Source organism: Pseudomonas sp. GW823-FHT01D03 (assembly GCF_058798255.1).
On the sequence record NZ_JBXAKK010000001.1, the window covers coordinates 229,245 to 340,460 of the forward strand.

The window sequence follows — 111,216 nt, forward strand, 5'->3', positions numbered from 1 at the left end:
CCTTTGCCTACACCTCGCCTTCGCTCTACGGGAAGCTTGATGCCGGCGATGTCACATTGGTGGATGCGGCCATCGGTTATCAGATCGACACGCACTGGAGCGTCGACCTGAACGCCAAGAACCTGTTCGACAAGGAATATGTGTCGGGATGCAACGACGCTGGACGTTGCTACTGGGGCGAAGATCGCACCTTACTCGGTACCGTTTCTTACAACTGGTGAAACGAAAAGGGCTGTGGATAAATTGTCCACAGCCCTTTTGGTCATTTACCGATGCAGAAGCTGGAGAAGATCCGGCCAAGCAGGTCATCGGAGCTGAATGCCCCAGTGATTTCACCCAAGGACTGCTGCGCCTGACGCAAATCTTCGGCGAGCAACTCTCCTGCGCCGGCCAGCGTCAACTGCGCACGTCCGTGTTCCAGCGCCGCACTGGCATGTCGCAACGCCTCGAGATGCCGCCGACGGGCACTGAAGCTGCTTTCCGAGGTTTGCTCATAGCCCATGCAGGCCTTGAGATGTTCGCGCAGCAATTCCAGACCTTCGCCGGCGGCTTTGGCGCTGAGGCTGATGGTTACGTGGCCATCGTCGCTGACTTCCAGGGCAATCGCCTCACCTGTCAGGTCAGCCTTGTTGCGGATCAAGGTAACTTTGGCCGGATCTGGCCGGGTTTCGAGGAATTCCGGCCATAGGGCGAACGGGTCTGCAGCTTCCGGAGCGGTGGCATCGACTACCAGCAGCACCCGATCCGCTTCAGTGATCGCTTTCAACGCACGCTCGACGCCGATCTTCTCCACCTGATCATCGGTGTCGCGCAGACCTGCAGTGTCCACCACGTGCAATGGCATGCCGTCGATGTGGATATGTTCGCGCAAGATATCCCGGGTCGTGCCGGCAATTTCAGTCACGATCGCCGCTTCGCGGCCGGCCAGGGCATTCAACAGGCTGGACTTGCCAGCATTCGGACGACCGGCGATCACCACCGTCATGCCATCACGTAACAAGGCACCCTGCCCGGCTTCACGCAGTACGGTGGATAACTCTTCACGTACCTTGTCGAGCATGCTCAGCACGCGACCGTCGGCCAGGAAGTCGATTTCCTCTTCCGGGAAATCGATGGCGGCTTCGACGTAGATGCGCAGGCCAATCAGTTGTTCGGTGAGGTTATGCACACGCTGGGAAAACGCCCCCTGCAGGGAGCGCAGTGCATTGCGCGCAGCCTGTGCCGAACTGGCTTCGATCAGGTCGGCGATCGCCTCGGCCTGAGCCAGGTCGAGTTTGTCGTTGAGGAACGCGCGCTCGCTGAATTCACCCGGGCGGGCCAGACGGCAACCCAGTTCCAGGCAACGTTTGAGCAGCATGTCGAGAACGATCGGACCACCGTGTCCCTGCAGTTCCAGCACGTCTTCGCCGGTGAATGAGTTTGGTCCCGGGAAATAAAGGGCCAGGCCTTCGTCCAGCACCTGCTGATCATCACTGAAAAACGCACCGTAATGCGCGTAACGCGGTTTCAGTTCGCGGCCGCTGATAGCTTTGGCCGCAACACTGGCCAACGGCCCGGAAATACGGACGATGCCGACACCACCACGACCTTGAGCGGTGGCGACGGCGGCGATGGTTTCACGAGGTGCGCTCATAAACCGGAATCCAGACAAAAGTGGCAGATAGCAAAACGCCCCACTAGGGGGCGTTTTGAGTGGTGTTATCCACAGTGCAAGTTACGCCTCGGCTTTTTTCGTCGCCGCTTCGATCTTACGCGTGATGTACCACTGTTGTGCAATCGACAGGCAGTTGTTCACAACCCAGTACAGCACCAGACCTGCCGGGAACCACAGGAAGAAGAAGGTGAAGATGATTGGCATCATTTTCATGACCTTCGCCTGCATCGGATCCGGCGGAGTCGGGTTCAACTGCTGCTGGATGAACATGGTTGCGCCCATGATGATCGGCAGAATGAAGAACGGATCCTTGATCGACAGGTCAGTAATCCACAGCATGAACGGCGCCTGGCGCATTTCCACGCTTTCCAGCAGAACCCAGTACAGCGAAAGGAAAACCGGCATCTGCACGAGGATCGGCAAGCAGCCGCCCAGCGGGTTGATCTTCTCTTTCTTGTACAGCTCCATCATGGCTTGCGACATTTTCTGCCGGTCATCGCCATGTTGCTCTTTCAGTGCAGCCAGTTTCGGCGCAACGGCACGCATGCGCGCCATCGATTTGTAGCTGGCAGCCGACAGCGGGAAGAAAATACCCTTGATCAGCATGGTCAGGAAGATGATCGACCAGCCCCAGTTACCGACAATGGCGTGGATATGTTGCAGCAGCCAGAAGATTGGCTGGGCAATGAACCACAGAATGCCGTAGTCGACAGTCAGTTCCAGACCTGGGGACAACTCTTTCAGCACCGCCTGGCTTTTCGGACCGGCGTACAGCACAGCGCTGGTTTCAACTTTGGCACCCGGTGCAGCGGTCAGCGTAGGACCGGTGTAACCGATGATGTAGTTGCCTTTGCTGTCTTTACGGGTCTGGACGATATTGTTTTCGCCCTTGGCCGGAATCCACGCGGTCACGAAGTAGTGTTGCAGCCAGGCTACCCAGCCACCGGTGACGGTTTCTTTCAACTGCGCCTTGTCCATGTCCTTCATGGACACTTTCTTGTACGGCTCCGAACTTGTCCACAGGGCGGCGCCCAAGTAAGTGGCGGTACCCGTAGCGGTTGTGGACGAAGGATCTGCGCTGCTATCACGCTTCAACTGGGCGAACATCGCGCCGTTCCAGGGCTGAGCGCTCTGGTTATCCACAATGTAGGAAACGGCAACGTCATACAGGCCGCGTTTCAGGGTGAAACGCTTGATGTAATTGACGCCGTCCTTGCTGAACTTCAGGTCCACGACCAGTTGATCCTGACCGTCAGCCAGTTGATAAGTCTTCTTCTCCGAGGAGTAGACCGGGCGACCAGCCGGATTTGCGTCCGGGCCGTTGGTGCCGATCAGACCGCTTTGCGCCAGATAAACACGCTCGCCGCCGTTATCGAACAGCTGGAACGGAACGTCCGGACGATCCTGACGACGTGGATACAGAGGCAAGGTCAGTTGAGCAACGTCGCCACCTTGTGGATCGATCGCGAGATCGAGCACGTCGGTTTTGACCTGGATCAGATCCTTGCTGGCAGCGACTGGAGTTTCCACAGGTGCGCTGGTATCGCTCGCGGCACGCGGAATATCGTCACTGGCGGAAGCGTTATTGCCAGGAACGGTGTCCGGCAAACCGGATGCAGTCGTACTGGAAGCAACATTCTGAGTCGGCAGGGCAGCCTGGCCATAGTCCTGGTTCCATTTAAGAACCATAACGTAGGACACGATTGCCAGGGCGACGATCAGGATCGTGCGTTTGATATCCATGATTACTCGGCCATCGAAGAAGAACGGGAGGTAGGGATAGGTGGAACCGGGTCATAACCACCGGGATTCCACGGATGACAGCGACCTAAACGACGAAAGGTCAGCCAGCCACCGCGCAGAAGGCCATGATTTTCGATGGCTTCATACGCGTAGCAAGAACAACTGGGGTAGAAACGACAGTGACTGGCCATCAAAGGACTAATGGCGTAGCGATAAAACTGGATCGGAACGAGTGCCAGTTTACGCATCTGGACTGTCTACCCCTACAGTTTCGGTTTTGACTGCTGGAACTGGCTTGTTACGGGCCAGGCGCTTCCAGAGTTTGCCGAAATGCTGAATCAATTCGGGGTTTTCTACGTCGCCCAAACCTTTGCGCGCAACGATAACGATGTCCCAGCCGACCAGAGAATCCTGGTGCAGACGGAACGATTCGCGCATCAGACGTTTGAGGCGATTGCGCTCAACGGAGAGCTTTACGCTCTTTTTCCCGATAACCAGCCCGAGACGGGGGTGATCAAGGTCGTTGTTGCGCGCAAGGAGCAGGAGATTTTTCCCCGGAACCTTGCCGGTAGGGGAGTCAAAGACTGCCTTGAAATGCCGGGGGGTAAGCAGACGCTTTTCCCGACTGAAGTCCTGACTCACCTCCAGTGCCGGATTATCAAACTGCCAGACGCGCACGACCTTTGGCGCGGCGACGCGACAGGACGGCACGACCGTTCTTGGTAGCCATGCGAGCACGGAAACCGTGGGTACGAGCGCGTTTGATAGTGCTTGGTTGGAAAGTACGTTTCATGTCGTGTTACCTGGTTCGTCCACAACGGGCCGGAATGGCCCCCGTTTTAAGAGACCGGGGATTCTAGAGAAAGCAAGCCTTCAGGTCAATTTCCAACCAGCGTTTCCTTATAAATAGATCTCTGGAGCTCACGGAACCGGAATCCTGTTTGCCAGACATAAAAATAAAGAAGGGAATTATTTAAAGCTTTTCTGTAAAGCTTGTAAAAGCTAGGGCAGCCATCTTCTGTGGATAACCATCTTCAGCCCTTGTACAGCTTGATGTACAGAGAATGACAACTACAGTGGAAAACCGTGTTCAGCCTGTGCTGCGCTGTCGGATAACCTGTGTGTGGAATGGCCAGTTATCCACAGGCTGGTTATCCACCGAGTTCCACCCCCAGTTGTCCAGTGCCCTCAGAGGTGGTTATCCACAGAGCTTATGCACACACCGTTGGTCGCCTTTTTACCGGTTAACGCATTGATTAATCATGGTCACCACACAACCTGCATGTGGATAAGTGGACGGCTCGCCGCTACAATGGCCGCTTGTTTTTGCCTCACCGGCTTTCAACTTAGGGGATATCCGTGTCAGTGGAACTTTGGCAGCAGTGCGTGGAGCTTTTGCGCGAGGAGCTGCCTGCCCAACAATTCAACACCTGGATCCGTCCACTACAGGTCGAAGCCGAAGGCGACGAGTTGCGCGTCTACGCACCGAACCGTTTTGTGCTGGACTGGGTCAACGAAAAGTACCTCGGTCGCGTCCTTGAACTGCTGGATGAGCACGGCAACGGCATGGCGCCAGCGCTTTCCTTATTAATAGGCAGCAAACGCAGCTCGGCACCGCGTGCCGCGCCGAACGCGCCGTTGGCTGCTGCGCAGGTGTCCCAGGCTCAGGCCAATACCGTGCCGGCCAGTGCACCAGCACCTGCTCCAAGTGCAGCCCCGGCCAAGCGCTCGACGCAGAAAACCGAGGAAGTCAGTGAAGAGCCGTCCCGCGACAGCTTCGACCCGATGGCCGGTGCGGCCTCGCAACAGGCCCCGGTTCGCGCCGAACAGCGCACGGTGCAGGTCGAAGGCGCGCTCAAGCACACCAGTTACCTGAACCGCACCTTCACCTTCGAGAATTTCGTCGAAGGCAAGTCCAACCAGCTCGCCCGCGCAGCGGCCTGGCAGGTGGCGGACAATCCCAAGCATGGTTACAACCCGCTGTTCCTTTATGGCGGCGTCGGCCTGGGTAAAACGCACTTGATGCACGCTGTGGGTAACCATCTATTAAAGAAGAACCCGAATGCCAAGGTCGTGTACCTGCATTCCGAGCGCTTCGTGGCCGACATGGTCAAGGCGCTGCAACTGAACGCGATCAACGAGTTCAAGCGTTTCTACCGTTCGGTGGACGCTCTGCTGATCGACGACATTCAGTTCTTCGCCCGCAAAGAGCGTTCCCAGGAAGAGTTTTTCCACACCTTCAACGCCCTGCTTGAAGGTGGCCAGCAGGTCATTCTGACCAGTGACCGCTACCCGAAAGAAATCGAAGGCCTTGAAGAGCGCCTCAAATCCCGCTTTGGCTGGGGCCTGACGGTTGCCGTCGAGCCGCCGGAGCTGGAAACCCGCGTGGCGATCTTGATGAAGAAGGCCGACCAGGCCAAAGTCGAGTTGCCTCACGATGCGGCGTTCTTCATCGCCCAACGAATTCGTTCCAACGTCCGTGAGCTGGAAGGCGCGCTGAAACGCGTGATCGCCCACTCACACTTCATGGGCCGTGACATCACCATCGAGTTGATTCGCGAATCCCTGAAAGACTTGTTGGCATTGCAGGACAAACTGGTCTCTGTGGATAACATTCAGCGCACCGTCGCCGAGTACTACAAGATCAAGATCTCCGACCTGCTGTCCAAGCGCCGTTCGCGCTCGGTGGCACGTCCGCGTCAGGTGGCCATGGCGCTGTCTAAGGAACTGACCAACCACAGCCTGCCGGAAATCGGCGATGTGTTTGGTGGTCGCGACCACACGACGGTGCTGCACGCCTGCCGCAAGATCAACGAACTTAAGGAATCCGACGCGGACATCCGCGAGGACTACAAGAACCTGCTGCGTACACTGACTACTTGATGAACACCAGCGCAGCTTATTAAGGCAAGGGACTAGACCATGCATTTCACCATTCAACGCGAAGCCCTGTTGAAACCCCTGCAACTGGTCGCAGGCGTCGTCGAGCGCCGACAGACCTTGCCGGTACTGTCCAACGTGCTGTTGGTCGTCGATGGCCAGCAACTGTCGCTGACCGGTACTGACCTGGAAGTCGAGCTGGTCGGTCGCGTGCAACTCGAAGAGCCGGCCGAAACCGGTTCCATTACTGTGCCTGCGCGCAAGCTGATGGATATCTGCAAGAGCCTGCCCAACGACGCGCTGATCGACATCAAGGTCGACGAGCAGAAGCTGGTCGTGAAGGCCGGCCGCAGCCGTTTCACCCTGTCGACCCTGCCGGCCAACGATTTCCCGACGGTTGAAGAAGGCCCGGGTTCGCTGACCTGCAGCCTGGAGCAGAGCAAACTGCGTCGCCTGATCGAACGCACCAGCTTTGCCATGGCCCAGCAGGACGTGCGCTACTACCTCAACGGTATGCTGCTGGAAGTCTCGGCCGGTGTGATCCGTGCTGTGGCCACCGACGGCCACCGTCTGGCCATGTGCTCGATGCAGGCCGATATCGGTCAGCCGGATCGCCATCAGGTGATCGTGCCGCGCAAAGGCATTCTGGAACTGGCGCGTCTGCTCACCGAGCCGGATGGCAACGTCAGCATCGTTCTGGGCCAGCACCACATCCGTGCCACCACCGGCGAATTTACCTTCACCTCGAAGCTGGTCGACGGCAAGTTCCCGGACTACGAGCGCGTTCTGCCGAAGGGTGGCGACAAGCTGGTACTGGGCGATCGTCAGGCTCTGCGTGAAGCGTTCAGCCGTACCGCGATTCTGTCCAACGAGAAGTACCGCGGCATCCGTCTGCAACTGGCCAACGGTCAGTTGAAGATCCAGGCCAACAACCCGGAGCAGGAAGAAGCGGAAGAAGAAGTGGGCGTTGAATACAACGGCGGTTCGCTGGAAATCGGCTTCAACGTGAGCTACCTGCTCGACGTGCTGGGCGTGATGACCACCGAACAGGTTCGCCTGATCCTGTCCGACTCCAACAGCAGTGCGCTGGTGCAAGAGTCCGACAATGACGACTCGGCTTATGTTGTCATGCCGATGCGTCTGTAATCAGCTGATCCTGGATGTCCTTAAGTCGTGTTTCGGTCACCGCGGTGCGTAATCTGCACCCGGTGACCTTCTCCCCCTCCCCCCGCATCAACATTCTTTACGGCGCCAACGGCAGCGGCAAAACCAGTGTTCTGGAAGCCATTCATCTGCTGGGGCTTGCCCGTTCGTTTCGTAGCACTCGGCTGTTACCGGTCATCCAGTACGAGCAACTCGCCTGCACCGTGTTCGGTCAGGTCGAATTGGCCGAGGGTGGCCACAGTGCGTTGGGGATATCTCGCGACCGTCAGGGCGAGTTCCAGATCCGTATCGACGGGCAGAACGCCCGCAGCGCCGCGCAACTGGCGGAGATCCTGCCGCTGCAGTTGATCAACCCCGACAGCTTCCGCTTGCTCGAAGGCGCGCCGAAGATTCGCCGGCAGTTTCTCGACTGGGGTGTGTTCCACGTCGAACCGCGTTTCATGGCGACCTGGCAGCGTTTGCAGAAGGCCTTGCGCCAGAGAAACTCCTGGCTGCGGCATGGTACACTTGACGCCGTTTCGCAAGCGGTTTGGGACAGGGAACTGTGCCAGGCCAGCGCTGAAATCGATGAATACCGCCGCGCTTACATCAAAGCCTTGAAACCAGTCTTTGAACAAACCTTGAGCGAACTGGTTGAACTTGAGGGTTTGACGCTCAGCTATTACCGGGGCTGGGACAAGGACCGGGAATTGAGTGCCGTACTGGCTGGTTCCGTGCAAAGGGATCAGCAGATGGGTCATACCCAGGCCGGACCACAACGTGCTGATTTGCGTCTTAGATTGGGCGCGCACAATGCCGCGGACATCTTGTCCCGGGGTCAGCAGAAGCTGGTGGTCTGTGCCTTGCGAATTGCCCAGGGGCATCTGGTGAGCCAGGCCCGACGCGGTCAGTGTATTTATCTGGTGGATGACTTGCCGTCCGAGCTGGACGAAAGCCACCGCCGCGCGCTGTGCCGCTTGCTGGAAGACTTACGCTGCCAGGTTTTCATCACCTGTGTAGATCACGAATTATTGAGGGAAGGCTGGCAGACGGAAACGCCAGTCGCTCTGTTCCACGTGGAACAGGGCCGTATCACCCAGACCCACGACCATCGGGAGTGAAGGCATTGAGCGAAGAAAATACGTACGACTCAACGAGCATTAAAGTGCTGAAAGGCCTGGATGCCGTACGCAAACGTCCCGGTATGTACATTGGTGACACCGACGATGGCAGCGGTCTGCACCACATGGTGTTCGAGGTGGTCGACAACTCGATCGACGAAGCCCTCGCCGGCCACTGCGACGACATCAGCATCATCATCCACCCGGATGAGTCCATCACCGTCAAAGACAACGGCCGTGGCATCCCGGTAGACGTGCACAAGGAGGAAGGCGTTTCCGCCGCCGAGGTCATCATGACCGTCCTCCACGCTGGCGGTAAGTTCGACGATAACTCCTACAAGGTATCCGGCGGTCTGCACGGTGTAGGTGTGTCGGTAGTGAACGCACTGTCCGAAGAGCTGGTACTGACCGTACGCCGCAGCGGCAAGATCTGGGAACAGACCTACGTCCACGGCGTGCCTCAGGCACCGATGGCGATCGTTGGCGACAGCGAAACCACCGGTACCCAGATCCACTTCAAGGCCTCCAGCGAAACCTTCAAGAACATTCACTTCAGCTGGGACATCCTGGCCAAGCGCATTCGTGAACTGTCCTTCCTCAACTCCGGTGTCGGCATCGTTCTCAAGGACGAGCGCAGCGGCAAGGAAGAGCTGTTCAAGTACGAAGGCGGCCTGCGTGCATTCGTTGAATACCTGAACACCAACAAGACTGCGGTCAACCAGGTGTTCCACTTCAACATCCAGCGTGAAGACGGCATAGGCGTGGAAATCGCCCTGCAGTGGAACGACAGCTTCAACGAGAACCTGTTGTGCTTCACCAACAACATTCCACAGCGCGACGGCGGTACTCACCTGGTGGGTTTCCGTTCCGCACTGACGCGTAACCTGAACAACTACATCGAGCAGGAAGGTCTGGCGAAGAAGCACAAAGTCGCGACCACCGGTGACGATGCCCGTGAAGGCCTGACCGCGATCATCTCGGTAAAAGTGCCGGATCCGAAGTTCAGCTCGCAGACCAAAGACAAGCTGGTATCTTCCGAAGTGAAGACCGCGGTCGAGCAGGAGATGGGCAAGTACTTCTCCGACTTCCTGCTGGAAAACCCGAACGAAGCCAAGCTGGTCGTCGGCAAGATGATCGACGCGGCCCGTGCCCGTGAAGCGGCGCGCAAGGCCCGTGAGATGACCCGCCGTAAAGGCGCGCTGGACATCGCCGGTCTGCCGGGCAAGCTCGCTGACTGCCAGGAAAAAGACCCGGCGCTGTCCGAACTGTATCTCGTGGAAGGTGACTCCGCGGGCGGCTCTGCCAAGCAGGGACGTAACCGCAAGACCCAGGCAATCCTGCCGCTGAAGGGCAAGATCCTCAACGTCGAGAAAGCACGCTTCGACAAGATGATCTCGTCCCAGGAAGTGGGCACGCTGATCACTGCACTCGGCTGTGGTATCGGTCGCGAAGAGTACAACATCGACAAGCTGCGCTATCACAACATCATCATCATGACCGATGCTGACGTCGACGGTTCGCACATCCGTACCCTGCTGCTGACCTTCTTCTTCCGTCAGTTGCCGGAGCTGATCGAGCGCGGCTACATCTACATCGCTCAGCCGCCGCTGTACAAGGTCAAGAAAGGCAAGCAAGAGCAATACATCAAAGACGACGACGCCATGGAAGAGTACATGACGCAGTCGGCCCTGGAAGATGCGAGCCTGCACCTGAACGAAGAGGCCCCGGGCATTTCCGGTGAAGCGCTCGAGCGTCTGGTGAACGACTTCCGCATGGTGATGAAGACCCTCAAGCGTCTGTCGCGCCTGTACCCGCAGGAGCTGACCGAGCACTTCATCTACCTGCCGGCCGTGAGCCTGGAAATGCTCGGCGACCACGCCAAGATGCAGGACTGGCTGGCCCAGTACGAAGTGCGTCTGCGCACCGTCGAGAAGTCAGGCCTGGTGTACAAGGCCAGCCTGCGTGAAGACCGTGAACGTGGCGTTTGGCTGCCAGAGGTCGAGCTGATCTCCCACGGCCTGTCGAACTACGTCACCTTCAACCGCGACTTCTTCGGCAGCAACGACTACAAGACCGTCGTCACCCTCGGCGCTCAACTGAGCACCCTGCTCGATGAAGGCGCGTACATCCAGCGTGGCGAGCGCAAGAAAGCCGTTACCGAGTTCAAGGAAGCCCTCGACTGGCTGATGGCCGAAAGCACCAAGCGCCACACCATCCAGCGCTACAAAGGTCTGGGCGAAATGAACCCGGATCAGCTGTGGGAAACCACCATGGACCCAAGCGTGCGCCGCATGTTGAAAGTCACCATCGAAGACGCCATTGGCGCGGATCAGATCTTCAACACCCTGATGGGTGATGCGGTCGAACCTCGCCGTGACTTCATCGAGAGCAATGCGCTGGCGGTTTCGAACCTGGATTTCTGATCCATCTCCCCATCGCTAATGCACGAATAAAAAACCAGCGCTATGCGCTGGTTTTTTTTCCGGTTCTTTTTTTGGATTAAATCCTGCAAATTTTAAGACTATCCCTTCGTTGAGGAGAGACTCTTCCTACATATATCTCGATCGGTTCTATTTATCTTACAGCCGCTTCGCTAACTGCCCTACGGCATAAGTGGAGCGTTGTCAGTGTCTAGAATCGAACAGGGAACTTAGTTATGCCTACACCTGCATATTTAACGATTAATGGTAATCGACAAGGTTTGATCAGTGCCGGGGCTTTTACAGCAGACTCAGTGGGTAATACCTACCAGGAAGGGCACGAAGATCAGATTTTGGTACAGGCTTTCAGCCATCAAATTATCATTCCACGTGACCCTCAATCCGGCCAACCCACCGGTCAGCGGGTGCATAAGCCTCTCATGGTTACCAAGGTTTTCGACAAGGCATCCCCGTTGATATACAGCGCTTTGACCAGTGGCGAAGTCTTGGACAATTGTCATATTGCCTGGTATCGAACTTCCGCTGCAGGTACACAAGAACATTTTTTCAGTATTGAATTGGTAGACGCCGTTATTGTGGAAGTGAACTCCAGAATGCCGAATTGCCAAGATATGAATATGGCGCATTTCACGCAGTTGGAAGACGTACATTTCACGTATCGTAAAATCATCTGGACGCATGAAATTTGCGGCACGACGGGGTCAGATGACTGGCGTGCACCTTTGGTCAACTGACACTCGCTGGCTTCCAGGTATCGACCAGCTTGACTGGTCGATTCACGTTACGACTGCATCGTGGTATCACCAGCTGTTGCAGGCACACTCTCCAACCGATACCCATACCCATAAATCGTCAGCAACTGCCAGCCGCGATCCGCCGTCAGCCCCAGCTTGTTGCGCAGGCGATAGATGTGCGTATCCAGCGGCCGTGACGACGCCACTTCTTCGTGGGGCCAGAAGCGTTCGTACAGGTACTCCCGCGACAACGGCCGACCCAGGTTACTGAACAGGCAGCGCGCCAGGCGATATTCACGCTCGGTCATGACCACGGCCTTACCCTCGCGGGTGACGGTCAGTTCAGCATCGTCGAAGGTCAGGTCATTGAAGCTCAGGACTTCGGCAGCGCTACTGCGTTGCTGGCTGTGCCGACGCAGCACGGCGGCGACTCGGGCTTTCAGCTCGTTGGGGCGGAACGGTTTGCTGACGTAATCGTCGGCCCCGGCGTTCAGCGCCTGGACGATATCGCTCTCGCCGTCGCGGCTGGTCAGCATGATTGCGGCGGGGGGCGACTCCATGTGCTCACGGGTCCAGCGCAGCAGCGCCAGGCCGGTCAGGTCGGGCAATTGCCAGTCGAGGATCAGCAGGTCGAAAGTGTCCCGGCGCAATTGGCGCAACAGGTCCTCGCCCCGTTCAAAGCTGTGCAGTGACCACGGCTGGTCGCCTACGGCCGCCATCTGCTGCAGGGTTTGCTCGACCCGACGCAGTTCGGCGGGTTCATCGTCCAGTATCGCAACGCGCATACGCGTGGGCTCCTTGTTGCTTGGGCAGTGGCTAGCCACCATAACGGCTTGGCCTGTACGGTGAAAGTAAGCCGTCCGCCGTTGTCGACGTCCGCTATGATTCTTCGGATCTACATCCTCAGACCTGTGGCCCATGAAACCATTCACTGCCCCTTTCCCCGTTTGCCATGAATAACCCGCGCCGGCGTGAAAGCCGCGAGCCGAGTCAGGTCCAGCGTCTGTTTCGGCGGCTGGTGCGCGAGTGGTTGTGGATAAGTCTAGTGCTGTTGCCGCTGACTGCCTTGTTGTCGTATCGCGCGCAGATCAACCTGCACGACGTGGTACCGATGTGGAGCACGCTGCTTTCGGTAGGGCTGGTAGCCTGCGTACTCGGATTGCTGCTGTGGCGCCCGCGCTGGGCGATCTGGGTGACATTGGGCGGTGTGGCTTGTGTGCTGCTGACCAGCGCCGGGCTGGCGGAAACCCGGCACTGGTGGTCACCGACTCCGGCGGCGCTCGGCATGTTGTTCGGCTACCTGATCTGGAACTGGCGGCGCTTGAGTGTGGTGTTGACGTACTTTGGCTGGGAGCTGGCGCGGCTGGACCGCGAGCCAAAAGTGTTCCCCGAACGGCGCCGTGCAAAATTTACCAGCGCAGACCAGTTACAGGGGCAGATCATGGCGCTGGAACAAGCCATGAGCCGCACGCGCGATACCCGGCGCTTCATTGCCGACGGTCTGGAATACCTGCCGGTGGCAACACTGATCAGCGATCCCAAAGGGCAGATCCTGTTGGGTAACCGCAAGGCCCGGGTATTGTTCGATCACCCGCTGGTGGGCGACGACGTTCTTGAGCAATTGGCCCGCCTCGGTTATCCGGAATTATCCACAGCACCACGTCCGGCCTTATCAGTCCTGCCCTTGCTGGAGTTTCGCGATCACAAGGAACGCAGCCTGCGTCTGGAGCGTGCGGCACTGTTGCCGGTGGATGGCGATACGCCGATCGGCTGGCTACTGAGCCTCACCGACCTGAGCGCCGAACGCGCTGCCGAAGAACAGCGCGGGGTCTTGCTGCGGTTTCTTTCCCACGATCTGCGCGCCCCGCACTCGGCGATCCTTGCCCTGCTGGATGTGCACCGTCATCAGGCCGGAGCGGATTCTCCGCTGTTCGAGCAGATCGAGCGTCAGGTACGCCGTGCGCTGGATTTGACCGATGGTTTCGTGTTGCTGGCGCGAGCGGAATCCGAGGCTTATCAGTTCCAGCCCAGTCTGTTCGCGATGCTGGTACTGGACGTGCTGGATCAGGCCTTGCCCATCGCCCAACAGAAATGCATCCAGTTGCTGCATGACATGGATGAGCCATCCCAGGAGCGCCTGATCAACGCCGACCAGGGCCTGCTGACCCGAGCTTTGTTCAACCTGCTGGAAAACGCGATCAAGTACAGTCCTGCGGGCACCACGATTCAGTTGCGCGCCAGTTGTCATGGCGAGTGGCTGTGCTGTGAATTGACCGATCAGGGCAAAGGCATCGCCGCCGAGGAACTGCCGGATCTGTTCACTCAATATCGCCGGTTTTCATCGGCGCAGGGCATCGATGGTGTCGGCCTGGGGTTGTCGATGGTCAAGGCCGTGGTCGATCATCATGGCGGCAGTATCGAATGTCACAGCGTCGTTGATCAGGGCACGACGTTCAGACTCCAGTTGCCGTTGATTGCCGAGTGAACAGGCACAAAAAAACCGGCTATATCAGCCGGTTTTTTTACTTCCGAAAAAAACTTATGCACCTTTTACAGTGTTTTATGAGCTTGAGAAATATATAGGTAAATCAATCGGTTACCTTCTATATTCAGGATTTTTCAACAAAACCGTACACAGGTTATCCACAAAAATCAGACAGCCACCTGATCACTCGCCGCAGGTGCCTGCGGTGCCGGTGGCAGAGAACCCATTTCGCGCTGAGTCCGTTCGTTCCAGGCCTGTACCCGGTCATTCAGCTCGGCGATGGCGCGCGGGCCAGTGCCTTCGGCATACATCGGCTCGCCGATGATTACGGTGATCACGCCCGGCTGCTTGCCCCAGCCGATTTTCGGCCAGAATTTGCCGGCATTGTGTGCAATCGGCAGCACCGGAAGTGCCGCATTCACCGCCAACGCGCTGCCACTGCGCGAAAACTTGCCGACGGTGCCATAAGGAACGCGGGTGCCTTCAGGGAAGATCAACACCCAGACGTTATCCTTGAGCAGTTCATCGCCCTTGGCCGCGACTTGTTTGAGCGCCGCTTTCGGGTTGTCGCGGTCGATCGCGATCGGCCGCAGCATGGCCATGGCCCAACCGAAGAACGGCACGTAGAGCAATTCACGCTTGAGCACCTGGCTCAAGGGCGAGAAATAAGCAGAGAGAAAGAACGTCTCCCAAGTGCTCTGGTGGTTCGACTGAATCACGCAGGGCCGGTCTGGCACGTTTTCCGCGCCTTTGATCTCGTAACGAATGCCGAGAAACACCTTGGTCAACCACAAGGCGCAACGGCACCAGTACACGTTGATGAAACGATAACGCGCCTTGAACGGCAGAAAGGGCGCGATAAAAAAGCTCAGGCTGCACCACAGCAAGGCAGTGGTGCCCAGCAGCAGGTAAAAGAGAAAAATTCTGATGGCCTGCAGTATCGACATGGCGACGTTTACCGTTACGGGCGATGCCCGACTGTTCAAGCGCACTCCCGATCAATCCCTGGTCAGGAACTTCAGAAGCACTCTAGTTGTGGATAAGTTCTGCGGCAATCGCCGCCAGATCGTCAAAAATCAGGGTGCCGACCGGAAGGGTCTTGCCCAGAGTTTTTTCGCCTTTCCCGGTCTTTACCAAAACGGGCTGTGAATCGACGGCTTTGGCGGCCTCCAGGTCACCAAGGCTGTCGCCGACGAACCAGACATTCGTCAGCGCCACGTTGTAGTGCGCCGCGATAGTTTTCAACATGCCCGGTTTCGGCTTGCGGCAATCGCAACCCTCGTCCGGCCCGTGCGGGCAGTACACGATCAGCCCGACTTCACCGCCCTGCTCCGCCACGAGCGTGCGCAAGCGCGCGTGCATGGCGTCGAGGGTGGCGAGGTCGTAATAGCCGCGAGCAATGCCCGACTGGTTGGTAGCGACCGCCACCGTCCAGCCGGCCTTGCTCAACTGCGCAATCGCCTCGATCGAGCCGGGCAGTGGAATCCACTCCTCCACCGACTTGATGTAAGCGTCGGAGTCGTAATTGATCACTCCATCCCGATCGAGAATCAGCAGTTTCAACAGCAATCCCTCAACCCAGCAGCGAAATGTCGGCAACGCCCAGGAACAGGCCACGCAGACGCGCCAGCAGCGCATAGCGGTTGGCCCGCACGTTGGCGTCTTCGGCATTGACCATCACGGCGTCGAAGAACGCATCCACCGGCTCACGCAATGCAGCCAGACGCGCCAGCGATTCGTTGTACTGACGCGCTGCGGCCATTGGCTGCACCGCCTGATCCGCCTGCTGGATCGCCGAGTACAGCGAGAACTCGTTGGCGTTGTCGAAGTACTTCGCCTCGACCACGGTCGGCACCGAGCCTTCTACCTTGCTCAACAGGTTCGATACACGCTTGTTCACCGCCGCCAGCGCTGCCGCTTCCGGCAGTTTGCGGAAGGCCTGAACCGCTTGCACACGCTGGTCGAAGTCCAGCGCCGAACCCGGCTTCAGGGCACGAACCGACAGGTAGGTGGCGACATCGACGCCTTCGTCTTCGTAACGCGCACGCAGTCGGTCGAAGATGAATTCCAGCACCGCGTCGTTCAGACCGGCAGCCTTGACCTTGGTCCCGAACGCCGCCACGGCGAAAGCCACGGCATCGTTCAGATCGAGGTCGAGTTTTTTCTCGATCAGGATACGCAGCACGCCGAGGGCCGCACGGCGCAGGGCATACGGGTCTTTGCTGCCGGTTGGCAGCATGCCGATACCGAAGATACCGACCAGGGTGTCGAGCTTGTCGGCGATCGCGACAGCGGCACCGGTCAGGGTCGCCGGCAGTTCAGCACCGGCACCGCGTGGCATGTACTGCTCGTTCAGCGCCAGCGCGACGTCTTCCGGCTCGCCGTCATTAAGCGCGTAGTAGTAACCGGCGACACCTTGCATCTCCGGGAACTCGCCGACCATTTCGGTGGCCAGGTCGCACTTCGACAGCAGGCCGGCACGGGCCGCCCAGGAAGCGTTGCCGCCAATGCGTGCCGCGATGTATGCGGCAAGTTTCGATACGCGCTCGGCCTTGTCGTAGACGCTGCCGAGTTTTTCCTGGAACACCACGTTCTTCAGGCGATCATTGAAGGCTTCGAGCTTTTGCTTCTTGTCTTGCTTGAAGAAGAACTCGGCGTCGGTCAGACGTGGACGAACCACTTTCTCGTTACCGGCGATGATCTGCTGCGGGTCCTTGCTTTCGATGTTGGCGACGGTGATGAACCGTGGCAGCAACTTGCCGTCGGCATCCAGCAGGCAGAAGTACTTCTGGTTGTCCTGCATGGTGGTGATCAGTGCTTCCTGCGGCACGTCGAGGAAGCGTTCCTCGAACGAGCACACCAGCGGCACCGGCCACTCGACCAGCGCGGTCACTTCATCAAGCAGCGCCGGCGGCACGATCGCAGTGCCTTCCTGACGGGTCGCCAGTTCTTCGGTGCGCTTGCTGATGATCTCGCGACGCTCGTTGGCATCGGCCAGAACATAAGCGGCACGCAGGTCGGCCAGGTAGCTCGACGGCGAACCGATGCGCACGCTTTGCGGGTGGTGGAAGCGGTGACCACGGGAGTCGCGGCCAGCCTTCTGCGCAAGGATGGTGCAGTCGATGACCTGATCACCGAGCAGCATCACCAGCCACTGGGTCGGACGCACGAACTCTTCCTTGCGCGCACCCCAACGCATGCGTTTCGGGATCGGCAGGTCGTTCAGCGAATCTTCGACGATGGTCGGCAGCAGGCTCGCGGTCGGCTTGCCGGCGATGTTCTGGCTGTAACGCAGTTTCGGGCCGCTCTGGTCGATTTCGCTCAGCTCGACGCCGCACTTCTTGGCAAAGCCCAGGGCTGCCTGAGTCGGGTTGCCTTCAGCGTCAAACGCCGCCTGACGGGGCGGGCCGTCGAGGTTGATGCTGCGATCCGGTTGCTGGGTGGCCAGCGCGGTGATCAGCACGGCCAGACGCCGCGGTGCGGCGTAGACGGTTTTGCTTTCGTAGCTCAGGCCGGCAGCTTGCAGGCCCTTGTCGATACCGGCGAGGAACGCTTCAGCCAGGGTGTTCAGGGCTTTGGGAGGCAGTTCTTCGGTGCCCAGTTCAACCAGAAAATCTTGAGCACTCATTGTGCAGCCTCCAGCTTGGCCAGTACTTCGTCACGCAGGTCCGGGGTCGCCATCGGGAAGCCCAGCTTGGCGCGAGCCAGCAGGTAGGCTTGCGCAACGGAACGCGCCAGAGTGCGTACGCGCAGGATGTATTGCTGACGCGCGGTCACCGAGATCGCCCGGCGCGCATCCAGCAGGTTGAAGGTGTGCGAGGCCTTCAGGACCATTTCGTAGCTCGGCAACGGCAGCGGCTGGTCGAGTTCGATCAGGCGCTTGGCTTCGCTTTCATAGAAGTCGAACAGTTCGAACAGTTTGTCGACGTTGGCGTGTTCGAAGTTGTAGGTGGACTGCTCCACTTCGTTCTGGTGGAACACGTCGCCGTAGGTCACCTTGCCGAACGGACCGTCAGCCCAGACCAGGTCGTAGACCGAATCCACGCCCTGCAGGTACATGGCCAGACGCTCCAGACCGTAAGTGATCTCGCCGGTCACCGGGTAGCACTCGATGCCGCCGGCCTGCTGGAAGTAGGTGAACTGAGTCACTTCCATGCCGTTGAGCCAGACTTCCCAGCCCAGACCCCAGGCGCCGAGGGTCGGCGATTCCCAGTTGTCTTCGACGAAGCGGATGTCGTGGACCAGCGGGTCCAGGCCGACATGCTTGAGCGAGCCCAGGTACAGTTCCTGGAAGTTGTCCGGGTTCGGCTTCAGGACGACCTGGAACTGATAGTAGTGCTGCAGACGATTCGGGTTTTCCCCGTAGCGGCCGTCAGTCGGACGGCGGCTTGGCTGCACGTACGCGGCGTTCCAGGTTTCCGGGCCGATGGCGCGCAGGAAGGTCGCGGTGTGGAAAGTGCCGGCGCCTACTTCCATATCGTAGGGCTGAAGTACCACACAACCTTGCTCGGCCCAGTATTGCTGGAGCGCGAGGATCAAGTCTTGGAAGGTACGCACGGCTGGCGTAGGCTGGCTCACGAAATTCACCTGTTTCTTGGGCTGCGATTTAAAGAGCGGGAGTATACCCGATTCGTTGCTGCGCACGCCCCCTGGAGCCTTATGCCACGCTGCTTTTGGTGTACCGAAGATCCGCTGTACATGGCTTATCACGATCAGGAGTGGGGCACGTCGCTACGCGATGCGCAGGGTTTGTTCGAGTTGCTTTTGCTCGAAGGGTTCCAGGCCGGGCTGTCGTGGATCACCGTGCTGCGTAAACGCGAGCGCTACCGCGAGGTGTTGTACGGCTTCGACGTGCAGCGCGTGGCGCAGATGAGCGACGCCGAGATCGATGAACTGATGCTCGATCCGGGGATCATCCGCAATCGCCTCAAACTCAATGCCGCCCGGCGCAACGCCCAGGCCTGGCTGGCGCTGGAAGACCCGGTGGCGTTTCTCTGGTCGTTCGTCGGTGGCCAACCGATCATCAATCATTTCAAGGATCGTAGCGAAGTCCCGGCGATCACCCCCGAAGCGCTGGCGATGAGCAAAGCCCTGAAAAAGGCCGGCTTCACCTTCGTCGGCCCGACCATTTGCTACGCACTGATGCAGGCTTCGGGCATGGTCATGGATCACACTCAGGACTGTGACCGCTACGCGCAGCTGGTCAACGGCGGTTAGAATGGCCGCCTCGCGCACAGCACAAAATCAGGAGTGACCTGTGGAAAAGTTTAAAGGCGCCTTGCTGGTAGGCGCTCTGCGGCTGTTTGCCCTGCTGCCATGGTGGGCCGTGCAGGCCGTGGGTTCGGCGATCGGCTGGATCATGTGGAAAACCCCCAACCGTTCCCGCGACGTGGTGCGGATCAACCTTTCCAAATGTTTTCCACAGATGGACCCGGCCGAGCGCGAGCGTCTGGTTGGCCAGAGCCTGAAAGACATCGGCAAGTCCCTGACCGAAAGCGCCTGCGCCTGGATCTGGCCGGCCCAGCGTTCGATCGATCTGGTGCGCGAAGTCGAAGGCCTCGACATCCTCAAGGATGCGCTGGCCTCGGGCAAAGGCGTGGTCGGCATCACCAGCCACCTGGGCAACTGGGAAGTGCTCAATCACTTCTATTGCAGCCAGTGCAAACCGATCATTTTCTACCGCCCGCCAAAGCTCAAGGCTGTGGATGAATTACTGCGCAAGCAACGCGTGCAGCTGGGCAACAAGGTCGCTGCCTCCACCAAGGAAGGCATCCTCAGCGTCATCAAGGAAGTGCGCAAAGGTGGTGCAGTGGGCATTCCGGCTGACCCGGAACCGGCCGAATCCGCAGGGATCTTCGTGCCGTTCTTCGCCACCCAGGCATTGACCAGCAAATTCGTGCCGAACATGCTCGCCGGCGGCAAAGCGGTCGGGGTGTTCCTGCATGCCCTGCGCCTGCCGGACGGCTCTGGCTACAAAGTGATCCTCGAAGCGGCGCCAGAAGCCATGTACAGCACCGATACCGAGGAATCCTGCGCGGCCATGAGCAAGGTGGTTGAACGCTACGTTGCCGCATATCCAAGCCAATACATGTGGAGCATGAAGCGCTTCAAGAAACGCCCAGCGGGCGAAGCGCGCTGGTACTGAGCAAGTTGGCACACTCTGTGGATAACCTGTAAGAGCTGCCGCAGGCTGCGATCTTTTGATCTTGCTCCTTCAGTTATCCACAACCGTTCATCAAAGGGCGCAACAAGATGTCCGAACAGCGCAAATCCTTCCGCATCAAAATCACCCACGACAGCTTCGGCGAATGCCTCGGGCAGACGCGCAACCTGTCGGCCACCGGCGTGTATGTGCAGCATCCGCGCCTGGCTTCATTGCCCAAAGGCGCGGTGGTTTATGGCCAGGTGCAGGATTTACCCACCGGCGCGCCACGGGTGCGTATGGAAGTGGTGACGGTGGATGCCGAGGGCATCGGCCTGCGCTATCTCTAGCCTATTGCGCCTGTCGGTCGAGTTTCTTCAGAAACACCGTCATTTCCTTTTCGGCCTGCTTGTCGCCATGGGCGCGGGCGGCTTCCAGACCCTGTTCCCACGCCTGACGTGCGGCGGCGTGATCGCCGAGTGCGAGTTGCGCCTTGCCCAATAGCTTCCACGCCGCCGAATACTTCGGATCGAAACCGACACAGCGCTGGAAATGCTCGGCTGCCTTGGCGTTCTCCCCCAGATCCAGATAACCCTTACCCAAGCCGAAGCGCAGCAGTGAGTTATCCACACCCTTGGCGAGCATTTTTTCCAGGGATTCGAGCATCGATGCAGTCCTTTTCTGTGGAGTGTCAGGCTTAGATCGGTGTCAGTTACACCGCTTTCGCGAGCAAGCCCGCTCCCACATTTGGAATGCATTCCCCCTGTGGGAGTGGGCTTGCTCGCGAAGAGGCCATTACAGCCAACGATATTTCTGGATCAGAAGAAGCTCAGACCCACATGAAACAGCTTCTCCACATCGCGGATATGCTTTTTATCCACAAGGAACAGAATCACATGGTCGCCGGTTTCGATCACCGTATCGTCGTGGGCGATGATCACTTCTTCGTTGCGGATGATCGCGCCAATCGTGCTGCCCGGTGGCAGGCCGATTTTCTCGATCGGCCGGCCGATGACCTTGCTCGACTTCGCATCCCCGTGGGCAATCGCCTCGATGGCTTCCGCCGCGCCCCGGCGCAATGAGTGCACGCTGACGATATCGCCACGGCGTACGTGAGCCAGCAAGGTGCCGATGGTCGCCAGTTGCGGGCTAATGGCGATGTCGATGTCGCCGCCCTGGATCAGATCGACGTAAGCCGGGTTGTTGATGATCGTCATCACCTTCTTCGCCCCCAGCCGTTTGGCCAGCAGCGACGACATGATGTTGGCTTCGTCGTCGTTGGTCAGGGCGAGGAAGATGTCGGCATCGGCAATGTTTTCTTCCAGCAGAAGATCACGGTCCGACGCGCTGCCCTGCAGCACCACGGTGCTGTCGAGGGTGTCGGAGAGATAGCGGCAGCGCGCCGGGCTCATCTCGATGATCTTCACCTGGTAGCGGCTCTCGATGGCCTCGGCCAGGCGCTCGCCGATCTGCCCGCCACCGGCAATCACGATGCGCTTGTAGGTTTCGTCGAGACGGCGCATTTCGCTCATCACCGCGCGAATATTCTCACGGGCGGCGATGAAGAAGACTTCGTCATCGGCCTCGATCACCGTATCGCCTTGCGGCAGGATCGGTCGGTCGCGGCGGAAAATCGCCGCGACCCGGGTTTCGACGTTCGGCATGTGCTCGCGCAACTGGCGCAATTGCTGACCCACCAGCGGCCCGCCGTAATAGGCGCGCACCGCCACCAGTTGTGCCTGACCTTCGGCGAAGTCGATCACTTGCAGCGCGCCCGGATGCTGAATCAGACGCTTGATGTAGTTGGTCACCACCTGCTCGGGGCTGATCAGCACGTCGACCGGAATCGCTTCGTTCTGGAACAGCTGTTCTTCGCGATTGAGGTAGGACGCTTCGCGCACCCGGGCGATTTTGGTCGGGGTGTGGAACAGCGTGTGCGCGACCTGACAGGCGACCATGTTGGTCTCGTCACTGTTGGTCACCGCCACCAGCATGTCGGCATCGTCGGCGCCGGCCTGACGCAGCACCGACGGCAGCGAGCCGCGGCCCTGAATGGTGCGGATGTCGAGACGGTCGCCGAGGTCGCGCAGGCGTTCGCCGTCGGTGTCGACCACGGTGATGTCGTTGGCTTCGCTCGCCAGGTGTTCAGCCAGCGAACCGCCGACCTGCCCCGCACCGAGGATGATGATTTTCATCCAGTCACTCCATTCAATCCATTTAGCCGCGCGCGGCAGCGATCTTGATCAGCTTGGCGTAGTAGAACCCATCATGCCCGCCCTGCTGGGCCAGCAATTGGCGACCATGGGGCTGTTTGATCCCGGCCGTGGTGGCCAGGTCGAGTTCGCGGGCACCGGGCGTGCGCTCAAGGAACGCGGCGATGACTTCGGTGTTTTCGGTCGGCAAGGTCGAGCACGTGGCGTAGAGCAGGATGCCGCCGACGTCGAGAGTTTTCCACAGGGCGTCGAGCAGCTCGCCTTGCAGTTGCGCGAGGGCAGCGATGTCGTCCGGCTGACGGGTCAGCTTGATGTCCGGATGGCGGCGGATCACCCCGGTGGCCGAGCACGGCGCGTCGAGCAGGATGCGCTGGAACGGCTTGCCGTCCCACCATGCGGCGGTGTCGCGGCCGTCGGCAGCGATCAGGTCGGCGCTCAGGCCCAGCCGCTCAAGGTTTTCCTTCACCCGAACCAGACGCTTGGCTTCCAGATCCACCGCCACCACGCCGGCCAGCGCCGGTTCGGCTTCGAGGATGTGGCAGGTCTTGCCGCCGGGGGCGCAGCAGGCGTCGAGCACCCGTTGGCCCGGGGCCAGATCGAGCAGATCGGCAGCCAGTTGCGCGGCTTCGTCCTGCACGCTGATCCAGCCTTCGGCAAAACCCGGCAGGCTGCGCACGTCGGCGGCGGCCTCAAGGACGATGCCGTCGCGACTATAGACGCAGGGCATGGCAGCGATGCCGGCCTCGCTGAGCAAGCCGAGGTAGGCGTCGCGGCTGTGATGCCGGCGGTTGACCCGCAGGATCATCGGCGGATGCGCGTTATTCGCGGCGCAGATCGCTTCCCATTGCTCCGGCCAGAAGGCTTTCAGGGATTTTTGCAGCCAGCGCGGGTGGGCGGTGCGTACCACTGGGTCGCGTTCCAGCTCGGCGAAAATCGTCTCGCTTTCGCGCTGGGCATTGCGCAGCACGGCGTTGAGCAAACCCTTGGCCCACGGCTTTTTCAGCTTGTCCGCGCAACCGACGGTTTCGCCGATGGCCGCGTGCGGCGGCACGCGGGTGTAGAGCAGTTGATAGAGACCGACCAGCAGCAACGCCTCGACATCGGCGTCGGCAGCCTTGAACGGTTTCTGCAAAAGCTTTTCCGCCAGCGCCGACAGCCGTGGCTGCCAGCGCGCGGTGCCGAACGCCAGATCCTGAGTGAAACCGCGATCACGGTCTTCGACCTTGTCCAGTTGCGTCGGCAGGGAGCTGTTCAGCGAAGCCTTGCCGCTGAGCACGGCGGCGAGAGCCTTGGCGGCAGCCAGACGCGGGTTCATTGCGCGGCCACCACGGCGCCGAGCACGGTGCCGACGGCGAATTTCTCGCGGCGGCTGTTGAACAGGTCGCTGAAGTTCAGCGCCTTGCCGCCGGGCAGTTGCAGGCGGGTCAGGCACAGCGCCTGTTCACCGCAGGCGACGATCAGGCCGTCCTTGCTGGCGCTGAGGATTTCTCCCGGTGCGCCTTTGCCGTCAGCCAGCGTCGCGGCCAATACCTTCAGCGCTTCACCATTGAGGGTGCTGTGGGTAATCGGCCATGGATTGAAGGCGCGTACCAGACGCTCCAGTTCAACCGCCGGACGGCTCCAGTCGAGACGCGCTTCGTCCTTGTTGAGTTTGTGGGCGTAGGTGGCGAGCTCGTCGTTCTGCACTTCGCCTTCGAGGGTTCCGGCGGCCAGACCGGCAATTGCCTGGACCACGGCGGGTGGGCCCATTTCGGCGAGACGGTCGTGCAGCGTGCCGCCCGTGTCGTCGGCGCTGATCGGGGTCACCACCTTGAGCAGCATCGGCCCGGTGTCGAGGCCCGCTTCCATGCGCATCACGGTCACGCCGCTTTCGGCATCACCGTGTTCCACGGCGCGCTGGATCGGCGCCGCACCGCGCCAGCGCGGCAGCAGCGAGGCGTGGCTGTTGATGCAGCCCAGACGCGGAATATCCAGCACCGCTTGCGGCAGGATCAGGCCGTAGGCGACCACCACCATCAAGTCCGGTTTCAGCGCGGCCAGCTCGGCTTGAGCATCGGCGTTGCGCAGGGTCGGCGGCTGCAACACCTGGATATTATTTTCCAGAGCCAACTGTTTGACCGGGCTCGGCATCAGTTTTTGCCCGCGACCGGCCGGACGATCCGGCTGGGTGTAGACCGCAACGATCTCGTAAGGGCTGTTCAGCAGGGCCTTGAGGTGCTCGGCGGCGAATTCCGGGGTGCCGGCAAAAACGATGCGCAGTGGCTCAGTCATGAAGGGAGTCTCATAAAAAGAAAAAGGCTTGCCGCAGCAAGCCTTTGAAGGAGGGCATCAAGCGTTCTGGCGATGCAGCTTTTCCAGTTTCTTCTTGATCCGGTCGCGTTTGAGCGTGGACAGGTAATCGACGAACAACTTGCCGTTGAGGTGGTCGCATTCGTGCTGGATGCACACCGCGAGCAGGCCTTCGGCGATCAGTTCGTAAGGCTGGCCGTCGCGGTCCAGCGCCTTGATTTTGACCTTCTGCGGGCGGTCGACGTTTTCGTAGAAACCCGGCACCGAGAGGCAGCCTTCCTGGTACTGATCCATCTCGTCGGTCAGCGATTCGAACTCGGGGTTGATGAACACCCGGGGTTCGGTGCGGTCTTCGGAAAGGTCCATCACGACGATACGTTTGTGCACGTTGACCTGGGTCGCGGCGAGGCCGATGCCCGGCGCTTCATACATTGTTTCAAACATGTCATCGACCAACTGACGCACTTCGTCGTCCACTACAGCCACAGGCTTGGCGATAGTACGCAGACGCGGGTCCGGAAATTCGAGGATGTTTAAAATGGCCATAGGCTGATTGCTGCACGTATTGAGTAAAGTCGGGTCGATGGCCTGGCAGGTCCGAAGATGCAGGCTACCGTTGTGAAGCGTAGCTAATGCAATTTGCAGTAGCGAGCCACGGGGGCTCTGACGGTTCACGCGAACGCACATGATAAAGGGATTCGCTGCATGAGGAAAACACTACTCGCCCTGCTGCTTCTGGCTTCGGCCGCGGCAGCACAAGGGCAAGTGCAACTCAGGGATGGTTTTCCACAGCAATACACGGTGGTTTCGGGAGACACCCTCTGGGACATTTCCGGCAAATACCTGCGCGAGCCCTGGCAATGGCCACAGCTGTGGCGGGCCAATCCGCAAATCGAAAACCCCAACCTGATCTACCCCGGCGACACGCTGACGCTCAGTTACGTCAACGGCCAGCCGCAGCTGACCCTCAATCGCGGCGAGTCACGGGGCACGATCAAGCTGTCGCCACGCATCCGCACCAGCCCGGTGGCCGAGGCGATTCCGAGCATTCCGCTGAAATCGATCAACAGTTTCCTGCTGAGCAACCGCATCGTCGACAAGGTCGAGGACTTCGACAAGGCGCCGTACATCGTCGCCGGCGATGCCGAGCGCGTGCTCAGCGGCACCGGCGACCGGATCTTCGCCCGTGGCCACTTCGATCCGCATCAACCGGTGTACGGCATTTTCCGCCAGGGCAAGGTCTACACCGACCCGCAGACCAAGGAGTTTCTCGGGATCAACGCCGACGATATCGGTGGCGGTGAAATCGTCGCCACCGAAGGCGACGTCGCCACCCTCGCCCTGCAACGCACCACCCAGGAAGTACGTCTGGGCGATCGCCTGTTCAGCGGCGAAGAACGCTCGATCAATTCGACCTTCATGCCCAGCGCCCCGAGCACCGACATCAACGGCCTGATCATCGACGTGCCGCGCGGCGTCACGCAGATCGGCGTGATGGATGTGGTCACTCTGAACAAGGGCAAGCGCGACGGTCTGGCCGAAGGCAATGTGCTGGTGGTGATGAAAACCGGGGAAACCGTGCGCGATCGGGTCACCGGCCAGCCGCTGAAAATCCCCGATGAACGAGCCGGTTTGCTGATGGTGTTCCGCACCTACGACAAGCTCAGTTACGGCCTGGTACTCAACGCATCGCGCTCGCTGGCGGTGCTCGACAAGGTGCGAAATCCTTAGCACGCTTAACAAGTTACCAACAGAGTTATCCACAGCTTGTTCCGAATGGTTCGGGACTTATAACGATCAAGGATGATCCACCATGCTGTCTGCCCATACGCCGGTTTCCCCTGCGGAACTGGAAGCGCGTTTGCGCCTGCACCGCTTGCCGGAAATCGGCCCGAAACGTTTTGCCAAACTGCTTGAAGCCTTCGGCTCGGCGTCAAAAGCCATCAGCGCACCGGCCAGTGCCTGGCGTGCGCTGGGTTTGCCGGCGGCGTCGGCCGAGGCTCGGCGCAGCCCCGAAGTACGCGATGGCGCCAGCCATGCATTACGCTGGCTAGAGCGGCCCGGCCAGCATTTATTGATGTTGGACCAGGCGGATTATCCGGCACTGCTGGCGCAAATCCCTGACCCGCCACCGCTGTTGTTCGTCGCTGGCGATCCGCTGATTCTGGAAAAACCGCAACTGGCGATGGTCGGCAGCCGCAGTGCTTCACGTCCGGGAATGGACACCGCCGCCGCGTTTTCCCGCAGCCTCGCCGGGGCCGGTTTCGTCATCACCAGTGGTCTGGCGTTGGGTATCGATGCGGCTGCCCATCAAGCGGCGCTGGACGTCGGCGGGCAAACCGTCGGCGTACTCGGCACTGGTCTGGAAAAGTTTTATCCACAGCGCAATCGCCGACTCGCCGACGCGATGATTGCCTCGGGCAGCGCCGTGCTTTCGGAGTTTCCACTGGACGCCGGGCCAACGGCGAGCAACTTTCCCAGGCGCAACCGGATCATCAGCGGTTTGTCCCTTGGTGTGCTGGTGGTCGAGGCGAGTGTCGCCAGCGGTTCGCTGATCACTGCCCGGCTGGCGGCGGAACAGGGCCGCGAGGTGTATGCGATTCCCGGCTCGATCCATCACCCCGGCGCACGCGGCTGCCATCAGTTGATCCGCGACGGCGCGGTGCTGGTGGAAACCATCGAGCACATCCTCGAAGCCCTGCGCGGCTGGCAGCATTTGCCGTTATCCACAGACACGCCGCGCAGCGATCATCCGCTGTTGAACCTGCTGCATGCCGCGCCGCACACCAGTGAAGCGTTGGCCGACAGCAGCGGCTGGGCGCTGCCCAAAGTCCTCGCGGCGCTCACCGAGCTGGAAATGGATGGCTCGGCCGTGTGCGAAAACGGTCGCTGGCTGGCGAGGACACGCTAGGTTTTACAGGGAAGATCGGTAAACTGCGCAAAACCTGTTTTCGGAGAGTTTTTTCATGGTCAACAGTTGGCGTGTGCAACAAGCCGCACGAGAGATTCGCGCCGGGGCGGTGATTGCCTATCCAACCGAAGCCGTCTGGGGGCTGGGTTGCGACCCGTGGAACGAAGAGGCAGTGGATCGTCTGTTGGCGATCAAGAACCGTTCGGTGGACAAGGGCCTGATCCTGGTCGCCGACAACATCCGCCAGTTCGATTTTCTGTTCGAAGACTTCCCCCAAGAGTGGATCGACCGCATGGCCAGCACCTGGCCGGGGCCGAACACCTGGCTGGTGCCGCATCAGAACCTGTTGCCGGAATGGGTGACGGGCGTGCATGACACGGTGGCGCTGCGGGTCAGCGATCACCCGCAGGTGCGGGATCTGTGCTCGATGGTCGGGCCGCTGATTTCCACCTCGGCCAACCCGCAGGGGCGGCCGGCGGCGCGTACGCGGTTGCGCGTCGAGCAGTATTTCCGTGGGCAGATCGACCTGATCCTTGGCGGGCAACTGGGTGGGCGCAAGAACCCCAGCGTGATCCGCGATCTGGCAACCGGCAAGGTCATTCGCCCCGACTGATCCGCTTTCGAAAACCTTTAACGTGGGTCTTCCTCGCCTTGATGGGGAGGAGGACTACGTCTGCCTGCGATTTATCCTGCAATGACGCCAGTCTCAGTGTCGGAAAAGTCGCCAAGTACCCGGATTCATTGACTTTTCCCACCTGATTATCAGACTTTCTGGCGTGGCGGAATCGGCAAAAGCAACCATCCTTTCCCTGCACTCGAAACACTTCGATAAGTTAAGGTCTGCGGAGAAAGAATGGACACTACCAATTTGCAACTCACGGATTACCTGCAGGCGCTTCAGGTGACGTTGAAGAGTCACCATGAGGGTTGTCGCATCGTGATGCTTGAGGCAGGGGCGGATACTCAGGAGTTCGACCGGTTTATCGATCGGCAATTTCGGCTTCGGTTGCAGCATTACATGCTGACTTCACGGGCGCGGATGCTCGAAACCAGACTGGCGATAAAGTCGCGCAGTACCCATTTTCTGCTGTATCGGCACGATCAACTGTTGGCGGTATTGAGGGCGACTCCGGCGCCGTTCGAGTGGGTATCGCTGGCGCAGCAACACGTTTCTCCCACAGTAGCGCTGTCGCGCCATGTTGAATTCAGTCGCTTGATCTCGTACACGCCCAATCAGTTGCCCATCGCGGTCAACGGTCTGCTGGCGGCCGCTACCGAGTGGGCCATTAAACGCGGTTATAACGGGGTAACCGCGTTGTGCAGATCGCAACAGCTGCGCTTCTACCAGCGTTTCGGCCTGATGCCGATCGCCTCCAATGCCCTGCATATCGACCAGCGCGCACGCGGCGATTACTGGGTGTTGTCAGCCGAGTGGCGGCAAATTCTCGCGGCGGTTCAACCGCCTGATCCGGCGGTTGGCCACGTGGTGCAGAAACCGTTGGAGTGTCATCTGCCGAGGTGCTGAACGCGTTCGAACTGCTTGCCAGCCGTGGGTTTGCAACCCTGACTGGCAAGACGTCGAAGGTTGGTCAGGGCAACAGGATGGTCGAGCCGGTGGTGCGTCGTGCCGACAGTTCGGTCTGCGCTTTCGCCGCATCAGCCAGTGGATAGCGCTGGCTGATGTCGACCTTGAGCTTGCCACTGATGATCATCTCGAACAGCTCGTCGGCCATGCGCTGCAGGTTCTCGGCGTTGTTGGCGTAGGTGGCCAGGGTCGGGCGGGTCACGTACAGCGAGCCCTTGGCCGAAAGAATTCCCAGATTGACTCCGTCCACTGCACCGGAGGCATTGCCGAAGCTCACCACCAGCCCGCGTGGCGCCACGCTGTCGAGCGAAGTCAGCCAGGTGTCCTTGCCGACGCCGTCGTACACCACCGGGACTTTCTTGCCGCCGGTCAGCTCCAGCACCCGCTGTGCCACGTTTTCGTGGCTGTAATCGATGGTTGCCCAGGCACCGTTGGCTTTGGCCAGTTCGGCTTTTTCCTTCGAGCTGACCGTGCCGATCAGCTTCACGCCCAGTGCCTTGGCCCATTGGCAGGCCAGCGAGCCGACACCCCCGGCAGCGGCGTGGAACAGAATGGTTTCGCCGCCCTTGAGTTCATAGGTCTGGCGCAGCAGGTACTGCACGGTGAGGCCCTTGAGCATGACCCCGGCAGCGGTCTCGAAGCTGATTTCGTCCGGCAGCTTCACCAGATTGGCTTCGGGCAGGGTGTGCAACTGGCTGTAGGCGCCCAACGGGCCGCTGCCATATGCCACGCGATCACCGACCTTGAACCGGGTGACGTCGCTGCCCACCGCATCGACGATGCCGGCGCCTTCAGCGCCGAGGCCGGACGGCAAGGCTGGCGGGGCATACAGACCGCTGCGGTAATAGGTATCGATGAAGTTCAGGCCGATCGCCTTGTTCGCCACCCGCACCTGATTCGGGCCGGGCGCGGCGGGTTCGTAGTCAACAAACTCGAGCACTTCGGGACCGCCGTGGGCGCGGAACTGGATACGCTTTGCCATCTGCCTGCTCTCCTTGGGTCGTTTGTAAGCCCCCTATCCAACTCCCCTGCTTGATCTTCGTCAACTGCGGCGCGCAGGTTTGCGGTGTTATGCTACGCGCCCATTTGCGCCGCCCCCTGCCTGCGGGGCGCCCGCGTAGTTATGCCCGATTCAAGGTGAAGCCATGACGACCCGCACCGACGCCGTAAAGGCCTATCTGCTCGACCTGCAAGACCGCATCTGCGCCGCGCTGGAAACCGAGGACGGCGGCACGCGCTTCGTCGAAGACGCCTGGACCCGGCCTGCCGGTGGTGGCGGTCGTACCCGCGTGATCGAAAACGGTACGGTGATCGAAAAGGGCGGCGTCAATTTCTCCCACGTGTTCGGCAGTGGTCTGCCGCCGTCGGCCAGCGCCCATCGCCCGGAACTGGCCGGGCGCGGTTTCGAAGCCCTCGGCGTGTCGCTGGTGATCCATCCGCACAACCCACATGTGCCGACGTCCCACGCCAACGTGCGCTTTTTCATTGCCGAGAAGGAAGGTGAAGAGCCGGTCTGGTGGTTCGGCGGCGGCTTCGACCTGACCCCGTATTACGGCAACGAAGAAGACTGCATCCACTGGCACCGCGTCGCCGAACAGGCCTGCGCGCCGTTCGGGCCGGACGTCTATCCGCGTTACAAGGCCTGGTGCGACACCTACTTCCACATCAAGCATCGCCACGAACCGCGTGGCATCGGTGGCCTGTTTTTCGATGACCTGAACGAGTGGGACTTCGACACCAGTTTCGCCTTTATGCGCGCCATCGGTGATGCCTACATCGACGCTTACCTGCCGATCGTGCAGCGCCGCAAACACGAGGCGTTCACCGCCAAACAGCGTGAATTTCAGGAATTTCGCCGTGGCCGCTACGTCGAGTTCAACCTGGTCTACGACCGTGGCACCTTGTTCGGCCTGCAATCGGGCGGGCGTACCGAGTCGATCCTCATGTCGTTGCCGCCGCAAGTGCGCTGGGCCTATGACTTCAAGGCCGAGCCCGGCAGCGAAGAAGCGCGCCTGACCGACTACTTCCTGCAAGACCGCGACTGGCTGGCCCAGGCCTGAGGACTGCTGATGGATCGTTACGTCGTTTTCGGTAACCCGATCGGCCACAGCAAGTCGCCGATGATTCATAAACTGTTCGCCGAGCAGACCGGTCAGCGCCTCGACTACAGCACCCTGCTGGCGCCGCTTGACGACTTCAGCGCCTGCGCCATGGCGTTCTTCCAGGACGGTCGCGGCGCCAACGTCACTGTGCCGTTCAAGGAAGAAGCCTTTCGCCTGGCCAACAGCCTGACCGCTCGCGCGCAACGGGCTGGTGCGGTGAACACCTTGAGCAAACTGGCTGACGGTTCGCTGCTGGGTGACAACACCGACGGCGCCGGACTGGTGCGCGACCTGACGGCGAATGCCGGGTTCAGCCTGACCGGTAAACGCATCCTGTTGCTCGGTGCTGGCGGTGCGGTGCGTGGCGCGCTGGAGCCGTTGCTGGCGGAGAAGCCGGCATCGGTGATCATCGCCAATCGTACGGTGGACAAGGCCGAGCTGCTGGCCGAGCTGTTCTGTGATCTGGGGCCGGTGTCGGCCAGTGGTTTCGACTGGTTGCAGGAGCCGGTGGACGTGATCATCAACGCCACCTCCGCCAGCCTCACCGGCGACGTGCCGCCGATTGCAACGAGCCTGATCGAGCCGGACCAGACCCTGTGCTACGACATGATGTACGGCAAGGAACCGACCGCGTTCTGCCGCTGGGCCAGCGAGCATGGCGCGGCAGTCTCGATGGATGGTCTGGGGATGCTGGCTGAACAGGCGGCCGAGGCGTTTTACCTGTGGCGCGGGGTGCGTCCGGATACGGCGCCGGTGCTCGCCGAACTACGCCGCCAGTTGGCGCAGTAACCCTTGTAGGAGTGAGCCTGCTCGCGATAGCGGAGTGTCAGACACAAATGTTTCAACTGATACTCCGCTATCGCGAGCAGGCTCACTCCTACAGAGGTATGCGGTGTTTGTTGGATCAATCCTCAAACCGGATCGGGCATTTCTCTGGCCCTTCCAGCCTCCGCAACTCCTCCACCACCTGTGGCCGCGCTCGGCGCAGGGTCAGGCTGCGATTCTGACGCAGCAGGCGCCGCGCCTCCTGATGCAGCATCTCCACCCCCGAATAATCGATGAAGTTGATCTGCTGCGCCTCGATCACCACCCGCGTACCGTGCAGCCGTTGCAGGCGCACTTGCAGGTAATGGCTGGCGCCGAAGAAGATCGAGCCGCCGACCCGCAGCACGTCCTCCTCACCTTCGCGCGAATGTTGCACCCGCGGTCGCGAAGTGCGTTTGAGGTAGAAGAACAGCGACGCCAGCACCCCGGCATAAATCGCCGTCTGCAACTCCAGCAGCAGCGTGGCGAGGCAGGTCAGCGCCATGACCACGAACTCGGCACGGCTGACCCGCAGCAGCGAACGAATCCCGCGATGATCCACCAGCCCCCAGGCGATCAGCAGAATGCTCCCGGCCATCGCCGGAATCGGAATGTGTGAAATCAGCCCGGCGCCGAAAATCGCGAACAGCGCGACCCAGATCGCCGAAAACACCCCGGCCAGCGGCGAACAGGCACCCGCCTCGTAACTCAGACCTGAGCGAGTAAACGAACCGGCAGAAAGCGAGCCGGAAAAGAACGCCCCGACGATGTTCGACAAACCCTGTGCGCGGACTTCCTGATTGGCGTCGAGCAACTGCTGCGAACGTGCAGCAATCGAACGGGCAATCGACAGACTCGTCACCAGCCCGAGCATGCCCACCGCCACGGCGCTCGGCAGCAAACGCAGAATCAGATCCAGATCCAGCGGCAGCGCACTGAACGGCGGCAAACGCCCGACAAAGGCGCTGACCAGATGCACATGGCCGAACATCGACGGCCATAACCACACCAGCAGACTACCGAGCACCAGGGTTATCAACAGGGTCGGCCAGCGCGGCAGCAGTTGTCTGAGCACGAAACCGACCAGCACCGTGGCCACACCCAATACCAGTGAAGGTTTATCCACAGCCCGCAGGTGTTGCAGAAGCTCCATCAGGCTGGCCAGCGCCGTGGCTTTCGCCGGCAGATCCAGCCCCAGCAGATTCGGCAACTGGCCGATGGCGATCACCACGGCCGCACCGAGGGTGAAGCCAAGCACCACCGAATGCGAGACGAAATTCACCAGTGCGCCGAAGCGCAGCAGGCCGAGCAGCCACTGGAAGATCCCGGCCAGAAAGCTCAGCAGCAGAATCAGCGTGATGTAGTCCTGCGATGCTGGTACTGCCAAAGGGCTGACGCTGGCGTACAGCACGATCGAAATCGCCGCAGTCGGGCCACAGATCAAATGCCATGACGAGCCCCACAGGCAGGCGATCAGCACCGGGATGATTGCGGCATAGAGGCCGTATTCAGGTGGGAGGCCGGCGATCAGCGCGTAGGCAATCGACTGGGGTAACGCGAGAATCGCACCGCTGAGGCCGACGATCAGATCCCGGCCGACGCTGGCGCGGGTTTGCCGGGGCAGCCAGGTCAGGAAGGGAAAGAGTGAGTGGCGACTGGGCAGGGCCATGGGTCCTCGCGGTGTGTGGGTTTATGCAAGGTTATCAGGACGCGCCAATCACTGTGGCGAGGGAGCTTGCTCCCGCTCGACTGCGCAGCAGTCGCAAACCAGACCACTCGGTTTGTCTGCGAAAACCCAGTCAGTCCGATTGGGAGCGCTGCGCACTCCAGCGGGAGCGAGCTCCCTCGCCACAAGAATGCGTTAGAGCTTGGCCTTCACCGCAGGCAACGCATCCTTGCCATCCACGGTCTTCACCCCCTCCAGCCACTTGTCCAGCACCGCCGGATTGGCTTTGATCCACGCCTTCACCGCCTCGGCATTGCTGACTTTCTTGTTCACCACTTCAGCCATGATGCTGTTCTCCATGTCCTGGGTGAACGTCAGGTTGGTCAGCAACTTGCCCACGTTCGGGCAGGCCTCGGCGTAGCCTTTGCGCGTCAGGGTGTAGACGCTGCCGGTGTCGCCGAAATACTTCTCGCCGCCCTTGAGGTAATGCATCTTCAGCTGCACGTTCATCGGGTGTGGGGTCCAGCCGAGGAAGGTGACGAATTTCTGTTTCTTCACTGCCCGCGAGACTTCGGCGAGCATCGCCTGTTCGCTGGATTCGATCAGCTTCCACTGGCCGAGGTCGAAGTCGTTTTTCTTGATGATTTCCTGCAGCGAGATGTTCGCGGGTGCGCCGGAACCGATGCCGTAGATTTTCTTCTCGAATTTGTCGGCGTATTTGTTCAGGTCGGCAAAGTTATGCACACCGGCGTCCCACACATAATCCGGCACCGCCAGGGTGAACTCGGTGCCTTCGAGGTTCTTCGCCAATTGCGTGACGTCACCGGTGGCGACGAACTTGTCGTAGAAGCCCTGCTGCGCCGGCATCCAGTTGCCGAGAAAGACATCCACCTGACCGTCCTTCAAACCGCCGAAGGTGATCGGCACCGCGAGGGTGTCGACCTTGGCCTTGTAGCCCATGCCGTCCAGCAGAAACCCGGTGATGGCGTTAGTCGCGGCGATGTCGCTCCAGCCCGGGTCGGCCATTTTCACCGTTTCGCAGCTTTGCTCGGCGAATGCCGAGGCGCTGCCCAGAGCCAGCAGGCCAATCGTCAGTGCTGTGGATAACTTGCGCATGGACTTCCCCTTACATTATTGGTTTTGGCAGGGTTGTGGATAACGGGCCTTGCGCTCCAGATCGTCGAGGTCGATGTGGTTGCGCATGTACTGCTGACTGGCGTCCACCAGCGGCTGGTGATCCCAGCTCTTCAGCTTGCCGATGGTCAGAGCATCGGCGACAAAACGCCGGCGGCGCTGGCTGGCGAGTACCTCGCGGTGAATCGCCGGGATGTCCCATTTGGCGCGCGCTTCGGCGAGAAAATCGTCGAACAGCTGGCGATGTTGCGGCGACTGGCTGAGTTCTTCGAGTTCACGCGGATCGTTGTGCACATCGAAGAGTAGGCACAGGTCGCTTTCACTGTAGATAAATTTGTACGCGCTGCGCCGGATCATCATCAACGGGCTGACCGTGCCTTCGGCCATGTATTCGCCGAACACTTCGTCATGCCCGCCCTGCCCTTGCAGATGCGTCAGCAGCGAGCGGCCATCCAGCGGCAGACCCGGTTCCAGGGTGCCGCCGGCCAGTTCGACGAAGGTCGGCAACAGGTCGGCGGTGGACACCGCGGCGCTGACCCGGCTGGCAGTGAATTGTCCCGGCGCACTGATCAGCAGGGGCACCCGCGCAGCCATCTCGAACCAGTGCATTTTGTACCAGAGACCCTTCTCGCCAAGCATGTCGCCGTGGTCGCCGGAGAAGACAATGATGGTGTCATCGATCAACCCGGTTTCTTCGAGGGTTTGCAGAAGTTTGCCGACGTTGGCGTCGATATAGCTGCAAGCACCGAAGTACGCCCGGCGTGCATCGCGGATCTTATCCACAGGCAGCGGCTTGTCCCACAGGTCGTAGACCTTGAGCAGGCGTTGTGAGTGCGGATCGAGGGAGTGTTGATCGGGGGTTGTCGGCAACGGGATGTCGCTATCGTCGTACAAGTCCCAAAATGCCTTGGGAATTGTGTACGGGTCGTGTGGGTGCGTCATCGACACGGTCAGGCAGAACGGCTGGTCGCCGTCCTCGCGAATATGGTCGAACAGGTATTGCTGGGCCTTGAACACCACCTCTTCATCGAAGTCGAGCTGGTTGGTGCGCACGCATGGCCCGGCCTGCAGCACCGACGACATGTTGTGATACCAGCTCGGGCGCACGTCCGGTTCGTCCCAATTCACCGCCCAGCCGTAGTCGGCCGGGTAGATGTCGCTGGTCAGGCGCTCTTCATAACCGTGCAACTGATCCGGGCCGCAGAAATGCATCTTGCCCGACAGCGCGGTGCGGTAGCCGAGGCGGCGCAGGTAGTGGGCGTAGGTCGGAATGTCGGCGGGGAAATCGGCGGCGTTGTCGTAGGCGCCGATCTTGCTCGGCAGTTGGCCACTGACCAGGGTGAAGCGCGACGGCGCGCACAGCGGACTGTTGCAGTAAGCGGCATCGAAAACCACGCCCTGAGCGGCGAGGCGCGAAAGATTCGGCAGTTTGATCGGCGACGGCCCGTAGATCGGCAACATTGGCGCGGCCATTTGATCGGCCATGATGAAAAGAATGTTCTTGCGCTTCATGTGATCGCGGCATTCCATAGTGAATATTTATGCGACATTGCTGCGATCGAGCATGGAGTCCATGCTCTGTCCGGTAAAGCCCGCGCCGGACAATGACTAGGATAAGCACTGCTTATGTATGAAGCCCTCGGTAATCTGTCCCTCGACCTGTTGCGCGCCTTCGAAGCAGCGGCCCGTCATCGCAGCTTTACCGCTGCGGCGGTTGAGCTGGGCACCACGCAGCCGGCGATCAGCCAGCAGATCAAGCGTCTGGAAGAACAGCTGGGCTCGCGATTGTTTGATCGGATCTACCGCGGGATCGAACTGACCGAGGGCGCAGCAATCCTGTTCGAGCAGGTTCAGCTCGGTTTGCAACATATCGACGCAGGATTGAGTGCGATCAGTACGCAGCAACAACACGAGGTGTTGCAGGTCGCTACCGATTTCGCCTTCGCTGCGTACTGGTTGATGCCACGCCTTCATCGCTTCCACGAAGCCAACCCGAACGTCGATGTCAGCCTGGTCACCAGCGAGCGCAGCCACAACATGCTGCGCACCGATATCGATGTAGCGATCCTGTTCGGCGACGGGCGCTTTAAACAGGGCGAAAGCCATTGGTTGTTCAGCGAGGAAGTGTTTCCGGTGTGCAGTCCGCAATTGCTCAAGGATCGACCCCTGCCTTTGCCCGCCCAGGCGTTACTTGAGCTGCCACTGCTGCACCTGCGCGGGGAAAACAGCAGCAACTGGTTTGACTGGAGCGGGCTGTTCCGCGAATTGGGCATCAGCACCCCGCCGGCGCCGGGACAATTGCGTTTCGACAATTACACCCTGTTGATTCAAGCGGCGATTGGCGGTCAGGGTGTTGCCATCGGCTGGCGCCACCTTGTGGATAACTTGCTGACCCAAGGCTTGCTGTGTCGGCCGATCGCCGAGACCACGTTGTCACGCTTGGGTTATTACGTGGTGCTGCCGCAACGCAAACGCCGAGGCGCATTGATTCAGCAGTTTGTCGACTGGTTGATGGCCGAACAGGCCAGCAGCGCCGAATCTCTCGCCGGGGTAGCGTTACCGTCGATTGCGGTTTGAAGGCTCAGCCAGTTGCGGCGACAAAATTCACATGCTGCCCCACATGCAGATTCAACCGCAGCTCATCGGCAATCCCCACCGCGACCCGGTTCAGCCGTTCCAGCGGTTCAGCCAGCCCCGGCTCAAGATTGCCGCCCACCTGACTGAAATGCTCAATCGTCAGCCCCGCCACCCCGCGGGGCGCGTTGACCAGCGTCCAGTGCAGCGGGCTGCTTTGCAGGGCTTCGCGGATTTCTTCGGCGGCGTGGCGTTGCAGTGGATCGCCCAGATCCGGCTCGTCGAGCACGGCAAAATCCCCCACCAGAAACAGCCGCGAGACATTGGCCATTTGCAGGCCGTCGATCAATGCATCGACCGCCAAAACCTGTTCCACCGGCCCGAGTACCACGGACCTTTCCACATGGTCGCTGTTGAACGGCAAGCCCGGCGCATCAAGCAGGCAAATCACCTCGGAACTGCCGGCTACGCTCTGGTTGACCCGTTCAGCGTCGAACAGATCTCCACTTTTAGTGCGCAAACCCGGTCGCGGCGCGAGTGCCGTCAAATCGTCGAGAATGGCGATGACTTCATGCTGGCGACGCAGCAATTCAGCCATCAACGCACCGCCCAGGCTGGCCATGGCACCATAGAGCACCACTTTCACCGTTGGGGTTTCGGCATTTTTCATGGCTGATCCTTTTTGTTATCCCTTGTATGGCGTGTGACATACGGGCAACGCCGAGGGTTCGAACCGATTTCCGAGGGTTTCAGATGCAAGCGATCAAGGGTTACCACGCCCACGTCTATTTCGACGCCGACACCATCGACCAGGCGCGCGCGTTGTGTGAGCAGGCCGCGCAGTTGTTTCCATTGAAGATGGGCCGCGTCCATGAACGTCCGGTCGGCCCGCATCCGGACTGGAGTTGCCAGTTGGCCTTCGGCCCGGAGCTGATCGGTGAGGTGTTGCCGTGGCTGGCGCTCAATCGCAAAGGTCTGGTGGTGTTCCTCCACCCGGACACTGGCGATGACATGCTCGATCACACCGAGCACGCCATCTGGATGGGCGCGATGCGGCCGCTGGACCTGTCTATTTTCTGATCAAAGAGTTTCTTCGGGCTCGCCCGGAAGATGCTCGTCGAGGTGCAGCCAGGGCAATTGGCTGTCGGTCCAGATATGCCGCTCGGCTGGTGCCAACTCCGGGTGATCCAGCGTGGCGATCGTCACATCGATACTCTCGGGACTGAGCTGGGTCACCAATGCCAACTGCGCGCCGCACTGCGCACAGAAGTACCGCGCGCAACTGCTCGACGAGTCGTAGCGCGATGGCGTGCCACTCAGCCATCGGAAGCCGGCCGCCGGAACCGTGATCCACGTAGTGACGATCCCGCCGCTGACCTTGCGGCAGATCGAGCAGTGGCAGTGGGCAATGTCGTGCAATGGCCCGCTGAACTGATAGCGGATATGTCCGCAATGGCAGCCACCACTGTGCACTTCTTCCATGTCCCTGCCCTCCCGTCCCAGAATTTGTTGACTCTAGCCGCATCCGACAACCGGTTGGCGATTCGCCCGAAGCTTTCGTCAGCGAAAGGTAGCTGAAAGGTTGCCCGATTAGGATCGCGGCCACTACCGGCAACAGACCGGTTGGCCAACGCGTGTGATCGCTCGCACGTCAGGCCCAATTAACAACAACAATGGTGATTCTGATGTCCTCTGTAACCCGCCCTCTAGCTGTCACTCCGTCCGTACGTCTCGTGCTTCCCGTTCTGCGCTGATCCCTCCGATCCGCTCACTCAATTAGCCGCGCTACGCCTGGAGTAATCTCATGCTGACTTTCCTTGGCTTCGCCATGGTCATCACGTTCATGTTCCTGATCATGACCAAGCGCCTGTCTGCGCTGATCGCCCTGATCATCATCCCGATCCTGTTCGCCCTGTTCGGTGGTTTCGCGCCGAAGATCGGCCCGATGATGCTCGAAGGCATTACCAAGCTTGCGCCGACCGGCGTGATGCTGATGTTCGCCATTCTGTACTTCGCCCTGATGATCGACTCCGGCCTGTTCGACCCGGCCGTGCGCAAGATCCTCAAACTGGTCAAGGGCGACCCGTTGAAAGTTTCGGTCGGTACCGCCGTGCTGGCGCTCGTTGTTTCCCTTGACGGTGACGGCGCGACCACTTACATGATCTGCGTGGCCGCCATGCTGCCGCTGTACAGCCGCATCGGCATGAGCCCGCGGATCATGGCCGGTCTGATCATCCTCGCCGGTGGCGTGATGAACATGACCCCGTGGGGCGGCCCGACCGCCCGTGCCGCCAGTGCGCTGCACGTCGACCCGTCGGACATCTTCGTGCCGATGATCCCGGCAATGGCCGCCGGTGTCGTGGCGATCCTGATCATTGCCTACTTCTACGGCAAGCGTGAGCGTGCGCGTCTGGGCGAGCTGCACCTGATCGGCGACGAGATCGACCACAGCGAAATCAGCGTCTCGCAGTTCCCAGATGCCCGCCGTCCGAAGCTGATCTGGTTCAACGGCCTGCTGACCCTGGCCCTGATGTGCACCCTGATCGCCGGCCTGCTGCCGCTGCCGGTGCTGTTCATGGTGGCGTTCAGTATCGCGATGATCGTCAACTACCCGTGCCTGCAAATGCAGAAGGACCGCGTTGCGGCCCACGCCGGCAGCGTGCTGTCGGTGGTCAGTCTGATTTTCGCTGCGGGTATCTTCACCGGTATCCTGTCCGGAACCGGCATGGTCGACGCCATGTCGAAAAGTCTGCTGGCAGTGATTCCGGACTTCCTCGGCCCGTACCTGGCGGTGATCACGGCGCTGGTGAGCATGCCGTTCACATTCTTCATGTCGAACGACGCGTTCTACTACGGCGTGTTGCCGGTGCTCTCCGAAGCGGCCAGCCATTACGGCATCACCGCAGTGGAAATGGCCCGTGCCTCGATCGTCGGTCAGCCCGTCCACTTGCTCAGCCCGCTGGTGCCGTCGACGTACCTGCTGGTGGCGCTGGCCGGTATCGAGTTCGGTGATCACCAGCGTTTCACTCTGAAGTGGGCAGTGCTGGTCTGCCTGTGCATACTGGTGGCCGCCTTGCTGCTGGGGACGTTCCCGCTGTTCAGCACGTTGTAACGGCATTCACTCACCATGACGCCAGCTGCTTGCTGGCGTCATGGTTTAACACTCGCTCAAAGGAATACACATGGATTGGCTGACCAACCCCGAAATCTGGGTTGCCTTCTTTACCCTGACCGCCCTGGAAATCGTTCTGGGCATCGATAACATCATCATGATTTCGATCCTGGTCAGCCGCATGCCCAAGCACATGCAGCAGCGTACGCGGATCTTCGGCCTGGGCCTGGCGATGATCACGCGGATCCTGTTGCTGCTGTCGATCACCTGGGTCATGCGCCTCACCGCCGACCTGTTCGTGGTGTTCGGCCAGGGTATTTCCGGGCGCGACCTGATCCTGTTCTTCGGTGGCCTGTTCCTGCTGTGGAAGAGCTCGCAGGAGATGTACCACGCGCTGGAAGGCGAAGACGAAACAGGCGACGAGCCCTCGGGCAAGGGCGGCAACTTCCTCTACACCATCATCCAGATCGCGATCATCGACATCGTGTTCTCGCTGGACTCGGTGATCACCGCCGTCGGCATGGTCTCCCATGTGCCGGTGATGGTCGCGGCAATCATCGTCGCCGTGCTGGTGATGATGGCGGCCTCGGGCAAAATCAGCGAGTTCATCGACAAGCACCCGTCGCTGAAGATGCTGGCGCTGTCGTTCCTGCTAGTGGTCGGTACCGTACTGATCGCCGAATCCTTCGACGTGCACGTACCGAAAGGCTACGTCTACTTCGCCATGGCGTTCTCGCTGGCGGTGGAAGCGATCAACATCAAGCTGCGCGGCGCGATGGCCAAGAAGAAACAGCAGCAGGATCCGGTGAAACTGCGCAAGGACGTGCCGGGGCAGTAACCCGCTAGTCCAGCAACACGCAACACCCCTTGTGGGAGCGGGCTTGCTCGCGAAGGCGGCGTGTCAGTCAACGATGATGTTGGCTGACCCAGCGCTTTCGCGAGCAAGCCCGCTCCCACAGTTGTTTAGGGCTACTGAAGAATCCGGGGCAGCCGTAATACCTGTAGGAGTGAGCCTGCTCGCGATAGCGGTCCGTCAGTCAGCAACGATGTTGAAGCTGGTCGCCCTATCGCGAGCAGGCTCACTCCTACAGGGGACCGCGTTGATTTCAGATGAGGTGGATGAACCCGTTTTCATGACACTTTTGTTTCAATCCGCACTTTAGCTGTGCAATGCTGGCGCCCAGTCCGTTAGCCAACTACAGCTTAAGTATCAAAAACGTAGAAACCGCGCGGTACCGTCAACTTGCCCCTTTGGGGCGCTGCTACTACAGGGGGTCTGCATGCTCACCCTGCTCAATTTGCTGTCTGCCGTGGCCCTGCTGATCTGGGGCACGCACATCGTCCGAACCGGCATTCTGCGGGTGTACGGCACCAATCTGCGCCATGTGATCGGCCAGAACATGTCCAAACGCTGGCTCGCGTTCGTTGCCGGCATCGTAGTGACTGCGATGGTGCAGAGCAGCAACGCCACAGCCATGCTCGTCACCTCCTTCGTCGGTCAGGGCTTGATGGCGCTGACCCCGGCGCTGGCGACCATGCTCGGCGCCGACGTCGGTACCGCGCTGATGGCGCGGGTGCTGACGTTCGACCTGTCGTGGCTGTCGCCGCTGCTGATTTTTCTCGGGGTGATTTTCTTTCTGTCGCGCAAACAGACGCGGCTCGGGCAGATGGGCCGGGTCAGCATCGGTCTGGGGCTGATCATTCTCGCGCTGCAACTGATCGTCGAAGCCGCCGCGCCGATCACCCACGCCCAAGGGGTGAAGGTGATCTTTGCTTCGCTGACCGGCGACATCCTCCTCGACGCCTTGGTCGGCGCGCTGTTCGCGATGATTTCCTACTCCAGCCTCGCCGCCGTGCTGCTCACGGCAACGCTGGCCGGCGCGGCGGTGATCAGCCTGCCAGTGGCGATCGGTCTGGTGATCGGCGCCAACATCGGCAGCGGCGTGCTGGCGTTCATGAGCACCAGCATGCAGAACGCCGCCGGGCGGCAAGTGGCGTTGGGCAGCCTGCTGTACAAACTGATCGGCCTGCTGCTGATCATCCCGGTGCTCGACCCGCTGGTGCACTGGATGGACGGCCTGGATTTCAGCCCGCAGGAAATGGTCATCGGCTTCCACTTGCTCTACAACACCGCGCGCTGCCTGATCCTGCTGCCCAGTGTTTCGCCGATGGCACGCCTGTGCGCCTGGCTGCTGCCGGAGCGCCCGGAGGTCAACGGCACCGCCAAGCCGCGGCATCTCGATGCGACAGCGCTGGTCACCCCGAGCCTGGCGCTGGCCAACGCGGCCCGCGAGACCCTGCGCATGGGCGACCTGATCGACAACATGCTCGACGCGATGCTCGACGTGCTGCGCGGCAAGCAGACCGCCATCACCCAGGAAATGCGCCGACTGACCGATGACGTCGAAGCGCTCTACAGCGCCATCAAGCTGTATCTGGCGCAAATGCCCCGCGAGGATCTCGGCGAGCAGGACAGTCGGCGCTGGGCAGAGACCATCGAACTGGCGATCAACCTGAAACTGGCCAGCGACCTGATCGAACGCATGCTGCGCAAGGTGCAGCAGCAGAAAACTTCGCAGCGTCGGTCGTTTTCCGAAGAAGGCCTGGAGGATCTGGCCGGGCTGCATCAGCAACTGATCGCCAACCTGCGCCTGGGCCTGTCCGTGTTTCTCAGTGGCGACAAGGAAAGCGCCCGTCAGCTGTTGCGCGAGAAACGTCGCTTTCGCGCGCAGGAACGGCGTCTGGCCCATGCCCATGTCAGCCGCTTGCAACGTAAGATCGTGCAGAGTCTGGAAACCAGTTCGCTGCACCTGGAGCTGATTGCCGATATGAAGCGCTTGAACTCGCTGTTTTGCAGCAGTGCTTATGTAGTGCTGGAAACGGCCGACACCGGGGCGCTGGAAGCGGATGATATTGCCGACATTACGCATTCGCCTTGAACGTCTGGGGCTGGGGTCAGTCAGTAACATTGATTCAGCCTTAAGACCTTCGCGAGCAAGCTCGCTCCCACATTTGAAATGCATTCCCCTGTGGGAGCGAGCGTGCTCGCGAATGCCGGCCTGAATAGCGACACGGATCTCCAAATCAGCCGTATGGAAGCCTGTTATGCGTTGCCTGTTGTTCGCCTGTCTGTTGCTCGGTTCTCTGCCCGCCTTCGCCGTTGATCGCTTTCAGGTCGAAGGCTATGCGTTGCCCAACGGTTTGCAGCTGTTGCTCAAGCCCGGCACCGAGCGCGGGCATGTGGCGATTCGTCTGGTGGTGGGCGTCGGTCTCGACGATTTCGACTGCGATGAAAAAGAGCTGCCGCACCTGCTCGAGCATCTGCTGTTCAGCGGTGTCGACGCCACTGGCGAAGGTGGTCTCGAGGAGCGCATGCAGGCGCTGGGCGGTGAGTGGAACGCGTTCACCAGCAATGCCGACACCACATTCGTCATCGAAGCCCCGGCGAAGAACCAGCGCAAGGTCCTCGACCTGCTGCTCGACCTTTTGACCCAGACCCGCATCGACGACAACGCGATCAACGCCGCCAAGCGTGTGGTCGAGCGCGAGGACGGCGGCCACTACACGCGCCTGCAGCGCTTTCTCGACCGCCAGGATCTGGGTCACACCGCGAGCAATCAACTGGCAGTGGAATTGGGCCTGAAATGCCCGCAACGCGCCGAGGTCGGTCATCTGACCCAGACGCAACTGGAGAAGGTGCGCAAGACCTGGTACGCGCCGAACAACATGACCCTGATCGTCGTCGGTGAACTCGACAAACTGCTGCCGGCCTATCTGGAACGCACCTGGGGCGCGCTCGAAGCGGTGGAGCCGGCCGAACACCGTGAGCTGCCGGACATCCGCACCAGCGCCGCCCATGAACGCACCCTCACCCGCAGCTTCATCGGCGACAGCGCCAAGTTGCACTGGCTGGTGCCGGAGCCGATGCTCGACGATCAGTACGACGAGACCTTCGACATCCTCAAGGACTACCTCGACTGGGCGCTGTACCGGCAGATTCGCCTGAATCACGGCTTGTCCTACGGGCCATGGGCCGAGCGCGAAGTGTTTGGCGGGGTCGGCTTCATGAGTCTCAATGCCGACGTCGATCGCGATGATGTCGACGAAGCCCGGCAAGTGCTGGAAGACCTCAAGGCCGACCTGCTGAAAAATGGCCTCGACCCGGACACCTTCGCCCGGATCAAACAGGCGGCCATCGCCCATCAGGCCTGGGCGGTACAAGGCAACAGCGCGATGGCCGACTACTACTGGAGCGCGCTGGGCGATTACGAGGACGGGCGCTTTGCCAACCCTGCCCGCGAGTTGCAAGGCGTGACCCTGGACACGGCGAACAAGGCCATGCGCGAGTTGCTGTTGCAGCCGGGGTATCTGCGGATCGAGAAGCCGTTGCTCAGTGATGATCAGGTGTTGTGGCTGATTGCCGGTGGTCTGGGTGTTTTGCTACTCATCCTGACGGGTTGGCGCTTGCACCGCCGTAAGCCAGCCGAACACTGAACCTGTGGGAGCGGGCTTGCTCGCGAAGGCGGTGTGTCATTCAGCAATGATGTCGACTGACACGGCCCCTTCGCGAGCAAGCCCGCTCCCACAGGGGTCCGTGCTGATTTTACTGACCGGGAGCCTCGCCACGTCGCCCGGCGGACGGTACTCTGTCGAGGTTTTTCCCTATCCAGTCGTGAACCGCCACCATGCAGAAAATCCCCCTCCTGATCCAGCGCATTCTCGAGCTGATGAAGCGCTACCCCGGGGTGATTGCGCTCGGCGGTTTCATCTCCGGGGTCGGCAGTTTCATTCTGGTCGATCGCCAGCAGGGGCTGGCGAGCTGGATCACCGTCATCATGCTGCTGAGCTGGATCTGGCTGATGCTGGAAAACACCCTGACCGGCCTGTTCACGCGCATCTTCAAGCGGGAAATCCCCCAACCGCTGCTGCGTTACGCGACGCAGATGATTCACCAGGAAAGCCTGTTTTTCGTCCTGCCGTTCTTTTTTATCACCACCACTTGGAACAGCGGCCAACTGATCTTCACCGGCCTGCTGTGCATCGCTGCGTTGATCTCGATTGTCGATCCGCTCTATTACAAATGGCTGGCGCCACGGCGTTGGGCGTTTCTCGCGTTGCACACTCTGACCCTGTTCGCCGCCCTGCTCACCGCGCTGCCGGTGATCATGCACCTGACCACCGCGCAGAGTTTCAAATGGGCGCTGGGCACGGCGGTGGTGTTGTCGTTCCCGAGTCTGGCGTCGATCTTCCCGATCCGCACGGTGCGCAACGCGCTGGCGATTCTGTGCATCACCTTCGGCATCGGCGCGGTCGGCTGGACGCTGCGCTCGTGGGTGCCACCGGCGACGCTGTGGATGACCGACGTGGCGATCAGCACCCAGTTGCAGGATCGCACCCCCGGCGCCAGCCTCGACCAGGTCAGCGCCGAGCAGATCCGCAACGGCGGCCTCTACGCCTACACCGCAATCAACGCGCCGCGCGGGCTGGATGAGCGGATCTACCACGTGTGGCAGTTCGACGGCAAAGAGGTCGACCGCATCGCTCTCGACATCCACGGCGGGCGTAAGGAAGGCTACCGGGCGTGGACGCACAAGCAGAACTTCCCCGGCAACCCGGTGGGCAAGTGGCAAGTGCGGGTGCTGACTGAAGACGGTCAGGTGATCGGCGTGCTGCGTTTCGAAGTGACAGACAGCACAGCGATCAAAGAAAAGTAATCCGGTTCGTGCTATTACGTTAGTTCGCTTAATAGCCGGACAAGCACGGAGCTTATGATCAGCAGCTCAATGAGCGGTAATGCCCAACTGGACACGTCAATCAGCCCTGCCCGCCTGCGGGTTTCCGGGGACTGGACGCTTGCCCATTACGCCGACCTCAAGCACCTGACCGAAAAACTGACCGGCCAGTACGACGCCGATACCGTGGTCGACCTCAACAGCCTCGGTGCGCTCGACACCGCGGGCGCTTCGTTGCTGGCGGAGCTGCTCGGTTCCGAGCGTCTGGGCAAATCCGCCGAACACCCCGACTGCACGATTTCCCAGGCTGACCGCGCGCTGCTGCAAACGGTGTATCGCTCGTTGACCGACTTCTGCGTGCCGGTCAAGGAGCCGGAAGTCAGCGTCAGCGTGCAACTGCTGACCCGCATCGGGCGCGCCGTGGAAACGGTCTGGCAGGACACCCTGCAAGTGCTGGGTTTCATCGGCCTGATCCTCGAAACCATCGCCCGCAATCTGCTGCGGCCCAAGCGCTGGCGCATCACCCCCGTCGTCGCCCACATCGAACAGACTGGCCTCGACGCCGCGCCGATCGTGGCACTGCTGACTTTTCTGGTCGGCGCGGTGGTGGCGTTTCTCGGCGCCACAGTGCTGGCCAGTTTCGGCGCGACGATCTTTACCGTGGATCTGGTGGGCTTTTCCTTTTTGCGTGAGTTCGGTGTGTTGCTCACGGCGATCCTGATGGCCGGGCGCACCGCCAGTGCGTTCACCGCGCAGATCGGCTCGATGAAGGCCAACGAGGAGATCGACGCGATCCGCACCCTCGGCCTCGACCCGATGGAGCTGCTGGTGGTGCCGCGCGTGTTGGCGATGCTGGTGGCGCTGCCGATGCTGACCTTTCTGGCGATGCTCTGCGGGATCATCGGCGGTGGCGTGGTGTGTGCAGTGTCGCTGGGTATTTCGCCGGCGATGTTCCTCTCGCTGCTGCAAAGCGACATCGGCATTCAGCACTTTCTGGTCGGCCTGGTGAAAGCCCCGGTCTTTGCCTTCCTGATCGCCACGATCGGTTGTCTGGAAGGCTTCAAGGTCAGCGGCAGCGCCGAATCGGTCGGCGCCCACACTACGTCTGCCGTGGTGCAGTCGATTTTCGTGGTGATCGTGCTCGATGCGGTGGCTGCGCTGTTTTTCATGGAGATGGGCTGGTGAGTCGTCTACCCCGCGCGCCCTCGGAGGCGGTGATCGAAGTCCGTGGCCTGTGCAATCGCTTTGGCAGCCAGAGCGTGCACGAGAATCTCGATCTGGATTTGTACAAAGGCGAAATCCTCGCCGTGGTCGGCGGCTCCGGCAGCGGTAAATCGGTGCTGTTGCGTAGCATTGTCGGCCTGCGCCGGCCCAGCGAAGGCAACGTGAAGGTGTTCGGGCAGAACCTGCCGAGCCTGTCCGAGCATGAGCGTTCGCTGGTCGAGCGGCGCTTTGGTGTGTTGTTCCAGAAAGGTGCGCTGTTCTCCTCGCTGACGGTGACCGAGAACGTCGCCCTGCCGCTGATCGAACACGCCGGCCTGAGCCGCCACGACGCCGAGCATCTGGCGGCGGTGAAGCTGGCGCTGGCCGGGCTGCCGCTGTCGGCGGCGGACAAATACCCGGCCTCGCTGTCCGGCGGGATGATCAAGCGCGCCGCGCTGGCGCGGGCCCTGGCGCTGGATCCGGACATCCTGTTTCTTGACGAACCCACCGCCGGCCTCGATCCGATTGGCGCGGCGCAGTTCGATCAACTGATCCTGACCCTGCGCGATGCGCTGGGCCTGAGTGTGTTTCTGGTGACCCACGACCTCGACACGCTCTACACCATAACCGACCGGGTGGCGGTGCTGGCGCAGAAGAAGGTGCTGGTGGCCGGCCCGATCGATGTGGTGTCGGAAACCGATGACGCGTGGATTCATGAATACTTCCACGGCCCGCGTGGCCGCTCGGCGCTGGACGCCGCCAAATTGCTCAACGAGGTATGACATGGAAACCCGAGCCCATCATGTGTTGATCGGCCTGTTCTCGGTGATAGTGGTTGCAGGCGCCCTGCTCTTCGGCCTGTGGCTGGCCAAGTCCAGCGTCGACAGCGAGTTCAAGGATTATGAAGTGGTCTTCAACGAGGCGGTCAGCGGCCTGTCCAAGGGCAGCCCGGTGCAGTACAGCGGGATCAAGGTCGGTGATGTGGTCAACTTGCGTCTCGACCCGAAAGACCCACGCCGGGTGTTGGCGCGGATTCGTCTGGGCGGTGACACCCCGGTCAAGGAAGACACCGAGGCCAAACTGGCACTGGCCGGGATCACCGGGACCTCGATCATTCAGCTCAGCGGCGGCACCCCGCAGAGCCCGAAGCTGCGTGGGCATGACGGCGATCTGCCGACCATCGTCGCCTCGCCCTCGCCCATTTCCCGGCTGCTCAACGACAGCAACGACCTGATGACCGGCATCACCGCGCTGCTGAGCAATGCCAACCAGATGTTCTCCCCGCAGAACGTCGAGCGCGTCAGCAACACCCTTGCGCATCTGGAGCAGACCACCGGTTCGATCAACGATCAGCGCGGCGACCTGCGCCAGGCCATGCAGCAACTGGCGAGCGTCGGCAAACAGGCCGGCAGCATGCTTGAGCAAACCTCGGCGTTGATGCGCAACGCCAATGGCCTGCTCAACGATCAGGGCAAGCAGGCGCTGGGCAGTGCCGAGCAGGCGATGAAGTCGCTGGAGCAAAGCAGCGCCACCATCAACGGCCTGTTGAGCAAGAACCAGAACTCCCTCGACAACGGCCTGCAGGGCCTCAATGGTCTGGCGCCGGCGATTCGCGAACTGCGCGAAACCCTGACCTCGCTGCGCGGCATTTCCCAACGCCTGGAGGCCAACCCCAGCGGCTACCTGCTGGGCAGCGACAAGAACAAGGAATTCACCCCATGAAGCTGACTCACTTCGCCCTCCTCGCCAGTTTCACTCTGCTCTCGGCGTGCTCGATCCTGCCCAAGGCCGAGCCGTCGGATGTCTATCGCCTGCCCGCCACGCAAGCGCCCGCCTCGTCCAGTTCAGCGGCGACCCAGCACTGGTCGCTGCGCCTGAACAAGTTGCAAGCCAGCGAAGCGCTGAACCGGCCGAACATCGCGGTGATTCCACAGGGTGATGTGATCAGCAGCTACAAGGCCTCGCGCTGGAGTGATCCGGCGCCGGTGCTGGTGCGTAATCGGCTGCTCGATGGCTTTGCCCGCGATGGTCGGGTGACGCTGCTCAGTACCGATGACAGCAACTTCGCTGCGGATCTGGAACTGGGCGGCAGTTTGCAGGCGTTTCAGACCGAGTATCAGGGCAATCAGGCCAGCGTCGTGGTGCGCGTCGATGCGCTGCTGGTGCGCGGATATGACCAGAAGATCCTCGCCAGCCGCCGCTTTGAAGAGCGCCAGCCTTTGAATGACGTGCAGGTGCCGGCGGTGGTTGCGGGGTTTGGACAGGCCAGTGATCGTCTCACTGCAAAGGTCGTCGCGTGGGCTGTTCAGCAAGGGCAGCAATTCGCCCAACAACCCAGACCTTGAACCCCACGCAAAACCAATGTAGGAGTGAGCCTGCTCGCGATAGCGGTTTACCAATCACATCAGTGGTGACTGAATTACCGCTATCGCGAGCAGGCTCACTCCTACAGTTTTGATTTGTGGTTACCCGAAGAACCAGTAGCAGACGCCGATGGCGCCGAGTACGCCGGCCAATTCAGCCAGCAGCGCGCATCCAACGGCGTGCCTTGCGCGCTGAATCCCCACCGCACCGAAATACACCGCCAGCACATAGAACGTGGTTTCGGTACTGCCCTGAATCGTCGCCGCCACCAGCGCCGGGAAGCTGTCGACACCGGAGGTCTTCATGGTCTCGATCAGCATCGCCCGTGCGGCGCTGCCGGAAAACGGTTTGACCATCGCCGTCGGCAATGCATCGACAAACCTTGTGTCCCAACCGGCCCATTCGATCAGATGACGAATGCCATCCAGACCAAAGTCCAGCGCTCCCGAGGCACGCAGCACGCCAATCGCGCAGAGCATCGCCACCAGATACGGCAGCAGGTTCTTGGCGACGTCGAAGCCCTCCTTCGCGCCCTCGACGAACGCCTCGTAGACCTTCACCTTGCGTAACGCGCCGATCACCAGGAACAGCATGATCAGGCCGAACAGCGTCAGGTTGCCAAGGATCGACGACAGCCCGGCCAGCGCCGTAGCCGACATTGTCGCCAGCAGCGCCATGAACCCGCCGAGGATCAGTGCGCCAGGAATCAGATAGGCCAGCACCACCGGGTCCCAGATACGCAGGCGCTGCATGAACGCTACCGAAAGGAAGCCGACGATGGTCGAGCAACTGGTCGCCAGCAGAATCGGCAGGAATACCAGGGTCGGGTCCGGTGCGCCTTGCTGGGCGCGGTACATGAAGATCGTCACCGGCAGCAGAGTCAGCGACGAGGCGTTGAGCACCAGGAACAGGATCTGCGCGTTGCTGGCGATGGTCGCGCTGGGGTTGAGCTCCTGCAGCGCCTTCATCGCCTTGAGGCCGATTGGCGTGGCGGCGTTGTCCAGGCCCAGGCCGTTGGCGGCGAAGTTCAGGGTGATCAGACCGAGCGCCGGGTGCCCCGCCGGGACTTCCGGCATCAGCCGCAGGAACAGCGGGCCCAGCACTTTCGCCAGCCATTCGACGATCCCGGCCTTCTCGGCGATGCGCAGGAAGCCCAGCCACAGGGTCAGCGTGCCAAACAGCAACACCATGACCTCGACCGAGAGCTTGGCCATGGCGAAAATGCTTTCCACCATCGCCGCGAAAATCCCGGCGTTGCCACCGACCAGCCACTGCACCAGCGCAGATATTGCTGCCACGACGAAGAAGCCAAGCCACAGGCCATTAAGCATCAGTCAAATCCCCCGGAAGATGCGGCGAATGATAGCGGGGTCGCCAGAAACGACAAACCCCGGATTGCTCCGGGGTTTGTCTGTTCGGCATGCGCCGATCCAATGTGGGAGCGGGCTTGCTCGCGAAAGCGGTGTGTCAATCAACGGAGATGTTGAATGTACCGGCCTCTTCGCGAGCAAGCCCGCTCCCACCAGGGTGTTTGCATTATGGCTTCGAGATCTCGCCAGCCGGCAGTTTTTCCTTGCTGCGCCAGTGCGGCAGGGAGTTCCAGTAGCGCTCGCCCTTGGCGTCGTCGTACATGCCTTCCCAACGCGCGATAACCAGGACTGCCAGAGCGTTGCCGATCACGTTCAGTGCGGTACGGGCCATGTCCATGATGCGGTCGACACCGGCGATGAACGCCAGGCCTTCCAGCGGGATACCGACGCTGCCCAGCGTCGCCAGCAGCACCACGAAGGACACGCCCGGTACGCCGGCGATGCCTTTGGAGGTGACCATCAGGGTCAGCACCAGCAGCAATTGCTGGCTGATCGACAGGTCGATGCCGTACAGCTGGGCAATGAAGATCGCGGCGATCGACTGGTACAGGGTCGAACCGTCGAGGTTGAACGAGTAACCGGTCGGTACCACGAAGCTGCAGATGGCTTTCGGTGCACCGTAGGCTTCCATCTTCTCGATGACGCGTGGCAGCACGGTTTCCGAGGAGGCGGTGGAGTAAGCCAGCACCAGCTCATCCTTGAAGATGCGCATCAGCTTGATCACCGAGAAGCCGAACAGCTTGGCGATCAGGCCCAGCACCACGAAGGCGAAGAAGGCGATGGCGACGTAAACCAGGATCACCAGTTTGGCCAGCGGCAGCAGCGAGGCGAAGCCGAAGTTGGCGACGGTCACCGCGATCAGGGCGAACACGCCGATCGGCGCGTAGTTCATGATCATGTGGGTGACTTTGAACATGCTTTCCGAGACGCCCTGGAACATCTTCACCAGCGGCTCGCGCAGGTCCGACTGCAGGCTCGACAGACCGAGACCAAACAGCACGGAGAAGAAGATGATCGGCAGCATTTCGCCGCGGGCCATGGCCGCGAAGATGTTCGACGGGATCAGGTTGAGGATGGTCTCGATGAACGCGTGTTCATGCTGCACTTCGGCGGCGGTCGCCTGGTACTTGGAGATATCCACCGTGCCCAGGGTGCTCATGTCGATGCCGGCGCCCGGGTGGAACACGTTCGCCAGCACCAGACCGACAAGGATCGCGATGGTGGTGACGATTTCGAAATAGATGATGGTCTTCAGGCCGATACGCCCGAGTTTCTTGGCGTCGCCCACGCCGGCAATGCCGACGATCAGGGAGGAGATGACGATCGGGATCACGATCATCTTGATCAGACGGATAAAGATATCGCCTGCCGGTTGCAGGACGTTGCTGATCCACCAGGCTTTTTCGGCACTGAAGTGGTTGAGCAACGCACCAATTGCAATCCCTAAAACCAGACCGATGAGGATCTGCCAGGCGAGGCTGAGTTTTGCCTTCTTCATTATCTTTACCCTTACTTGCGTTTGACTCAGGCACATGCAGGAACTGGAACGCTCTGTCAGCGGAAAAGTCTGTGCATCTGCCTCCGTATAAGGTGCCCCGAAGCGCGTATTTACGGCTCTTCGGCAGGCGAAAAAAGGCGCAACTATTCCGATGCAAGGTTGCGCCGTCTAATGCCGTAAACGCCTACCCTATGCCGAATCGGCATGAGCTTTTTTAATTGAAACTGGCGTCCCAACCGGTTCGATTACGACATTTCAGCCGGCATAAGTGCCGTGAACCGGCCATTACAGCCGAGATTGGTTGTTTTTTGAACGAGTGAATTCGACGGAAAATTCAAGAAAAAGCCTACATTCGCAGACTAGATGTCCCACTGTTTAAAGGGATTCTTTCTCGATATACGGTCGCCAGGAAACACCGCGTAATGTTTTCGCACGCAGTGTGAGGCATTCAAAGACGAGCAGGACGCTCTGGATCAATGTTTTTTGCATCGGATAAAGCTCAGCGCAAGTCCGTCGAGCCACTGAGGGTCGGCGAACCTGCGTCGCAGCTTTTACCCTGACCCGGCCCTCGCGCAGGCACTCCCTGTACCCGTAGGTCACTCCGACCCTGTAACAGTCAGAACGTCCCGGCCCCCTGGTCATGCGCCGACCTTCCTCGGGTGGGCGCAATGGAAGGCAGCGAGGCCGCTGCCTTCATGTTCAAACTCAGTACCACTTCGGATCTTTCTTCAGGGTTTCCATCAGCAGATCCTGCATGCCCTGATCGGGCTTGCCGAAGAACCTGTACGTGGCATGTCGCGTTGGCGACTTGTCGGACGGCAGGCCTTCGGGCACATCAACCAGCATGCCGTAGGCATCGTCCTTGTCGAAGCTGAACGCGACGATCAAGCGATGGTTGAGGCACTTGTCTGCATTTTCGCAGAGCGGGCCAACCAGATACTTGTCGCCATCTTCTACCACCGCGTTCATCTGCTGTTCGGAAGTGCCGGACAGGTTCATCACCCATTCCGGCAGGCGTTCTTCGTTCTTTACAACGCCTTGCCAGGTTTCGCGGTATTGCGGGTCGGAGCTGAGCAGCTCATTGACCCGCGCCTGGCCATCATTGGCCGCCATCGCCATGGCACTACCGCCCAGAAGCAGGGCGGCTGCCAGTGTCTTTAAAGCACTCATCGTTAACCTCGGCCGCGACGGCCAAAGAAGAAGGAAGCGATGAACATCACCAGGAACACGACAAAGAGAATCTTGGCGATACCCGTGGCGGTGCCCGCGATACCACCGAAGCCCAGTACGGCGGCGATGATGGCAATGATCAAGAATGTAATTGCCCAGCTCAACATGGTGATTCTCCTTACTTCTCTATTTAGGGATATTGCGTGTTCCGGCGCCAAGCGCCCGAATTCTTCGGTTTGTCAGAAAACCCAACGCTCTTCACGTGGCAGTTGATCCAGCGGCTGTGGCTGATCGACATCCATCATGCGCATCGAGGCGCTTTCGGCCTGACTGCTGCTGACAGCGCTGAAGTGCGTTTGCGTGCTGTGTTGAATCGAGATCAGTGGCTCAGGCTTCTGGCTGTTTTCCCAGCTCAGGTATTGCTGGCAGGCGATCAGGGTGATCAACAGTGCAAGTACGCCAAACAGGCCTTGCTGAATATGCAGTGGCGAGATACGCACTTGGGCGGCACGTTGGCGAGTCATCCTGGGTTCCTCACTCTTATTCGGTTGGGGCAGTGGAATCTGCCCGGGCTGAATGAGGTATTGCAGGCTGCATGCCAGTTTTTTATTTGAAAAATATTCAATAAAATCAATGAGTTATAAGTGTAGAAAATTCAGCGATGGACGCATCCTGCACGATGGGTCATCTGCGGTCGTGCGAAATGCATGATTATTTCGTAGGAGATTTCATTCTTATGGAATTGAGAGCACGTCCCGGATGTCAGAAAAGTACGCAGGGAACCCCCTGCAACTCGGTGATTGTTTAAAAACTCAACAAAATCAACAGATTGGCCGTGAAGGCAGGAGAGAGCTACCCTCCTATGGCTCGCATCGTTCAGAATCAACCATGCAACTTGCCCGATTTTTCCGGGACTAACCCAAGATCAATCACTATGGAGCGTAGGAAAAATGGAATCTGCCACTGAGCATCAAGGCCGCATTCTGCTGGTGGACGACGAGTCCGCCATCCTGCGAACCTTTCGTTACTGCCTCGAAGACGAAGGTTATACGGTGGCCACCGCCAACAGCGCGGCTCAGGCTGAGGCATTGTTGCAACGTCAGGTATTCGACCTGTGCTTCCTTGATTTGCGTCTGGGTGAAGACAACGGTCTCGATGTACTGGCGCAGATGCGCGTTCAGGCGCCATGGATGCGCGTGGTGATCGTCACCGCGCACTCGGCGGTCGATACCGCGGTGGACGCGATTCAGGCGGGCGCCGCCGACTATCTGGTCAAACCGTGCAGCCCCGACCAGTTGCGTCTGGCCACCGCCAAGCAACTGGAAGTGCGCCAGCTCTCGGCGCGTCTGGAAGCTCTTGAAGGCGAGATCCGCAAACCCAAGGACGGCCTCGACTCACACAGCCCGGCGATGAAAGTCGTGCTGGAAACCGCGCGGCAGGTCGCCGGTACCGACGCCAACATCCTTATCCTCGGCGAATCCGGCACGGGTAAAGGGGAACTGGCCCGAGCCATTCATGGCTGGAGCAAGCGCGAGAAAAAATCCTGCGTGACCATCAACTGCCCGTCGTTGACCGCCGAGCTGATGGAAAGCGAGCTGTTCGGTCACAGTCGTGGTGCGTTTACCGGAGCCAGTGAGAGCACCTTGGGACGAGTCAACCAAGCGGACGGTGGCACGCTGTTTCTCGACGAGATCGGCGATTTTCCACTGACATTGCAACCCAAGTTGCTGCGGTTCATTCAAGACAAGGAATACGAGCGGGTAGGGGATCCAGTGACTCGCCGTGCCGATGTGCGGATTCTCGCCGCGACCAACCTCAATCTGGAGGACATGGTGCGCGACGGGCGCTTCCGTGAAGACCTGTTGTATCGCCTCAACGTCATCACCCTGCATTTGCCGCCGCTGCGCGAGCGTGCCGAAGATATCCTGACCCTGGCCGACCGCTTCCTCGCGCGCTTCGTCAAGGAATATGCGCGTCCGGCGCGGGGCTTCAGTGACGAGGCGCGCGAAGCACTGCTGGGTTATCGCTGGCCGGGCAATATTCGTGAGCTGCGTAACGTGGTGGAGCGGGCGAGCATCATCTGCCCGCAGGAGCGCGTGGAAATCAGTCACCTCGGCATGGCCGAGCAACCGGCGAACAACGCGCCACGGGTCGGCGCGGCGCTGAGTCTCGATGAGCTGGAAAAAGCTCACATTGGCGCGGTGCTGGCGACGGCAGGCACTCTGGATCAGGCAGCGAAAACCCTCGGCATCGACGCGTCGACCCTGTATCGCAAGCGCAAGCAGTACAACCTGTGAGCGCGCGACGATGAAACTGGCGATGAAGTTGCGCACTCGCTTGTTCCTGAGTATTTCTGCGCTGATCACCGTCGCGTTGCTCGGGCTGTTGCTCGGGCTGGTCAGCGTGATGCAGATGGCCGGTACACAGGAAGCAACGATCCGCAGCAACTTCGTGACCCTCGACCTGGGGCTTAAATTGCGCCAGACCCTCGGCGATCAACTGGTGCTGATGCTGGCCGAAAAGCCCGATCCCGCCGCGTTCGAAGCGTCGAAGCAGCATTACCTGCAATTGCTGGATGAAGGCATTTCGCAGCAGGTGGAGGACGATGGCCGGCAGTACGGGTTTACCCAGGCCAAGGCCGATTACCTGCGTTTCCTGCAGGCGTTCGAGATGTCGCGTGACCCGGGCAATGTGCTCAGTGGCAACAGCGACCTCAGAGAACGCTTCAACATCTTGCGCAACGGTTTGATTACCGAGCACAAGCATGCGCTGGACAACATCAACGCGGTGCAGCATGACGCCCGGGAAAGAGCACTGCTGGTCTCCGGTCTGCTCGGGCTGGTGGGACTGGCGGTGTTGATCATCGGTTTTGTCACGGCCCATGCGATTGCCCGGCGTTTTGGCGCGCCAATCGAGGCGCTGGCGCAAGCGGCGGACAACATCGGCCAAGGCAATTTCGAGGTGACGCTGCCGATTTCCTCGGCGATGGAAATGAACCAACTGACCAAGCGCTTCGGGCTGATGGCCGAGGCGCTGCGCGAGCATCAGGCGACCAACGTCGACGAGCTGCTGGCTGGTCAGCAGCGTCTGCAGGCGGTGCTAGACAGTATCGACGACGGCTTGCTGATGATCGACCGCGAAGGGCATCTGGAGCACCTCAATCCAGTGGCCCAGCGCCAGTTGGGCTGGGACAGTGATCGTCTCGGTCAAGGTCTCGGCAGTGCGCTGGAGCGCCCCGAGCTCGACGCACAACTGCAACTGGTGCTGCGCGGTGGCACCCTTGAGCGCGCCCCGGAAGATTTGAGCATCGAGGTCGATGGCGAATCACGCTTGCTGACTTACAGCCTGACACCGGTCAGCCACACTCAGGGGCATATTCTTGGCGCGGTGATGGTGCTGCACGACGTCACCGAGCAGCGGGCTTTCGAGCGGGTGCGCAGCGAGTTTGTGCTGCGCGCCTCCCACGAGCTGCGCACGCCTGTCACAGGCATGCACATGGCGTTCGGCCTGTTTCGCGAACGGGCGAAGTTTCCCCCGGAGTCACGCGAGGCGGACCTGCTCGATACGGTCAACGAAGAAATGCAGCGCCTGATGCAGTTGATCAACGACTTGCTCAATTTCTCGCGCTATCAGAACGGTTTGCAGAAGCTCACCCTGGCGCCGTGCTCCATCGAAGACTTGCTGGAGCAGGCGCAATCGCGCTTTGCGGATGCGGCGGCGGCCAAAGGCATTGCCTTGAACGTCGAAGTGCAGGGGCCGTTGCCGCGCCTGCAGGCCGATCAGGCGCAACTCGACCGGGTACTGGATAACCTGATCGATAATGCTCTGCGCCACACTGCCCGCGACGGGCAGATCCGCCTGCAAGCGCGTCGACATGGCGAGCGGGTGATCATCAGCGTCGAAGACAACGGCGAAGGCATTGCCTACGGGCAGCAAGGGCGGATTTTCGAACCGTTCGTGCAGGTCGGGCGCAAGAAGGGCGGCGCCGGGCTCGGTTTGGCTTTGTGCAAGGAAATTGTGCAGTTGCATGGCGGGCGCATGGGCGTCTATTCGCGGCCGGGGCAGGGTACGCAGTTCTACATGGCGCTGGCGGTCTAGGCTTCGTCATCCAGTCGGCGCCCGGCGAGGCGTCGTCCACGGGTGATCAGTTCGATGAACTGCACCGCACTCAAGGCCTGGGCGAACAGCCAGCCCTGACCGAACTTGACTCCCTCACTGCTGAGAAACACGGCTTGCGCTTCATGCTCGATGCCCTCGGCAATCACTTTCAGATCCAGTGCCTGCGCCATGTGAATGATGTGCGGAGCAACGCCGCTGCTGGCCGCGTCATGACCGAGTGCGTCGATGAAGGCCTTGTCGATTTTCAGGCAATCCACCGGCAACGTTTGCAGGTAGGCGAGACTGCAATAACCGGTGCCGAAATCGTCGATCAGCACCTGATGGCCGACATCGCGCAAGGCTTGCAGGTTCTCCCGCGCCACCACCACGTCGATCAGCCCGCGCTCGGTGACTTCGAAGGCAATCTGCCGCGCCGCGACCCGGTGCAGGGTCAACAGTCTGGCCATGACCTGACCGATGCGCGGCACCATCACGTCGCACGCCGCGAGGTTGACCGAGATGTACAGCTGCGGATTCGCGCGTAGTACCGGCCCCAATTGCTCCAGCAGCCGCTGCAGGACGAAATCGGTCATCTGCCGAATCTGCCCGGTGTTTTCTGCCAATGGAATGAACAGGTCGGGGCTGGTCAGGGTGCCGTCCGGACGACGCCAGCGCAGCAGGGCTTCGGCGCCCACGCAATTGCGACTGTCGAGGTCGAAGATCGGTTGATACAGCACTTGCAGCTCGCCACGCCGAATCGCACCCTGCAGCTCGGCGTCCAGTGACTGGCGCTGGCGCACCAGCAGAAACACGAAGAAGCCGGCAAACGCCCCCAGCAGCAGGCAGGCCGGCACCATCCACCACCAGACCGCGGGAATGTGCATGCCAGTGCGCGGGGTGATCAGCACTAACTGGTATTCCGGATTGTTGGTAGGCATGCGGTAGATCAGGCGTGACTGGGTGACTTGCAGGGCCTCGCGGCTCTTCGGTGGCCAGGTTTCGCTCGGTGGCCAGGTCTGCGCGGTGCCTAGTACCGGAATCGCTCGCCTGCCGTGGTCGAGTACCACCAGCAGGCTGCTGTCTGGTGGCAGGTCGACCATGTCGGTCAAATGCCCGCGCGATGTCGCCACACGGAAGTTGCCGCGCCCGAGCATCAGCGCTGCGCGGTTTTCATCGGGTTCGGTGGTGGTGTTGAGCCAGTAGCTATAGGTCGGCCCTTTGATGTCCGGCGCGCGGACCACCGACAGTCCTTCCTGGCGGGGGCGGTTGGAGCAGATCCGCGAACCGTCCATGTAGGCCGCTTCATAGACGAAGCGATAGTTGAAAGTGACTTGTTGCAGGGTTGCGATCATTTCGTCATCGCAACTGCGCAACGGCTGCGCCTCCAGGTCATCGAGACTTTCGCGCAATTGCCCGAACAATTGCTCGAGCCGGGCCAGAAAGCGCTCGCCCTGGGTGTTCATCTCCTGGCTTTCGTTCTGTTCGATCTGGCGCATGGCGACGAACATTCCGCCAGCGATCAGCAGGCTTGCACTAAGGACAGCCGCGATCATCGCCAAAAACCACGGGCGATAAAACCAGCTACGCAGCGTCGCTCGGGTAGCAACCATCATGGAATATCCGAAGAATTACCAATGAGTTATAGCTGCTGATTTCGATTTCGCCCTGACCGTCGGGCGGGCGTCATTATTTTGTCTGATTGAGTACCAGCAACAACGCCGCCGTTTGTGCGTCCGGCGTACCGTCGAAACGGGAAGGGCGGAAGTGCATCTGGAAGGCTGCCAGTACATGGCGGGTCGCTACGTCCAGCTCGCCGGTCTGCGGGGTGTCATAACCCACGCGTGCCAGTTGCGCCTGGAACCAGCTGATGCTCGGCAGTTCGGCGTTGAACTGCAGCTGCTGCCGCGCCACCGCTTGTTCGTTGGGCCATACGCCCAGGCCTTCGGCGGCCAGACGTTTCCATGGGAACAGCGGGCCGGGGTCCAGTTTGCGCAGCGGCGCGATGTCGCTATGGCCGATGATATGACGCGGGCTGATGCCCTGGCGCCGGCTGATGTCCTTGAGCAGGACGATCAGCGATTGAATCTGCGCTTCGCTGTACGGGTACCAGAGGCGCCCGGTCGGCGTGTCCTTGAAACCCGGATTGACGATTTCGATGCCGATCGAGCTTGAGTTGAGCCAGGTGCGGCCCTGCCATTGGCTTTCGCCGGCATGCCAGGCGCGTTGGTTTTCATCCATCAGCTTGTAGATGGTGGCGCTCTTGTCGTCGCCGATCAGGTAGTGGCTGCTGACTTCGCCGTGGGTCAGCAGTTGCAGCGAACGCGCGAGCGACGCCGAGGTGTAATGCACGATCACGAACTGCACGCGGCTGTCGTGATTGGCCGAAGGATGGCTGGTGTCGTAACGCGGGCCGCTGGCACAACCGGCCAGAACGAGCAGCGACGCGAGGAGGGTAAAAAATTTCATGGCAGGGGGGCAGTACACGCAAGACAGTAATGCAACAGTGTAACGTACTGCTTTGCGTATCGACGGCCAATGGGCTGATTTAAACAAAATGGAACAATTACTCAGCCCAGTTCGACCCGGTTGCGTCCGCCGTTTTTAGCACGGTACAACGCCTGATCGGCTCTTTTAAGCACCAGATCGCTGTGTTCTCCCGGGCGGAACGACGCCAGGCCCATGGAAATGGTGATCGTCACCCGTTCGCCCTTGAAGTGAAACGGGCAGGCTTCGATGGCCGCGCGCAGTGTCTCCAGCAGTTTGGCGCCCACGGCAGGCGTGGTGGCCGGCAGCAGCAGAACGAATTCCTCACCGCCAAAACGGGCAATGAAATCCGCAGCACGCAGGCGTTTGCGCAGCACTGTGGCGATGATCTTCAGCACCTTGTCGCCGGCCAGATGGCCGTAGTTGTCGTTGATGCGCTTGAAATGATCGAGGTCGAGCATCGCCAGACTCAAGGTGTTGCCGTGTTGCTGCCACTGCTTGATCTCGTGCTCCAGCCGCTCGCTCCAGGCAGCGCGGTTGGGCAGGCCGGTCAGCGGATCGATCAGGGCTTTCTGCCGTTGTTCTTCCAGGTGTTCGCGAAAGCCCAGAGCTTCCTGCTCCATGTGCGCCACACGCTCCGCCAGGCCCTTGAGACGTGCCGCCACTTCCTGCTCGCGGGCATCGCGTTGTTTCTGGTGCTGGTCCATGGTGCCAAGCAGGCCTTCGAGATGGTTCTCCAGCACCTGCTTGAGATCATCCAGATCGGCCGCTTCCTGCACGCTGGTCTGCAAGCCGTCGACTTGCTCGCGAATCTGCGTGTCCATCGCCCGCGCCGCCGAGCTGTTGTCAGCGTGGCCCTCGCTGGCGGCCTGCAGATTGCTCTGGAACGCTTCGAGGCGCTCGTTGAGTTGCTGCAGATAGGCTTCGAATTCGTGCTGGCCGCTGTCGGTGATCGCCAGCATCAACGTCGCCAGATCGTCGAGAATCGGTAGCAGTTCGTACCAGTTCAAACCATTTTTCAACCGATCACGCATCGCCTCGGCCTGCGGGCGATGGCGCTCGGGCAAGGTCAGGTCATCGAGCAGCCCGATCAGCGTGTCTTCGATGTGTTTGGCCACCGAGCTGTAAGACGGCTCCGGCGAGTCGGGCAGGGCATACAGAATGTCCTGCTCGGGTTGCTCCGGATCGATGGCGGCCAAGGCCTGGGCGATCGGTTCGGGCAGGGGCAGGCTGTCGAGGAGCAACGGTGCCGGGATGTCACCCGGGTGGATCAACTCGTCGGGGTTGAACGTGGCAGCAGGTGGTGGCGCTGTAATAGGGGTGTTCGGCTGTTTCGCTTCACGTTCGGCTGCTGGTAGTGCAGGTGCAGCAACCGGTGCGCTGATCGGCTCTGCAGCAATGACCGGTGGCGCGAACGCGACGACAGGTGATTCGGCCTCGGGCTGTACTGCTGGCGTTTGCTTATGCTCGGCCTCTGGTGGTTGTGCGGCGGCCTCTGCAATGACTGGTGCTGCCGGAGTCGGCTCGACCGCTGCGGCTGGCGCTGGTACCACCGGCTCTGGCGCAGCTTCAGCTTGCGCCGGCGTTGGCGCCTGAGCCTGTTCCGGTGCCTCTGGCACCCCTTCACTGTCACGGCTGCCAAACAAGCGCTGCAAAAAGCTTGGGCGGTCGGGCTCGGGCGGTGTTTCCAGCTGGCTCAACGCCTTGCCCTGTAAGCCACTGAGTTCGCTCAGCAGCAGCGGCATTTCCCGCGCCTGGCCGACCCGGCTATCGAGTTGCTTGGCGAATTTCTTCAGCGGTTGCGCCACTTCCCGAGGCAGCGGCAATGCTTGCAACTGGGTGACCAACGCGGTCAGCGCGGTGCTGACCTGATCGATCCGGGTCTCGCGACGCTGCTCCGAGTCCAGTACGGCTTTTTCCAGGCGCGGCAGCAGGGCGGCGAGGCCGGCGTCCATGTCGTCGGTACGCACCACGTCGCGCATCTCTTTCATGCACTGATCAACGACCTTGTCGGTGCCTTCAGCGGCCAGCGTGCTGCGCACCAGACCGCGGCGCAGCAAGTCGAGCCGGGCGGCCCACCGACGTTCGAGCTTGTCCTGCTGTTCGATGCTTTTGAGGTACTTCTCTTTCCAGCGCTGGGCGTCGTCGCTCATTCAGGGGTTCCGCGAGGGGCAGGACTCAACGCGGGCAATGCATCGGCCGTGAGCGAACCCGGCAGACGAATCTCTACCGCGACCGGCAGGTGATCGGAAATGGGTTGGGCCAGCACTTCGACCTTTTCCAGGGTCAGGGTCGGGCTGAGCAAAATATGATCAAGGCATCGCTGCGGCCGCCAGCTGGGAAACGTGGCTTGCATCTGCGGGGCCAGCAGGCCGAGATCGCGTAACGGTGACTGTTGTAGCAGATCACTGGCATGGGTGTTCATGTCGCCCATCAATATCTGGTGCTTGTAGCCACTGATCAGGTCGCGAATATAGGCCAGTTGCAGGCTGCGGACCCGGGCGCCGAGGGCCAGGTGCATCATCACCACCACCAACGCTTCCGGGCCTTCGCCGAAACGCAGGAGGATTGCGCCGCGACCTTTCGGGCCGGGCAGCGGATGATCTTCGATCGCCCACGGCTTCAGGCGACTGAGCACGCCATTGCTGTGCTGGGCCAGTCGGCCAAGGTTGCGATTGAGCTGTTGATACCAGTAGGGGAAGGCGCCGAGATGGGCCAGATGTTCGACTTGATTGACGTAGCCCGAACGCAGGCTGCCGCCATCGGCCTCCTGCAGGGCGACCAGATCGAAATCGCCGAGCAGGTCGCCGATCTTTTGCAGATTGCCTGAGCGCCCGGTGTGCGGCAGCAGGTGCTGCCAGCTGCGGGTCAGGTAATGCCGATAGCGCTCGGTGCTGATGCCGACCTGGATATTGAAACTGAGCAAGCGCAGACGCTGGTCCGCTGGCAGGCCCGTGGATGCCAGGTGGTGCTCGTTGACCTGTGGATCATGCAGGCCAACGGTGCGTTCGGTCTTCCAGCGGCGCATGGCGGTTGCCGCGCTTAGTTGGCAGCAGCCTTGTTAGCCGCTCGCTCTTTGGCGACCAGTTGATCGGCCAGTTGCAGAGCCTGTTCGGCACCACCGGCAGAGCCGATGTCGAAGCGGTATTTACCGTTGACGATCATGGTTGGAACGCCAGTGATTTCATACTTCTTGGCCAGCTCACGTGCCTTGATGATCTGACCTTTGATCGCGAACGAGTCGAAGGTGGCAAGGAACTTGTCCTTGTCCACGCCTTGAGTGGCGAGGAAATCGGCCATGTCGTTCTTGTCGGTCAGCTTCTTGTGTTCTTTCTGAATAGCGTTGAACACGGCGTTGTGAACCTTGTGCTCCACACCCATCGCTTCCAGGGTCAGGAACATCTGACCGTGAGCGTCCCATGGGCCGCCGAACATCGCAGGAATGCGCACGAAGTTGACGTCCTTGGGCAACTTCTCGACCCAAGGGTTGATCACCGGCTCGAATGCGTAGCAGTGCGGGCAGCCGTACCAGAACAGCTCCACTACCTCGATCTTGCCTGGTTCTGCCACTGGCACCGGGTTAGCCAGTTCGACATAAGGTGCGGCAGGGGCTTCAGCGGCCTGGGCGGTCACGCCGAACAGGCTGGCAGCGACGAGGGCGGCGCTGATGATCAGATTACGCATGCTTTACTCCTGGACAATTTTGGTCGCCTCGCGCGACCTGTTTTCAGACAGGTCCTGGCGGGCATGAGTTCTGTAGTGTAACGGCAGCGGCCACAAAAAAGGGCGGCCAAAGCCACCCTTTTTATACTTGCTGCGACGGATTAATCGAGCGTTAACGTTGCAGGAGATGTCCATCACCGTTAACGCTCGATTCAGGGCGGTTAGTGCAGGCCCTGGATGTAGCTGGAGACTGCGGCAATGTCTTCGTCGCTCAGTTTGCGCGCGATGGTGCGCATGGTCATCGCGTCGCCGTCGTTGGCGCGACCACCTTCTTCCTTGCGGAAGTCGGTCAGTTGTTTGGCGATGTATTGAGCGTGTTGGCCACCCAGGTGCGGGAAACCTGCAGCAGCGTTACCGGCACCATTCGGCGAATGGCAGCCGGTGCAGGCTGGCAGGCCTTTTTCCAGGTTGCCGCCACGGAACAGCGCCTCACCACGGGCGACGATCTTTGGATCGGCGGCACCGACGCTGCCTTTCTGGCTGGCGAAGTAAGCAGCAATGTCAGCCAGATCCTGATCGCTCAGGTTGGTCAGCAGGCCGGTCATTTCCAGAACCTGGCGCTTGCCCGACTTGATATCGTGCAACTGCTTGTCGAGGTAGCGTTCACCCTGACCGGCCAGTTTCGGGAAGTTTGGCGCCATGCTGTTCCCGTCCGGGCCATGGCAGGCTCCGCAGACGGCAGCCTTCGCCTGGCCGGCGGCGGCATCACCGGCAGCATGGGTGAAGCCTGAAATTCCCACGGTCAACAGCAGACTCACGATCAATTTGTTCATCAGCTAATCCAACTACGGCTAAGGGTTAAGAGTTATGGACCGGGTTTACTCTCGCTCATCCAAAGGATGATGGCCTGGTAATCCTCGGCACTGCAGTCCATGCACAAACCACGCGGCGGCATCGCCTTGAAACCCTGGGTCACGTGTTGCACCAGCGTCTCCATACCTTTCGCCAACCTCGGCGTCCAAGCTGCCTGATCGCCTCTTTCGGGCGCCATGGGTAGTTGGCCGGAATGACAGGCACCACAAACACGGTTGTACACGGCTTCCGGTTCCTGTGTAGCCTGTGCGCCGCAAAGCGGTATCAGGACTCCGGCAGCCAGCAGCCATTTCGTCATAAAACGACCTTTTCAGGGTTGAGAGCGTTCTGCGTTCTGATGCGCAATCAAGGTCTTTGGCTCTCGTGAACTTCATCCTTCGCTGGGACAAAGCACACACAAAATCTGCGGCATTATATACTGGCGTCACTGAAACGGAAGCGACACCGCGTTCCGCGCCCAATCCCGGCGCCGCCCACATCGGAAATCCCATGCAACTCAAGAATCCCATCCTCGGCCTGTGCCAACAGTCCACGTTCATGCTCAGTGCCGCCAAAGTCGATCAATGTCCTGACGACGAAGGCTTCGAAGTGGCGTTCGCCGGTCGTTCCAACGCCGGTAAATCCAGCGCACTGAATACCCTGACTCACGCCAGCCTGGCGCGCACCTCGAAAACCCCGGGTCGCACACAGCTGTTGAACTTCTTCAAGCTAGACGATGAACGGCGTCTGGTCGACCTGCCGGGCTACGGTTATGCAAAAGTCCCGATCCCGCTCAAGCAACACTGGCAGCGTCACCTCGAGGCTTACCTCGGTGGCCGCGAGAGTTTGAAGGGTTTGATTCTGATGATGGACATCCGTCATCCAATGACCGACTTCGACCTGCTGATGCTCGACTGGGCCGTTGCGGCCGGCATGCCGATGCACATCCTGTTGACCAAGGCCGACAAGCTGACCTACGGCGCCGCCAAGAACACGCTGCTGAAAGTGCAGTCGGAAATCCGCAAGGGCTGGGGTGATCTGGTGACGATCCAGCTGTTCTCGGCGCCAAAACGCATGGGCCTGGAAGAGGCCTACACTGTGTTGGCAGGCTGGATGGAGCTGGCAGACAAAGGCGCCGAAGCGGCGGCCGAGGCAGAATAGGGGAATTTCAAAACTGTCTGTGGTGCTGCCAGGCAAGGCAAAAGTGCTGGTAAAAAGCGCAGTTTAGGGAACCTGAATGAGCATTTTGATTAGCGCTTTTAACGCAGCATGACTGCGCCACAGCCGATTTTGAGGCAAAAAAAGCCCCGGACTTCATATGGGGAGGGAGAAGTTCCGGGGTTCAAGTTCCGAACCGCTAGGGCGGGGTTCAGATATCTGCCAACACTTAACACAACATAGGAGCATCGAAGGGCTTCACCAGCCATTCAGTATCTCTGAGTAGTGAGTCGTCAGATTAGTTCAGATTTTTTTCAAAAAGCTTTGGAATAACCCCAAGCGCGTTTCGAAATAAGCGCGTTTCGGGCGTTTGCCGCGACAGTATGTCACGGCAAACCCCCAAGCTAGACGCCTCAGTGCGCCTCATCCCAGTTGTTGCCGACGCCGACTTCCACCAGCAACGGCACGTCCAGTTTCGCCGCTTCGCTCATGTGCAGGCGGATTTCCTGACTCACCTGATCGACCAGATCCTCGCGAACCTCCAGCACCAGTTCGTCGTGCACTTGCAGGATGACTTTGGCGTCCAGCCCCGAAGACGCCAGCCAGTTATCCACCGCCACCATGGCTTTCTTGATGATGTCCGCTGCGGTGCCCTGCATTGGCGCGTTGATCGCCGTGCGTTCGGCGGCAGCGCGTTCCTGCGGCTTGTTGGAGTTGATTTCCGGCAGGTACAGGCGACGACCGAAGAAGGTCTCGACGTAACCCTGATCCGCCGCCTGGGCGCGGGTGCGCTCCATGTATTCGCGCACACCCGGATAACGGGCGAAGTAGGTGTCGATGTAGGCCTTCGCGGTCTTGGTGTCGACGCCGATATCCTTGCCGAGTTTCTGCGCGCCCATGCCGTAGATCAGGCCGAAGTTGATCGCCTTGGCACCACGGCGCTGGTCGGACGTCACTTCGTTCAGCTCGACCTTGAACACTTCAGCGGCGGTCGCGGTGTGCACGTCCAGATTGTTGCGGAAGGCATTCATCAGGCCTTCGTCCCTGGACAAGTGGGCCATGATCCGCAGTTCGATCTGCGAATAGTCCGCCGCCAGCAGTTTGTAGCCTTTGGGCGCGACGAATGCCTGACGGATACGGCGGCCTTCGGCGGTACGCACCGGAATGTTCTGCAGGTTCGGATCACTGGAAGACAAGCGCCCGGTCGATGCCACAGCCTGATGGTACGACGTGTGGATACGCCCGGTGCGCGGGTTGATCTGCTCCGGCAGGCGATCGGTGTAGGTGCTTTTCAGCTTGCTCATAGAGCGGTGTTCCATCAGCACTTTCGGCAAACGGTGATCATCCTCGGCCAGTTTCGCCAGCACTTCCTCGGCGGTCGAAGGCTGGCCCTTGGCGGTTTTCTTCAGCACCGGCAGGCCGAGTTTTTCGTAGAGGATCACGCCCAGCTGCTTCGGCGAGCCGAGGTTGAATTCTTCGCCGGCGATCTCGAACGCTTCGCGCTCCAGCGCGACCATCTTGTTGCCCAGTTCGATGCTCTGGATGCCGAGCAGCTCGGCATCGACGAACGCGCCCTGACGCTCGATGCGCGCCAGCACCGGCACCAGCGGAATCTCGATGTCGGTCAGCACGCCGGCCAGGCTCGGGATCGCGCTGAGTTTTTCGAACAGGGTCTGGTGCAGGCGCAGGGTAATGTCGGCGTCTTCGGCGGCGTAAGGGCCGGCCTGCTCCAGAGCGATCTGGTCGAAGGTCAGCTGCTTGGCGCCTTTGCCGGCGATGTCCTGGAAGCTCACGGTGGTGTGATCCAGGTACTTCTGCGCGAGGCTGTCCATGTCGTGGCGGGTGGCGGTGGAATTGAGCACGTAGGACTCAAGCATGGTGTCGAAAGCGATGCCGCGCACGGTGATGCCTTCGTTCTGATCACCGCCGATGGCGCAGTTGGCCAGAATGTTCATGTCGAACTTGGCGTGCTGGCCGACCTTGAGCTTGTTCGGGTCTTCCAGAATCGGCTTCAGCGCGCGCAGCACTGTGTCGCGATCCAGTTGCTCGGGCACGCCGATGTAGGAGTGGGTCAGCGGGATGTACGCCGCTTCGTTGGCCTGCACCGCGAACGACAGGCCGACCAGTTGCGCCTGTTGCGCGTCGATGCCGGTGGTTTCGGTGTCGAAAGCGAACAGCTTGGCGTTGTTCAGTTTCTCTAGCCAGACATCGAAGCGCGCCTGATCGAGGATGGTTTCGTAAGCGGCTTCGGCAGGGGCGGCGGGCACTTCGGCTGGCGGCGCGCTGAACAGATCGCCAGCCGGCGCAGGCTCGGTAGCGGCACTCAGTTCCTGGCGCTTGGCATTGCGATCCAGATCATTGATCCAGCTTTTGAATTCCAGCAGGGTGTACAACTCGTAGAGCTTGGCCGGATCTTCCGCGCCCATTTGCAGGTCATCGAGGCCGATGTCCAGCGGCACGTCGACCTTGATGGTCGCCAGTTGATAGGAGAGAAAGGCCATCTCCTTGTGCTCTTCGAGCTTGGCCGGCAGGGTCTTGGCCCCACGAATCGGCAGGGTCGGCACGATGTCGAGATTCGCGTACAGCTCGGTCAGGCCGCCGTTGACGCCGACCAGCAGGCCGGAGGCGGTCTTCGGACCGATGCCGGGAACACCCGGAATGTTGTCGGAAGAATCGCCCATCAGCGCCAGATAATCGATGATCTGCTCGGGAGCGACGCCGAATTTCTCCTTCACGCCCTCCACATCCATCGAGCTACCGGACATGGTGTTGACCAAGGTAATGTGGCCGTCGACCAGTTGCGCCATGTCCTTGTCGCCGGTGGAGATGATCACCGGACGATCCGCCGCCGCGCTGCTGCGCGCCAGGGTGCCGATCACGTCGTCAGCCTCGACGCCTTCCACGCACAGCAGCGGGAAACCGAGGGCGATCACGCTCTGGTGCAGCGGTTCGATCTGCACGCGCATGTCGTCGGGCATGCTCGGACGATTGGCCTTGTATTCGGCGTACATCTCGTCGCGAAACGTCCCGCCCTTGGCGTCGAAGACCACGGCGAACGGACTGTCCGGGTACTGCTTGCGCAGACTCTTGAGCATGTTCAGCACACCTTTGACCGCGCCGGTCGGCAGGCCTTTGGAGGTGGTCAGCGGTGGCAGGGCATGGAAAGCGCGGTACAGGTAAGACGAACCGTCCACCAGGACGAGGGGGGCTTGGCTCATGAGCAGAATCAACCTTTTCGGCGGGCCCGGCGCTAGAATAGCGGGACCGTTGACGACAAAGGGACAAGGTTATCATGCGTACGTTAAATCGCTTGCTGCTGGTCGGTTTGATTGCTGCCTCACCATTGGCCGCGATCGCGGCGGATGATGCGCCGTCGGGAGATCCTGAAGTCACCATTCGCACGGAAGGCGACAAGACGATTCAGGAATATCGTCAAAACGGGTTCCTGTACGCGATCAAAGTCACGCCGAAGGGCGCGCCACCTTACTTTCTGGTGCGCGCAGACGGGACCGATGCAAACTTCATCCGCTCGGATCAGCCGGATATGCTGATTCCGTCGTGGAAAATTTTCGAATGGAAGTAGATTTTTAATTCACCCGGTGCCGCGATTGGCGGTGCCCGTACTGGCAGTTAAAACATGTCTGTGTTCACCCCCCTGGCTCGGCCCGAGCTGGAAACCTTTCTCGCCCCTTACGGGCTCGGCCGTCTGCTCGATTTCCAGGGGATCGCCGCCGGCAGCGAAAACACCAATTTCTTTATCAGCCTTGAGCAGGGCGAATTCGTCCTGACCCTGGTCGAGCGTGGCCCGGTGCAGGAGATGCCGTTCTTCATCGACCTGCTCGACGTGCTGCACGAGGCCGATCTGCCGGTGCCTTACGCACTGCGCACCACCGACGGCGTGGCGTTGCGTGAGCTCAAGGGCAAACCGGCGCTGCTGCAACCGCGGCTGTCCGGCAAACACATCAAAGTCGCCAACGCTCAGCATTGCGCGCAGGTCGGCGAGTTGCAGGCGCATCTGCACCTGGCGACCCAGGGCGAGCGCATGATCAAGCGCAAGACCGATCGTGGCCTGGACTGGATGCTGGAAGAGGGCAGCGAGTTTCTCTCGCACCTGAGCGACGAGCCGCGTGCGCTGCTGCACAAGGCGCTGGAGGAAATCACGGCGCAGAAAGACAGAATCCTCGCGCTGCCACGGGCCAACATTCACGCCGACCTGTTCCGCGATAACGCGATGTTCGAAGGTACGCACCTGACCGGGTTGATCGACTTCTACAACGCCTGTTCGGGGCCGATGCTCTATGACGTGGCGATTGCCTTGAATGACTGGTGTTCGGACGAGGAAGGCTTGATTGACGGGCCGCGCGCCCGCGCATTCCTTGGCGCATATGCGGCGCTGCGTCCGTTCACTGCCGCCGAAGCGGAGCTATGGCCGACCATGTTACGCGTGGCGTGTGTGCGGTTCTGGCTGTCGCGGTTGATCGCCGCCGAGCAGTTTGCCGGGCAGGACGTGCTGATTCACGATCCGCGGGAGTTCGAGCAGCGCTTGGCGCAGCGGCAGCAGGTCAGCACCCCTCTGCCGTTCGCGCTTTAAATTGTGGCGAGCGAGCTTGCTCGCGCTGGGTTGCGAAGCGGCCCCAAAATTCTGGCAGTCAGCCCGATTTTTGTGAGTGCTGCGCACTCAAGCGGGAGCAAGCTCCCTCGCCACAGGTTTTGCGTTGTTACAACGATTCCAGGCACCCGGCCAGATCGTTGCCCAGCTTCTCCAGCACCTGCTCATACCCCTGAGCCGTCGCCGGCGTATAGCCACCCAGCGCATCCAGCTCCGCCAGTTTCACCGGCAGACCCGCTACCAGCGTCTCCGCCAGGCGTGGACGCAACGGTGGTTCGCTGAACACACAGGTCTTGCCGACTTCCTGCAGGCGTTTGCGCATTGCCGCCACATGCTGCGCGCCGGGCTGCACTTCCGCCGCCACACTGAACACGCCAGCGTGTTTCAGGCCATAAGCCTCTTCAAAGTAATCAAACGCCTCGTGGAACACGAAGTAGGGCTTGCCCTCAATGCCGGCCAGACGTTGCTTCAAACGTGCATCCAGCGCATCGAGGCGCTCATCGAAGGCCTTGGCATTGCTCTGATAACGCTCGGCATTCGCCGGGTCCGCAGCGCTCAAATCAGCCGCCATCCTGTCGGCAATCACCCGCGCGTTGACCGGCGATAACCACAAATGCGCGTCCAGGGTGCCCGGGCGATGATCGTGATCATGCTCGTCGGCGTCTTCGGCGTGGGAGTGGCTGTCTTCGGCAAAGCGGCGCAGTTTCATGCCCGGCAGATCCTGCACGGCCACGCTCGGCAGCGTACGACCGTTCAGCACGCGGGGCAGGAAACCTTCCATGTCCGGGCCGATCCAGTACAGCAGGTCCACCGATTGCACCTTCCGTACGTCGGACGGGCGCAGGGCGTAATTGTGCGGCGAGGCACCCGGTGGCAGCAGCACTTCCGGAATGGCGATCCCGTCCTGCACCGCCGCGGCAATCAACTGCAGCGGTTTGATGCTGGTGAGAACCCTGACCTCGGCCTGAGCCGAACCGATCAGCAGAAAACTGGCGATAAAAGCCACAAAAACAGAAAAAAGTCGGGACACGATGACCACTCAATGAGGCGAGAACGGGTAACATAATAACGTCTCTATCAAAACTCGTCGCCGCCCATGCCTATTACACCGATTGCCAGCCGTCCCCACGACCACTCTCATTGCGTGCACAGCGCACTGACCGAGGCCGATACTTTGTGCGCCCAGAAAGGCCTGCGCCTGACTGCGCTGCGCCGGCGCGTGCTGGAACTGGTGTGGCAGAGCCACAAGCCACTGGGCGCCTACGACATTCTCGCGGTACTGAGCGAGCAGGACGGTCGCCGCGCCGCGCCGCCGACCGTGTACCGCGCGCTGGATTTCCTGCTGGAAAACGGCCTGGTGCACCGCATCTCCTCGCTCAACGCCTTCGTCGGTTGCGTGCATCCCGAGCATGCGCATCAGGGCCAGTTCCTGATCTGCCGCGAGTGCCACGCTGCCATCGAGCTGGAACAGAAAGCCATCAGCGACGCGATCATCCACAGCGCCAAGGATGTCGGTTTCATCGTCGAAGCGCAGACCGTCGAAGTGGTCGGCCTGTGCTCCGGTTGCCAGGGGGCTTGATGAGCAACCCGTTGATCCGTCTTGAGCAGGTCGCCGTCACTTTTGCCGGGCAGACCGTGCTGGACAACATCGAGCTGAGCGTCGAGCCGGGACAGATCGTCACCCTGATCGGCCCCAACGGCGCCGGCAAGACCACTCTGGTGCGGGCCGTGCTCGGGCTGCTGAAACCGGACAGCGGCAGCGTCTGGCGCAAGCCGAAACTGCGCGTCGGCTACATGCCGCAGAAACTGCACGTCGATCCGACCCTGCCGCTGTCGGTACTGCGCTTCCTGCGCCTGGTGCCCGGCGTAGACCGTCCGCGTGCGCTGGCAGCGCTCAAGGAAGTCGGCGCCGAACATGTCATCGACAGCCCGGTGCAAAGTGTTTCCGGTGGTGAAATGCAGCGCGTGCTGCTGGCCCGGGCGCTGCTGCGCGAGCCGGAGCTGTTGGTGTTGGATGAGCCGGTGCAGGGCGTCGATGTCGCCGGGCAAGCCGAGCTGTACAGCCTGATCACCCGCCTGCGTGACCGTCACGGCTGCGGCGTGCTGATGGTGTCCCACGATTTGCATCTGGTGATGAGCACCACCGATCAGGTGGTTTGTCTGAATCGCCACGTCTGCTGCTCCGGGCACCCCGAGCAGGTCAGCGGCGATCCGGCGTTCGTCGAGCTGTTCGGCAAGAATGCGCCGAGCCTGGCGATCTATCACCACCATCACGACCACGCCCATGACCTGCACGGTTCGGTGGTCAAGGCGCCCGATGCGGGCCACACCCATGTTCACGGAGACCACTGCAAGCATGGCTGATTTTCTGTTGTATGCCCTGCTTGCAGGTCTGGCACTGGCGCTGGTCGCCGGGCCACTCGGTTCGTTTGTGGTCTGGCGGCGCATGGCCTACTTTGGCGACACCCTGTCCCACGCCGCGCTGCTGGGCGTGGCCTTGGGCTTTCTGCTGGATGTCAGCCCGACGGTCGCGGTGACCGTCGGCTGCCTGTTGCTGGCGGTGCTGCTGGTGACCTTGCAACAGCGCCAGCCGCTGGCCTCCGACACGTTGTTGGGAATTCTCGCACCGAGCACGCTCTCTCTCGGGCTGGTGGTACTAAGCTTCATGCATGAAGTGCGGATCGACCTGATGGCCTATCTGTTCGGCGACCTGCTGGCGATCAGTCCGACCGATCTGGCGTGGATCCTCGGCGGCAGCGCGGCAGTGCTGATATTGCTCGTCACGCTGTGGCGGCCGCTGCTGGCGATCACTGTGCATGAGGAATTGGCCAAGGTCGAAGGCCTGCCGGTGGCGGGCCTGCGCATGGCGCTGATGTTGTTGATTGCAGTGGTGATCGCGGTGGCGATGAAAATCGTCGGGGTGTTGCTGATTACTTCGCTGTTGATCATTCCGGCGGCTGCGGCACAGCGTCACGCTCGTTCGCCGGAGCAGATGGCGCTGGGCGCGAGCCTGCTGGGCATGCTCGCGGTGTGTGGCGGGCTGGCGCTGTCATGGTTCAAGGACACCCCGGCGGGGCCGTCGATCGTTGTGACGGCGGCCGCACTGTTTCTGCTGAGTTTTGTTCTGCCCCGTCGAGGGGTGTAGACTTGCTCGCTTTTTGCGCAATTAGAGAGTCGCAGGAATGAAGCCGTTCGCCTCCCGTTATCTGCTCCTTGTCGCATTTTCCGTGCTGCTGGGCGCCTGCCAAAGCACGCCGCCGGTGGCCGAAGCCCCCGACGCGCGGGCCACGGCCATCGCACAGCTGGAGCAAAGCCTGGCCAGCAGCGAACTGGCCACCGCCGAAGACCAGTTGGCCGCGTTGCAGGCACAAAACCCCAACGATCAGTCCCTAGAGCAATATCAGCGCCAGTTGGCTGAGGCCTACCTGCGCCGCAGCCAGATCGTGTTGCAGAAAGGTGATGTGAACGCCGCAGCGACCGCGCTGAGCCGTGCCCGCGCTCTGATGCCCAAAGCTCCGGCGCTGACCGGTGGCGTCAACGGCGCCATCACCGAAGCCCGTAAGGCCGAGCTGGAGAAAGCCGAAGCGGCGCTGCTGGCGGCCGAAGCCAAACCGAAAGCCAAGGTCATCGATCCGACTGCCGAAAGCACCACGGTGGCGCTGAACATCAACGATAGCCGCAAACTTCGCCGGCAACTCGACGCGATCGCCGCCGATGTGGTGAGTTACGAGTGTGCCGTGAGCATCCAGGCGCCGCGCACCCAGGACTACCCTTGGCTGGCGACGTTGCTGAAAAAGCGTGTGAAGAAACTGAATCCGGATTTCGAGCTGCAGATCGAGAAACAGATCCTGCGCACGGTGCCGGCGCAGATGGTTCTGATTCCCGCTAAACCCTAAAAGCTTCGCGAGCAAGCCCGCTCCCACAGGTACAGCGTGAACCCTGTGGGAGCGAGCCTGCTCGCGAAAGCGTCCTCTCAGCCAGCCAAGAACTTAAGCTGGAATGGCCTTGGCCTTAGGCTCCCGCGCCCAGACCCGATGCTGCCCGATCGCCGCGAAGAACGGCTTGGTCAACCCCGGCACATCCTTGCCCTGCAGCAGTCCTGCATCCGCTTCCAGCTTCAGCAGATCCTGCAACTGCTTGGCCTCGCCGTGCAGCGCAATCGCCTTGAGGTGCTTGTAGGCTTCCAGCAGGTAATGCAGCGCCACGCCGTCGCCACTCAACGCCTTGATCGACGCCGCACCACCCGGCACGAACACCGCATCGAAGATCACTGAAGGCATACCTTCCATGGATGCGTCCACCGGCAGGGCTTTGCCGTCGGCAGTCTTCACCGATGCCGAAGTCGGGCCGAGCAGCTTGGCGTGCGCACCTTCTGCTTCCAAGGCCTTTTTCATCGCATCAATCGCTGCACCATCGACGCCGTTAGCGGCAAGAATCGCCACTTTGCGGGTTTTGATGTCCTCTGGTAGCAGATTCGCCTGACTCAGCGCTGGTGAATGATCGAACGAAGTCTTGCGCACCTCGACCGTGCCTTTGCTCGGCGCCGGCAATCCGAGGTTGGCCGCCACACGTTTGGCCAATTCCAGGTCAATGTTGGCGAGAATCTCGTTCACCTGCCGTGCACGGATGAACTCGCGTTCGACCTTACCCAGCTCGAAGCTGTAGGCGGCGATGATGTGCTCCTTCTCGTGCTTACTCATGCTGTTGAAGAACAGCCGCGCCTGCGAGAAGTGATCGCTGAACGACTCGCTGCGCTGGCGGATCTTGTTCGCATCGATGCGTTCCGGGTAGCTCTCGAAGCCGCCGTCCTGCGCGGCTGGCGGAGTCTCTTTCGGCCAGCCGCCATCAATCGAGTTCGGCTCGTAGGACGCGCGACCCTTGTCGATCACTGTGCGGTGCTGCGCGTCGCGCTGGCCGTTGTGGAATGGCGCCACCGGGCGGTTAATCGGCAGCTCATGAAAGTTCGGCCCACCCAGTCGGCTGATTTGCGTGTCGGTGTAGGAAAACAGCCGACCTTGCAGCAGCGGGTCATTGGAGAAGTCGATGCCGGGCACGATGTGGCCGGGGCAGAACGCGACCTGCTCGGTCTCGGCGAAGAAGTTGTCCGGGTTGCGGTTGAGGGTCATCTTGCCCAGCGGGGTGATCGGCACGATTTCTTCGGGTATCAGCTTGGTCGGGTCGAGGATGTCGAAATCGAAGTCATGTTCGTTTTCCTCCTCGATGATCTGCACACCCAGCTCCCATTCCGGGTAGTCGCCCATCTCGATGGCTTCCCAGAGGTCGCGACGGTGGTAGTCGGTGTCTTTACCGGCGAGCTTCTGCGCTTCGTCCCACACCAGCGAGCAGGTGCCGGCGGTCGGGCGCCAGTGGAATTTGACGAAGCGCGATTTGCCCTCGGCGTTGACCAGGCGGAAGGTGTGCACGCCAAAGCCCTGCATGCTGCGCAGGCTTTTCGGGATTGCCCGGTCGGACATCGCCCAGATCACCATGTGCGCCGATTCCGGCACCAGCGAGACGAAGTCCCAGAACGTGTCGTGGGCCGAGCCGCCGGTGGGGATTTCGTTGTGCGGCTCGGGCTTCACCGCGTGGACGAAGTCGGGGAACTTGATCGCGTCCTGAATGAAGAACACCGGCATGTTGTTGCCGACCAGATCGAAGTTGCCCTCGTCGGTGAAGAACTTCACCGCGAAACCGCGCACGTCACGCACGGTGTCACCGGAACCGCGTGGCCCCTGCACCGTGGAAAAACGCACGAATACCGGGGTCTTTTTCCCCGGATCCTGCAGGAAGCCGGCCTTGGTCAGTGTCGAATGGTTCTCGTAGGCCTGGAAGAAACCATGGGCGCCGGTGCCGCGCGCGTGAACGATGCGCTCCGGAATGCGTTCGTGGTCAAAGTGCGTGATTTTCTCACGCATGATGAAGTCTTCCAGCAACGACGGCCCGCGCGGGCCGGCCTTGAGCGTGTTCTGGTTATCGGCGACCTTTACCCCTTGGTTGGTGCGCAGGGCCTGGCCGGTAGCGTCGGAGCGAAATTTCTCCAGGCTGTCGAGTTTGGCGTTGGTGTTGGCGCGATCCTTGGTATCGGTTCCGGCCAGCTGGCTTTTGTCGGTCGTAGGTTTCTTGCTGCTCATCAGACGTAAACTCCTCGGTTGACCCCGTTTCGACGGGGACTCTTGAGCGTTTCCGGGCACGGTTACCCAGGGTTTCAAGTCGCTTAACTAGTGACCAATGAGCGGGAATGGGCGTTCCTTTTTTATGACCTTTGATCTTGTTATTGCCAAATCGAAGGTTAATTGCGAAATAAATGCTAAGAACCTCTATACGGACAGGCTAAAATGCGCGCCCGGCTAACCGCTGATCCTTTTCTAACGCGCCCCACAAGGTTCGCTACGTGATCGAGTTTCAAAACGTCCACAAAACTTACCGCGTCGCCGGTAAGGACATCCCCGCCCTGCACCCGACCAGTTTTTCGATTGAAAACGGTCAGGTCTTCGGCCTGATCGGCCATTCCGGTGCGGGAAAAAGTACCCTGCTGCGTCTGATCAATCGCCTGGAAGATTCCAGCGGCGGCAAGATCATCGTCGACGGCGAAGAAGTCACCGCGCTGGACGCCAACGGCCTGCGCCGTTTCCGCCAGCAAGTCGGGATGATCTTCCAGCACTTCAACCTGCTCGCCTCCAAGACCGTGGCCGACAACGTTGCGCTGCCGCTGACCCTGGCCGGCGAACTGTCGACCAGCGAGATCAATCAGCGCGTCGCCGAATTGCTGGCGCGGGTCGGTCTGTCCGATCACGCCAAGAAGTATCCGGCGCAGCTGTCCGGCGGCCAGAAGCAGCGCGTCGGCATCGCCCGCGCCCTGGCGACCAAGCCGAAAATTCTGCTGTGCGACGAGGCCACCAGCGCCCTCGATCCGCAGACCACTGCTTCGGTTCTGCAACTGCTGGCCGAGATCAATCGTGAACTGAAGCTGACCATCGTCCTGATCACCCACGAGATGGACGTGATCCGTCGCGTCTGCGATCAGGTCGCGGTGATGGACGCCGGGGTGATCGTCGAGCAAGGTTCGGTAGCCGATGTGTTCCTGCATCCGCAGCACCCGACCACCAAGCGTTTCGTCCAGGAAAGCGAGCAGATCGACGAAAGCGAACAGCGCGATGACTTCGCTCACGTGCCGGGCCGCATCGTGCGTCTGACCTTCCAGGGCGAAGCGACCTACGCGCCGTTGCTCGGTACCGTTGCCCGGGAAACCGGGGTCGACTACAGCATCCTCGCCGGTCGCATCGACCGCATCAAAGACATTCCTTACGGGCAATTGACCCTCGCCGTCACCGGTGGCGACATGGAAGCGGCCTTCGCCCGCTTCACCGCCGCTGACGTTCATATGGAGGTGCTGCGTTAATGGAAATGCTCAAGGCTTTCTTCGAAAACATCGATTGGCTGGAAATCTGGCTGGCCACTGGCGACACCCTGCTGATGCTCGGTGGTTCGCTGCTGTTCACCGTATTGCTCGGCCTGCCGCTGGGCGTGCTGCTATTCCTCTGCAGCCCGCGTCAGTTGCTGGAAAATCGTGGCCTCTACGCCTTCATGTCGTTGGCGGTGAACATCCTGCGTTCGTTGCCGTTCATCATTCTGCTGATCGTGATGATTCCGTTCACCGTGCTGATCACCGGCACTTCGCTGGGCGTGGCCGGTGCGATTCCGCCGTTGGTGGTGGGTGCGACGCCGTTCTTCGCGCGTCTGGTGGAAACCGCGCTGCGTGAAGTCGATCGCGGCATCATCGAAGCCACCCAGTCGATGGGCGCGACCACCCGGCAGATCATCATGAACGCCTTGCTGCCGGAGGCCCGTCCGGGCATCTTCGCAGCGATTACGGTGACCGCGATTACTCTGGTGTCCTACACGGCAATGGCCGGTGTGGTCGGCGCCGGTGGTCTGGGTGACCTGGCGATCCGTTTCGGCTATCAGCGTTTCCAGACTGACGTGATGATCGTCACAGTGGTGTTGCTGCTGATTCTGGTGCAAGTGCTGCAAATGGTAGGTGATCGACTGGTCGTGCATTTCTCGCGCAAATAACCGGTTTTTGTAATCAAGAGATGAGCCGGCCATTCGCTGGCAGGCGCCAGACGGGCGCCTCATAAGGAGTTAGCTGAATGAAAAAACTGATCGCTGCTTTCGCGGCCGTAGCCGCTTTTTCGGCCCACGCCGAAACCCTGACTGTCGCCGCCACCCCGGTGCCACACGCGGAAATCCTCGAATTCGTGAAGCCTGCTCTGGCCAAAGAAGGCGTGGATCTGAAGGTCAAGGTCTTCACCGACTACATTCAGCCGAACGTGCAGGTGGCTGAAAAGCGCCTGGACGCCAACTTCTTCCAGCACCAGCCATACCTCGATGAGTTCAACAAGGCCAAGGGCACTAGCCTGGTGGCGGTGACCGGCGTGCATCTGGAACCACTGGGCGCCTACTCGAACAAGATCAAGGATCTGAAGGATCTGCCAAGCGGCGCCAACGTGGTGATCCCGAACGACGCCACCAACGGCGGCCGTGCGCTGTTGCTGCTGGCCAAGGCTGGCCTGATCACCCTGAAGGATCCGACCAACATTCTGTCGACCCCGAAAGACATCGCGCAGAACCCGAAAGACCTGAAAATCCGTGAACTGGAGGCCGCGACCATCCCGCGCGTGCTGACCCAGGTCGATCTGGCGCTGATCAACACCAACTACGCGCTCGAAGCCAAACTCGATCCGTCCAAGGACGCGCTGGTGATCGAAGGCAACGACTCGCCGTACGTGAACATCCTGGTGTCCCGTGCGGACAACAAGGACAGCGCCGCGATGCAGAAACTGGCGGCTGCGCTGCACAGCCCGGAAGTGAAGAAATTCATTACCGAGAAGTACAAAGGCGCGGTATTGCCGGCGTTCTGATTTAGATTGCTGCAACGAAAAGGGGGCGCCATGAGCGCCCCCTTTTTTGTGCCCGGAACACCGTCCCTGTGGGAGCGGGCTTGCTCGCGAATGCGGTGTGTCAGCCAGCATTTCTTTATCTGACCCACCGCATTCGCGAACAAGCCCGCTCCCACAATGGTTCAGTGGTGTTGCTACTTGCGGTTAAGCATCACCGGCAGCTGCGCAACCAGTTTGGCGTTGTTCAGCGGCGCACGGATGAACCCGCGTTGCGTCCCGTCCGGGCCGATCACCGCCAGGTTGCCGCTATGATCCACCGTGTAGTTCGGCTTGCTGGTATCGGCTGGAATGAACGGAATGCTCACGGCATTCGCCACCTTCTGCAGCTCTTCGATCGACTTCGGTGTCAGGCCCACGAACTGTGGATCAAAGTAGCCCAGATACTGCTTCAACTGCTGCGGGTTATCGCGATTCGGGTCGACGCTGACCAGTACGATCTGCAACTTATCCACAGCGTCTTTGGGCAATTCACTCTTGATCTGGCGCAGTTGGGCGAGGGTGGTCGGGCAGATGTCCGGGCAGAAGGTGTAACCGAAGAACAGCAGACTCCACTTGCCTTTCAACTCGTCGATGGCGACCGGTTGGCCATCCTGATTAGTCATTGTCACGTCCGGCAGGGTGCGGCTCTGCGGCAGCAGGATGATGCCGGCGTCGATCAGTGCGGTGGGGTCGCCCTGGCCTTTGCCACTCAGGACTTTGTTGACGGTAAGTCCCAGGATCAGCGCGATCACGGCGACGAGGATGAAGACGGTTTTCTGGGTTCGAGTCATAGGTTCAACAGTAAGTAGTGGTCTACGAGCAGGGCGATGAACAACAGGAACAAGTACCAAATAGAGTACTTGAAGGTGTTGATCGCCGCGTGCGGCCGAGTGCCACGGTACAGCACCACGGCCCATTGCAGAAACCTTGCGCCCAGCGCCAGCGCGCAAACCAGATACAGCAGGCCGCTCATATGGATCACGTACGGCAACAGGCTCACCGCCAGCAGGGCGAAGGAGTACAGCAGAATGTGCACTTTGGTGTAGTGCTCGCCGTGGGTCACCGGCAGCATCGGGATGTCGGCCTTGGCGTATTCCTCCTTGCGATGAATCGCCAGCGCCCAGAAGTGCGGCGGGGTCCAGGCGAAGATGATCAGCACCAGCAGCAACGGTTCGGCGCTGACATGGCCGGTGGCGGCGGTCCAGCCGAGCAACGGTGGGGCGGCACCGGCGAGACCGCCAATGACGATATTCTGTGGCGTCGCGCGTTTGAGGAAGCCGGTGTAGATCACTGCGTAACCGAGCAGCGAAGCCAGCGTCAGCCAGGCGGTCAGCGCATTGGTGAAAGTCAGCAGCATCGCCTGCCCGAGCAGCGCCAGCACCAGCGCAAAGGTCAGCGCCGCTGCGGGTGAAACCCGGCCCTCGGCCAATGGCCGTTTGTGGGTCCGCGCCATGACCGCATCGATGCGCCGGTCGACCACATGATTGACCGCCGCCGCGCCGCCGGCACACAACGCAATCCCCAGATTGCCGAACACCAGCACCGTCCACGGCACCCCGGCGCGGGTCGCGAGGAACATGCCGACCAGCGAGGTGATGAGCATCAGCACCACCACTTTAGGCTTGGTCAGCTCCAGATAATCACGCCAGATCGCCTGATGCGGGCGTTCGCCAATCAGAATCGCCACGGCGTTTCTCCTTTAATAGTGATGGGCGCCGCCACGTGTTTACGCGGGCTGAGGCGCCAGCGCGCGAGCACCGGCTGTTTGACCCGGACCAGACTGGTGCGCGCGTGGTAATTGACCAGCACCATGCTCAGCAGCAGCGCGGCGCCACCGGCGTTGTGCGCCACGGCCACTGGCAGCGGCAGATGGAACAGCACGTTGCTGATGCCGAGCGTGATCTGTGCGCCGAGGGCGACCAGCACCAGCCCGGCGAGCCGGGTCATGCCGACGGCCCTGAGTTGCCAGGCCAGTCCGAGCAGTACCAGCGTCACCAACAATGCGCCGATGCGGTGGGTCAGGTGAATCGCTGTGCGTGCATCGCTGTCGAGTTGGCCGCCGAGATAATTGGGGCCGATGTGCTGGGTCAGGTGAAAGCCGTTGGCAAAGTCCGCCGGTGGCAGCCATTGACCGTGGCAGGTCGGGAAGTCGATGCAGGCCACCGCCGCGTAGTTGGAACTGACCCAACCACCCAGTGCGATCTGGCCGATCACCAGCAACAGCCCCGCCGTCGCCCAATACTGCAAGCGCTTGGGCACGGTAAGCGCCGGCAGCACCCCGGACAATCGCAACGTCAGCAAAAACAACAGACTCAAGGTCGCAAAACCGCCGAGCAAATGCCCGGTGACCACCTGCGGCCAGAGCTTGAGCGTCACCGTCCACATGCCGAACGCTGCCTGGGCGAACACCACCGCCAGCAGAAACAGCGGCAGTTTCAGCGGCTGCCCCGGATGACCACGATTGACCCAGGCGCGCCCGGCCAGAATCGCAATCAGCAGGCCGAGGGTGCCCGCGAAGTAACGGTGAATCATCTCGTTCCAGCCCTTGTGCGCCACTACTGGCGAGTCGGGGTAGTGCAATTCGGCATGGGCCAGTTGGGCTTCGCTTTTCGGCACGCTGATAAACCCGTAGCAGCCCGGCCAGTCCGGACAGCCGAGACCTGCGTGGGTCAGGCGGGTGTAGGCGCCGAGCAGCACGACGACCAGTGCCAGCAGGGTGGCAAACAGCGCGAGGCGAAATCCAGGTTTGGCCATGACGATGCCCTTATCCGATGTTCGACAGTTTCAGCAGATGACGCAGGTCGTTGAGCAGATCCTTACCCTTCACGCTCGGGTCGTAGCGCAGTACGAGGTTGCCGTGGGGGTCGATGATCCACAGCTGCGGCGTGGCCTTGTCGCCGTTGGCCTTGCTCAACGCTGCGCTGTCCAGTGGATAGCGTTGCAGCTGCGGGTATTCGCGGCTCAGCTTGGCTTCGTACTCGGAGCCCAGCGGTTGGGCAGCGGCAAGGGCGTGGCTGGCGCGCCCGGCATCGCGGCCGAGACCGATCTGGATCTGCCGGGCGAGGTACACCAGTTGCTGACAGTCCACCGCGCAATCCTTCGGCGCGGTCACCAGCATCTGCCAGCGCTGTTCATCGGCTTGCACGCCGAGGTCGGCGCGGGTCTGGCCGTTGCCGAGCAGTTCGCCGTGATAGCTGCGACCTTCCGGCACCCAGAACTGCAATTTGTACATGCCGGTGGCGAGCAGCATCGGGCCGACCACGCCGAGCACAATCAGCAACAGCTGGATCCGTCCACGGCGGCGGGTGGCCGGGGTTTTCGCCTCAGACATGCTGGGTGGATTCATGGCCGTTCCCATGGTGGTTCTCCTTTGCGTTGTGCAATCCAAGGTAGAGGTAGAGACCGAGCAGGGCGGTGGCCATCGCGAACCACTGCACGGCGTAACCGAGGTGTTTTTCCGGGCCCATGGCGACGACCGGCCAGTCGGCCTCATAGCTGGCGGGACCGGGTTCGGCGCGCAGTTCGTAGGCGAAGCCGTCGCGATCGAGGGTTTTCCACAGCCTGGCCGGCTCGACGGCGGTGATGGTTTGCGGCCAGGTGCTGCTGGCCGGGTCGGCGTGCAACTGGAAGGTCGCACCGGGGGCGACGTAGACCCAGGCGTCGACAGTCAATGCGTCGGAAGGTGTGGTGAATTGCGGCGGCACGCGGCGATCCGGCCACGGCAACCAGCCGCGATTGACCAGCAGCCACTGGCCGCTGCGTTGATCCTGAAACGGTTGCAGCAACTCGACGCCGACCTTGCCGTCGCGTTGGCGGTTGTCGAGCAACAGACTGTGCGCGGCATCGAACTGGCCGTGCAGATGCACCCGGCGATAGGCCGGGTCGGCGCTATGCAGCAATTCGCTGCTGGCCATCGGATCAGCCGCGCGGCGCTCGGCGTAACTGGCGAGCAGGGCGGTTTTCTCCGCGCCGCGGCCCAGTTGCCAGAAACCCAGCGACACCAGCAGCGGCAGCAACAGCGCCACCACCACGGTCGGTAGTACGCCCGGGCGGAAGCGCTTCATGGCCGCGCCACAAAGTCAGTCGTCGCGCTCGCTATACTCAACTGCATCGCCTGTCCCCCGGAGTCTTCCCATGCTCAAAGCAGCCATCGTCCTGCTGCTGATTGCCACGGTGATCAGCCTGTTCAGCGGCCTGTTTTTCCTGGTCAAGGACGACAGCAGTTCGAATCGCCTGGTGATCGCCTTGAGTGTTCGGGTGGCGCTGGCCGCTGCCACCGTCGGCTTGATCGCCTGGGGCTTTTACAGCGGCCAACTGGTGTCGCATGCGCCTTGGTAATGCAGATCCTCAGAGTACGTAAACGAAGATAAAGAGGCCGATCCACACCACGTCGACGAAGTGCCAATACCAGCTCGCCGCTTCGAAACCGAACTGGTGCTCGTTGTCGAAGTGGCCCTTCATGATGCGCATCAGCATCACGAACAGAATGATCGTGCCGATGGTCACGTGGGCGCCGTGGAAACCGGTGAGCATGAAGAACGTTGCGCCGTAGATGCCCGAACCCAGGGTCAGGCCCAGTTCGTGATAAGCGTGAATGTATTCCTCCGCCTGGAAACCGAGGAACGCACAGCCCAACAGCACGGTGATCGCCAGCCAGATTTTCAGCGCGCCGCGATGGCCCTTCTTCAAGGCATGGTGGGCGATGGTGATGGTGACGCTGGAGCTGACCAGCAGAATCGTGTTGATCAGCGGCAGGCCCCACGGGCTGATGACTTCCTTGGGCGGCGGGAACAGTTTCGGGTCCGGGGTGTGCAGCAACGGCCAGGTGAACTGGAAGTTCGGCCAGAGCATGTGGGCGATGCCTTTCGGGCCTTCGCCACCCAGCGCCGGGCCGGAAATGTGCCGCACGTAGAACAGCGCACCGAAGAAGGCGACGAAGAACATCACCTCGGAGAAGATGAACCAGCTCATGCCCCAGCGGAACGAGCGATCCAGCTGTGCGCTGTAAAGCCCCGCGCGGCTTTCCTTGATCACCGTGCCGAACCAGCCGAACAGCATGTACGCCACCAGCAGGCCGCCAACGAAAAAGATCAGCGGGCCGTGAGATTCCGGGCGCGCGGCCTTCAGATCGTTGAACCAGACGGCCAGGCCGTACACGGTGACGAGCATGCCGATCGTGGCAATGATCGGCCACTTGCTCTGGGCCGGAACGAAATAATGCTCATGAGTTGCCATTTATTGTTCTCCTTATCGGGCACGCTTAACCGCCAGTGTTTACAGCCACCGGAGGATGTCGGGCGGTGATATCGAACAGCGTGTAGGACAGCGTCAGGTGCTTCACGTCCTTGGGCATGTCGCGGTCAACGATGAAACGCACCGGCATCTCGATCTGCTGACCCGGCTGCAGCACCTGCTGGGTAAAGCAAAAGCATTCGGTCTTGTGGAAATACGCCGCAGCGTTGCTCGGCGCGATGCTCGGCACAGCTTGCGCACTCATCGGTTTGTCGGTGGGATTGCGCGCAATGAAAATCATCTCGTTGACCGCGCCGGGGTTGGCAGTCAACTCATCGTGTTTGGGATAGAAGTCCCACGGCATGTCGGCGGTGTTGGTCGAGAGAAACTGCACGCGTACCTGGCGAGAGGTATCCACCACCTGCTCACCCTCGTACTGCCCTCCAGTCTTGCCATTGATGCCGAAGGCCTTGCACATCACGTCGTAGATCGGCACCAGGGCAAAGCCGAAGACAAACATCGCCACCACCACGCCGAGCAGGCGGGTGACCAGTTTTTTCAGCGAGATCGAGTCAGCCATGGTGCAAGCCCCCAACACGACGAATCTCTGTAGGAGTGAGGTTCTGTGGCGAGGGAGCTTGCTCCCGCTCGGCTGCGAAGCAGACGCAAAGCTCTTGGGGCCGCTTCGCGACCCAGCGGGAGCAAGCTCCCTCGCCACAATGGCTCGCTCCCACAGGGAGATCTGTGTTCATTTCACTTCCGGCGGCGTGGTAAAGGTGTGATACGGCGCCGGCGACGGCACGCTCCACTCCAGGCCTTCGGCGCCATCCCACGGTTTGGCCGGGGCCGGCGCGCCGCCGCGAATGGTCTTGATCACGATGAACAGGAAGAAGATCTGCGTGGCGCCGAACATGAACGCGCCGATCGAGGAGACCATGTTGAAGTCGGCGAACTGCAGGTTGTAGTCCGGAATCCGCCGTGGCATCCCCGCCAGCCCCACAAAGTGCATCGGGAAGAAGGTCAGGTTCATGCCGACGAACGACAGCCAGAAGTGCAACTTGCCGAGGGTTTCGTCGTACATGTGCCCGGTCCACTTCGGCAGCCAGTAATAGGCCGAGGCGAAGATCCCGAAGATCGCCCCCGGCACCAGCACGTAGTGAAAGTGCGCGACCACGAAGTAGGTGTCCTGGTACTGGAAGTCCGCCGGGGCGATGGCCAGCATCAGCCCGGAGAAACCGCCGATGGAAAACAGGATCACAAACGCCACGGCAAACAGCATCGGCGTCTCGAAAGTCAGCGAGCCCTGCCACATGGTGCTGGCCCAGTTGAACACCTTCACCCCGGTGGGCACGGCGATGAGCATGGTCGCGTACATGAAGAACAACTCGCCCACCAGCGGGATGCCGACCACGAACATGTGGTGCGCCCAGACGATGAACGACAGGAACGCGATGCTCGCCGTCGCATAGACCATCGAGGTGTAGCCGAACAGCGGCTTGCGCGAGAAGGTCGGGATGATCTGGCTGACGGCGCCGAAGGCCGGCAGGATCATGATGTACACCTCGGGGTGGCCGAAGAACCAGAACACATGCTGGAACAACACCGGGTCACCGCCACCGGCGGCGCTGAAGAAACTGGTGCCGAAGTGGATGTCCATCAGCATCATCGTCACGCACCCGGCCAGTACCGGCATCACCGCGATCAGCAGAAACGCGGTGATCAGCCAGGTCCAGACGAACAGCGGCATCTTCATCAGGGTCATGCCGGGGGCGCGCAGGTTGAGGATGGTCGCGACCACGTTGATCGCGCCCATGATCGAACTGATCCCCATCAAGTGGATGGCGAAGATAAAAAACGTCACGCTTTCCGGCGCGTAAGTCGTCGACAGCGGCGCATAGAACGTCCAGCCGAAGTTCGGCCCGCCACCGGCGGTGAACAGGGTTGAGACCAGCAGCAGGAATGCCGCCGGCAGCAGCCAGAAACTGAAGTTGTTCATCCGTGGCAGGGCCATGTCCGGCGCGCCGATCATCAACGGGATCATCCAGTTGGCGAGGCCGACGAACGCCGGCATCACCGCCCCGAAGACCATCACCAGGCCGTGCATGGTGGTCATCTGGTTGAAGAACGCCGGTTCGACGATCTGCAGCCCGGGCTGGAACAGCTCGGCGCGGATCACCATGGCGAACGTGCCGCCGAGCAGGAACATGCAGAACGCGAACCACAGGTACAGCGTGCCGATGTCCTTGTGGTTGGTGGTCAGCACCCAGCGCATCAGGCCTTTGGCGGGGCCGTGGGCGTGGTCGGCATGACCGTGGTCATCGATTACAGCGCTCATGGCCGGTCTCCTTTACGTGAGTGGACGGGGCGGGCCGGGGCGCGTTGCCCCGGCCGGTTCACGAAGTACGCGATAGACCGGCTCATTTGCTTTCCGCCTGTTTGAGCTCCAGCACTTCTTTTGGCGTGACCATGTCGCCTTTGTTGTTGCCCCAGGCGTTACGTTCGTAGGTCACGACCGCGGCGATATCGACCTCCGACAGCTGCTTGCCGAACGCCGCCATGGCGGTGCCGGGCTTGCCGTGGAAGACAATGCTCAAGTGATCCTTGATCGGGCCGGTGGCTATTTTCGAACCCTTGAGTGCCGGGAACATTGGCGGCAGGCCCTGACCTTCGGCCTGGTGACAGGCCACGCAGGTGGTGTGATAGACCTTGTCGCCGCGCTCCTTGAGTTCGTCGAGGGTCCATTCCTTGCTGGTCAGCTCTTTAAGCTGCGCGGCCTCGGCTTTGCGCTCGGCGAGCCATTTCTCGTAGTCGGCCTTGTCCTTGACCTCGACCACGATCGGCATGAAACCGTGATCCTTGCCGCACAATTCAGCGCACTGGCCACGGTAGAGGCCGGGCTTGTCGACGCGCGTCCAGGCTTCATTGACGAACCCCGGGATCGCATCGCGTTTGACCGCGAAGGCCGGCACCCACCAGGAGTGGATAACGTCGGCGGAGGTCACGAGGAAGCGCACCTTGGCGCCGACCGGCAGCACCAGCGGCTTGTCGACTTCGAGCAGGTAGTGCTCGCCCTTGGCTTCCTGGTTGTGGATCTGTTCGGCGGGGGTGGCCAGGTTGCTGAAGAACTCGACGTCCTGTCCCAGGTATTTGTAGTGCCACTTCCACTGGTAACCGGTGATCTGGATATCGATATCCGGCTCACTGGTGTCGTACATGCGGATCAGGGTGGCGGTCGCCGGGACCGCCATCGCCACCAGGATCAGCAGCGGCACGACAGTCCAGAGAATCTCGACGGTGGTACTTTCGTGGAATTTTGCGGCGACCTGCCCGGTCGAGCGACGATGCACGATCATCGACCAGAACATGGCGCCGAAGACGATGATCCCGATCACCACACAGATCCAGAAAATGGTCATGTGCAGGTCGAATACTGCGTGACTGATTTCAGTCGCTCCAGGCGCCATATTCACAGTCCAGGCCGCATGCGCCGGGCTGAAAATCGACCACAACAGGAGGCCCATCCAGACGTGTGGATGTCGCATCATTGCGGGTTCCCCTTATCGTTCTTGTTATCCCGGAGGCGTAACGCCTGCGGCAAGGGAGCGGCTGCATCAGACTACGAACTTGAATCGCCGGGCCTTGCTGCGGGTGCAGTCGGGCGTCATCAGCTAACTCCATTCAATGGCGAGTATAGACAGCCATCGGGAATTGCAATGTTGAGGAGTAAATGATCTGAAACAGCCGGGGCTTGCGCTCAAGGGTACGAATGGAGAAGGATGCAGACGAGTGGTGGCGAACCGATATAACGCTGCTGCATCAAGGATGAAATAATTATGACAAATGCGTCTTAGCATTTTTCGTAAGCCAGCTAACTTATGTCTTCCCTATTTCATTGCCTTGTTCCCTGGAGTTTTCATGAACACCGCCGCATTGCGCGAGCAGATCCAAAAAGCCCAAAAACACGAGAAGGAAACCGGCCTGCTGACCCGTCAGCTGGAAAGCAAACTGCCTCATTTACACCCGGCGATCCAGTTGCCGGAAGCCGACGCCAACGGCGTGCTGACGCGTTTTGTCGCCGCCTATATCGATGAAGTGCCAGACCTGCTGGATGCAGCCAACGAAGTCGCCAGGGAAGCGGGGATCGAATCGCAGATCAAACCGGTGCTGAAAATCGCCGAGCAGTATTTCCTCCAGCCGCCGGCCATCATGTCCGGGCATGTCGGTCTGGACAGCCTGCTGGACGAAGCCTATCTGGCGCACCGCTTTGTAGAAGAGGTCAACGACCTGTACATCAAGCATTTAGGCCAGCCACTGATCCCCTTGGACATGACGGTCGCCAATCTGATTGCTCACCAACTGATCGGTGAGGAATTTGCCAATCAACTGGACGAAGCCGTGCATCACGCCATCGACGAGATGCTCAACGACGAGAGTTTTGCGCTGGAATCGGTAGAAGCCTACCGCGATAAACTGAGCAGCCCGGACACCGGCGCGGCCTGGAAGCGCTGGCCATGCATGGGCCGCCGCCTGGGCGTGGGCCTGGAGCTGGATCAGCCTGCCGCCTGATTCAAAGCCCATTACAAATGCCGATTGTGGGAGGGGGCTTGCTCCCGAAGGCGGTGGATCAGTCACTATCAATGTCGACTGACCCACCGCCTTCGGGAGCAAGCCCCCTCCCACAGGGGTATTTCAAAATCAGGTTTAGCCAGCCGCACCGATCCCGGTATTGGTCCGAATCCGTCCCTCAAGCCGTCGCTTCAACCCGCGCGACTCGATCACCAGTTTCGACCCCTTGGCCGCATTCGCCCGGCCCCACTCTTCCAGCAATTCCAGACATGAATGGTCGATGTAGCTCAGGTTATTGAGCGGCACATGCACTGTCGTGCCCTGCGGAATACTGCCCAGCACCTGGGTCAGCGCCGGCACCTTGAGGAACGTCGCCGCGCCCACCAGACGCAATTCCATTTCGCCGTCCTGCGGCAGATCGATCAGGCTGATCTTCAGCCGCGAAGCCTTGAACGCCAATTTCAACATCGTCAGACCGAAACCGATCAGCACACCGGTCAGCAGGTCGGTGAAGATGATCGCCAGCGCCGTGGCGGCGTAGGTGAACATCGGCATCCGTCCATAACGACCCAGGCCTCGAAACGCTTTGAGATCCACCAGTTTGAACCCGGTGTACACCAACACGCCTGCCAGACTCGCCACCGGAATGCTTTGCAGCACGCTCGACAGCAACAGCACGAACGCCAGCAGCCACAGACCATGGAAGATCGTCGAATATCGGGTGGTCGCACCGGCCTGGACGTTGGCCGAGCTGCGCACGATCACCCCGGTCATCGGCAACGCACCGACCAGACCGCAGAGCATGTTGCCGACACCTTGCGCCGACAGCTCACGGTCGAAGTCCGAGCGCACACCGCTGTGCATGCGGTCTACAGCCGCTGCAGACAACAGGGTTTCGGCGCTGGCAATGAACGCTACGGCAAAAGCCGCAATCAGCAGGGTTGGATCAGCGAGGCTGAGCAAGTCCGCCGGTTTCAGCCAGTCGATGGCTTCGGCCAGGTTCTCCGGCACTTCGACCCGTTTCACCTGCAACGCCAGCAGCAGACTGGCGCCCGTGGCCAGACCGACGCCGAGCAGCGCACCGGGAATGAAACGCAGCGAATGCGGGCGAAACTTCTCCCACAGCCACATCACCGCAATGGTCGCCAGGCCGAGCAATCCGGCCTGCCAGCCGAACGACGGCAAGGCTTGCGCCACTGCGCCGGGGAACGCCGTGAGGTTATCCAGCCCGGACGGTTGCGGTTTGGCATCGAGCATCACATGGATTTGTGAGAGCACGATCAGCACACCAATCCCGGCGAGCATGCCGTAGACCACCGCTGGGGCCGTTACCCGAAACCAGCACCCGAGCTTCAGGCGCCCGGCCACCAGTTGCAGGAAACCGGCGAGCAACAGAATCGGCCCGAGCATCTCGATCCCGTGCTGGCGCACCAGCTCGAACACCAACACCGCCAGACCGGCCGCCGGCCCGCTGACCTGCAACGGCGAGCCCGCCAGCCAACCCACCACCAGACCGCCGATGATCCCGGTGATCAGACCTTTGGCCGGCGGCAACCCGGAAGCGATCGCAATGCCCATGCACAGCGGCAACGCGACCAGAAACACAACCACCGAAGCCAGCAGCTCCCGTGGCAACACCGCTTTCAATTGAGCAGCACGCATGATGACTCTCCCGAAGCTTTCTTCAGGCGTGGCGAAGCCGGGCCGCTGAACAGCGGCCGGCGTCATGCCACACAGATTTTTAGGAGGATTTAGAAGCGCGCTTTGGGCGTCGCCACCGGAATCGGATGGCTGCCGTCGAGCGGCAGGAAGCGTCCCTGATCCGCGTCGTAAGCTTTGATTTCACTGGTTTCGATGTTGTAGACCCAGCCATGGATGAACAGCTGACCGTTCGCCATGCGTGAGGCTACTGAAGGATGGGTACGCAAGTGCTGCAGTTGGGCGATGACGTTCTCCTCGGTGAGGATCGGCATGCTTTCTTTTTCGTCGGCGCAGTTACAGTTTTCGTGGACCATGGTTTTTGCCACTTCGGCGTGGCGCAGCCAGGCTTTGACCGTCGGCATTTTTTCCAGGCTGTCCGGATTGAGCACCGCGCGCATGGCGCCGCAATCGGAGTGGCCGCAGATGATGATGTGCTGCACGCCCAGCGCCAGCACCGCGTATTCGATGGCGGTGGAAACGCCACCGTTCATCTGGCCGTAAGGCGGTACGACGTTGCCGACGTTACGGGTCACGAACAGATCGCCCGGCGAACTCTGGGTGATCAGCTCGGGCACGATGCGCGAGTCGGCACAGGTGATGAACATCGCCCGCGGCGATTGCGCCGTGGCGAGTTTCTTGAAGAGTTCTTCCTGCTGGGGGAAGACCTCATGATGAAAATGCAAAAAGCCGTCAACGATGGTTCGCAGCGCTGCATCGGCGGATTCCGCCCCAGGGACGGCTTGCGCCGACGCAGCCAACGGCTGTTTATCCTTGTCACTCATGATTCATCCTCTTTGGCGGATTCGGGGAGTCGTTCCCGTGTATTCCGATATGAAGCCAGTGGCTGTTTAAAACATCCGGGCCATCCCGACCCGTCAGTCACTCGATGAACAAGGTAGCCGCCGAAACTTAACTCAAACTGAATCAAGCGCTCTAGAACGTGTGTTCCAGGTCACAAAAAATGTGACTGGCGTGTTTCGACGCAAGGATTCCAACCCTCAACCATAAGCTGATTGTCGCTAAATCAACGACATGTGGCGACCCGGCGGACAGAAGGCCGCGCGACCAAGCTGAAGAATTTTTAATTTGATAATGGGGAGGAAGTTAGTATTAGTTGGCTTGAGTCTCATGTTAGTTGATATGTTTGTAGTCGAGTTTATTATTTTGAAATGACTAAGTTGTTGTGGGTCAATCGTTTTATTTCTATAGTTTTTTGGCGGGCATGATTAGTGTGTCCGTCTAATTAATTATTCAGGGATTGAAAAAATGACAACTCAAACTACTTTTGTTACTACCATGAATGCATTGCGCGAATTTCATAAGGCAAGTTGCGATCATACGCCTGGGGCGCGCCGCCAAGCTCTGGTCAAACCGGTTTATCCAACGGTTTCTGCGCTCACTTCGCTGACACCGGAAGAAACCGCGGCAGTTGAAGGCTTGAAAGAAGATTCGCAAAGAAACGGTGCCGTTAACACCAATGAAATTCAGAATCAGATCACCACGGACACCGAGCGGTTCAAGGAAAGCGGTGGTGGTGACGCTGCCAGCGAGGAGTTCAGGAAGCGTATGGAGGAGAAGCGTGCAGCGCAGAAAGAATCTTCCAACAAGATGATCGATGATATGTTCGATAAGGCTATTGATATTGGTGAAAAGTATCCGGCGACTCAGGGGGTAATCCTTTCTGTATCGGATCAGATCATGGCGTTTTTCAGCAAGTTATACAACGAGATCTATTTCTGGGTCAGCAATATTGTTGAGCAGTTTGTCGAGTGGGTGAAAAACGCTTGGGAAAACATCAAGAATACCGCCCGCCGCATCGTCGACTGGATCAGTAACTGGTTCAAGTAACAGCTTCTCCGAAGCCAGTAGTTCTAAATAATCGCCTGATGGAGCCAGACTCCATCAAGCGATTTTTATTGTTTTGCGCTCTGCCTACAGCAGAGCCATTTGTGCCCCTGGCGGACAGAAGGCCGTGCAGTCGAGGTTATAGCCCTCACGATGGTTTAAACCGAGACGTTTAATGGCTTTGGCGAAACGTTGCGCCAGCAGGTCGGCGAACGGTCCCTCGCCGCGCATTCTCGCGCCGAAACGGCTGTCGTAGAGCTCGCCGCCTCGGCTCTGGCGGATCAGGCTCAGGACATGGGCCGCGCGCTGCGGATAGTGCGCCTGCAACCATTCCTCGAACAACGGCGCCACTTCCAGCGGCAGGCGCAGCATCATGTACGCGGCGCTTTGCGCACCAGCCGCATGGGCTTCGGTCAGCAGGCTCTCGATTTCGCTGTCGTTGATCATCGGAATCATCGGCGAACACAGCACCCCCACCGGAATGCCCGCTTCGCGCATCACCCGGATCGCCCGCAGCCGTGCTTTCGGTGCAGCGGCTCGCGGTTCGAGGATGCGTTTGAGTTCGTCGTCGAGGGTGGTCAGGCTGATCATCACCGCCACCAGCCGTTGCTGCGCCAATTCGGTGAGCAGGTCGAGGTCGCGCAAAATCAGCGAGCCCTTGGTAACGATGGTCACCGGGTGCCGGTAGCGCAGCAGCACTTCAAGGGTCTGCCGGGTGATCTTGTGCTCGCGTTCGATGGGCTGATACGGATCGGTGTTGGAGCCAAGGTTGATTGGCGCGCATTGGTAACCGCGTTTGTTCAACTGTTGTTCCAGCACCTGGGCGGCGTTGGTCTTGGCGATCAGCCGGGTTTCGAAATCCAGCCCCGGCGACATGTCCCAATAGGCATGGCTCGGTCGCGCATAACAATAGATGCAACCGTGCTCGCAGCCGCGATAGGGATTGATCGACCGGTCGAAGGGCAGGTCTGGCGAGGTGTTGCGGGTAATGATGGTTTTCGCGGTTTCGATCATCACCTCGGTGTTCTGCGTTTCGGGCACTTCCTGATACCAGCCGTCGTCCTCGGCCACCGAACGGTTCGGCGCAAAGCGGTTGTGCGGGTTGGTCGCGGTGCCGCGACCCCGTGGTGGCAATGGAGTAGACATGAAAACGCCCCGATACTGTGTGCATATACAGTATCGGGGCGTTGCTCATCTGGCTAGTGCCGTCGGGCGACTGGTCAGTTGTGTTGCGTGACCTGACCGAGGTCATCGCCGGAGGTGTGCTTCATATCCTCCTTACGCAACTCGGCGACGTCAGCGGCTTTCACCGGCGCCCCTTTGTTGCCCCAGCTGCCACGGATAAAGCTCACCACATCTGCCACTTCCTGATCCGACAACCGCCAGGCGAAACCCGGCATGGTGAAGGTTGATGGCGCCGTGTGGGTGGCCGGCAGGGTGCCGCCCTTGAGCACGATGTGGATCAGCGAGGTCGGATCCTCCGATTGCAGCACCGGGTTACCGGCCAGCGCCGGGAACACCCGGGTGTAGCCATGGCCGTCGGTACGGTGGCAGGCCGCGCAGTTGTCGATGTACACCGCTGCGCCGCGCTGACTGTCGTCGCCGTTCCACAGGGCTTTGGCCGCTTTCTCATCGTACTGATGCGGCTGATCGTTCGGATCAGTTGCGGGCAGCGACTTGAGGTAGCGGGCGATCGCAGTGAGGTCGGCGTCGGTCATGTACTGCATGCTGTGGGTGACCACATCGCTCATGCCACCGAACACTGCACTGCGGTCGCTGCGGCCGGTCTTGAGGAACTGCACCAGTTGCGCTTCGCTCCAACTGCCAAGGCCATCCTTGTGATCACCGCGCAGGCTCTTGGCGATCCAGCCTTCCAGCGGTGCACTGCCGGCGAGGAAGTCCTTGCCGTCCGCTGCGCTCAGGGATTTTTCCTGCATGGTCAGGGCCCGTGGCGTATGGCAGGCGCCGCAATGGCCGAGGCCTTCGACCAGATAGGCACCGCGATCGATCACCGGATCATCCGAGGTGGTCTTGTAGTCCTCGACCTTCGGCGCAAACAGCCAGCGCCAGCCCATCAACGGCCAGCGCATGCTCAGCGGCCATGGAATGTCGCTGGCCTTGTTCTCCTGCGCCACCGGCTCGACGCCGTGCATGAAGTAGGCGTACAGCGCCTGCATGTCGGTTTCGCTGACCCGGGCGTAGGACGGATACGGCATCGCCGGGTACAACGTACTACCGTTTTTGGCGACGCCGTGGCGCACCGCTTTGTCGAAGTCCTCGAAGCTGTAATCACCGACGCCGGTTTTGTCCGGGGTGATGTTGGTCGAGTAGATCGTGCCGATCGGGGTTTCCATCGGCAGGCCGCCGGCGAACGGTTTGCCGCCCTTGGCGGTGTGGCAGGCCACGCAGTCACCCGCTCGGGCGAGGTATTCGCCTTGCTTGATCAACGCCTGATCGACGTCGGCGGCGTGTACAGCCGCGCTGCCGAGCAGGGCCAGGGTCGCGATAACGATATTCTTCATAGTCATCGCTCCTTATGCCTGAACCAGCGGGCCGGGGTTTTTCAGGTACTGCTCGCGGATCGCCTTGGCCGACCAGTAGGTCAACGCCGCCACCAGCCCGGTCGGGTTGTAACCCAAGCCTTGCGGGAACGCCGACGCGCCCGGTACGAAAACGTTGTGCACGTCCCAGCTCTGCAGGTAACGGTTCAGGGCGCTCTTCTTCGGATCGGTGCCCATGATTGCGCCGCCGTTGAGGTGGGTGGTCTGGTAGGCCGCGGTGTTGAAGTGATCACCGACCTGCTTGCCGATCACCGCGATGGCTTTCGGGCCCATGGCTTGAGCGACCTTGCCCATTTTCTCGACCATGAAGCGGTTCATCTTGATGTCGTTTTCCTGCCAGTCGAAGGTCATGCGCAGCAGCGGCAAGCCGTATGCATCGCGGTACACCGGATCCAGATCGAGGTAGTTGCCACGGTAGGACTGGTGCGCGCCGTGGGCGTCCATCGACACCTGGTGGGTGTAGTAATCGGCGGTCGCGCGCTTCCACTGGCTGCCCCAGGCCGGGGTGCCGGGCGGGTTCGAGGTGCCGGCAATCGGTCGGCTGCCCGCCTGGTTGACCCACATAGGCGAGCCGCCGACGAAGCCGTGCGGGCCGTGGTCAAAGTTGTCGGCGTTGAAATCGTCCAGCGCCACGCCGTTGCCGCCGGCACCGATGAAGTTGTTGGTGTGGGTGTCCTTGTCGAAGAACGCCTTGATGGTCGCCATGTTCTGGTAGGCGAAGTTACGCCCGACCACGCCTTCGCCGCTGATCGGGTCGTACGGTTTGCCGATGCCCGACAACAGCATCAGCCGCACGTTGTGCAGCTGGAAGGCGCCGAGGATCACCAGATCCGCCGGTTGCTCGATCTCGCGGCCCTGGCCGTCGATGTAAGTCACGCCGGTGGCTTTGGTTTTCGTGCTGTCGAGGTTGACCCGCAGCACATGGGAATTGGGCCGCAGCTCGAAATTCGGCAAAGGCTTGAGTGCCGGCAGAATGTTCACGTTCGGCGAGGCCTTGGAATACATGTAGCAAACGTAACCGCTGCAGAATCCGCAGAAGTTGCACGGCCCCATTTGTGCGCCGTATGGATTGGTGTACGGCCCTGAAGTGTTCGCCGAAGGCAGGTTGTAGGGATTGTAGCCAACTTCTGTGGCCGCTTTACCGAACAGCTGTGCGGAAACGGTGTTTTTCTGCGCTTCCAACGGGAACGGATTAGAGCGATCCGGTGCGTAAGGATTACCGCCCTTGCCCTGACCGACCAGTTGGCCCTTCACGGTCCAGGCCTGGCCGGAGGTGCCGAAGACCTTTTCGGCGAAATCGAAGAACGGCTCCAGCTCTTCATAGCTGACGCCGAAGTCCTGGATGGTCATGTCCTTGGGGATGAAGCTTTTGCCGTAGCGCTCTTCGTAGTGGCTGCGCATACGCAGTTCGATTGGATCGACGCGAAAGTGCACGCCCGACCAGTGCAGACCGGCGCCGCCGACGCCATTGCCCGGCAGGAACGCACCCAACTGGCGGTTCGGCAGGGCGATGTCGTTGACGCTGTGGCGGATGGTGACGGTTTCTTTCGAGATATCCTGAAAGAGTTTCTTGCGCACGCTGTAGGTGAGTTCGTCGATCACCTGTGGATAGTTGCCGTCGGGGTAGGTGTCCTGCATCGGCCCGCGCTCCAGCGCCAGCACGTTGAGCCCGGCCTCGGTCAGCTCCTTGGCCATGATCGCGCCAGTCCAGCCAAAACCGACGATCACGGCGTCGACCTTCTTCATTACGGTTGCCATGCTCAAGCCCTCTCGCCGCGAATCGACACTGCCGGGAAGGGGTATTGCTCGTTGCGTTCTACCCAATCCATGAAATCGGCGCGGGCGCCGGGAAAGCCGATCATGGTCCAGCCGACCATGCCTTTATTGCCACCGTGGATCGGGTCGCAGAAGAACCCTTCCTTGGTGTTTTGCAGCAGCAGATTGAAGAAAATCTTCGCTGGAACCGCATCGAACTGCGGTTTTCCGGCTTCGAGCTGCTTGAGCAAATCTTCTCGGGTAGCGCTGTCTTGCTCGGCAAATGTTTTACCGTTGAGGGATTTTGCCCACTGATCCGTGGCAGCGATGCCCAGGCGATAGATCTCTTTTGGCACCAGTTTGCTCTGCCAGCCCATCTCCGGCGCGGCGTCGGCGTTGAACGGGCCTTGCATGTACCAGAGGGCACCGGCGGCATACGGGGTGTTCATCTGGCGGTCGATATATTCCGGCACGCCGGCTTCCAGGGCACCCGGGCCTTGCTCGTCGTTGGGGATCAAGTGCGCTACGGCAGCGTTGATGAAAGCCCATTCCTCGGCGGTGAAATAGCTTGGCTGGTAAGCGCTGGCATCCGCCTTGGCAGGGGATACTGCGGGCGTCGCCGGGGCCGCCTCGGGCGCCGCTTGCAATACGCTGCTGCCCAAGCCGGTACCGGCGAGGGTGACCACGGGAATCAGGGTCAGGGATTTGCGCAAGAACTCACGCCGCGGGTTGTCTCGATCTGCATCAGACATGGGGTGCACCTCATCAGGCATTGATGGTTGTCCGTTTCTGCGAACGGCTTGAGCATTTTTTCGTCGCGGCGTGGGGCCCGTTTGACCGGGAAAAGGGGGACGCCTGCAACATCGTGTGACAAATGGTAGCAGGCTATGCATCGGGATAAACCGATTCAGCGGAAAAAAGCCGCCGGTTTTTATGCGTGTCTCAATGAAATCGCACGGATTCACAATTCTTTGACAAGTGCCTCACAGGGCTTTGACCGTGAGACGCACAAGCTGCGAGGCCTTTCGTTATGAATTCCGATACGGTCAGCCCAGCATGCCTCGAGTGCGCCTTTTCCCTGCTTTGTGTTTGTCGATTGTTGCGCTGCTGCACCTGATTCCGGCCCAGGCTGACGCTGCTGCACCCTCGCGTCCTCCGGAGTGGGCGCAACCGGTGCAAGTGCAATACAACCTGTTCCAGATGTCGCCAACGCTGTACCGCAGCGCCTTGCCCGATGGCGGTGTGGTGCCGTTGCTGAAGAACCTGAAAGTGGCGACGGTGATCAACTTCCTGCCGGAAGCCGATGGCCGTTGGCTGTCTGAGCCCGGCATCAATCAAGTGCAATTGCCTTATCACACCAACCATGTCGATGACGCCGATGTGCTCAAGACGCTGCGCGCGATTCAGGCTGCCGAAGCCAATGGCCCGGTGCTGATGCATTGCAAACATGGCTCCGACCGCACCGGCCTGATGGCGGCGATGTACCGGATCGTGGTGCAGGGCTGGAGCAAGGAAGACGCGCTGAATGAAATGACGCAGGGCGGTTTTGGTGAAAGCGGCCATTTCAAGGATGGCGTGCGTTATGTGATGCAGGCTGATGTCGACAAACTGCGCATCGCCCTGGCCAACGGCGACTGCAGCACCAGTGCCTTTGCCACCTGCTCGATGAAGAGCTGGTTCCAGTCGGTCAACCTCAAGTAAGCCGCACCCCCACGGCATTGCACCGTGGAGGGTCATTCGCCGGCTCAGTCTTCGGACTTTTTCTTCAGCTTCGGATTCGGAAAGAACTGCACGGCCTGGACGGTTTTGTCCGGCGCCGGCTTGAGCGCGCTGGTATTGACCCGCGTGCCCAGTTCCTTGGGAACCGACAGCCCTTGCTCGTTCAGCGTATCCGAGTATCCGCAGGCCACGCACTCACGGTGCGGCACGCTGTCCTCGTTCCACATCATCAACTTGTCCGGCTCGCTGCACGCCGGGCAGACGGCCCCGGCGATAAAGCGCTTCTTGGTAATCACAGGTGCCTCACTCATGCTGCCGCGTCCTCACTCAGGCCGCTATGGCGCAAGAGTGCGTCAATCGATGGCTCACGGCCACGGAAGTCGACGAACAGCACCATCGGTGCTTGCGAGCCGCCACGCGCGAGAATTGCTTCGCGGAAGGCGCGGCCGGTCTCGGCGTTGAGCACGCCGTCTTCTTCGAACCTGGAGAAGGCATCCGCCGACAGCACTTCTGCCCACTTGTAGCTGTAATAGCCCGCCGCGTAGCCGCCGGCGAAGATGTGCGCGAAGCTGTTGGGGAAGCGGTTGTACGCCGGTGGACGCATCACCGACACCTCATCGCGCACGCCTTCCAGTACTTGCGCCACGCTGCGGCCGTCACCATGGGTGGCGTGCAGTTCGAAGTCGAACAGCGAGAATTCCAGCTGCCGCACCATCATCAGGCCGGACTGGAAGTTCTTCGCCGCGAGCATTTTCTCCAGCAGGTCTTGCGGCAGCGGCTCGCCGGTTTCGTAGTGACCGGAGATCAGCGCGAGGCCTTCCGGCTCCCAGCACCAGTTTTCCATGAACTGGCTTGGCAGCTCGACCGCATCCCACGCCACGCCGTTGATCCCCGAGACACCGGCGTGATCAACGCGGGTCAGCAGGTGATGCAGGCCGTGACCGAATTCGTGGAACAGGGTGGTCACTTCATCGTGGGTCAGCAGCGCAGGCTTGCCGCTGTCGGCCGGGGTGAAGTTGCACACCAGGTTGGCCACCGGGCTTTGCAGTACGCCGTCAACGGTGCGGCGACGGTCGCGGGCGCCGTCCATCCACGCACCGCCGCGCTTGTTGGCGCGGGCGTAGAGGTCAAAGAAGAAGCGGCCGACGTGCTGGCCGTTCTCCTTGATTTCGAACAGGCGCACGTCCGGGTGCCAGGTGTCGAAGCCTTTCAGTTCGGCGATTTCGATGCCGTACAGACGCTGAACGATAGCGAACAGACCACCGAGGACTTTATCGATCGGGAAATAGGCGCGCAGGGTTTCCTGAGCGACGCTGTAGCGTTGCTCGCGGAGTTTTTCCCCGTAGAAACCACTGTCCCAGCTTTGCAGATCGGCGCAGCCCTGTTCGGCGGCATAGGCGCGCAGCTGCTGCAGATCCTGCGCGGCGAACGGCTTGCTGCGCTTGGCCAAGTCGCGCAGGAAGCTCAGCACCTGATCGCTGGACTCGGCCATTTTCGTGGCCAGGCTCAGCTCGGAGAAACTGGCGAAGCCCAAGAGTTTTGCCAGTTCCTGACGCAGGTCGAGGATCTCTTCCATGACCGGGCCGTTGTCGTTCTGCCCGGCGTTCGGGCCTTGATCCGACGCACGGGTGCAGTAGGCGGCATAGACTTCTTCACGCAGCGCGCGGTCCTGGGCGTAGGTCATCACCGCGTAGTAGCTCGGGAATTCCAGGGTGATCAGCCAGCCATCGAGGCCTTTGGCCTGCGCGGCGGCAGCCATTTGCGCCTTGGCCGAATCAGTCAGGCCGGCGAGGGCAGCCTCCTCAGTGACGTGCTTGGTCCAGGCTTGTGTGGCATCGAGCAACTGGTTGGAGAAGCGGCTGCCCAGCTCGGACAGTTTGCTCTGCACTTCGGCGTAACGCTTCTGTTTGGCTTCCGGCAGGTCGATACCCGACAGACGGAAATCACGCAGGGCGTGTTCCAGAATGGTTTTTTGCGCCACATCGAAACCGGCGGCTTCCGGGCTGCTGGCCAGCGCTTCATAGGCCTGGAACAGTTCGCGGTTCTGGCCCATCTCGGTGGAGTAGGCGCTCAGGGCCGGCAGGCACGACTCGTAGGCTTCGCGCAGTTCAGCGCTGTTGCACACGGCGTTGAGGTGGCTGACCGGGCTCCAGGCTGCGCCAAGGCGATCGTTGAGTTCGTCCATCGCCAATACCAGGCCTGCCCAGGTCGGGTTTTGAACCTGGGTCTTGAGAATTTCGGCGATGGCGGCGCGGTTGTCCGCCAGGATCGTTTCGATGGCTGGCAGCACGTGTTCGGCACGGATCGTGGAGAACGGCGGCAGGTCGTAGGACTGCAGAAGAGGGTTGTTCACGCTCACGGTTGGCACCTTGGCTGGAAGAAACATGCGCCCATCTTAATTACAATCGACACTCACCGCAGCTATCGGCGACAGAGAGAGAACTTATCGTGCCCGTTCGCAAGTACCAGAATCACACCCCGCAACTCGGCAAAGGCGCGTTTGTCGACGCCTCGGCGGTGGTAATCGGCGACGTCGAAATCGGTGAAGACAGCTCCGTCTGGCCGCTGACCGTGATCCGTGGCGACATGCACCGCATCCGCATCGGTGCGCGCACCAGCGTGCAGGACGGTTGCGTGCTGCACATCACTCACGCCGGGCCGTTCAACCCAGACGGGTTTCCGTTGCTGATCGGCGATGACGTGACCATTGCCCACAAGGTCATGCTGCATGGCTGCAGCGTTGGCAGCCGCGTGTTGATCGGCATGGGCAGCATCGTCATGGACGGCGCTGTAGTCGAGGACGATGTGATCATCGGCGCCGGCAGCCTGGTGCCGCCGGGCAAGCGGCTGGAAAGCGGTTTCCTGTACGTGGGCAGCCCGGTGAAACAAGTCCGCTCGTTGACCGACAAGGAGCGCGCCTTCTTCACCTACAGCGCGGCGAACTACGTGAAGCTCAAGGACCTGCATCTGGCCGAAGGCTACGACCAGCTCTGAATCGACCTACACCTGCTCGGGATTTCTCATGCATTACCAGACCGTACTGTTCGACCTTGATGGCACCCTGACCGACCCGCGTGAGGGCATCACCCGTTCCATCCAGTTCGCTTTGAGCAAACTCGGCATCGACGAGCCGGATCTGAGCAAACTCGAACACTTCATCGGCCCGCCGCTGTTGCAGGCGTTCATGCAGTTTTACGATTTTGATGAAGCCAAGGCGTGGCAGGCGGTGAATTTTTATCGCGAACGATTCAAGGTCACCGGCCTGTATGAAAACCGCGTGTTTGATGGTGTTACGCCTTTATTGGAAACCCTGAGCGGGCAGGGACGGCAGCTGTATATCGCCACTTCGAAGCCGTGGGAATTTGCTCGCGAGATTGCCCGGCACTTTGATTTTGCCCGGCACTTCAAGGTGATCTACGGCAGTGAGCTGGATGGCACGCGGACCAACAAGGTCGAGCTGATCGCGCACCTGATTGCTGAAGAAGGGCTGGATCCGGCCACTACGCTGATGATCGGCGACCGCAAACATGACCTGATCGGCGCGCGCAGCAACGGGCTGGATGCGGCGGCGGTGGGTTATGGGTTTGGCAGTTTTGAAGAGTTGAGTGCCGAGGCGCCGGCTTATCATTTTGAGACTTTGGCCGAGTTGCATCAGGCGTTTTTGCGGCGCTGATTGGATTGCTATCGCGAGCAGGCTCACTCCTACATTTGGAATGCGTTCCTCCTGTAGGAGTGAGCCTGCTCGCGATGACGTCTTCTCAATCAACTCAACTGTTTGTATCTGCCAATACTTTCAAAGCCGCCTTGCGCTTCTCGTCAGGTAACTCGCCTAGCTTCTCAACCTCGGCATAAAACCGCACCCAATCCCCCCCAACTTGCCTGAACAGTGTCGCAAACGCCGGCACCCACTGGTCATACAGCCCGAACGGCAACAATCGCGCATTGTTCAGCGGCATGTTCACCCACGCGTCGTAACGCTTGTCTCCGGCCCACTGGCGGTCGCGCATCAATCGATATTCGCGACGAAACTGCTCGAACGTCGCCGCTTTGCGTTCGCGCATCTGCTCGGCCGGCAGCGGCTGGGCGTAGAGCTTTTCCAGGCGCGCGCGCGTTTCCAGCACCAGCTCAATGAACTGATCGCGCTGCTTGAGCCTGGCATCGGTGTCCGGCGGCAATCCGCGAAACGCCCGCCACTGGCGGGTGCCTTCCTGTTCGACAAACGTGGCAAAGGACTCGTTGAACTCGGTGTCGTCCTTCACATAGAAGCGCTGATGCGCCAGTTCATGAAAGATCAGCGTGGCCAGACGCTCATCGCCCCAGCCCATCATCGAATTGAGGATCGGGTCATTGAACCAGCCGAGGGTCGAATAGGCCTCGACGCCGCCAATCGCCACGTCCATGCCTTGCAGGCGCTGAATCGCCGCTTCGCCGCGCGCGGCGCTCTGGCTGTAGTAGCCGCGATAGGCCACGCAACCGGCGATCGGGAAGCAGTGATTCTGCGGGGTCAGGGAAAACTCCGGGGTGGCGAACACGTTCCACACCACGTACGGCCGACCAATGTCGGCGTACAGCCGATAGCTCTGGTTATCCGGCAGGTGCAGCCGTTCACTGGCGAAGGTCCGGGCCTTTTGCGACTGGATCAGGTGCGTGCGCAGCTTAGCGTCGCGGCTCGGGTCGGCAATCACCTTGGCCACCGGCTCGCGCGCGCGCAACAACTGCAACTGACCGCTGGCCAACTGGCTGTAATAGCTGACGCTGGAACAACCGTTGAGCAACAAAAGCATCACACCCGGAAACAAAATCCGAAAAACACGATCAAGTAACCCATGGCTTGGAAGCGGCCTGCTCAAAATAAAAATCCTTTGGAAAGTCTGCCCGCAAGACTATCCCGCCATTTGGAGCTTCGCTATGCGCATGTTGTTGCTGACAGGAGGCCTGCTGACGCTGGCCGGTTGTGCCGGATTCGGAATGCCCGCCCCTGACCCCTCGCAAGCCTGGATCGATCTCGATGCCCGGCAACAGGACACGGCGCTGCAAGCGCTGCAGGTCGATAGCCGGGCCACGGTCGACAAACGTTATTTCGAAGTCCAGCCCGGCAGCCATGAGCTGAAGGTGCGTTATCAGTTTCCGGTCGAAGCCACCAACATCGGCCCCGACGCCGAACCGCTGTGGCGCGACTGCCAGTTGAAGCTGACATTCAAGGAATTCAACGCCGGACAGCGTTATCAATTGCAAGCCGGCAGCATCGGGTTCCGGCCATGGGCGAAGCTCTATGACGAGCAGCGCAATGTGGTCGGCCAAGGAACTCCGGCAGGCTGCCAGCGCACGTGATCGGCGCTATGCTGGAGGTCTGAACCCTTGGACATCCCTCATGCGCAAGTTGATGTTGTTGCTCGCGGTCGGCGTTGTCGCCGGCTGCCAGACCCCGTTGCCGCCGGTCGATCCGCAAATGGCCTGGGTCGACTTCTCGACCCCGACCCCTGGCGGCAAACTGCTTATGGCCGAGCGCCTGGACAATCAACGGCTGACCGATGGGCGCTTCTTTCAGGTCGCGCCTGGCAGCCATGAGCTGCGGGTGCGGTTTGACTTCGAGGTGTTTGGTGGCGGCGGTGCGCTGATGACCGGCCCTGTCGAGCGGCTGTGCTACCTGTACATCCGCTACGACCATTTCGAAGCCGGCCAGCATTATCTGCTGGAAGGTCGTTCGCTAGGGTTCACCCCGAGTGCCCGGCTGTACAACGCCAAACGTGAAATCGTCGCCGAGGATCGCGACTACAACTGCATTAACTGAGACGACTCAGCTGTCGTTCTTCTGATAGATGATCGCTTTGCTGCCGTTTTCACATGAACCGACCACCATGGCGATGTCATGTTTTGCGGCTTCTTCCTTGCTGACGATTTCCAGTGTGTAGGACGGCACTGCTTTAGCCTGAATCTTGATTTCGATCTCTTTCCTGAGTTCTTCGCAGTCTTTCGGTGCCGCAAAAACCGAGGTGGCCAGTGCACTGCAGAGGATCGCCAAGCCAATACGTTTCATTTTGAAGCTCCATAGGGCAGCGCGCACGGGCGTGCGCTGAAGCTGCTGTCAGGTATTCGACCATATTTTTGCAGCGTGGGTTCTGACTTCGCTCACATCTTCCGGGATTGCGGTAATTATTAGATTGCCATCGCGAGCAGGCTCACTCCTACAGGGGATCCCGATTGTTCACAATTGATGTGTCCGCTGGAGATCGAATGTAGGAGTGAGCCTGCTCGCGATGGCGCCAGTACAGTTAACGCCTGATCAGCTGACCAGCGAAGCCTCAAGGGTAATCTTCGCATTCAACACCTTGGACACCGGGCACCCTTCCTTGGCCTTGTTGCTCAGTTCTTCAAACTGCGCCTGAGTCGCTCCCGGGATTTTCGCCTTGAGGATCAGCTTCACCGCCGTGATTGCGAAGCCGCCATCCACCTGATCCAGCGTGACTTCAGCCTGAGTATCAATGCTGTCGGCCTTCAGGCCCGCATCGCCCAGAATCATCGAAAACGCCATGGAAAAACAGCCGGCATGCGCGGCGCCGATCAGTTCTTCCGGGTTAGTGCCCTTACCGCCCTCGAAGCGAGCCTTGAAGCCGTAGGGGGCTTCTCTGAGGACACCGGTTTCAGTGGAGATCGAGCCGATGCCGGTTTTCAGATCGCCTGCCCAGTGCGCGGATGCTTTCTTCACGATAGCCATGTCTGCCTCCTCAAGATCTGGCGCGGAAACGCCGCGCCGTCGTGGTTTTTACTTGCAAGGCTTCTGAGGATAGACGCCCGGACAAAGTTCAGCCCGGCTGAATCGTTGACTTTTTTAGTAGGAAATTTCATCGCGGCTATTGAAACTCGGGTATATGCCCTCATTGCATAAAACACGCTTATGGATTGGGCAGGTTTTCGTTCGCAAGAAAAACCTGCCTCCTCATTCGGAGACGCAGGTTTATGAAGCAACTGTCCGACGTAAAGTTTTCCACCCTCGACCTGGTGCCCGTGCGCGAGAACGGCAGCCCGGCGCAATCGCTGCGCAACTCGCTGGATCTGGCACAGCATGTCGAGAAGCTTGGCTACACCCGTTTCTGGGTCGCCGAACACCACAACATGGACGGCATCGCCAGCTCCGCCACGTCGGTGCTGCTGGGGTATCTGGCCGGTGGCACCTCGACGATTCGCGTCGGCTCCGGCGGGGTGATGCTGCCCAATCATGCGCCGCTGGTGATCGCCGAGCAGTTCGGTACCCTCGAAAGCCTCTATCCGGGACGCATCGATCTGGGTCTGGGCCGTGCGCCCGGCTCCGACCAGATGACCGCCCGCGCCCTGCGCCGCGAACGCTCCGGCAGTGCCGATGATTTCCCGGAAGATGTCGCCGAGCTGGCGCGCTTCCTCGGCCCGCGCACCCCTGATCAGCGGGTGATCGCCATGCCCGGCACCGGCACCAGTGTGCCGATCTGGTTGCTCGGTTCCAGCCTGTTCAGTGCGCAACTGGCCGGTGAGCGCGGGTTGCCCTACGCCTTCGCCTCGCACTTCGCTCCGCGCTTCATGCATGAGGCGATTCGCGTCTACCGCAACCACTTCAAGCCGTCGGCAGTGCTCGACAAACCGTACGTGATGCTTGGGGTGCCGCTGGTGGCGGCCGATACCGACGAGCAGGCCGACTACCTGGCGACCTCGGTGTACCAGAGAATTCTCGCGCTGATGCGTGGGCAGAGTCTGGTGCAGCGTCCGCCGGTGAAAACCATGGACGGCCTGTGGCTGCCCCATGAGCGCGAGGCGGTGGGGGATTTCCTCGGTCTGGCGATGGTCGGCAGCCCGCAGAAGATCCGCGCGAAGCTGGAGGTGCTGGTCGAGCAGACCCAGGCCGATGAGCTGATCTTCACCTGCGATCTGTATGAGCATGCCGATCGCCTGCATTCCTATGAGTTGCTGGCTCAAGTCATGAAGGGTTGACTCTGGAATACGGCTTCTGTGGGAGCGGGCTTGCTCGCGAAGACGGAGTGTCAGACACCCTGGATGTCGGCTGACATAACGCTTTCGCGAGCAAGCCCGCTCCCACATTGGGAACCAGTGGCCCACAAAAAAGCCGACGCCTTCGCGTCGGCTTTTGCATTTCAGGTGCGATCAACCGCGTTTGTAGACGATTTCCTTGGCGCCGCCTTCGCAAGTTCCGACGACTTTGCCGTCAGCCGCTGCACCCTTATCGACAACCTCCAGCGAATACCCGGAAACGCCCTTGGCATCCAGCTTCGCCGCAATCTCGCTTTTCAACTCTTCACAAGGCTTGCCAGCAGCCAACGCGCCACCCGCAAGGCTCAACAAACCTACTGCCAATATGAACTTCTTCATCGGTCGCACTCCCTGGTCGGATTAAAAGAGGCGGGCACCGGCTGTGCCGATGCGCTCACCTTGTAGCGCTTTGCCATTCCTATGGCACTCGGCCAGCGCGCAAGTTCAGAAGCGTAGCCCAAACTCAGCTGCTGGCAATGCGGAAGCCGACTTTGAGGGTTACCTGGAAATGCGCAGCCTTGCCGTCCTTGATGTGGCCACGGGTCTCGACCACTTCAAACCACTCCAGATGCTTGATGCTTTTGTTCGCTTCAGCCAGCGCGTTGTTGATGGCGTCCTCGATGCTGCTGGTGGACGAGCCGACCAGCTCGACTTTCTTGTACGTGTGATGGTCACTCATGGCGATCTCCTTGGCGTTTGCAATTGACGTGTGGAATTGAGACTAGCAGTCAATCTGCTCTGTGGATTTCGGTGCCGCGGCGCAAGCTAAGTTCAGATTTTCTGCACTTTCTCAAACCGCTGAAGTCCCAACCAACACACGCCACTCATCACCAATGCAGGAGAGCCACCATGGCCAACACCTCTTTACGTAAAGCCTCGTTGCAAAGCATGGAAGCCGAGATCGAGAGTCTGCTCAAATCGTTGGAAAGCCTGAAGGACGACGCATCCGACGAGTCGCGCAAGACCCTCAAGGCGCTCAAAAGCAACGCCGAAAGCGCGCTCAAACATTCGCGCAGCCTGCTCAGCGATGCCTATGAAGAAGTCAAAGTGAAAACCCGCGAGACCGGCATCGCCACCCGCGATTACGCTCAGGAACACCCTTGGACCACCGCTGGTGTGGCGGTCGGTGCAATCGGTCTGCTCGCCGCTTATTTGCTGTTCAAGCGCGGCGAGTGATCCGTTTGGCGCAGCTCGTTCTTGAGCCACTGCGCCAGTTGCCGGGCGCGTCCATCTGCGGCGCGCTTGGGTAGCCACAATGCCAGTTGCGCCGGGGTTTCGCAGAAGCCCCACGGCGCAACCAGGCGACCGGCTTTCAAATCTTCCGCGACCAATGGCTCCGGGGCGATCGCCACGCCGAGTCCGGCCACTGCGGCCTCCAGCAAGTAATACAAATGCTCGAAACCTTGCCCGAGCTTCAACGCATTGGCGTCGAGGTGGTTTTGCCGTGCCCAGCTCGGCCAGGCTTGTGGGCGGGAGGTTGTGTGCAGCAGCGGTTCACTGAGCAAGGCTGACGCGGGCGCTGCTTGCAGGCGTTGATTACCGCTGAACAGCGGGCTCAGTACCGGGCCGATGCGTTCTGCGGCCAGTTCGTAGACCTGCATGTCTGCCGGCCATGGCGGCTCGGCGAACAGCAGCAAGGCGTCAAGTCCGGGGCGCCGTGGATCGAGGTCACCTTCACCCGCTGACAGGTGCAGACGCAAGTCCGGCAGATCGGCGTTGAGTCGCCCCAGGCGTGGGATGAACCAGCGTGCCAACAGGCTTCCCGAGCAGCCGAGCACGAACGGCGCGTCAGCGGTGCTCTGCGTCAGCTCGGCACACACACTGCGCAATCGATCGAATGCCTCACCGCTGGCGTCTCGTAGTCGAACACCGGCATCTGTGAGTTTCAAGCCGCGACCGTCCTTGACGAACAGGCTTACGCCCAGATGCTCTTCGAGCACTTTGAGCTGGCGGCTGACTGCCCCGTGGGTGACGTGCAACTGTTCGGCCGCCTGACTGACGCTGTTCAGTCGGGCAGTGGCTTCAAACGCGCGCAAGGCGTTCAGCGGGGGAAGGTCGTGGCTCATGATATCTGTGAGTTTTCCTGACAGGTTGTGGCGATCTTATCGGTTTTCAGTCTGGAAGGTCAGGGGTAGAGTGGACGCCATTGTCTTCTTACCCGAATTCACCTGGAGCAAATCATGACCCAGACTTCGAACACCTCCAACCTGCGCAGCGGCCCTGACGATAACGGCCTGTTCGGCGCGTTCGGCGGCCGCTACGTGGCGGAAACCCTGATGCCGTTGATCCTCGATCTGGCCCGCGAATACGAGGCGGCCAAGGAAGATCCGGCGTTCAAGGAAGAGCTGGCCTACTTCCAGCGTGACTATGTCGGACGTCCTAGCCCGCTGTATTTCGCCGAGCGTCTGACCGAGTTCTGCGGTGGCGCGAAGATCTACCTCAAGCGCGAAGAGCTGAACCACACCGGCGCGCACAAGATCAACAACTGCATCGGCCAGATTCTGCTGGCGCGGCGCATGGGCAAGAAACGCATCATCGCCGAGACCGGTGCCGGCATGCACGGCGTGGCGACCGCTACTGTGGCCGCGCGTTTCGGTCTGGACTGCGTGATCTACATGGGCACCACGGACATCGAACGTCAGCAGGCCAACGTGTTCCGCATGAAGCTGCTGGGCGCCGAAGTGATCCCGGTGGTGGCCGGTACCGGCACTCTGAAAGACGCGATGAACGAAGCGCTGCGTGACTGGGTAACCAATGTCGACAGCACCTTCTACCTGATCGGCACCGTGGCCGGCCCGCACCCGTATCCAGCCATGGTGCGCGACTTCCAGGCGGTGATCGGCAAGGAGACCCGCGAGCAGTTGCAAGCTCAGGAAGGTCGTCTGCCGGACAGCCTGGTGGCGTGCATCGGTGGCGGTTCCAACGCCATGGGCCTGTTCCACCCATTCCTTGACGACCAGAGCGTCGAGATCATCGGCGTCGAAGCGGCCGGTTACGGCATCGAAACCGGCAAGCACGCGGCGAGCCTCAATGGCGGCGTACCGGGTGTGCTGCACGGCAACCGCACGTTTCTGCTGCAGGACGACGATGGCCAGATCATCGACGCCCACTCGATTTCCGCCGGCCTCGACTATCCGGGCATCGGCCCTGAGCATGCCTGGTTGCATGACATCGGCCGCGTTCAATACACCTCGGTCACCGACGACGAAGCCCTCGCTGCGTTCCACCAGTGCTGCCGCCTCGAAGGCATCATCCCGGCGCTGGAAAGCGCCCATGCGTTGGCTGAAGTGTTCAAACGCGCACCGAAACTGCCGAAGGATCACCTGATGGTGGTCAACCTCTCCGGCCGTGGCGACAAAGACATGCAGACCGTCATGCATCACATGGAACAGTCGAAGCAGGAGAAACACTGATGAGCCGCCTGCAAACCCGTTTTGCCGACCTCAAGCAACAGAACCGCGCCGCGCTGGTGACCTTCGTCACCGCCGGTGATCCGGACTACGACACCTCGCTGGCGATCCTCAAAGGGTTGCCGGGCGCTGGCGCCGACGTGATCGAGCTGGGCATGCCGTTCACCGATCCGATGGCCGATGGTCCGGCGATTCAACTGGCGAACATCCGTGCCTTGGGCGCCAAGCAGAATCTGGCGAAAACCCTGCAGATGGTGCGTGAGTTCCGCGAAGGCAACAGCGACACGCCGCTGGTGCTGATGGGCTACTTCAATCCGATCCACATGTATGGCGTTGAGCGTTTTATCGCTGATGCCAAGGAAGCGGGCGTCGATGGTCTGATCGTGGTCGACATGCCGCCAGAGCACAACAATGAACTGTGCGACCCGGCACAGGCTGCCGGTCTGGACTTCATCCGTCTGACTACCCCGACCACCGACGATGCGCGTCTGCCGAAAGTGCTCAATGGCAGTTCGGGCTTCGTTTACTACGTGTCGGT

At 60.6% G+C, this 111,216-nt stretch carries 110 protein-coding genes (2 of these 110 running past the window's edge); 51 read left to right on the forward strand and 59 right to left on the reverse strand.

The features are described from left to right. Positions 1-221, forward strand: partial view of a TonB-dependent siderophore receptor gene (locus AC1RBR_RS00990; protein WP_492562564.1) — the final stretch only. 2,215 nt of this gene lie to the left of the window's left edge; only the last 221 of its 2,436 coding nucleotides appear in the window; its start codon lies beyond the left edge, outside the window; its stop codon occupies positions 219-221. A 41-nt stretch (positions 222-262) separates the two neighbouring features. On the opposite strand, the gene mnmE is transcribed toward AC1RBR_RS00990, so the two are convergent. The 5 genes from mnmE to rpmH all read right to left on the reverse strand — a co-directional run bounded on the left by mnmE (position 263) and on the right by rpmH (position 4,190). Next, positions 263-1,633: a tRNA uridine-5-carboxymethylaminomethyl(34) synthesis GTPase MnmE gene (gene mnmE / locus AC1RBR_RS00995; protein WP_492562566.1), complete on the reverse strand. Its 1,371-nt coding sequence runs from the start codon at positions 1,631-1,633 to the stop codon at positions 263-265. An 81-nt stretch (positions 1,634-1,714) separates the two neighbouring features. Further along, positions 1,715-3,397: a membrane protein insertase YidC gene (gene yidC, locus AC1RBR_RS01000; RefSeq protein ID WP_115986445.1), complete on the reverse strand. Its 1,683-nt coding sequence runs from the start codon at positions 3,395-3,397 to the stop codon at positions 1,715-1,717. Positions 3,398-3,399: 2 nt separating this feature from the next. Beyond that, a complete protein-coding gene (gene yidD, locus AC1RBR_RS01005; RefSeq protein WP_010465488.1) occupies positions 3,400-3,645 on the reverse strand; it encodes a membrane protein insertion efficiency factor YidD in 246 nt (81 codons plus the stop codon). Beyond that, entirely contained in the window at positions 3,638-4,039 is a 402-nt protein-coding gene (rnpA, locus tag AC1RBR_RS01010) for a ribonuclease P protein component (protein ID WP_011336726.1), read from the reverse strand. The genes yidD and rnpA overlap by 8 nt, the downstream gene beginning before the upstream one ends. Positions 4,040-4,055: 16 nt before the next feature. Continuing rightward, positions 4,056-4,190, reverse strand: coding sequence for a 50S ribosomal protein L34 (gene rpmH, locus AC1RBR_RS01015; RefSeq protein ID WP_003213577.1), 135 nt, complete (start codon positions 4,188-4,190; stop codon positions 4,056-4,058). Positions 4,191-4,756: 566 nt separating this feature from the next. Between rpmH and dnaA the strand changes: the two genes are divergently transcribed. From dnaA to AC1RBR_RS01040, 5 genes are all read left to right on the forward strand, one after another. Further along, positions 4,757-6,280: a chromosomal replication initiator protein DnaA gene (gene dnaA, locus AC1RBR_RS01020; RefSeq protein WP_095139791.1), complete on the forward strand. Its 1,524-nt coding sequence runs from the start codon at positions 4,757-4,759 to the stop codon at positions 6,278-6,280. A 39-nt stretch (positions 6,281-6,319) separates the two neighbouring features. Further along, on the forward strand, positions 6,320-7,423 hold the full coding sequence (dnaN, locus tag AC1RBR_RS01025) for a DNA polymerase III subunit beta (RefSeq protein WP_003220202.1): 1,104 nt from the start codon (positions 6,320-6,322) through the stop codon (positions 7,421-7,423). Positions 7,424-7,437: 14 nt separating this feature from the next. Continuing rightward, positions 7,438-8,541 (forward strand): DNA replication/repair protein RecF, encoded by a 1,104-nt coding sequence (gene recF / locus AC1RBR_RS01030; RefSeq protein WP_003220208.1) that lies wholly within the window; start codon positions 7,438-7,440, stop codon positions 8,539-8,541. A gap of 5 nt (positions 8,542-8,546) precedes the next feature. After that, positions 8,547-10,964: a DNA topoisomerase (ATP-hydrolyzing) subunit B gene (gene gyrB / locus AC1RBR_RS01035; protein ID WP_007960764.1), complete on the forward strand. Its 2,418-nt coding sequence runs from the start codon at positions 8,547-8,549 to the stop codon at positions 10,962-10,964. 233 nt (positions 10,965-11,197) lie between these two features. After that, positions 11,198-11,716 carry an Hcp family type VI secretion system effector gene (locus AC1RBR_RS01040; protein ID WP_095139789.1) on the forward strand — a complete coding sequence of 173 codons (519 nt, stop codon included), beginning with the start codon at positions 11,198-11,200 and terminating at the stop codon, positions 11,714-11,716. Positions 11,717-11,763: 47 nt separating this feature from the next. Here the strand turns inward: AC1RBR_RS01040 and AC1RBR_RS01045 are convergent, their stop codons facing one another. Then, complete coding sequence (locus AC1RBR_RS01045) at positions 11,764-12,501, reverse strand: response regulator transcription factor (protein ID WP_166495136.1); 738 nt, start codon at positions 12,499-12,501, stop codon at positions 11,764-11,766. A gap of 167 nt (positions 12,502-12,668) precedes the next feature. On the opposite strand from AC1RBR_RS01045, the gene AC1RBR_RS01050 reads away from it, so the two are divergent. Next, positions 12,669-14,201, forward strand: a complete 1,533-nt coding sequence (locus AC1RBR_RS01050; protein WP_492562570.1) for a sensor histidine kinase — start codon at positions 12,669-12,671, stop codon at positions 14,199-14,201. Between the two features lie 167 nt (positions 14,202-14,368). Here the strand turns inward: AC1RBR_RS01050 and AC1RBR_RS01055 are convergent, their stop codons facing one another. The 4 genes from AC1RBR_RS01055 to glyQ form a co-directional block, all read right to left on the reverse strand. Beyond that, a complete protein-coding gene (locus AC1RBR_RS01055; RefSeq protein ID WP_166495134.1) occupies positions 14,369-15,148 on the reverse strand; it encodes a lysophospholipid acyltransferase family protein in 780 nt (259 codons plus the stop codon). 82 nt (positions 15,149-15,230) lie between these two features. After that, a complete protein-coding gene (gene gmhB, locus AC1RBR_RS01060; protein WP_456018322.1) occupies positions 15,231-15,770 on the reverse strand; it encodes a D-glycero-beta-D-manno-heptose 1,7-bisphosphate 7-phosphatase in 540 nt (179 codons plus the stop codon). Between the two features lie 4 nt (positions 15,771-15,774). Continuing rightward, positions 15,775-17,829, reverse strand: coding sequence for a glycine--tRNA ligase subunit beta (glyS, locus tag AC1RBR_RS01065; RefSeq protein WP_492562572.1), 2,055 nt, complete (start codon positions 17,827-17,829; stop codon positions 15,775-15,777). Continuing rightward, a complete protein-coding gene (glyQ, locus tag AC1RBR_RS01070) occupies positions 17,826-18,779 on the reverse strand; it encodes a glycine--tRNA ligase subunit alpha (RefSeq protein WP_003187265.1) in 954 nt (317 codons plus the stop codon). Before glyQ ends, glyS begins: the two co-directional genes overlap by 4 nt. Positions 18,780-18,860: 81 nt before the next feature. Between glyQ and AC1RBR_RS01075 the strand changes: the two genes are divergently transcribed. From AC1RBR_RS01075 to AC1RBR_RS01085, 3 genes are all read left to right on the forward strand, one after another. After that, positions 18,861-19,418: a DNA-3-methyladenine glycosylase I gene (locus AC1RBR_RS01075; RefSeq protein WP_492562574.1), complete on the forward strand. Its 558-nt coding sequence runs from the start codon at positions 18,861-18,863 to the stop codon at positions 19,416-19,418. A 40-nt stretch (positions 19,419-19,458) separates the two neighbouring features. Beyond that, positions 19,459-20,346, forward strand: coding sequence for a lysophospholipid acyltransferase (locus AC1RBR_RS01080; protein ID WP_492562576.1), 888 nt, complete (start codon positions 19,459-19,461; stop codon positions 20,344-20,346). A gap of 107 nt (positions 20,347-20,453) precedes the next feature. After that, the gene (locus AC1RBR_RS01085; RefSeq protein WP_007960749.1) at positions 20,454-20,693 is read left to right on the forward strand and encodes a PilZ domain-containing protein; all 240 of its coding nucleotides are present in this window, start codon (positions 20,454-20,456) and stop codon (positions 20,691-20,693) included. 1 nt (position 20,694) lies between these two features. On the opposite strand, the gene AC1RBR_RS01090 is transcribed toward AC1RBR_RS01085, so the two are convergent. From AC1RBR_RS01090 to def, 5 genes are all read right to left on the reverse strand, one after another. Continuing rightward, the gene (locus AC1RBR_RS01090) at positions 20,695-21,009 is read right to left on the reverse strand and encodes a tetratricopeptide repeat protein (protein ID WP_027610275.1); all 315 of its coding nucleotides are present in this window, start codon (positions 21,007-21,009) and stop codon (positions 20,695-20,697) included. Between the two features lie 152 nt (positions 21,010-21,161). Further along, complete coding sequence (trkA, locus tag AC1RBR_RS01095) at positions 21,162-22,538, reverse strand: Trk system potassium transporter TrkA (protein ID WP_095139781.1); 1,377 nt, start codon at positions 22,536-22,538, stop codon at positions 21,162-21,164. A 22-nt stretch (positions 22,539-22,560) separates the two neighbouring features. After that, complete coding sequence (gene rsmB, locus AC1RBR_RS01100; RefSeq protein ID WP_492562579.1) at positions 22,561-23,871, reverse strand: 16S rRNA (cytosine(967)-C(5))-methyltransferase RsmB; 1,311 nt, start codon at positions 23,869-23,871, stop codon at positions 22,561-22,563. Beyond that, positions 23,868-24,827 carry a methionyl-tRNA formyltransferase gene (fmt, locus tag AC1RBR_RS01105; protein WP_204893938.1) on the reverse strand — a complete coding sequence of 320 codons (960 nt, stop codon included), beginning with the start codon at positions 24,825-24,827 and terminating at the stop codon, positions 23,868-23,870. Before fmt ends, rsmB begins: the two co-directional genes overlap by 4 nt. Positions 24,828-24,884: 57 nt before the next feature. Next, the gene (gene def / locus AC1RBR_RS01110) at positions 24,885-25,391 is read right to left on the reverse strand and encodes a peptide deformylase (RefSeq protein ID WP_027610272.1); all 507 of its coding nucleotides are present in this window, start codon (positions 25,389-25,391) and stop codon (positions 24,885-24,887) included. Between the two features lie 159 nt (positions 25,392-25,550). Here def and AC1RBR_RS01115 point away from each other — a divergent pair, with 159 nt between their 5' ends. The 4 genes from AC1RBR_RS01115 (at position 25,551) to AC1RBR_RS01130 (ending at position 29,281) form a co-directional block, all read left to right on the forward strand. Then, on the forward strand, positions 25,551-26,576 hold the full coding sequence (locus AC1RBR_RS01115) for a LysM peptidoglycan-binding domain-containing protein (RefSeq protein ID WP_492562580.1): 1,026 nt from the start codon (positions 25,551-25,553) through the stop codon (positions 26,574-26,576). Positions 26,577-26,658: 82 nt separating this feature from the next. Continuing rightward, the gene (gene dprA / locus AC1RBR_RS01120; RefSeq protein ID WP_095139777.1) at positions 26,659-27,756 is read left to right on the forward strand and encodes a DNA-processing protein DprA; all 1,098 of its coding nucleotides are present in this window, start codon (positions 26,659-26,661) and stop codon (positions 27,754-27,756) included. Positions 27,757-27,811: 55 nt separating this feature from the next. Continuing rightward, positions 27,812-28,369, forward strand: a complete 558-nt coding sequence (gene tsaC, locus AC1RBR_RS01125; protein WP_007962683.1) for an L-threonylcarbamoyladenylate synthase type 1 TsaC — start codon at positions 27,812-27,814, stop codon at positions 28,367-28,369. A gap of 240 nt (positions 28,370-28,609) precedes the next feature. Beyond that, a complete protein-coding gene (locus tag AC1RBR_RS01130; RefSeq protein WP_115986454.1) occupies positions 28,610-29,281 on the forward strand; it encodes a hypothetical protein in 672 nt (223 codons plus the stop codon). 64 nt (positions 29,282-29,345) lie between these two features. Here the strand turns inward: AC1RBR_RS01130 and AC1RBR_RS01135 are convergent, their stop codons facing one another. Further along, the gene (locus AC1RBR_RS01135; protein WP_492562583.1) at positions 29,346-30,323 is read right to left on the reverse strand and encodes a quinone oxidoreductase family protein; all 978 of its coding nucleotides are present in this window, start codon (positions 30,321-30,323) and stop codon (positions 29,346-29,348) included. 163 nt (positions 30,324-30,486) lie between these two features. On the opposite strand from AC1RBR_RS01135, the gene hemF reads away from it, so the two are divergent. Continuing rightward, positions 30,487-31,401 carry an oxygen-dependent coproporphyrinogen oxidase gene (gene hemF / locus AC1RBR_RS01140; RefSeq protein WP_115986455.1) on the forward strand — a complete coding sequence of 305 codons (915 nt, stop codon included), beginning with the start codon at positions 30,487-30,489 and terminating at the stop codon, positions 31,399-31,401. Between the two features lie 9 nt (positions 31,402-31,410). Beyond that, positions 31,411-32,232, forward strand: coding sequence for a shikimate dehydrogenase (gene aroE / locus AC1RBR_RS01145; RefSeq protein WP_492562584.1), 822 nt, complete (start codon positions 31,411-31,413; stop codon positions 32,230-32,232). Positions 32,233-32,347: 115 nt separating this feature from the next. Here aroE and AC1RBR_RS01150 read toward each other — a convergent pair whose 3' ends face one another. From AC1RBR_RS01150 to betC, 3 genes are all read right to left on the reverse strand, one after another. Continuing rightward, positions 32,348-33,916, reverse strand: a complete 1,569-nt coding sequence (locus AC1RBR_RS01150; protein ID WP_492562586.1) for a SulP family inorganic anion transporter — start codon at positions 33,914-33,916, stop codon at positions 32,348-32,350. Between the two features lie 192 nt (positions 33,917-34,108). Continuing rightward, positions 34,109-35,029 (reverse strand): choline ABC transporter substrate-binding protein, encoded by a 921-nt coding sequence (gene choX / locus AC1RBR_RS01155; protein WP_492562587.1) that lies wholly within the window; start codon positions 35,027-35,029, stop codon positions 34,109-34,111. A 15-nt stretch (positions 35,030-35,044) separates the two neighbouring features. Further along, the gene (betC, locus tag AC1RBR_RS01160; protein ID WP_492562589.1) at positions 35,045-36,559 is read right to left on the reverse strand and encodes a choline-sulfatase; all 1,515 of its coding nucleotides are present in this window, start codon (positions 36,557-36,559) and stop codon (positions 35,045-35,047) included. Positions 36,560-36,673: 114 nt separating this feature from the next. On the opposite strand from betC, the gene AC1RBR_RS01165 reads away from it, so the two are divergent. Continuing rightward, positions 36,674-37,624: a choline sulfate utilization transcriptional regulator gene (locus AC1RBR_RS01165; protein ID WP_492562590.1), complete on the forward strand. Its 951-nt coding sequence runs from the start codon at positions 36,674-36,676 to the stop codon at positions 37,622-37,624. A gap of 4 nt (positions 37,625-37,628) precedes the next feature. On the opposite strand, the gene AC1RBR_RS01170 is transcribed toward AC1RBR_RS01165, so the two are convergent. Continuing rightward, on the reverse strand, positions 37,629-38,291 hold the full coding sequence (locus AC1RBR_RS01170; protein ID WP_492562591.1) for an NAD(P)-dependent oxidoreductase: 663 nt from the start codon (positions 38,289-38,291) through the stop codon (positions 37,629-37,631). A gap of 83 nt (positions 38,292-38,374) precedes the next feature. On the opposite strand from AC1RBR_RS01170, the gene AC1RBR_RS01175 reads away from it, so the two are divergent. Continuing rightward, positions 38,375-38,701: a DOPA 4,5-dioxygenase family protein gene (locus tag AC1RBR_RS01175; RefSeq protein ID WP_492562593.1), complete on the forward strand. Its 327-nt coding sequence runs from the start codon at positions 38,375-38,377 to the stop codon at positions 38,699-38,701. Here the strand turns inward: AC1RBR_RS01175 and AC1RBR_RS01180 are convergent, their stop codons facing one another. After that, on the reverse strand, positions 38,702-39,103 hold the full coding sequence (locus tag AC1RBR_RS01180; RefSeq protein ID WP_456018337.1) for a GFA family protein: 402 nt from the start codon (positions 39,101-39,103) through the stop codon (positions 38,702-38,704). It abuts the gene before it with no gap. Positions 39,104-39,425: 322 nt separating this feature from the next. Between AC1RBR_RS01180 and AC1RBR_RS01185 the strand changes: the two genes are divergently transcribed. From AC1RBR_RS01185 to AC1RBR_RS01225, 9 genes are all read left to right on the forward strand, one after another. After that, entirely contained in the window at positions 39,426-40,733 is a 1,308-nt protein-coding gene (locus AC1RBR_RS01185) for a CitMHS family transporter (protein WP_007954069.1), read from the forward strand. A gap of 70 nt (positions 40,734-40,803) precedes the next feature. Next, positions 40,804-41,571, forward strand: coding sequence for a TerC family protein (locus tag AC1RBR_RS01190; protein ID WP_480404303.1), 768 nt, complete (start codon positions 40,804-40,806; stop codon positions 41,569-41,571). A 442-nt stretch (positions 41,572-42,013) separates the two neighbouring features. Next, positions 42,014-43,672, forward strand: coding sequence for a Na/Pi cotransporter family protein (locus AC1RBR_RS01195; RefSeq protein ID WP_443533437.1), 1,659 nt, complete (start codon positions 42,014-42,016; stop codon positions 43,670-43,672). A 166-nt stretch (positions 43,673-43,838) separates the two neighbouring features. After that, positions 43,839-45,227: a M16 family metallopeptidase gene (locus tag AC1RBR_RS01200; protein WP_492562595.1), complete on the forward strand. Its 1,389-nt coding sequence runs from the start codon at positions 43,839-43,841 to the stop codon at positions 45,225-45,227. Positions 45,228-45,418: 191 nt separating this feature from the next. Beyond that, positions 45,419-46,447 (forward strand): DUF5924 family protein, encoded by a 1,029-nt coding sequence (locus AC1RBR_RS01205; protein WP_115986468.1) that lies wholly within the window; start codon positions 45,419-45,421, stop codon positions 46,445-46,447. A gap of 54 nt (positions 46,448-46,501) precedes the next feature. Then, on the forward strand, positions 46,502-47,650 hold the full coding sequence (locus AC1RBR_RS01210; protein WP_492562597.1) for an ABC transporter permease: 1,149 nt from the start codon (positions 46,502-46,504) through the stop codon (positions 47,648-47,650). After that, entirely contained in the window at positions 47,647-48,450 is an 804-nt protein-coding gene (locus AC1RBR_RS01215) for an ABC transporter ATP-binding protein (RefSeq protein ID WP_095139754.1), read from the forward strand. The genes AC1RBR_RS01210 and AC1RBR_RS01215 overlap by 4 nt, the downstream gene beginning before the upstream one ends. Before the next feature lies 1 nt (position 48,451). Further along, entirely contained in the window at positions 48,452-49,390 is a 939-nt protein-coding gene (locus tag AC1RBR_RS01220) for an MlaD family protein (protein WP_095139753.1), read from the forward strand. Further along, positions 49,387-50,013, forward strand: coding sequence for an ABC-type transport auxiliary lipoprotein family protein (locus tag AC1RBR_RS01225; protein WP_095139752.1), 627 nt, complete (start codon positions 49,387-49,389; stop codon positions 50,011-50,013). Before AC1RBR_RS01220 ends, AC1RBR_RS01225 begins: the two co-directional genes overlap by 4 nt. Positions 50,014-50,133: 120 nt before the next feature. Here AC1RBR_RS01225 and AC1RBR_RS01230 read toward each other — a convergent pair whose 3' ends face one another. The 5 genes from AC1RBR_RS01230 to AC1RBR_RS01250 all read right to left on the reverse strand — a co-directional run bounded on the left by AC1RBR_RS01230 (position 50,134) and on the right by AC1RBR_RS01250 (position 54,594). Continuing rightward, entirely contained in the window at positions 50,134-51,363 is a 1,230-nt protein-coding gene (locus AC1RBR_RS01230; RefSeq protein WP_481396171.1) for a nucleoside recognition domain-containing protein, read from the reverse strand. A gap of 205 nt (positions 51,364-51,568) precedes the next feature. Then, positions 51,569-52,900, reverse strand: coding sequence for a glutamate/aspartate:proton symporter GltP (gene gltP / locus AC1RBR_RS01235; protein WP_038364978.1), 1,332 nt, complete (start codon positions 52,898-52,900; stop codon positions 51,569-51,571). A 705-nt stretch (positions 52,901-53,605) separates the two neighbouring features. Next, a complete protein-coding gene (locus AC1RBR_RS01240) occupies positions 53,606-54,070 on the reverse strand; it encodes an inhibitor of vertebrate lysozyme family protein (protein WP_115986472.1) in 465 nt (154 codons plus the stop codon). A 2-nt stretch (positions 54,071-54,072) separates the two neighbouring features. Next, positions 54,073-54,237, reverse strand: coding sequence for a DUF1328 domain-containing protein (locus tag AC1RBR_RS01245; RefSeq protein ID WP_003177151.1), 165 nt, complete (start codon positions 54,235-54,237; stop codon positions 54,073-54,075). Between the two features lie 72 nt (positions 54,238-54,309). Continuing rightward, on the reverse strand, positions 54,310-54,594 hold the full coding sequence (locus AC1RBR_RS01250; protein WP_047297449.1) for a hypothetical protein: 285 nt from the start codon (positions 54,592-54,594) through the stop codon (positions 54,310-54,312). Positions 54,595-55,020: 426 nt separating this feature from the next. Here AC1RBR_RS01250 and algB point away from each other — a divergent pair, with 426 nt between their 5' ends. Beyond that, positions 55,021-56,367, forward strand: coding sequence for a sigma-54-dependent response regulator transcription factor AlgB (gene algB / locus AC1RBR_RS01255; RefSeq protein WP_003220286.1), 1,347 nt, complete (start codon positions 55,021-55,023; stop codon positions 56,365-56,367). A gap of 10 nt (positions 56,368-56,377) precedes the next feature. Beyond that, positions 56,378-58,168, forward strand: coding sequence for a KinB sensor domain-containing domain (locus tag AC1RBR_RS01260; RefSeq protein WP_166495113.1), 1,791 nt, complete (start codon positions 56,378-56,380; stop codon positions 58,166-58,168). On the opposite strand, the gene AC1RBR_RS01265 is transcribed toward AC1RBR_RS01260, so the two are convergent. The 7 genes from AC1RBR_RS01265 to AC1RBR_RS01295 form a co-directional block, all read right to left on the reverse strand. After that, positions 58,165-59,778 (reverse strand): EAL domain-containing protein, encoded by a 1,614-nt coding sequence (locus AC1RBR_RS01265; protein ID WP_481396998.1) that lies wholly within the window; start codon positions 59,776-59,778, stop codon positions 58,165-58,167. The two genes, AC1RBR_RS01260 and AC1RBR_RS01265, sit on opposite strands and share 4 nt — an antisense overlap. Positions 59,779-59,854: 76 nt before the next feature. Next, positions 59,855-60,634 (reverse strand): N-acetylmuramoyl-L-alanine amidase, encoded by a 780-nt coding sequence (locus tag AC1RBR_RS01270; protein ID WP_492562603.1) that lies wholly within the window; start codon positions 60,632-60,634, stop codon positions 59,855-59,857. Between the two features lie 101 nt (positions 60,635-60,735). Beyond that, a complete protein-coding gene (locus tag AC1RBR_RS01275) occupies positions 60,736-62,805 on the reverse strand; it encodes a GGDEF domain-containing protein (protein ID WP_492562605.1) in 2,070 nt (689 codons plus the stop codon). After that, a complete protein-coding gene (locus AC1RBR_RS01280; protein WP_095139745.1) occupies positions 62,802-63,680 on the reverse strand; it encodes an endonuclease/exonuclease/phosphatase family protein in 879 nt (292 codons plus the stop codon). The genes AC1RBR_RS01275 and AC1RBR_RS01280 overlap by 4 nt, the downstream gene beginning before the upstream one ends. A gap of 14 nt (positions 63,681-63,694) precedes the next feature. Further along, positions 63,695-64,336 carry a thiol:disulfide interchange protein DsbA/DsbL gene (locus AC1RBR_RS01285; protein WP_115986478.1) on the reverse strand — a complete coding sequence of 214 codons (642 nt, stop codon included), beginning with the start codon at positions 64,334-64,336 and terminating at the stop codon, positions 63,695-63,697. 200 nt (positions 64,337-64,536) lie between these two features. Beyond that, positions 64,537-65,148 carry a c-type cytochrome gene (locus AC1RBR_RS01290; protein WP_492562606.1) on the reverse strand — a complete coding sequence of 204 codons (612 nt, stop codon included), beginning with the start codon at positions 65,146-65,148 and terminating at the stop codon, positions 64,537-64,539. A gap of 32 nt (positions 65,149-65,180) precedes the next feature. Next, positions 65,181-65,486, reverse strand: a complete 306-nt coding sequence (locus AC1RBR_RS01295) for a c-type cytochrome (protein ID WP_041073683.1) — start codon at positions 65,484-65,486, stop codon at positions 65,181-65,183. 191 nt (positions 65,487-65,677) lie between these two features. Between AC1RBR_RS01295 and yihA the strand changes: the two genes are divergently transcribed. Beyond that, positions 65,678-66,328: a ribosome biogenesis GTP-binding protein YihA/YsxC gene (yihA, locus tag AC1RBR_RS01300; protein ID WP_492562609.1), complete on the forward strand. Its 651-nt coding sequence runs from the start codon at positions 65,678-65,680 to the stop codon at positions 66,326-66,328. Between the two features lie 410 nt (positions 66,329-66,738). Here the strand turns inward: yihA and polA are convergent, their stop codons facing one another. Further along, the gene (polA, locus tag AC1RBR_RS01305) at positions 66,739-69,543 is read right to left on the reverse strand and encodes a DNA polymerase I (RefSeq protein WP_492562610.1); all 2,805 of its coding nucleotides are present in this window, start codon (positions 69,541-69,543) and stop codon (positions 66,739-66,741) included. 74 nt (positions 69,544-69,617) lie between these two features. On the opposite strand from polA, the gene AC1RBR_RS01310 reads away from it, so the two are divergent. Together AC1RBR_RS01310 and AC1RBR_RS01315 are read left to right on the forward strand one after the other, a co-directional pair. Continuing rightward, complete coding sequence (locus AC1RBR_RS01310; RefSeq protein ID WP_095139740.1) at positions 69,618-69,908, forward strand: DUF2782 domain-containing protein; 291 nt, start codon at positions 69,618-69,620, stop codon at positions 69,906-69,908. A 54-nt stretch (positions 69,909-69,962) separates the two neighbouring features. Continuing rightward, the gene (locus tag AC1RBR_RS01315; RefSeq protein WP_492562612.1) at positions 69,963-70,916 is read left to right on the forward strand and encodes a homoserine kinase; all 954 of its coding nucleotides are present in this window, start codon (positions 69,963-69,965) and stop codon (positions 70,914-70,916) included. 127 nt (positions 70,917-71,043) lie between these two features. Here AC1RBR_RS01315 and AC1RBR_RS01320 read toward each other — a convergent pair whose 3' ends face one another. Next, positions 71,044-71,964: a zinc ABC transporter substrate-binding protein gene (locus AC1RBR_RS01320; protein WP_095139798.1), complete on the reverse strand. Its 921-nt coding sequence runs from the start codon at positions 71,962-71,964 to the stop codon at positions 71,044-71,046. Between the two features lie 66 nt (positions 71,965-72,030). Between AC1RBR_RS01320 and AC1RBR_RS01325 the strand changes: the two genes are divergently transcribed. Genes AC1RBR_RS01325 through AC1RBR_RS01340 form a run of 4 tightly spaced genes read left to right on the forward strand, consistent with a single transcriptional unit; the run spans position 72,031 to position 74,830 of the window. Beyond that, the gene (locus AC1RBR_RS01325) at positions 72,031-72,513 is read left to right on the forward strand and encodes a Fur family transcriptional regulator (protein WP_007962761.1); all 483 of its coding nucleotides are present in this window, start codon (positions 72,031-72,033) and stop codon (positions 72,511-72,513) included. Next, positions 72,513-73,298 (forward strand): zinc ABC transporter ATP-binding protein ZnuC, encoded by a 786-nt coding sequence (znuC, locus tag AC1RBR_RS01330; protein ID WP_095139737.1) that lies wholly within the window; start codon positions 72,513-72,515, stop codon positions 73,296-73,298. The genes AC1RBR_RS01325 and znuC overlap by 1 nt, the downstream gene beginning before the upstream one ends. Continuing rightward, positions 73,291-74,079, forward strand: coding sequence for a zinc ABC transporter permease subunit ZnuB (gene znuB, locus AC1RBR_RS01335; RefSeq protein WP_095139736.1), 789 nt, complete (start codon positions 73,291-73,293; stop codon positions 74,077-74,079). The genes znuC and znuB overlap by 8 nt, the downstream gene beginning before the upstream one ends. Before the next feature lie 37 nt (positions 74,080-74,116). Next, complete coding sequence (locus tag AC1RBR_RS01340) at positions 74,117-74,830, forward strand: PA5502 family lipoprotein (protein WP_492562615.1); 714 nt, start codon at positions 74,117-74,119, stop codon at positions 74,828-74,830. A 93-nt stretch (positions 74,831-74,923) separates the two neighbouring features. Here the strand turns inward: AC1RBR_RS01340 and katE are convergent, their stop codons facing one another. Then, a complete protein-coding gene (gene katE / locus AC1RBR_RS01345; RefSeq protein ID WP_492562616.1) occupies positions 74,924-77,065 on the reverse strand; it encodes a catalase HPII in 2,142 nt (713 codons plus the stop codon). Between the two features lie 260 nt (positions 77,066-77,325). On the opposite strand from katE, the gene AC1RBR_RS01350 reads away from it, so the two are divergent. The 3 genes from AC1RBR_RS01350 to AC1RBR_RS01360 all read left to right on the forward strand — a co-directional run bounded on the left by AC1RBR_RS01350 (position 77,326) and on the right by AC1RBR_RS01360 (position 79,855). Beyond that, positions 77,326-78,333, forward strand: a complete 1,008-nt coding sequence (locus tag AC1RBR_RS01350) for a methionine ABC transporter ATP-binding protein (RefSeq protein ID WP_492562618.1) — start codon at positions 77,326-77,328, stop codon at positions 78,331-78,333. Then, positions 78,333-79,007: a methionine ABC transporter permease gene (locus AC1RBR_RS01355; RefSeq protein WP_096797317.1), complete on the forward strand. Its 675-nt coding sequence runs from the start codon at positions 78,333-78,335 to the stop codon at positions 79,005-79,007. Before AC1RBR_RS01350 ends, AC1RBR_RS01355 begins: the two co-directional genes overlap by 1 nt. Before the next feature lie 77 nt (positions 79,008-79,084). After that, entirely contained in the window at positions 79,085-79,855 is a 771-nt protein-coding gene (locus tag AC1RBR_RS01360; RefSeq protein WP_027610228.1) for a MetQ/NlpA family ABC transporter substrate-binding protein, read from the forward strand. 173 nt (positions 79,856-80,028) lie between these two features. Here the strand turns inward: AC1RBR_RS01360 and AC1RBR_RS01365 are convergent, their stop codons facing one another. From AC1RBR_RS01365 to AC1RBR_RS01385, 5 genes are read right to left on the reverse strand one after another with little or no spacing between them, the layout of a single operon-like run. Next, positions 80,029-80,664 carry an SCO family protein gene (locus AC1RBR_RS01365; RefSeq protein WP_095139733.1) on the reverse strand — a complete coding sequence of 212 codons (636 nt, stop codon included), beginning with the start codon at positions 80,662-80,664 and terminating at the stop codon, positions 80,029-80,031. Further along, a complete protein-coding gene (gene cyoE, locus AC1RBR_RS01370) occupies positions 80,661-81,560 on the reverse strand; it encodes a heme o synthase (RefSeq protein ID WP_492562621.1) in 900 nt (299 codons plus the stop codon). The genes AC1RBR_RS01365 and cyoE overlap by 4 nt, the downstream gene beginning before the upstream one ends. Then, positions 81,548-82,627 (reverse strand): COX15/CtaA family protein, encoded by a 1,080-nt coding sequence (locus AC1RBR_RS01375; RefSeq protein WP_492562623.1) that lies wholly within the window; start codon positions 82,625-82,627, stop codon positions 81,548-81,550. The genes cyoE and AC1RBR_RS01375 overlap by 13 nt, the downstream gene beginning before the upstream one ends. A gap of 10 nt (positions 82,628-82,637) precedes the next feature. After that, on the reverse strand, positions 82,638-83,231 hold the full coding sequence (locus AC1RBR_RS01380) for a PA_0111/PP_0108 family redox-active disulfide protein (RefSeq protein WP_492562625.1): 594 nt from the start codon (positions 83,229-83,231) through the stop codon (positions 82,638-82,640). Next, complete coding sequence (locus AC1RBR_RS01385) at positions 83,197-83,937, reverse strand: SURF1 family protein (RefSeq protein ID WP_492562626.1); 741 nt, start codon at positions 83,935-83,937, stop codon at positions 83,197-83,199. The genes AC1RBR_RS01380 and AC1RBR_RS01385 overlap by 35 nt, the downstream gene beginning before the upstream one ends. Positions 83,938-84,007: 70 nt before the next feature. On the opposite strand from AC1RBR_RS01385, the gene AC1RBR_RS01390 reads away from it, so the two are divergent. After that, positions 84,008-84,211: a twin transmembrane helix small protein gene (locus tag AC1RBR_RS01390; RefSeq protein WP_003220344.1), complete on the forward strand. Its 204-nt coding sequence runs from the start codon at positions 84,008-84,010 to the stop codon at positions 84,209-84,211. Between the two features lie 9 nt (positions 84,212-84,220). On the opposite strand, the gene AC1RBR_RS01395 is transcribed toward AC1RBR_RS01390, so the two are convergent. From AC1RBR_RS01395 to coxB, 4 genes are all read right to left on the reverse strand, one after another. After that, a complete protein-coding gene (locus AC1RBR_RS01395; RefSeq protein WP_492562627.1) occupies positions 84,221-85,108 on the reverse strand; it encodes a cytochrome c oxidase subunit 3 in 888 nt (295 codons plus the stop codon). 25 nt (positions 85,109-85,133) lie between these two features. Further along, positions 85,134-85,685, reverse strand: coding sequence for a cytochrome c oxidase assembly protein (locus AC1RBR_RS01400; protein ID WP_414894481.1), 552 nt, complete (start codon positions 85,683-85,685; stop codon positions 85,134-85,136). 168 nt (positions 85,686-85,853) lie between these two features. Further along, complete coding sequence (gene ctaD / locus AC1RBR_RS01405) at positions 85,854-87,440, reverse strand: cytochrome c oxidase subunit I (RefSeq protein ID WP_047597053.1); 1,587 nt, start codon at positions 87,438-87,440, stop codon at positions 85,854-85,856. Between the two features lie 82 nt (positions 87,441-87,522). Then, the gene (gene coxB / locus AC1RBR_RS01410; protein WP_492562630.1) at positions 87,523-88,650 is read right to left on the reverse strand and encodes a cytochrome c oxidase subunit II; all 1,128 of its coding nucleotides are present in this window, start codon (positions 88,648-88,650) and stop codon (positions 87,523-87,525) included. Between the two features lie 370 nt (positions 88,651-89,020). On the opposite strand from coxB, the gene AC1RBR_RS01415 reads away from it, so the two are divergent. Then, positions 89,021-89,671 carry a hypothetical protein gene (locus AC1RBR_RS01415; RefSeq protein ID WP_166495099.1) on the forward strand — a complete coding sequence of 217 codons (651 nt, stop codon included), beginning with the start codon at positions 89,021-89,023 and terminating at the stop codon, positions 89,669-89,671. A gap of 135 nt (positions 89,672-89,806) precedes the next feature. Here AC1RBR_RS01415 and AC1RBR_RS01420 read toward each other — a convergent pair whose 3' ends face one another. Beyond that, positions 89,807-91,333, reverse strand: a complete 1,527-nt coding sequence (locus AC1RBR_RS01420; RefSeq protein ID WP_095139725.1) for a SulP family inorganic anion transporter — start codon at positions 91,331-91,333, stop codon at positions 89,807-89,809. 89 nt (positions 91,334-91,422) lie between these two features. Further along, positions 91,423-92,154 carry a carbonic anhydrase gene (locus AC1RBR_RS01425; protein WP_003220359.1) on the reverse strand — a complete coding sequence of 244 codons (732 nt, stop codon included), beginning with the start codon at positions 92,152-92,154 and terminating at the stop codon, positions 91,423-91,425. Positions 92,155-92,638: 484 nt separating this feature from the next. On the opposite strand from AC1RBR_RS01425, the gene AC1RBR_RS01430 reads away from it, so the two are divergent. Beyond that, positions 92,639-93,220, forward strand: a complete 582-nt coding sequence (locus AC1RBR_RS01430) for a hypothetical protein (RefSeq protein ID WP_492562632.1) — start codon at positions 92,639-92,641, stop codon at positions 93,218-93,220. Between the two features lie 84 nt (positions 93,221-93,304). Here the strand turns inward: AC1RBR_RS01430 and AC1RBR_RS01435 are convergent, their stop codons facing one another. The 4 genes from AC1RBR_RS01435 to AC1RBR_RS01450 form a co-directional block, all read right to left on the reverse strand. Next, entirely contained in the window at positions 93,305-94,363 is a 1,059-nt protein-coding gene (locus AC1RBR_RS01435; RefSeq protein WP_095139722.1) for a PA0069 family radical SAM protein, read from the reverse strand. Between the two features lie 74 nt (positions 94,364-94,437). After that, positions 94,438-95,739, reverse strand: coding sequence for a c-type cytochrome (locus tag AC1RBR_RS01440; protein ID WP_492562633.1), 1,302 nt, complete (start codon positions 95,737-95,739; stop codon positions 94,438-94,440). Between the two features lie 12 nt (positions 95,740-95,751). Continuing rightward, positions 95,752-97,536 carry a GMC family oxidoreductase gene (locus tag AC1RBR_RS01445; protein WP_443533487.1) on the reverse strand — a complete coding sequence of 595 codons (1,785 nt, stop codon included), beginning with the start codon at positions 97,534-97,536 and terminating at the stop codon, positions 95,752-95,754. A 2-nt stretch (positions 97,537-97,538) separates the two neighbouring features. Next, the gene (locus AC1RBR_RS01450) at positions 97,539-98,285 is read right to left on the reverse strand and encodes a gluconate 2-dehydrogenase subunit 3 family protein (RefSeq protein ID WP_492562635.1); all 747 of its coding nucleotides are present in this window, start codon (positions 98,283-98,285) and stop codon (positions 97,539-97,541) included. A 304-nt stretch (positions 98,286-98,589) separates the two neighbouring features. On the opposite strand from AC1RBR_RS01450, the gene AC1RBR_RS01455 reads away from it, so the two are divergent. Then, positions 98,590-99,234, forward strand: a complete 645-nt coding sequence (locus AC1RBR_RS01455; protein ID WP_492562637.1) for a dual specificity protein phosphatase family protein — start codon at positions 98,590-98,592, stop codon at positions 99,232-99,234. A gap of 44 nt (positions 99,235-99,278) precedes the next feature. On the opposite strand, the gene AC1RBR_RS01460 is transcribed toward AC1RBR_RS01455, so the two are convergent. Continuing rightward, positions 99,279-99,563: a YheV family putative zinc ribbon protein gene (locus tag AC1RBR_RS01460; protein WP_007962808.1), complete on the reverse strand. Its 285-nt coding sequence runs from the start codon at positions 99,561-99,563 to the stop codon at positions 99,279-99,281. Next, on the reverse strand, positions 99,560-101,638 hold the full coding sequence (prlC, locus tag AC1RBR_RS01465) for an oligopeptidase A (RefSeq protein ID WP_492562639.1): 2,079 nt from the start codon (positions 101,636-101,638) through the stop codon (positions 99,560-99,562). Before prlC ends, AC1RBR_RS01460 begins: the two co-directional genes overlap by 4 nt. A 62-nt stretch (positions 101,639-101,700) precedes the next feature. On the opposite strand from prlC, the gene AC1RBR_RS01470 reads away from it, so the two are divergent. Continuing rightward, positions 101,701-102,246: a gamma carbonic anhydrase family protein gene (locus tag AC1RBR_RS01470; RefSeq protein WP_095139718.1), complete on the forward strand. Its 546-nt coding sequence runs from the start codon at positions 101,701-101,703 to the stop codon at positions 102,244-102,246. 28 nt (positions 102,247-102,274) lie between these two features. Continuing rightward, positions 102,275-102,925 (forward strand): HAD family hydrolase, encoded by a 651-nt coding sequence (locus tag AC1RBR_RS01475; protein WP_492562642.1) that lies wholly within the window; start codon positions 102,275-102,277, stop codon positions 102,923-102,925. 94 nt (positions 102,926-103,019) lie between these two features. Here AC1RBR_RS01475 and AC1RBR_RS01480 read toward each other — a convergent pair whose 3' ends face one another. After that, complete coding sequence (locus AC1RBR_RS01480) at positions 103,020-104,102, reverse strand: aminopeptidase (protein ID WP_492562643.1); 1,083 nt, start codon at positions 104,100-104,102, stop codon at positions 103,020-103,022. Between the two features lie 58 nt (positions 104,103-104,160). On the opposite strand from AC1RBR_RS01480, the gene AC1RBR_RS01485 reads away from it, so the two are divergent. Beyond that, the gene (locus tag AC1RBR_RS01485; RefSeq protein WP_492562644.1) at positions 104,161-104,583 is read left to right on the forward strand and encodes a PA0061/PA0062 family lipoprotein; all 423 of its coding nucleotides are present in this window, start codon (positions 104,161-104,163) and stop codon (positions 104,581-104,583) included. 40 nt (positions 104,584-104,623) lie between these two features. Further along, positions 104,624-105,043, forward strand: a complete 420-nt coding sequence (locus AC1RBR_RS01490) for a PA0061/PA0062 family lipoprotein (protein WP_330205699.1) — start codon at positions 104,624-104,626, stop codon at positions 105,041-105,043. Between the two features lie 6 nt (positions 105,044-105,049). On the opposite strand, the gene AC1RBR_RS01495 is transcribed toward AC1RBR_RS01490, so the two are convergent. Both AC1RBR_RS01495 and AC1RBR_RS01500 read right to left on the reverse strand, forming a co-directional pair. Then, positions 105,050-105,289: a DUF1161 domain-containing protein gene (locus AC1RBR_RS01495; protein ID WP_047297485.1), complete on the reverse strand. Its 240-nt coding sequence runs from the start codon at positions 105,287-105,289 to the stop codon at positions 105,050-105,052. A 246-nt stretch (positions 105,290-105,535) separates the two neighbouring features. After that, entirely contained in the window at positions 105,536-105,967 is a 432-nt protein-coding gene (locus tag AC1RBR_RS01500; protein WP_034152273.1) for an OsmC family protein, read from the reverse strand. Positions 105,968-106,209: 242 nt separating this feature from the next. Here AC1RBR_RS01500 and AC1RBR_RS01505 point away from each other — a divergent pair, with 242 nt between their 5' ends. Further along, entirely contained in the window at positions 106,210-107,211 is a 1,002-nt protein-coding gene (locus tag AC1RBR_RS01505) for an LLM class flavin-dependent oxidoreductase (protein WP_492562647.1), read from the forward strand. 171 nt (positions 107,212-107,382) lie between these two features. On the opposite strand, the gene AC1RBR_RS01510 is transcribed toward AC1RBR_RS01505, so the two are convergent. Both AC1RBR_RS01510 and AC1RBR_RS01515 read right to left on the reverse strand, forming a co-directional pair. Beyond that, the gene (locus tag AC1RBR_RS01510; protein ID WP_047597082.1) at positions 107,383-107,607 is read right to left on the reverse strand and encodes a DUF1161 domain-containing protein; all 225 of its coding nucleotides are present in this window, start codon (positions 107,605-107,607) and stop codon (positions 107,383-107,385) included. A gap of 124 nt (positions 107,608-107,731) precedes the next feature. Further along, positions 107,732-107,947, reverse strand: a complete 216-nt coding sequence (locus AC1RBR_RS01515; protein ID WP_027610201.1) for a dodecin — start codon at positions 107,945-107,947, stop codon at positions 107,732-107,734. 170 nt (positions 107,948-108,117) lie between these two features. Here AC1RBR_RS01515 and AC1RBR_RS01520 point away from each other — a divergent pair, with 170 nt between their 5' ends. After that, positions 108,118-108,444, forward strand: a complete 327-nt coding sequence (locus AC1RBR_RS01520) for an ElaB/YgaM/YqjD family protein (RefSeq protein WP_003220391.1) — start codon at positions 108,118-108,120, stop codon at positions 108,442-108,444. On the opposite strand, the gene AC1RBR_RS01525 is transcribed toward AC1RBR_RS01520, so the two are convergent. Continuing rightward, positions 108,417-109,334 carry a LysR family transcriptional regulator gene (locus tag AC1RBR_RS01525; protein WP_492562649.1) on the reverse strand — a complete coding sequence of 306 codons (918 nt, stop codon included), beginning with the start codon at positions 109,332-109,334 and terminating at the stop codon, positions 108,417-108,419. The genes AC1RBR_RS01520 and AC1RBR_RS01525 overlap by 28 nt on opposite strands. Positions 109,335-109,448: 114 nt before the next feature. Between AC1RBR_RS01525 and trpB the strand changes: the two genes are divergently transcribed. Both trpB and trpA read left to right on the forward strand, forming a co-directional pair. Then, positions 109,449-110,681 (forward strand): tryptophan synthase subunit beta, encoded by a 1,233-nt coding sequence (trpB, locus tag AC1RBR_RS01530; protein WP_041074734.1) that lies wholly within the window; start codon positions 109,449-109,451, stop codon positions 110,679-110,681. Then, on the forward strand, positions 110,681-111,216 hold the 5' portion of the coding sequence (trpA, locus tag AC1RBR_RS01535) for a tryptophan synthase subunit alpha (RefSeq protein ID WP_095139712.1). The gene runs 277 nt beyond the window's last position; only the first 536 of its 813 coding nucleotides appear in the window; the start codon lies at positions 110,681-110,683; its stop codon lies beyond the right edge, outside the window. Before trpB ends, trpA begins: the two co-directional genes overlap by 1 nt.

Coding starts and splice junctions, on each gene's coding strand:
- AC1RBR_RS01170 (WP_492562591.1), bottom strand. CDS start 38,291: ATGAAAAATGCCGAAACCCCAACGGTGAAAGTGGTGCTCTATGGTGCC.
- AC1RBR_RS01455 (WP_492562637.1), top strand. CDS start 98,590: ATGCCTCGAGTGCGCCTTTTCCCTGCTTTGTGTTTGTCGATTGTTGCG.
- AC1RBR_RS01055 (WP_166495134.1), bottom strand. CDS start 15,148: ATGTCGATACTGCAGGCCATCAGAATTTTTCTCTTTTACCTGCTGCTG.
- AC1RBR_RS01485 (WP_492562644.1), top strand. CDS start 104,161: ATGCGCATGTTGTTGCTGACAGGAGGCCTGCTGACGCTGGCCGGTTGT.
- AC1RBR_RS01275 (WP_492562605.1), bottom strand. CDS start 62,805: ATGAGCGACGACGCCCAGCGCTGGAAAGAGAAGTACCTCAAAAGCATC.
- AC1RBR_RS01265 (WP_481396998.1), bottom strand. CDS start 59,778: ATGGTTGCTACCCGAGCGACGCTGCGTAGCTGGTTTTATCGCCCGTGG.
- aroE (WP_492562584.1), top strand. CDS start 31,411: ATGGATCGTTACGTCGTTTTCGGTAACCCGATCGGCCACAGCAAGTCG.
- def (WP_027610272.1), bottom strand. CDS start 25,391: ATGGCCATTTTAAACATCCTCGAATTTCCGGACCCGCGTCTGCGTACT.
- AC1RBR_RS01325 (WP_007962761.1), top strand. CDS start 72,031: ATGCCTATTACACCGATTGCCAGCCGTCCCCACGACCACTCTCATTGC.
- dnaN (WP_003220202.1), top strand. CDS start 6,320: ATGCATTTCACCATTCAACGCGAAGCCCTGTTGAAACCCCTGCAACTG.
- AC1RBR_RS01250 (WP_047297449.1), bottom strand. CDS start 54,594: ATGACTCGCCAACGTGCCGCCCAAGTGCGTATCTCGCCACTGCATATT.
- AC1RBR_RS01150 (WP_492562586.1), bottom strand. CDS start 33,916: ATGGCCCTGCCCAGTCGCCACTCACTCTTTCCCTTCCTGACCTGGCTG.
- glyS (WP_492562572.1), bottom strand. CDS start 17,829: ATGAGTGCTCAAGATTTTCTGGTTGAACTGGGCACCGAAGAACTGCCT.
- AC1RBR_RS01205 (WP_115986468.1), top strand. CDS start 45,419: ATGCAGAAAATCCCCCTCCTGATCCAGCGCATTCTCGAGCTGATGAAG.
- AC1RBR_RS01505 (WP_492562647.1), top strand. CDS start 106,210: ATGAAGCAACTGTCCGACGTAAAGTTTTCCACCCTCGACCTGGTGCCC.
- prlC (WP_492562639.1), bottom strand. CDS start 101,638: ATGTTTCTTCCAGCCAAGGTGCCAACCGTGAGCGTGAACAACCCTCTT.
- AC1RBR_RS01490 (WP_330205699.1), top strand. CDS start 104,624: ATGCGCAAGTTGATGTTGTTGCTCGCGGTCGGCGTTGTCGCCGGCTGC.
- tsaC (WP_007962683.1), top strand. CDS start 27,812: ATGGTCAACAGTTGGCGTGTGCAACAAGCCGCACGAGAGATTCGCGCC.
- AC1RBR_RS01280 (WP_095139745.1), bottom strand. CDS start 63,680: ATGCGCCGCTGGAAGACCGAACGCACCGTTGGCCTGCATGATCCACAG.
- AC1RBR_RS01040 (WP_095139789.1), top strand. CDS start 11,198: ATGCCTACACCTGCATATTTAACGATTAATGGTAATCGACAAGGTTTG.
- AC1RBR_RS01185 (WP_007954069.1), top strand. CDS start 39,426: ATGCTGACTTTCCTTGGCTTCGCCATGGTCATCACGTTCATGTTCCTG.
- AC1RBR_RS01260 (WP_166495113.1), top strand. CDS start 56,378: ATGAAACTGGCGATGAAGTTGCGCACTCGCTTGTTCCTGAGTATTTCT.
- recF (WP_003220208.1), top strand. CDS start 7,438: ATGTCCTTAAGTCGTGTTTCGGTCACCGCGGTGCGTAATCTGCACCCG.
- AC1RBR_RS01090 (WP_027610275.1), bottom strand. CDS start 21,009: ATGCTCGAATCCCTGGAAAAAATGCTCGCCAAGGGTGTGGATAACTCA.
- AC1RBR_RS01375 (WP_492562623.1), bottom strand. CDS start 82,627: ATGGCCAAACCTGGATTTCGCCTCGCGCTGTTTGCCACCCTGCTGGCA.
- AC1RBR_RS01285 (WP_115986478.1), bottom strand. CDS start 64,336: ATGCGTAATCTGATCATCAGCGCCGCCCTCGTCGCTGCCAGCCTGTTC.
- AC1RBR_RS01380 (WP_492562625.1), bottom strand. CDS start 83,231: ATGGGAACGGCCATGAATCCACCCAGCATGTCTGAGGCGAAAACCCCG.
- AC1RBR_RS01295 (WP_041073683.1), bottom strand. CDS start 65,486: ATGACGAAATGGCTGCTGGCTGCCGGAGTCCTGATACCGCTTTGCGGC.
- choX (WP_492562587.1), bottom strand. CDS start 35,029: ATGCGCAAGTTATCCACAGCACTGACGATTGGCCTGCTGGCTCTGGGC.
- coxB (WP_492562630.1), bottom strand. CDS start 88,650: ATGATGCGACATCCACACGTCTGGATGGGCCTCCTGTTGTGGTCGATT.
- algB (WP_003220286.1), top strand. CDS start 55,021: ATGGAATCTGCCACTGAGCATCAAGGCCGCATTCTGCTGGTGGACGAC.
- katE (WP_492562616.1), bottom strand. CDS start 77,065: ATGAGCAGCAAGAAACCTACGACCGACAAAAGCCAGCTGGCCGGAACC.
- AC1RBR_RS01425 (WP_003220359.1), bottom strand. CDS start 92,154: ATGAGTGACAAGGATAAACAGCCGTTGGCTGCGTCGGCGCAAGCCGTC.
- rsmB (WP_492562579.1), bottom strand. CDS start 23,871: ATGAACCCGCGTCTGGCTGCCGCCAAGGCTCTCGCCGCCGTGCTCAGC.
- AC1RBR_RS01475 (WP_492562642.1), top strand. CDS start 102,275: ATGCATTACCAGACCGTACTGTTCGACCTTGATGGCACCCTGACCGAC.
- AC1RBR_RS01180 (WP_456018337.1), bottom strand. CDS start 39,103: ATGGAAGAAGTGCACAGTGGTGGCTGCCATTGCGGACATATCCGCTAT.
- AC1RBR_RS01450 (WP_492562635.1), bottom strand. CDS start 98,285: ATGTCTGATGCAGATCGAGACAACCCGCGGCGTGAGTTCTTGCGCAAA.
- AC1RBR_RS01435 (WP_095139722.1), bottom strand. CDS start 94,363: ATGTCTACTCCATTGCCACCACGGGGTCGCGGCACCGCGACCAACCCG.
- znuC (WP_095139737.1), top strand. CDS start 72,513: ATGAGCAACCCGTTGATCCGTCTTGAGCAGGTCGCCGTCACTTTTGCC.
- AC1RBR_RS01270 (WP_492562603.1), bottom strand. CDS start 60,634: ATGAAATTTTTTACCCTCCTCGCGTCGCTGCTCGTTCTGGCCGGTTGT.
- AC1RBR_RS01460 (WP_007962808.1), bottom strand. CDS start 99,563: ATGAGTGAGGCACCTGTGATTACCAAGAAGCGCTTTATCGCCGGGGCC.
- AC1RBR_RS01220 (WP_095139753.1), top strand. CDS start 48,452: ATGGAAACCCGAGCCCATCATGTGTTGATCGGCCTGTTCTCGGTGATA.
- AC1RBR_RS01355 (WP_096797317.1), top strand. CDS start 78,333: ATGGAAATGCTCAAGGCTTTCTTCGAAAACATCGATTGGCTGGAAATC.
- gltP (WP_038364978.1), bottom strand. CDS start 52,900: ATGAAGAAGGCAAAACTCAGCCTCGCCTGGCAGATCCTCATCGGTCTG.
- AC1RBR_RS01390 (WP_003220344.1), top strand. CDS start 84,008: ATGCTCAAAGCAGCCATCGTCCTGCTGCTGATTGCCACGGTGATCAGC.
- AC1RBR_RS01130 (WP_115986454.1), top strand. CDS start 28,610: ATGGACACTACCAATTTGCAACTCACGGATTACCTGCAGGCGCTTCAG.
- trkA (WP_095139781.1), bottom strand. CDS start 22,538: ATGAAAATCATCATCCTCGGTGCGGGGCAGGTCGGCGGTTCGCTGGCT.
- AC1RBR_RS01510 (WP_047597082.1), bottom strand. CDS start 107,607: ATGAAGAAGTTCATATTGGCAGTAGGTTTGTTGAGCCTTGCGGGTGGC.
- AC1RBR_RS01420 (WP_095139725.1), bottom strand. CDS start 91,333: ATGCGTGCTGCTCAATTGAAAGCGGTGTTGCCACGGGAGCTGCTGGCT.
- AC1RBR_RS01515 (WP_027610201.1), bottom strand. CDS start 107,947: ATGAGTGACCATCACACGTACAAGAAAGTCGAGCTGGTCGGCTCGTCC.
- AC1RBR_RS01440 (WP_492562633.1), bottom strand. CDS start 95,739: ATGAAGAATATCGTTATCGCGACCCTGGCCCTGCTCGGCAGCGCGGCT.
- AC1RBR_RS01500 (WP_034152273.1), bottom strand. CDS start 105,967: ATGGCTATCGTGAAGAAAGCATCCGCGCACTGGGCAGGCGATCTGAAA.
- AC1RBR_RS01190 (WP_480404303.1), top strand. CDS start 40,804: ATGGATTGGCTGACCAACCCCGAAATCTGGGTTGCCTTCTTTACCCTG.
- AC1RBR_RS01360 (WP_027610228.1), top strand. CDS start 79,085: ATGAAAAAACTGATCGCTGCTTTCGCGGCCGTAGCCGCTTTTTCGGCC.
- AC1RBR_RS01195 (WP_443533437.1), top strand. CDS start 42,014: ATGCTCACCCTGCTCAATTTGCTGTCTGCCGTGGCCCTGCTGATCTGG.
- mnmE (WP_492562566.1), bottom strand. CDS start 1,633: ATGAGCGCACCTCGTGAAACCATCGCCGCCGTCGCCACCGCTCAAGGT.
- fmt (WP_204893938.1), bottom strand. CDS start 24,827: ATGACTGAGCCACTGCGCATCGTTTTTGCCGGCACCCCGGAATTCGCC.
- AC1RBR_RS01200 (WP_492562595.1), top strand. CDS start 43,839: ATGCGTTGCCTGTTGTTCGCCTGTCTGTTGCTCGGTTCTCTGCCCGCC.
- AC1RBR_RS01225 (WP_095139752.1), top strand. CDS start 49,387: ATGAAGCTGACTCACTTCGCCCTCCTCGCCAGTTTCACTCTGCTCTCG.
- AC1RBR_RS01075 (WP_492562574.1), top strand. CDS start 18,861: ATGCCACGCTGCTTTTGGTGTACCGAAGATCCGCTGTACATGGCTTAT.
- yidC (WP_115986445.1), bottom strand. CDS start 3,397: ATGGATATCAAACGCACGATCCTGATCGTCGCCCTGGCAATCGTGTCC.
- AC1RBR_RS01395 (WP_492562627.1), bottom strand. CDS start 85,108: ATGGCAACTCATGAGCATTATTTCGTTCCGGCCCAGAGCAAGTGGCCG.
- AC1RBR_RS01085 (WP_007960749.1), top strand. CDS start 20,454: ATGTCCGAACAGCGCAAATCCTTCCGCATCAAAATCACCCACGACAGC.
- AC1RBR_RS01340 (WP_492562615.1), top strand. CDS start 74,117: ATGAAGCCGTTCGCCTCCCGTTATCTGCTCCTTGTCGCATTTTCCGTG.
- AC1RBR_RS01210 (WP_492562597.1), top strand. CDS start 46,502: ATGATCAGCAGCTCAATGAGCGGTAATGCCCAACTGGACACGTCAATC.
- AC1RBR_RS01385 (WP_492562626.1), bottom strand. CDS start 83,937: ATGAAGCGCTTCCGCCCGGGCGTACTACCGACCGTGGTGGTGGCGCTG.
- AC1RBR_RS01400 (WP_414894481.1), bottom strand. CDS start 85,685: ATGGCTGACTCGATCTCGCTGAAAAAACTGGTCACCCGCCTGCTCGGC.
- AC1RBR_RS01290 (WP_492562606.1), bottom strand. CDS start 65,148: ATGAACAAATTGATCGTGAGTCTGCTGTTGACCGTGGGAATTTCAGGC.
- AC1RBR_RS01175 (WP_492562593.1), top strand. CDS start 38,375: ATGCAAGCGATCAAGGGTTACCACGCCCACGTCTATTTCGACGCCGAC.
- dprA (WP_095139777.1), top strand. CDS start 26,659: ATGCTGTCTGCCCATACGCCGGTTTCCCCTGCGGAACTGGAAGCGCGT.
- AC1RBR_RS01240 (WP_115986472.1), bottom strand. CDS start 54,070: ATGAGTGCTTTAAAGACACTGGCAGCCGCCCTGCTTCTGGGCGGTAGT.
- AC1RBR_RS01310 (WP_095139740.1), top strand. CDS start 69,618: ATGCGTACGTTAAATCGCTTGCTGCTGGTCGGTTTGATTGCTGCCTCA.
- AC1RBR_RS01430 (WP_492562632.1), top strand. CDS start 92,639: ATGACAACTCAAACTACTTTTGTTACTACCATGAATGCATTGCGCGAA.
- AC1RBR_RS01495 (WP_047297485.1), bottom strand. CDS start 105,289: ATGAAACGTATTGGCTTGGCGATCCTCTGCAGTGCACTGGCCACCTCG.
- yidD (WP_010465488.1), bottom strand. CDS start 3,645: ATGCGTAAACTGGCACTCGTTCCGATCCAGTTTTATCGCTACGCCATT.
- AC1RBR_RS01165 (WP_492562590.1), top strand. CDS start 36,674: ATGTATGAAGCCCTCGGTAATCTGTCCCTCGACCTGTTGCGCGCCTTC.
- AC1RBR_RS01230 (WP_481396171.1), bottom strand. CDS start 51,363: ATGCTTAATGGCCTGTGGCTTGGCTTCTTCGTCGTGGCAGCAATATCT.
- trpB (WP_041074734.1), top strand. CDS start 109,449: ATGACCCAGACTTCGAACACCTCCAACCTGCGCAGCGGCCCTGACGAT.
- hemF (WP_115986455.1), top strand. CDS start 30,487: ATGACGACCCGCACCGACGCCGTAAAGGCCTATCTGCTCGACCTGCAA.
- polA (WP_492562610.1), bottom strand. CDS start 69,543: ATGAGCCAAGCCCCCCTCGTCCTGGTGGACGGTTCGTCTTACCTGTAC.
- AC1RBR_RS01365 (WP_095139733.1), bottom strand. CDS start 80,664: ATGACTCGAACCCAGAAAACCGTCTTCATCCTCGTCGCCGTGATCGCG.
- AC1RBR_RS01415 (WP_166495099.1), top strand. CDS start 89,021: ATGAACACCGCCGCATTGCGCGAGCAGATCCAAAAAGCCCAAAAACAC.
- AC1RBR_RS01045 (WP_166495136.1), bottom strand. CDS start 12,501: ATGCGCGTTGCGATACTGGACGATGAACCCGCCGAACTGCGTCGGGTC.
- AC1RBR_RS01315 (WP_492562612.1), top strand. CDS start 69,963: ATGTCTGTGTTCACCCCCCTGGCTCGGCCCGAGCTGGAAACCTTTCTC.
- AC1RBR_RS01525 (WP_492562649.1), bottom strand. CDS start 109,334: ATGAGCCACGACCTTCCCCCGCTGAACGCCTTGCGCGCGTTTGAAGCC.
- ctaD (WP_047597053.1), bottom strand. CDS start 87,440: ATGAGCGCTGTAATCGATGACCACGGTCATGCCGACCACGCCCACGGC.
- AC1RBR_RS01520 (WP_003220391.1), top strand. CDS start 108,118: ATGGCCAACACCTCTTTACGTAAAGCCTCGTTGCAAAGCATGGAAGCC.
- AC1RBR_RS01050 (WP_492562570.1), top strand. CDS start 12,669: ATGAATAACCCGCGCCGGCGTGAAAGCCGCGAGCCGAGTCAGGTCCAG.
- AC1RBR_RS01135 (WP_492562583.1), bottom strand. CDS start 30,323: ATGGCAAAGCGTATCCAGTTCCGCGCCCACGGCGGTCCCGAAGTGCTC.
- AC1RBR_RS01115 (WP_492562580.1), top strand. CDS start 25,551: ATGAGGAAAACACTACTCGCCCTGCTGCTTCTGGCTTCGGCCGCGGCA.
- rpmH (WP_003213577.1), bottom strand. CDS start 4,190: ATGAAACGTACTTTCCAACCAAGCACTATCAAACGCGCTCGTACCCAC.
- AC1RBR_RS01445 (WP_443533487.1), bottom strand. CDS start 97,536: ATGGCAACCGTAATGAAGAAGGTCGACGCCGTGATCGTCGGTTTTGGC.
- yihA (WP_492562609.1), top strand. CDS start 65,678: ATGCAACTCAAGAATCCCATCCTCGGCCTGTGCCAACAGTCCACGTTC.
- znuB (WP_095139736.1), top strand. CDS start 73,291: ATGGCTGATTTTCTGTTGTATGCCCTGCTTGCAGGTCTGGCACTGGCG.
- AC1RBR_RS01245 (WP_003177151.1), bottom strand. CDS start 54,237: ATGTTGAGCTGGGCAATTACATTCTTGATCATTGCCATCATCGCCGCC.
- betC (WP_492562589.1), bottom strand. CDS start 36,559: ATGAAGCGCAAGAACATTCTTTTCATCATGGCCGATCAAATGGCCGCG.